Source organism: Vibrio sp. R11-SG3-ISO9 (genome assembly GCF_059834255.1).
Window position 1 is genome coordinate 173,015 of record NZ_JCBDGU010000056.1, and the last position, 115,343, is coordinate 288,357.

96 protein-coding genes (2 of these 96 running past the window's edge) are annotated in these 115,343 nt (G+C 45.2%); 55 read left to right on the top strand and 41 right to left on the bottom strand.

The features are described from left to right. Positions 1–422, top strand: the end of a protein-coding gene (locus AC6R05_RS21750; protein ID WP_500648593.1) for an SGNH/GDSL hydrolase family protein. It extends 826 nt beyond the left edge of the window; the window shows 422 of its 1,248 coding nt (coding positions 827–1,248); its start codon lies beyond the left edge, outside the window; it ends in the stop codon at positions 420–422. Positions 423–476: 54 nt separating this feature from the next. On the opposite strand, the gene AC6R05_RS21755 is transcribed toward AC6R05_RS21750, so the two are convergent. Next, on the bottom strand, positions 477–1,808 hold the full coding sequence (locus tag AC6R05_RS21755) for a DEAD/DEAH box helicase (protein WP_500648594.1): 1,332 nt from the start codon (positions 1,806–1,808) through the stop codon (positions 477–479). A 363-nt stretch (positions 1,809–2,171) separates the two neighbouring features. On the opposite strand from AC6R05_RS21755, the gene AC6R05_RS21760 reads away from it, so the two are divergent. Next, positions 2,172–2,438: an Lpp/OprI family alanine-zipper lipoprotein gene (locus AC6R05_RS21760; RefSeq protein ID WP_500648595.1), complete on the top strand. Its 267-nt coding sequence runs from the start codon at positions 2,172–2,174 to the stop codon at positions 2,436–2,438. Positions 2,439–2,557: 119 nt separating this feature from the next. Here AC6R05_RS21760 and AC6R05_RS21765 read toward each other — a convergent pair whose 3' ends face one another. After that, the gene (locus AC6R05_RS21765) at positions 2,558–3,526 is read right to left on the bottom strand and encodes a L,D-transpeptidase family protein (RefSeq protein WP_500648596.1); all 969 of its coding nucleotides are present in this window, start codon (positions 3,524–3,526) and stop codon (positions 2,558–2,560) included. Between the two features lie 342 nt (positions 3,527–3,868). Here AC6R05_RS21765 and deoD point away from each other — a divergent pair, with 342 nt between their 5' ends. From deoD to AC6R05_RS21785, 4 genes are all read left to right on the top strand, one after another. Beyond that, positions 3,869–4,579: a purine-nucleoside phosphorylase gene (deoD, locus tag AC6R05_RS21770; RefSeq protein ID WP_032550517.1), complete on the top strand. Its 711-nt coding sequence runs from the start codon at positions 3,869–3,871 to the stop codon at positions 4,577–4,579. Positions 4,580–4,660: 81 nt separating this feature from the next. Beyond that, positions 4,661–6,130 carry a lactate dehydrogenase gene (locus tag AC6R05_RS21775; protein ID WP_152469882.1) on the top strand — a complete coding sequence of 490 codons (1,470 nt, stop codon included), beginning with the start codon at positions 4,661–4,663 and terminating at the stop codon, positions 6,128–6,130. Positions 6,131–6,321: 191 nt separating this feature from the next. Further along, positions 6,322–7,809, top strand: a complete 1,488-nt coding sequence (locus AC6R05_RS21780; protein WP_500648597.1) for a tetratricopeptide repeat protein — start codon at positions 6,322–6,324, stop codon at positions 7,807–7,809. Further along, a complete protein-coding gene (locus AC6R05_RS21785) occupies positions 7,790–9,370 on the top strand; it encodes a GGDEF domain-containing protein (protein ID WP_152469884.1) in 1,581 nt (526 codons plus the stop codon). The genes AC6R05_RS21780 and AC6R05_RS21785 overlap by 20 nt, the downstream gene beginning before the upstream one ends. A gap of 80 nt (positions 9,371–9,450) precedes the next feature. On the opposite strand, the gene AC6R05_RS21790 is transcribed toward AC6R05_RS21785, so the two are convergent. Further along, entirely contained in the window at positions 9,451–10,338 is an 888-nt protein-coding gene (locus AC6R05_RS21790) for a DMT family transporter (RefSeq protein WP_500648598.1), read from the bottom strand. Positions 10,339–10,540: 202 nt separating this feature from the next. On the opposite strand from AC6R05_RS21790, the gene AC6R05_RS21795 reads away from it, so the two are divergent. From AC6R05_RS21795 to AC6R05_RS21820, 6 genes are all read left to right on the top strand, one after another. Then, on the top strand, positions 10,541–10,939 hold the full coding sequence (locus tag AC6R05_RS21795) for a DUF3302 domain-containing protein (RefSeq protein WP_285468085.1): 399 nt from the start codon (positions 10,541–10,543) through the stop codon (positions 10,937–10,939). Continuing rightward, the gene (locus AC6R05_RS21800) at positions 10,939–12,069 is read left to right on the top strand and encodes an HlyD family secretion protein (protein ID WP_150896778.1); all 1,131 of its coding nucleotides are present in this window, start codon (positions 10,939–10,941) and stop codon (positions 12,067–12,069) included. Before AC6R05_RS21795 ends, AC6R05_RS21800 begins: the two co-directional genes overlap by 1 nt. A gap of 286 nt (positions 12,070–12,355) precedes the next feature. After that, positions 12,356–12,904: an ECF-type riboflavin transporter substrate-binding protein gene (locus AC6R05_RS21805; protein WP_032550524.1), complete on the top strand. Its 549-nt coding sequence runs from the start codon at positions 12,356–12,358 to the stop codon at positions 12,902–12,904. Positions 12,905–12,911: 7 nt separating this feature from the next. Next, positions 12,912–14,606 carry an ABC transporter ATP-binding protein gene (locus AC6R05_RS21810; RefSeq protein ID WP_500648599.1) on the top strand — a complete coding sequence of 565 codons (1,695 nt, stop codon included), beginning with the start codon at positions 12,912–12,914 and terminating at the stop codon, positions 14,604–14,606. After that, entirely contained in the window at positions 14,603–15,442 is an 840-nt protein-coding gene (locus AC6R05_RS21815; protein WP_500648600.1) for an energy-coupling factor transporter transmembrane component T family protein, read from the top strand. Before AC6R05_RS21810 ends, AC6R05_RS21815 begins: the two co-directional genes overlap by 4 nt. A 179-nt stretch (positions 15,443–15,621) precedes the next feature. After that, positions 15,622–16,092 carry a TetR/AcrR family transcriptional regulator gene (locus AC6R05_RS21820; protein ID WP_500648601.1) on the top strand — a complete coding sequence of 157 codons (471 nt, stop codon included), beginning with the start codon at positions 15,622–15,624 and terminating at the stop codon, positions 16,090–16,092. A gap of 108 nt (positions 16,093–16,200) precedes the next feature. Here the strand turns inward: AC6R05_RS21820 and glgB are convergent, their stop codons facing one another. The 3 genes from glgB to AC6R05_RS21835 all read right to left on the bottom strand — a co-directional run bounded on the left by glgB (position 16,201) and on the right by AC6R05_RS21835 (position 23,322). Continuing rightward, positions 16,201–18,381 carry a 1,4-alpha-glucan branching protein GlgB gene (glgB, locus tag AC6R05_RS21825; protein WP_500648602.1) on the bottom strand — a complete coding sequence of 727 codons (2,181 nt, stop codon included), beginning with the start codon at positions 18,379–18,381 and terminating at the stop codon, positions 16,201–16,203. Between the two features lie 175 nt (positions 18,382–18,556). Further along, entirely contained in the window at positions 18,557–20,737 is a 2,181-nt protein-coding gene (gene malQ, locus AC6R05_RS21830) for a 4-alpha-glucanotransferase (protein WP_150896783.1), read from the bottom strand. A gap of 131 nt (positions 20,738–20,868) precedes the next feature. Further along, on the bottom strand, positions 20,869–23,322 hold the full coding sequence (locus tag AC6R05_RS21835; RefSeq protein ID WP_032550532.1) for a glycogen/starch/alpha-glucan phosphorylase: 2,454 nt from the start codon (positions 23,320–23,322) through the stop codon (positions 20,869–20,871). Positions 23,323–23,889: 567 nt separating this feature from the next. On the opposite strand from AC6R05_RS21835, the gene malT reads away from it, so the two are divergent. From malT to sstT, 7 genes are all read left to right on the top strand, one after another. Then, positions 23,890–26,598: an HTH-type transcriptional regulator MalT gene (gene malT, locus AC6R05_RS21840; protein ID WP_032550533.1), complete on the top strand. Its 2,709-nt coding sequence runs from the start codon at positions 23,890–23,892 to the stop codon at positions 26,596–26,598. A 571-nt stretch (positions 26,599–27,169) separates the two neighbouring features. Further along, positions 27,170–28,090: a polyprenyl-phosphate transporter gene (locus AC6R05_RS21845; RefSeq protein ID WP_032550534.1), complete on the top strand. Its 921-nt coding sequence runs from the start codon at positions 27,170–27,172 to the stop codon at positions 28,088–28,090. Positions 28,091–28,304: 214 nt separating this feature from the next. Further along, complete coding sequence (locus AC6R05_RS21850; protein ID WP_150896787.1) at positions 28,305–28,742, top strand: hypothetical protein; 438 nt, start codon at positions 28,305–28,307, stop codon at positions 28,740–28,742. Continuing rightward, a complete protein-coding gene (locus tag AC6R05_RS21855) occupies positions 28,739–29,329 on the top strand; it encodes an SCO family protein (protein ID WP_500648603.1) in 591 nt (196 codons plus the stop codon). Before AC6R05_RS21850 ends, AC6R05_RS21855 begins: the two co-directional genes overlap by 4 nt. A 55-nt stretch (positions 29,330–29,384) precedes the next feature. Further along, on the top strand, positions 29,385–29,840 hold the full coding sequence (locus tag AC6R05_RS21860) for a copper chaperone PCu(A)C (protein WP_500648604.1): 456 nt from the start codon (positions 29,385–29,387) through the stop codon (positions 29,838–29,840). Positions 29,841–30,291: 451 nt separating this feature from the next. Next, complete coding sequence (gene rsgA, locus AC6R05_RS21865; protein WP_500648605.1) at positions 30,292–31,359, top strand: ribosome small subunit-dependent GTPase A; 1,068 nt, start codon at positions 30,292–30,294, stop codon at positions 31,357–31,359. 383 nt (positions 31,360–31,742) lie between these two features. Beyond that, positions 31,743–32,963: a serine/threonine transporter SstT gene (gene sstT / locus AC6R05_RS21870; protein ID WP_032550540.1), complete on the top strand. Its 1,221-nt coding sequence runs from the start codon at positions 31,743–31,745 to the stop codon at positions 32,961–32,963. Positions 32,964–33,083: 120 nt separating this feature from the next. On the opposite strand, the gene AC6R05_RS21875 is transcribed toward sstT, so the two are convergent. From AC6R05_RS21875 to AC6R05_RS21885, 3 genes are all read right to left on the bottom strand, one after another. Beyond that, complete coding sequence (locus AC6R05_RS21875) at positions 33,084–34,265, bottom strand: tetratricopeptide repeat protein (RefSeq protein ID WP_500648795.1); 1,182 nt, start codon at positions 34,263–34,265, stop codon at positions 33,084–33,086. Between the two features lie 555 nt (positions 34,266–34,820). Then, positions 34,821–35,753: a LysR family transcriptional regulator gene (locus AC6R05_RS21880; RefSeq protein WP_500648606.1), complete on the bottom strand. Its 933-nt coding sequence runs from the start codon at positions 35,751–35,753 to the stop codon at positions 34,821–34,823. Between the two features lie 27 nt (positions 35,754–35,780). Continuing rightward, on the bottom strand, positions 35,781–36,221 hold the full coding sequence (locus tag AC6R05_RS21885) for an Lrp/AsnC family transcriptional regulator (protein ID WP_032550543.1): 441 nt from the start codon (positions 36,219–36,221) through the stop codon (positions 35,781–35,783). 128 nt (positions 36,222–36,349) lie between these two features. Between AC6R05_RS21885 and AC6R05_RS21890 the strand changes: the two genes are divergently transcribed. After that, positions 36,350–36,934: a LysE family translocator gene (locus AC6R05_RS21890; RefSeq protein WP_032550544.1), complete on the top strand. Its 585-nt coding sequence runs from the start codon at positions 36,350–36,352 to the stop codon at positions 36,932–36,934. 28 nt (positions 36,935–36,962) lie between these two features. Here the strand turns inward: AC6R05_RS21890 and AC6R05_RS21895 are convergent, their stop codons facing one another. After that, on the bottom strand, positions 36,963–37,349 hold the full coding sequence (locus AC6R05_RS21895; protein ID WP_050487371.1) for a DUF1294 domain-containing protein: 387 nt from the start codon (positions 37,347–37,349) through the stop codon (positions 36,963–36,965). A gap of 146 nt (positions 37,350–37,495) precedes the next feature. On the opposite strand from AC6R05_RS21895, the gene AC6R05_RS21900 reads away from it, so the two are divergent. Further along, on the top strand, positions 37,496–39,265 hold the full coding sequence (locus AC6R05_RS21900; RefSeq protein ID WP_500648607.1) for an alpha-amylase family protein: 1,770 nt from the start codon (positions 37,496–37,498) through the stop codon (positions 39,263–39,265). A gap of 334 nt (positions 39,266–39,599) precedes the next feature. Continuing rightward, entirely contained in the window at positions 39,600–44,015 is a 4,416-nt protein-coding gene (gene pulA, locus AC6R05_RS21905) for a pullulanase-type alpha-1,6-glucosidase (protein WP_500648608.1), read from the top strand. A 111-nt stretch (positions 44,016–44,126) separates the two neighbouring features. On the opposite strand, the gene AC6R05_RS21910 is transcribed toward pulA, so the two are convergent. Beyond that, positions 44,127–45,041: a LysR family transcriptional regulator gene (locus tag AC6R05_RS21910; protein WP_500648609.1), complete on the bottom strand. Its 915-nt coding sequence runs from the start codon at positions 45,039–45,041 to the stop codon at positions 44,127–44,129. 195 nt (positions 45,042–45,236) lie between these two features. Between AC6R05_RS21910 and AC6R05_RS21915 the strand changes: the two genes are divergently transcribed. The 3 genes from AC6R05_RS21915 to AC6R05_RS21925 all read left to right on the top strand — a co-directional run bounded on the left by AC6R05_RS21915 (position 45,237) and on the right by AC6R05_RS21925 (position 51,270). After that, on the top strand, positions 45,237–46,868 hold the full coding sequence (locus tag AC6R05_RS21915; protein WP_500648610.1) for a glycoside hydrolase family 13 protein: 1,632 nt from the start codon (positions 45,237–45,239) through the stop codon (positions 46,866–46,868). A gap of 367 nt (positions 46,869–47,235) precedes the next feature. Then, complete coding sequence (malE, locus tag AC6R05_RS21920) at positions 47,236–48,414, top strand: maltose/maltodextrin ABC transporter substrate-binding protein MalE (RefSeq protein WP_150896795.1); 1,179 nt, start codon at positions 47,236–47,238, stop codon at positions 48,412–48,414. A gap of 78 nt (positions 48,415–48,492) precedes the next feature. After that, entirely contained in the window at positions 48,493–51,270 is a 2,778-nt protein-coding gene (locus AC6R05_RS21925; protein WP_500648611.1) for an amylo-alpha-1,6-glucosidase, read from the top strand. A gap of 58 nt (positions 51,271–51,328) precedes the next feature. On the opposite strand, the gene AC6R05_RS21930 is transcribed toward AC6R05_RS21925, so the two are convergent. The 3 genes from AC6R05_RS21930 to AC6R05_RS21940 form a co-directional block, all read right to left on the bottom strand. Continuing rightward, positions 51,329–52,168: an alpha/beta hydrolase gene (locus AC6R05_RS21930; RefSeq protein WP_500648612.1), complete on the bottom strand. Its 840-nt coding sequence runs from the start codon at positions 52,166–52,168 to the stop codon at positions 51,329–51,331. Positions 52,169–52,230: 62 nt separating this feature from the next. Further along, entirely contained in the window at positions 52,231–53,097 is an 867-nt protein-coding gene (locus tag AC6R05_RS21935; protein ID WP_500648613.1) for a MalM family protein, read from the bottom strand. Between the two features lie 80 nt (positions 53,098–53,177). Further along, positions 53,178–54,497, bottom strand: coding sequence for a carbohydrate porin (locus AC6R05_RS21940; RefSeq protein WP_050487373.1), 1,320 nt, complete (start codon positions 54,495–54,497; stop codon positions 53,178–53,180). Positions 54,498–54,931: 434 nt separating this feature from the next. On the opposite strand from AC6R05_RS21940, the gene glgX reads away from it, so the two are divergent. The 3 genes from glgX to AC6R05_RS21955 all read left to right on the top strand — a co-directional run bounded on the left by glgX (position 54,932) and on the right by AC6R05_RS21955 (position 59,780). Beyond that, entirely contained in the window at positions 54,932–56,914 is a 1,983-nt protein-coding gene (gene glgX, locus AC6R05_RS21945; protein WP_500648614.1) for a glycogen debranching protein GlgX, read from the top strand. A gap of 243 nt (positions 56,915–57,157) precedes the next feature. Next, positions 57,158–58,915: a sensor domain-containing diguanylate cyclase gene (locus AC6R05_RS21950; protein ID WP_500648615.1), complete on the top strand. Its 1,758-nt coding sequence runs from the start codon at positions 57,158–57,160 to the stop codon at positions 58,913–58,915. A 127-nt stretch (positions 58,916–59,042) separates the two neighbouring features. After that, complete coding sequence (locus AC6R05_RS21955; protein WP_500648796.1) at positions 59,043–59,780, top strand: tRNA (adenine(22)-N(1))-methyltransferase; 738 nt, start codon at positions 59,043–59,045, stop codon at positions 59,778–59,780. Between the two features lie 83 nt (positions 59,781–59,863). Here AC6R05_RS21955 and yihG read toward each other — a convergent pair whose 3' ends face one another. Next, positions 59,864–60,751, bottom strand: a complete 888-nt coding sequence (gene yihG / locus AC6R05_RS21960; RefSeq protein ID WP_500648616.1) for a 1-acylglycerol-3-phosphate O-acyltransferase, YihG family — start codon at positions 60,749–60,751, stop codon at positions 59,864–59,866. Positions 60,752–60,873: 122 nt separating this feature from the next. Next, positions 60,874–61,845, bottom strand: coding sequence for a GlxA family transcriptional regulator (locus tag AC6R05_RS21965; protein WP_500648617.1), 972 nt, complete (start codon positions 61,843–61,845; stop codon positions 60,874–60,876). A 118-nt stretch (positions 61,846–61,963) separates the two neighbouring features. On the opposite strand from AC6R05_RS21965, the gene AC6R05_RS21970 reads away from it, so the two are divergent. After that, a complete protein-coding gene (locus tag AC6R05_RS21970) occupies positions 61,964–62,755 on the top strand; it encodes an MBL fold metallo-hydrolase (protein ID WP_150869919.1) in 792 nt (263 codons plus the stop codon). A gap of 94 nt (positions 62,756–62,849) precedes the next feature. Here AC6R05_RS21970 and AC6R05_RS21975 read toward each other — a convergent pair whose 3' ends face one another. After that, entirely contained in the window at positions 62,850–64,883 is a 2,034-nt protein-coding gene (locus AC6R05_RS21975) for a TonB-dependent receptor domain-containing protein (protein ID WP_500648618.1), read from the bottom strand. Positions 64,884–65,941: 1,058 nt separating this feature from the next. Between AC6R05_RS21975 and AC6R05_RS21980 the strand changes: the two genes are divergently transcribed. The 3 genes from AC6R05_RS21980 (at position 65,942) to AC6R05_RS21990 (ending at position 68,267) form a co-directional block, all read left to right on the top strand. Continuing rightward, positions 65,942–66,724, top strand: coding sequence for a ferredoxin--NADP reductase (locus AC6R05_RS21980; protein WP_500648619.1), 783 nt, complete (start codon positions 65,942–65,944; stop codon positions 66,722–66,724). A gap of 44 nt (positions 66,725–66,768) precedes the next feature. Further along, positions 66,769–67,101, top strand: a complete 333-nt coding sequence (locus tag AC6R05_RS21985) for a TehB family protein (RefSeq protein ID WP_500648620.1) — start codon at positions 66,769–66,771, stop codon at positions 67,099–67,101. A gap of 167 nt (positions 67,102–67,268) precedes the next feature. After that, complete coding sequence (locus AC6R05_RS21990; RefSeq protein ID WP_285465738.1) at positions 67,269–68,267, top strand: 2-hydroxyacid dehydrogenase; 999 nt, start codon at positions 67,269–67,271, stop codon at positions 68,265–68,267. A gap of 62 nt (positions 68,268–68,329) precedes the next feature. Here AC6R05_RS21990 and AC6R05_RS21995 read toward each other — a convergent pair whose 3' ends face one another. From AC6R05_RS21995 to AC6R05_RS22020, 6 genes are all read right to left on the bottom strand, one after another. Further along, on the bottom strand, positions 68,330–69,202 hold the full coding sequence (locus AC6R05_RS21995; RefSeq protein WP_500648621.1) for a patatin-like phospholipase family protein: 873 nt from the start codon (positions 69,200–69,202) through the stop codon (positions 68,330–68,332). A gap of 170 nt (positions 69,203–69,372) precedes the next feature. Next, positions 69,373–70,542 (bottom strand): glycerate kinase, encoded by a 1,170-nt coding sequence (locus AC6R05_RS22000; protein WP_500648622.1) that lies wholly within the window; start codon positions 70,540–70,542, stop codon positions 69,373–69,375. Positions 70,543–70,794: 252 nt separating this feature from the next. After that, positions 70,795–71,088 carry a hypothetical protein gene (locus AC6R05_RS22005; protein ID WP_500648623.1) on the bottom strand — a complete coding sequence of 98 codons (294 nt, stop codon included), beginning with the start codon at positions 71,086–71,088 and terminating at the stop codon, positions 70,795–70,797. Between the two features lie 42 nt (positions 71,089–71,130). After that, positions 71,131–71,469: a Fis family transcriptional regulator gene (locus tag AC6R05_RS22010; RefSeq protein ID WP_500648624.1), complete on the bottom strand. Its 339-nt coding sequence runs from the start codon at positions 71,467–71,469 to the stop codon at positions 71,131–71,133. Positions 71,470–71,687: 218 nt separating this feature from the next. After that, positions 71,688–72,665, bottom strand: coding sequence for a Gfo/Idh/MocA family protein (locus AC6R05_RS22015; RefSeq protein ID WP_500648625.1), 978 nt, complete (start codon positions 72,663–72,665; stop codon positions 71,688–71,690). Between the two features lie 3 nt (positions 72,666–72,668). Next, positions 72,669–72,968, bottom strand: coding sequence for a putative quinol monooxygenase (locus AC6R05_RS22020; protein WP_032550577.1), 300 nt, complete (start codon positions 72,966–72,968; stop codon positions 72,669–72,671). 106 nt (positions 72,969–73,074) lie between these two features. Between AC6R05_RS22020 and AC6R05_RS22025 the strand changes: the two genes are divergently transcribed. Further along, positions 73,075–73,956, top strand: a complete 882-nt coding sequence (locus AC6R05_RS22025) for a LysR family transcriptional regulator (protein ID WP_500648626.1) — start codon at positions 73,075–73,077, stop codon at positions 73,954–73,956. Here AC6R05_RS22025 and AC6R05_RS22030 read toward each other — a convergent pair. From AC6R05_RS22030 to soxR, 3 genes are all read right to left on the bottom strand, one after another. Beyond that, positions 73,948–75,144 (bottom strand): winged helix-turn-helix domain-containing protein, encoded by a 1,197-nt coding sequence (locus AC6R05_RS22030; RefSeq protein WP_500648627.1) that lies wholly within the window; start codon positions 75,142–75,144, stop codon positions 73,948–73,950. The two genes, AC6R05_RS22025 and AC6R05_RS22030, sit on opposite strands and share 9 nt — an antisense overlap. 111 nt (positions 75,145–75,255) lie before the next feature. Beyond that, a complete protein-coding gene (locus AC6R05_RS22035) occupies positions 75,256–75,906 on the bottom strand; it encodes a DsbA family oxidoreductase (RefSeq protein ID WP_500648628.1) in 651 nt (216 codons plus the stop codon). 126 nt (positions 75,907–76,032) lie between these two features. Beyond that, entirely contained in the window at positions 76,033–76,479 is a 447-nt protein-coding gene (soxR, locus tag AC6R05_RS22040; protein ID WP_500648629.1) for a redox-sensitive transcriptional activator SoxR, read from the bottom strand. An 84-nt stretch (positions 76,480–76,563) separates the two neighbouring features. On the opposite strand from soxR, the gene AC6R05_RS22045 reads away from it, so the two are divergent. Further along, the gene (locus tag AC6R05_RS22045; RefSeq protein WP_500648630.1) at positions 76,564–77,766 is read left to right on the top strand and encodes an MFS transporter; all 1,203 of its coding nucleotides are present in this window, start codon (positions 76,564–76,566) and stop codon (positions 77,764–77,766) included. Positions 77,767–77,848: 82 nt separating this feature from the next. On the opposite strand, the gene AC6R05_RS22050 is transcribed toward AC6R05_RS22045, so the two are convergent. Continuing rightward, the gene (locus AC6R05_RS22050; protein WP_500648631.1) at positions 77,849–78,646 is read right to left on the bottom strand and encodes a Cof-type HAD-IIB family hydrolase; all 798 of its coding nucleotides are present in this window, start codon (positions 78,644–78,646) and stop codon (positions 77,849–77,851) included. Between the two features lie 120 nt (positions 78,647–78,766). Then, on the bottom strand, positions 78,767–79,306 hold the full coding sequence (locus AC6R05_RS22055) for a TetR/AcrR family transcriptional regulator (RefSeq protein ID WP_500648632.1): 540 nt from the start codon (positions 79,304–79,306) through the stop codon (positions 78,767–78,769). A 142-nt stretch (positions 79,307–79,448) separates the two neighbouring features. Here AC6R05_RS22055 and AC6R05_RS22060 point away from each other — a divergent pair, with 142 nt between their 5' ends. From AC6R05_RS22060 to arsB, 3 genes are all read left to right on the top strand, one after another. Continuing rightward, the gene (locus tag AC6R05_RS22060) at positions 79,449–79,973 is read left to right on the top strand and encodes an HPP family protein (protein WP_500648633.1); all 525 of its coding nucleotides are present in this window, start codon (positions 79,449–79,451) and stop codon (positions 79,971–79,973) included. Positions 79,974–80,108: 135 nt separating this feature from the next. Then, complete coding sequence (locus AC6R05_RS22065; RefSeq protein WP_032550585.1) at positions 80,109–80,447, top strand: ArsR/SmtB family transcription factor; 339 nt, start codon at positions 80,109–80,111, stop codon at positions 80,445–80,447. A gap of 130 nt (positions 80,448–80,577) precedes the next feature. Further along, a complete protein-coding gene (gene arsB, locus AC6R05_RS22070) occupies positions 80,578–81,633 on the top strand; it encodes an ACR3 family arsenite efflux transporter (protein WP_500648634.1) in 1,056 nt (351 codons plus the stop codon). Positions 81,634–81,735: 102 nt separating this feature from the next. Here the strand turns inward: arsB and AC6R05_RS22075 are convergent, their stop codons facing one another. Next, positions 81,736–82,617, bottom strand: a complete 882-nt coding sequence (locus tag AC6R05_RS22075) for a LysR family transcriptional regulator (RefSeq protein WP_500648635.1) — start codon at positions 82,615–82,617, stop codon at positions 81,736–81,738. Between the two features lie 119 nt (positions 82,618–82,736). Here AC6R05_RS22075 and AC6R05_RS22080 point away from each other — a divergent pair, with 119 nt between their 5' ends. The 6 genes from AC6R05_RS22080 (at position 82,737) to AC6R05_RS22105 (ending at position 89,938) form a co-directional block, all read left to right on the top strand. Next, complete coding sequence (locus tag AC6R05_RS22080; protein WP_446576448.1) at positions 82,737–83,168, top strand: PACE efflux transporter; 432 nt, start codon at positions 82,737–82,739, stop codon at positions 83,166–83,168. Positions 83,169–83,709: 541 nt separating this feature from the next. After that, a complete protein-coding gene (locus AC6R05_RS22085) occupies positions 83,710–84,564 on the top strand; it encodes an MIP/aquaporin family protein (RefSeq protein WP_150869894.1) in 855 nt (284 codons plus the stop codon). 59 nt (positions 84,565–84,623) lie between these two features. Beyond that, positions 84,624–86,150: a glycerol kinase GlpK gene (gene glpK, locus AC6R05_RS22090; protein WP_032550592.1), complete on the top strand. Its 1,527-nt coding sequence runs from the start codon at positions 84,624–84,626 to the stop codon at positions 86,148–86,150. Positions 86,151–86,351: 201 nt separating this feature from the next. Then, positions 86,352–87,137, top strand: coding sequence for a DeoR/GlpR family transcriptional regulator (locus tag AC6R05_RS22095; RefSeq protein ID WP_032550593.1), 786 nt, complete (start codon positions 86,352–86,354; stop codon positions 87,135–87,137). A 237-nt stretch (positions 87,138–87,374) separates the two neighbouring features. Beyond that, positions 87,375–88,934: a glycerol-3-phosphate dehydrogenase gene (glpD, locus tag AC6R05_RS22100; RefSeq protein ID WP_500648636.1), complete on the top strand. Its 1,560-nt coding sequence runs from the start codon at positions 87,375–87,377 to the stop codon at positions 88,932–88,934. Between the two features lie 194 nt (positions 88,935–89,128). Continuing rightward, positions 89,129–89,938, top strand: a complete 810-nt coding sequence (locus tag AC6R05_RS22105) for an SDR family NAD(P)-dependent oxidoreductase (protein ID WP_500648637.1) — start codon at positions 89,129–89,131, stop codon at positions 89,936–89,938. A gap of 73 nt (positions 89,939–90,011) precedes the next feature. Here AC6R05_RS22105 and AC6R05_RS22110 read toward each other — a convergent pair whose 3' ends face one another. The 4 genes from AC6R05_RS22110 to AC6R05_RS22125 form a co-directional block, all read right to left on the bottom strand. Beyond that, on the bottom strand, positions 90,012–90,905 hold the full coding sequence (locus AC6R05_RS22110) for a LysR family transcriptional regulator (RefSeq protein ID WP_500648638.1): 894 nt from the start codon (positions 90,903–90,905) through the stop codon (positions 90,012–90,014). Between the two features lie 161 nt (positions 90,906–91,066). After that, positions 91,067–91,303, bottom strand: a complete 237-nt coding sequence (locus tag AC6R05_RS22115) for an HP1242/YdcH family protein (RefSeq protein ID WP_150869889.1) — start codon at positions 91,301–91,303, stop codon at positions 91,067–91,069. A gap of 174 nt (positions 91,304–91,477) precedes the next feature. After that, the gene (locus AC6R05_RS22120; protein ID WP_500648639.1) at positions 91,478–92,350 is read right to left on the bottom strand and encodes a radical SAM protein; all 873 of its coding nucleotides are present in this window, start codon (positions 92,348–92,350) and stop codon (positions 91,478–91,480) included. Between the two features lie 431 nt (positions 92,351–92,781). After that, positions 92,782–93,168, bottom strand: a complete 387-nt coding sequence (locus AC6R05_RS22125; RefSeq protein WP_500648640.1) for a hypothetical protein — start codon at positions 93,166–93,168, stop codon at positions 92,782–92,784. Between the two features lie 257 nt (positions 93,169–93,425). Here AC6R05_RS22125 and AC6R05_RS22130 point away from each other — a divergent pair, with 257 nt between their 5' ends. Next, positions 93,426–94,202 carry an SDR family NAD(P)-dependent oxidoreductase gene (locus AC6R05_RS22130; RefSeq protein WP_500648641.1) on the top strand — a complete coding sequence of 259 codons (777 nt, stop codon included), beginning with the start codon at positions 93,426–93,428 and terminating at the stop codon, positions 94,200–94,202. A 26-nt stretch (positions 94,203–94,228) separates the two neighbouring features. Beyond that, complete coding sequence (locus tag AC6R05_RS22135; protein ID WP_500648642.1) at positions 94,229–95,215, top strand: AraC family transcriptional regulator; 987 nt, start codon at positions 94,229–94,231, stop codon at positions 95,213–95,215. A 62-nt stretch (positions 95,216–95,277) separates the two neighbouring features. Here AC6R05_RS22135 and AC6R05_RS22140 read toward each other — a convergent pair whose 3' ends face one another. Together AC6R05_RS22140 and AC6R05_RS22145 are read right to left on the bottom strand one after the other, a co-directional pair. Next, positions 95,278–96,261, bottom strand: a complete 984-nt coding sequence (locus AC6R05_RS22140; protein WP_500648643.1) for an HAD family hydrolase — start codon at positions 96,259–96,261, stop codon at positions 95,278–95,280. Between the two features lie 143 nt (positions 96,262–96,404). After that, on the bottom strand, positions 96,405–97,628 hold the full coding sequence (locus AC6R05_RS22145; RefSeq protein ID WP_500648644.1) for an MFS transporter: 1,224 nt from the start codon (positions 97,626–97,628) through the stop codon (positions 96,405–96,407). A gap of 151 nt (positions 97,629–97,779) precedes the next feature. Between AC6R05_RS22145 and AC6R05_RS22150 the strand changes: the two genes are divergently transcribed. The 5 genes from AC6R05_RS22150 to AC6R05_RS22170 all read left to right on the top strand — a co-directional run bounded on the left by AC6R05_RS22150 (position 97,780) and on the right by AC6R05_RS22170 (position 105,128). After that, entirely contained in the window at positions 97,780–98,547 is a 768-nt protein-coding gene (locus AC6R05_RS22150) for an ABC transporter ATP-binding protein (RefSeq protein WP_500648645.1), read from the top strand. A 15-nt stretch (positions 98,548–98,562) separates the two neighbouring features. Further along, positions 98,563–99,468: an ABC transporter substrate-binding protein gene (locus AC6R05_RS22155; RefSeq protein WP_500648646.1), complete on the top strand. Its 906-nt coding sequence runs from the start codon at positions 98,563–98,565 to the stop codon at positions 99,466–99,468. Positions 99,469–99,470: 2 nt separating this feature from the next. Further along, a complete protein-coding gene (gene fhuB / locus AC6R05_RS22160; protein ID WP_500648647.1) occupies positions 99,471–101,468 on the top strand; it encodes a Fe(3+)-hydroxamate ABC transporter permease FhuB in 1,998 nt (665 codons plus the stop codon). Between the two features lie 211 nt (positions 101,469–101,679). Next, complete coding sequence (locus AC6R05_RS22165; protein WP_500648648.1) at positions 101,680–102,636, top strand: GntR family transcriptional regulator; 957 nt, start codon at positions 101,680–101,682, stop codon at positions 102,634–102,636. A gap of 335 nt (positions 102,637–102,971) precedes the next feature. Beyond that, positions 102,972–105,128, top strand: a complete 2,157-nt coding sequence (locus AC6R05_RS22170) for a TonB-dependent receptor (protein ID WP_500648649.1) — start codon at positions 102,972–102,974, stop codon at positions 105,126–105,128. Positions 105,129–105,210: 82 nt separating this feature from the next. Here AC6R05_RS22170 and AC6R05_RS22175 read toward each other — a convergent pair whose 3' ends face one another. Then, complete coding sequence (locus tag AC6R05_RS22175) at positions 105,211–106,743, bottom strand: phospholipase D family protein (protein WP_500648650.1); 1,533 nt, start codon at positions 106,741–106,743, stop codon at positions 105,211–105,213. A gap of 405 nt (positions 106,744–107,148) precedes the next feature. Here AC6R05_RS22175 and AC6R05_RS22180 point away from each other — a divergent pair, with 405 nt between their 5' ends. Then, positions 107,149–108,114: an aldo/keto reductase gene (locus AC6R05_RS22180; RefSeq protein ID WP_500648651.1), complete on the top strand. Its 966-nt coding sequence runs from the start codon at positions 107,149–107,151 to the stop codon at positions 108,112–108,114. Between the two features lie 164 nt (positions 108,115–108,278). Here AC6R05_RS22180 and AC6R05_RS22185 read toward each other — a convergent pair whose 3' ends face one another. Next, the gene (locus AC6R05_RS22185) at positions 108,279–108,797 is read right to left on the bottom strand and encodes a lactoylglutathione lyase family protein (protein WP_150869877.1); all 519 of its coding nucleotides are present in this window, start codon (positions 108,795–108,797) and stop codon (positions 108,279–108,281) included. A gap of 183 nt (positions 108,798–108,980) precedes the next feature. Here AC6R05_RS22185 and AC6R05_RS22190 point away from each other — a divergent pair, with 183 nt between their 5' ends. Continuing rightward, entirely contained in the window at positions 108,981–109,889 is a 909-nt protein-coding gene (locus AC6R05_RS22190; protein WP_500648652.1) for a helix-turn-helix domain-containing protein, read from the top strand. On the opposite strand, the gene AC6R05_RS22195 is transcribed toward AC6R05_RS22190, so the two are convergent. Beyond that, the gene (locus AC6R05_RS22195; RefSeq protein WP_500648653.1) at positions 109,882–110,445 is read right to left on the bottom strand and encodes a TetR/AcrR family transcriptional regulator; all 564 of its coding nucleotides are present in this window, start codon (positions 110,443–110,445) and stop codon (positions 109,882–109,884) included. The genes AC6R05_RS22190 and AC6R05_RS22195 overlap by 8 nt on opposite strands. A gap of 93 nt (positions 110,446–110,538) precedes the next feature. Here AC6R05_RS22195 and AC6R05_RS22200 point away from each other — a divergent pair, with 93 nt between their 5' ends. The 3 genes from AC6R05_RS22200 to AC6R05_RS22210 all read left to right on the top strand — a co-directional run bounded on the left by AC6R05_RS22200 (position 110,539) and on the right by AC6R05_RS22210 (position 112,207). Further along, on the top strand, positions 110,539–111,072 hold the full coding sequence (locus AC6R05_RS22200) for a dihydrofolate reductase family protein (RefSeq protein WP_500648654.1): 534 nt from the start codon (positions 110,539–110,541) through the stop codon (positions 111,070–111,072). A 93-nt stretch (positions 111,073–111,165) separates the two neighbouring features. Next, positions 111,166–111,630: an ASCH domain-containing protein gene (locus tag AC6R05_RS22205; protein WP_500648655.1), complete on the top strand. Its 465-nt coding sequence runs from the start codon at positions 111,166–111,168 to the stop codon at positions 111,628–111,630. 79 nt (positions 111,631–111,709) lie between these two features. After that, positions 111,710–112,207, top strand: coding sequence for a hypothetical protein (locus tag AC6R05_RS22210; RefSeq protein WP_500648656.1), 498 nt, complete (start codon positions 111,710–111,712; stop codon positions 112,205–112,207). Positions 112,208–112,277: 70 nt separating this feature from the next. On the opposite strand, the gene AC6R05_RS22215 is transcribed toward AC6R05_RS22210, so the two are convergent. The 3 genes in view from AC6R05_RS22215 to AC6R05_RS22225 are tightly spaced (at most 58 nt apart) and all read right to left on the bottom strand, a layout consistent with a single transcriptional unit that may run on beyond the window. Further along, a complete protein-coding gene (locus tag AC6R05_RS22215; protein WP_032550620.1) occupies positions 112,278–113,072 on the bottom strand; it encodes a TrmB family transcriptional regulator in 795 nt (264 codons plus the stop codon). Between the two features lie 58 nt (positions 113,073–113,130). Beyond that, a complete protein-coding gene (locus AC6R05_RS22220; protein WP_500648658.1) occupies positions 113,131–114,048 on the bottom strand; it encodes an ROK family protein in 918 nt (305 codons plus the stop codon). A gap of 5 nt (positions 114,049–114,053) precedes the next feature. Then, positions 114,054–115,343, bottom strand: the 3' portion of a protein-coding gene (locus AC6R05_RS22225) for a glycoside hydrolase family 13 protein (RefSeq protein WP_500648659.1). 486 nt of this gene lie beyond the right edge of the window; the window shows 1,290 of its 1,776 coding nt (coding positions 487–1,776); its start codon lies off the right edge, out of view; it ends in the stop codon at positions 114,054–114,056.

Below are 115,343 nucleotides of genomic sequence, written 5' to 3' on the forward strand. Positions count from 1 at the left end.
AAAATATTCTTCTGTTCACCCTACCAGATGCGACCAAAGCGCCTCAGTTTAAGTACTCAACTGAACAAGAAATCGAGACCGTTCGTGGTAAGATTCTGGCGTTCAACCAATTCATCAAGGAACAATCAGAGTACTATCAAAGTAAAGGTGACAACGTGATCCTATTTGATGCTCACGCACTATTCTCGAGTATCACCAGTAATCCACAAACACATGGATTCAGAAACGCCAAAGATGCCTGCTTAGACATTAATCGCAGCGCCTCTCAGGATTACCTATATAGCCACAGCTTAACAAATGATTGTGCAACTTACGGTTCTGACAGCTATGTGTTCTGGGGCGTAACACACCCAACCACGGCAACTCACAAATACATCGCCACACATATACTGATGAACTCAATGTCGACCTTCGACTTTTAAAGGCATCACGCCGTTTAGATAAAAGAAAACCGCCATTAACGGCGGTTTTCTTATTTATTCGTCGTCGACTTTAGGAGCGACTTTCTTTTTAGGAATGAAGACTGAATCACCCACTGCCACATTTTGGTGGAAGCTCTTATCGCGCTTAACAGGTTTCTTCGGCGCTTTCTTCACTTGTGGCTTATTAGCCTTCTTCGCAGGACCGCCTTTCTTGAAAGATGGCTTACGAGGCTTGATACCCTTGAACTTACCTTTCAGGCCTTCAAGTACTGAGAAAGTAAGATCTTGTTGTAGGTAAAGCTCTACACGCTTGAAGCTGTCCCAGTCTTTTGGACCAACCAAAGAGATTGCATCACCTTTATTACCAGCACGTCCGGTACGACCAACACGGTGAACGTACTCTTCAGTGTGCTTAGGCATATCAAAGTTAATCACGTGACTCACGTTCGGGATATCAATACCACGAGAGGCAACGTCTGTCGTAACCAAGATCTTGTACACTGCACGCTCAAACTGACTCATGATCGCGTTACGTTGTGTTTGGTTAAGGTTACCGCTCAACGCTACTGCTTTTAACTTCTTCTCGTTCAGCTTTTCTGTAAGACGATCAGTATCAGCACGTGTTGCCGTGAAGATCATCACCTGACGGTATTCTGCTTCTTCCAAAACACGATCAAGAATCGCTTCTTTATGATCAAGGTGATCACATAGGTAGAACTTCTGAGTGATATCTAGGTGCTCTTCATTTGAAACACCGATTGCGATACGTTTCGGGGCATCTAGCATTTCGTTAGCAATGCCATTTACCTCCGCGTGATCCAGCGTTGCAGAGAACATCAGCGTTTGACGACGACGATGCTTAGCTGCGTTAGCAATACGGCGAAGCTCTGGAGCAAAACCCAAATCAAGCATACGGTCTGCTTCATCTAAAATCAGTGTCTCAACACCATCTAAGAACAATGAACGATGCTCTAGGTGGTCAGCAAGACGACCTGGTGTTGCCACAATAAAACGTGGGTATTTGCGCAGTGCTTTCACTTGATCGTTAAAGTTTTCACCACCAAGAATTAACGCTGCATCGTAAGACAACCCACCAAGCATGCTACGAAGCTCGCCATACACTTGCTTTGCCAATTCACGCGTCGGAGCCAAGATTACACCACGTGGATCACGAGCAGAAAACGCTTTTGTTTTTAATGCTTTGTGAATCATCGGCAGTACGAAGGCCAATGTTTTACCTGATCCCGTTTTTGATGAAGCCAATAGATCCTTACCGGCAATAGCAACAGGGATCGCTTTCTGTTGGATCTCTGTCGCTTTCTTAAAGTCATAATGTTTTAAGTTCTTCAGTAAGCGATTATCTAAGCCTAAATCTTTAAAGTGCAAAGGACTCTCCAGTCTTGATGGTATTGAACAAAATTATTTTAACGTGACATGATACCGCGAAACCCCGTTATAAGGATAGAGATCACAGAAAATTTATCCGGGATTCTTAGTGAGTGTTCTATCACGGATACGGTAAATTCGTGTTAAGCATCAAAAAGATATGGCCCTGACAAAGAAGAAGGTCATGCCATTCTCATTTTTGAGAATCCGTGTGACACCTTGCTAATTACCTCAATAATTTGGCAATTTTTCTTAGGATCGCTTTTGCGCTTAAGTAATTAGTCGCTACAATCAATGTTGAAGCGACTATATGATTAAGAATGTATAGCGCATCTAATGATGATTAATAAGCAAGGAGTTCTTATGAATAAGGTGTTAATCGCAGCTGCAGCCTCTGTATTTGTATTGGCAGGTTGTTCTTCTGGTCCTGAAGAGGCGGCAATGTCGGATGTGGAACAGCTATCTAATCAAGTTGCTCAACTAACTAGTGAAGTTGAAGCACTTAAGAATGAAAAAGCCGAAGCAGAGATGAAAGCTCAAGAAGCAAATGACGCGGCGATGGCAGCGAAAGAAGAAGCGATGCGTGCTAACGAGCGTATCGACAATATCGCAAGCTCTTACACTAAGTAATCTATTTACTAAAAGAGTTCATGCGCCACTGTTTTTACAGTGGCGCTTTTGTTTTCGGCCAAGTATGGTTTACAAAGCTGATTGAGAGCTGAATTGCAGGACGAATTAAAGACTTATGCCTACCACTGCTGAGTACGCGGTGCTATCTCTACAGGTACACCGTTCTGAGCAAAAATCACGGATTTAGCTTTCGAGTTAGAGACATCAGCTTCATCCAGCCACCACTTCAACTCGATAGGAATCGTTAATGGCTTTTTAGAACCATCGCTACGTGTTAAGGGCTCATGCGCTTCAACAAATACGCTACGATCGGGCTCCAATGCCACTTTGATCGGTTCATTGATTATCGTGACCTTCTCGCCCTTATTCACTTTCTCGAACAGCCATTCAATGTCTTTCGGCTCCATTCGAATGCAACCGGAACTGACACGTAGTCCAATACCAAAGTCTTTATTGGTTCCATGGATAAGATAGTCTCCTGCACCGTAAGCCAACCTCAACGCATATTCCCCTAGTGGGTTCTCTGGGCCTGCTGGTACGACTGGTGGAAGCTCAATACCTTTGCTCAAGTACTCTTCGCGAATGGATTTCGGTGGCGTCCATGTTGGATTCGGTCGTTTTTGGCTAATCGTCGTCACCATCTCTGGTGTATCTCGCCCTACTCGACCTATCCCCACAGGAAACACATGAACAAGGTTCTTCTCCGGTTCAAAGTAATAAAGCCTTAACTCGGCTAGATTGATGACAACGCCTTGGCGTGGAGTGTCAGGAAGAATAAAGCGACTAGGAATACTTAACACATAGCCTTCAGCCGGCAAGAATGGGTCGACCCCTTTATTTGCAGCCATTAGAGACAAAAAGCCAATATCATACTGCTTAGCGATCAGAGCTAACGTTTCTCCAGCAACGACTTCATGGTGCTGTATTCGGCCAACAACACGACTATCACTCGGTGGTAACTCAAAGGTTGCCCCGACACTAAAGGCGGAATAAAGACTAGTAGCCAGCAGCGAAGCAACGGCAATGCGTGTTTTAATTATTCGTTTTTTTACTACGTTAAGAAGCGTTGAGCTTAAGAGGTACGACATAAACAACCCTGTTTTTTATTATTATCATTTTAGATTAATGCTGAATCCTTGTCTCGACAATGCTCGTTATCGGCGTTTCGCACACGAATCACGCCACATTCGCTGCTTCCTTCCTCAAATCAACAGATATCGGCTCGGCAAAATCGATTGCCTTTACGGTTTCAACATTTTTAGTTATTAACGATCAAACAATTGTTGGAAACGCCTCTTTTTGTGACCTGCTTCTCAAGGAGCACCGTTTTAACTCGCTAATATTGCCTCAACGAAACGAATTCAATTCAACAGAAACGGTAATTAAAAATTCTGTTCCTATAATTACCGCTATAAATTTGGAGAACGACAATGGCTACACCTCATATTAACGCACAAGCTGGTGATTTCGCTGAAACTGTACTGATGCCGGGTGACCCACTTCGCGCAAAATACATCGCTGAAACATTCCTTGATGACGTGAAGCAAGTTTGTGATGTTCGTAACATGTTCGGCTACACAGGCACTTACAAAGGTAAGAAAGTTTCTGTAATGGGCCACGGTATGGGTATCCCTTCATGCTGCATCTACGTACACGAACTTATTGCTGAGTACGGTGTAAAAAATGTTATCCGTGTTGGTAGCTGTGGCGCAGTACGTGACGACGTTAAACTAATGGACGTTGTTATCGGTATGGGTGCATCAACTGACTCTAAAGTTAACCGCATTCGTTTTAACGACCACGACTTCGCAGCAATCGCTGATTTCGGTCTTCTAGAAGAAGCTGTAAACCAAGCGCGCGCTCAAGAAGTACCAGTGAAAGTAGGTAACGTATTCTCTGCAGACCTATTCTACACACCTGAAGCAGACATCTTCGAGAAGATGGAAAAACTAGGCATCCTAGGTGTAGACATGGAAGCGGCAGGTATCTACGGCGTTGCTGCAGACCTAGGCGCGAAAGCACTAACAATCCTAACAGTTTCTGACCACATCATCCGTGGTGAAAAACTAAGCTCAGAAGAGCGTCAAAAATCGTTCAACGACATGATGAAAGTAGCTCTAGAGACAGCTATCAACATCTAATCATTGATTAACGATACTTTGAAAAGCAATACCCCGCAGCCAAGTTCGCTTGGCTGCCCAAATAATCCCGAGGGGGCGATCGTGTCCAACGACGAGCTGCCAAAAGACGCGGACGGTTTACAACTCAACTTTTGTAAAACATTGGCGTGTGACAACTTTGGCTTGAGCGATGCAAAACGTTATGTTTTGCAACATGCAAACCCAAAGCGTCCAGCGATGGTTTGTCGTGAATGTGGAGCTTTCCCCCCCTTACTTAACAACCATGAAGTTTTGAATGAACTTCATCGGCTTCGTCACCTCCATAGTGACGGCCTTCCTGCTTGTCGCAATGATGATTGCGATAACTTTGGGCTTTCTGTCCACACTCACAAACACCTATACCATGCTTTTGGCTACAGCGGGGATAGACAACGCTATCGCTGTAAAGATTGCCAATCGACGTTTGTTGATAAATGGTCAGGCTCTAACAAAAAACTGCAATTCCAAGAAAACCTCATGGGCCTTTTGTTCATGGGTTATTCCGTACGTGAAATCTGCCGCAAGTTAGAGATCAACCCAAAAACCTTCTACGATCATGTGGATCATATTGCGAGCCGCTGTCGTCGTAAGCTGGCGATGATCGACGCGCGTTGGGTGAATCACGCGAAGGATTACCAATTTGCTTCTGATTACCAACGACTGCAACCACATAGCAACAATGGCGTTGTGTGGATCGCTACTGGTGAAGCTCACTCAGGCTATATCCTTTGCCAACACGTCAACTACTCTCAAAATGAAGAGCCCATTGGCAATGTTGATCATAACCCTTACGACTCTGTCGCTCGATTCGTCTCAAAAGAGCACTCTTCTGAGGCTAACTTAGAGCTACCAACCACGTCTGATGATCTTAAAAAGCGCATTGAGCAGCAATACCAAGTGATTCTTGCTCGCGGCAATGTCGAAGATCCGATGGGTAACCTCACCTCTTTTAGCTACCCATCTAAAGGCGCTTTGGTTCGTCCGCCTTATACCTCTTATGCTCATTTCTTACATGTATTAGACATGTGTGATGAGAGCAAACCGGTGTCTATCTACTTGCCTCAAGATCCGCTATTGCGTTCAGCAGCACTGAGTGTCTGCCTGCCAAGGATCCAAAACAACAACGTTGATCTGATGTATGTTGAAGAAGATGCCTTGTGGGATGACAGTCTAGGGTTTGAAAAAATCGATATTGTGCACATGAGTTGGTGGCGAGACCGTTGGGCGATAGCTAATCAAGGTGACAAGCAAAAAGGTATCTGTTACCTAGCGGGTAACAACACTCAACCAGAACATTGGTTCGAGCACGCATCTCTAAAACAGACCAAGTTCTATCAACAGCGATTCCAGGTCCTGTTTGATGGCTTTATTAACGAACCAAGACGTAAACTGCGTCCTGGTGGCATCCTTCCTCTGCTCGATATCTTTAGAGCTTGGCATAATTTGTGCTATCAAGATAAAGAGGGGCTGACCGCAGCACAGCGCTTGGGTGTTGCTGAACAACCTCTCACCTTGAAGCAACTGCTGTCGTAACGAAAAGATAGTCATCTAGCTGAATATGCTAGAAGTGGTTGAATACCAAGTAATAACATGAGGTAGCACTCATTAATCAAAAAGATCATTACTTGGTATCACCTCTTCGTTAGATAATTAGTGCTTATCCTAAATCACACACTTATAATGATGGTGTTATCAGTATGTTCGATAATTAATGGACTTATGCCTTGGACAAAAACCAGTATCTAATTGAAACAGAGCTTGAGCAACTCAAAAAGCGTATAGACTCAGAACCCGCCGTCGTCTTCGAGGTAGCTGAGCAATGCTTGGTGAGAGCAGAACAGGTTCTGTTTGAAGAGGGAGCGATTCAGTCATTGATGTTGATGTCTCGCTGTTGCTGGAATCTTATGGATTATCGCAAAGGCTTAAAGTACATCAAAGACGCCTATAAACGCCAAAGTCGACTCGATACTGATCTCTTTCTTCCTGAAATTCTCCACCTTCATGCGCTTCAGTTCTGGGGCCAAGCTAAATACTACTCCGCTCAACAATACTGGATTAACGCGCTCGAACAGTCTGCGTTGGTCGACGAACTTGAAATTCAAATCGAATGTCTAATTGGGCTTGGTAACATCTGGCGCATCACCCATGAGTACAAACTCGCACGCTCTACCCACCAGCTTGCCGTAAAGGTGGCAAATAATAGCCGAATTGGGTGGCTGGAAGGCAAAGCGAGAATCCTGCTCGCGTGGGACTACTACCTACTGAATAATTACGTTGAGATGCTATCGGTGCTTGATGGTGCAGAAGAAGCGCTAAAAGACCACCCAGATAACACGTGGCATGCAGAGGTTTGGGACTTTAGAGGATTGGCACTGCTTGGGCTTGAACGTCTTGATGATGCTGAACAAGCGACCGCCAAAGCGCACAAGCTGGCTGTTGAACACAACCTAGTATGGATGAAAGCGCACTCCTTCATTAGCCGTGCTCGCTTAGAGTTATTAAGAAAGCGACCACACCAAGCATCTGAACTGCTTACCCATGCGGAGCAATCAGCAAACGAGTTTGATAACGGTGAGTTGCTAAGCCAAATTTGCTACCAACAATCTCTGGTTGCTGAAGAGAATCAAGATTACGAAGCGGCACTGATCGCCTTTAAAAAATACCGTCAATATTCGACCAACATGCTTCGTGAGCAGACGACACGTGTCGGATTAGATAAAGCTCGCAGCTCAAAACGCCAACTCGAACAACGCGCCCGTAAATTGATTAACCGAATTCGCGGTCAGTACGAGTATGACCCAGAGAAGCAATTCTCTCACGTGGTATCAGAAACGTTTTGGTGGGAGCAGTTGGTGCTGTTTAAAACCGAGCTCAAGCGCTCAAATCACAGCATCATTATGTTCCAGCACGACGACCCCAACTATCTCGAAGTATGTACTGAACTCGCTCACACCTTCTGTAACCAAGAAGATTTCATCTCACGTTTGAGCGGTGAACGCGTTGCGCTCATGCTGGCAGAGAAAGGCAACGCAGCGCAAGCTATCTTCGACAAACTCACCACCATGCTCAACATCTACCCTTGGCATAGAAAGGGACTTAAAGGCGCTCCGCCCGTCGTGACACTTCATGACATCTTGACCTTCCCGTTCACATTAGAACAACTAGAAGAAGACGAAGCTGAGAAAGAGACTGATGGAAACGTTATTAAATAAGATCACGGACGCAGGTTTAGACCCTTCTTCAGTTTCTGGCGAAGAAGCGATCATTTTCTGGGATCACATTCGCCAGCACATCGCGACTACACAACAAGAGCAGGCACACTGCTACATTATTAGTTCTGAATATCGTGCTGAGTTGCAACAGAATCAAATCAGTATCGATGAGCTGCGCGCCGCGCTCGATCTTCTAACCTTACCCAGCGATGTTGAAGACATACTGACAGTCAAAACCAGCCTTAGCAGTCGCTTGGTGGAAAAAGGGGATTACACTGCCGCACTCAATGAGTTTATCAGCTCATCGACGATTGCCGTTGAACACGGGCATATTGACGAGTACGTAATGGCCATCTTGGGCATGGGTAACCTGTGTGATGCTTATGGCGATCACAACCGAGCGCTGCGCTATTACCAAAAAATCAGCAGTATCGATCATGCCATCAGTAGTCGCCTACTGCGTTTGAAGTTCAAGCTTCACATGGTCGCTAGCTTCCTTCATCTCAACCGAATCACCGCAGCCAGCGATCTGCTTCGTGAGTGTGAAGAGCTGAGTATTTTGGTGAGTAATAAACTACTGACCGCGCAGATTTCGCTCTACCAAGCCAAAGTTTACCGCGCTCAGAAAAAATATCACGAAGCCTTACGCTGCATCTCATCTGTTCAGCATACAGCAACCAACACACAGGCGAGTTGGTTAGCCACTATGATTCGTTTAGAGCTCGCACATTGCTTAACTATCATCAACAAGCAAGATTACGCGAGTATGATTCTCGAGAGCACCAGCAAGAGAGTAAAAAGCTACTCATCGCCGGTGTTGGCTAAGCGCTTCTACGACTCCATGAGTGAAGTCTGCATGCACCAAGGGCGTTATAAAGAAGCGTTAGAGCACGAGAAAAAAGGCTACCGCATCGAAACCGACCTGATGAAACAGATTCCGATCAGTGAGCTTGGGGCAAGTCAACTGCGACGTCTATCTCGCTTCGAATTGCAACTAAAACTCATCTTGTCTGAACAAGAGAACAAAGAGCTTAAAGAGACCACTGAGCAGCATAAAAATGCGGTAGCTCAGCTGCAACAAGACGTATTTACCGACCCACTGACAGGCCTCCATAACCGTCGTTGGCTAGATGTAAAACTCAAAGACCTTCTTATTCACAATACACCGTTTGCACTGCTGGTTGTCGATATCGACCACTTCAAATCGATCAATGACGAGCTAAGCCACCTGGTCGGTGATAAAGCGATCGTTAGTGTGGCGCAAGAGTTAGCGGGTTACTTTAAATTCCGCGGCGCTTCTTGTGTGCGTTTTGGTGGTGAGGAGTTCTTGGTTATTTTGGAAAACGCTACTCAAGCTCAAGCCGCTATGCACGCGGAGAATTATCGAGAACGTATCTTCCAATATGGTTGGCATGAAATATTAGGTGAACGAGGACTAACCGTCAGTGTCGGCATTACGCTCCATCGTGATGGTGAGAACACACAACGTACCTTCTACCGTGCTGATAAGGCGCTCTACCGAGCCAAAGCAAATGGACGAAACCAAGTCTGTACCGAGTAACCTTATTTGATAGAAAGCTTGGTAAATAACAACGATAAAAATAGAGAGATCATCGCCTCTCTATTTTTGTATCCAATGTTTCAAAGAAAAAACAGAGAAATACCGCCGACGGCGCACAACGTCCCTATTAAGCTCTGCTTTGATATTGACTCCCCTTTGAAGGCATATATGACCAGAATAAACACTGGGCTAGTCGCAATTAGTGTTTGTGCAATCGCAGGGTTGGCATGCTTAAGCGCCACTTGTTGAAGCCAGAGTGCGAGGAAGGTCCCGACAAAAATCGCCCCCAATAGCCACGCTTTGTCGTTTTTGCCCATCTGTTTTAAGTGTCTAGCCATGCTAGAAAATGGCTTAGGTTCGCAGAATCGAATCATTAGGATCACTGCAAAAACACCAACCACTAAGCGAATCAAAGCACCGACTAAAGGTGGGATATCACCGGCGACCAATGCATAGTGCGAAATAACCACTCCGGATGCCTGACAAACACTGGCCAACAAACCGTAACCGACGCCACTCCAATCAACACTTTCTTCTTGCTGACTAGGCTGAAACACAACAAAAGTCACCGCCAGTGTAGTAATGATCACCCCTAGCCAACTCTGCAAAGAGAGTGCGGCACCGAGCAGCATTAAAGCCAACACGCCAGATAAAGGCGGCGCGAGCGATTCAAGCAATAACGTCTTGTTTGCCCCTATTCTTTTCAATGATGCAAAATAAGCGCTATCACCTATCGCGATACCTATGATTCCTGACACCGCTAACACCAAGATATGAGTCGACTCTAATTGGAGATCGGGCATCGGCATCAAAGGGATAACAAGCATCATCATCACCGAGGCTACAACCCCTTTGACGATATTCAACTGCATCGCAGAGAAACGATGGCTAAACTGACTGTAGATCCACGTAGCCCCAGCCCACACAATAGCGGCTCCAATCGCTGCTACTTCACCTACATAACTCATTGGTTCACCTGCTTTCTCACCTTATCGCTCTCCTTAGCTTTAGAGTAGTAAGTGCACACTAACAAAGGCTCTAATAGTATCAATCTATTGTTTATCGGTGTCCGTTCTAAAAATCATATACAAACAAATCATTTTTATAACAATTACTTGTACGATAGCGTACTATATTGATAACTCATAAATAACATTACAAGGATCTGTTATGTTTTTAGACTATTTTGCACTCGGCTTATTAATTTTTGTTGCACTAGTCATTTTTTACGGAATCATCGTGATTCATGACATCCCATATGAAATCGCGAAAGAACGTAATCACCCTCATCAAGATGCCATTCACGTTTCCGGCTGGGTTAGCCTGTTTACGCTTCATGCCATTTGGCCATTCCTTTGGATTTGGGCAACGCTATGGCGTACAGACCGTGGCTGGGGTTTCGCTAAGCTAGAAGAAGAGCAGCACGATACTCATCACCGTGTTGATACACTCATCGACCAGGTCACCGCCCTTCAACAAGAAGTCGCAGCACTCAAACAAGCGGTAGCGACGCAACCGTCGGCAGACACCCCAAGCCAAGAACAGTCAAAAGATCAGGAGGTTAAGTAATGGATTTACTACTGATAATGACCTATGCGGCACTTTGTATCACCATCTTCAAAGTGTTTAATATCCCTCTTAACAAATGGACAGTCCCGACCGCAGTACTAGGTGGTGTAGTCATCATTGGCACCCTTATCTTGTTGATGAACTATAACCATCCATTCACTCAGATTGGTAACCAAGTCTACTCAACCACACCGATCGTTTCAGGTGTTAGAGGTAAAGTAATTGAGGTACCGGTTGAACCAAACAAGCCTCTGAAAAAAGGCGACATCTTATTTAAGATCGACCCTATCCCTTTTGAAGCAGAAGTGGCGAAATTAGAAGCAAAAGTAAAAGAGGCAAGCCAAGGTGCGCTAGGTCTTGAATCTCAGGTTGCTGAAGCTGAAGCAGCGAAAATCAAAGCGATTGCTGAACGTGACAAGGCGCAACGTGAGTTTTCTCGATACCAACGCGGCTTTAATAGCGGTGCCTTCACCGAGCAACAACTGGATACTCGTCGCCAAGCATACAAAGCGGCAGAAGCAGCGCTTAAAGTGGCTGAAGCTAGCCAAGAGCAAGCACAGATTGCACTTAACTCTGAAATCGGTGGTGAGAACACGGCAGTAGCTGGCTTATTGGCTGACTTACGTAAAGCACAATTCGATCTTGACCAAACGGTTGTCCGTGCTCCAACAGATGGCTACGTGACTCAATTGGCACTGCGACCTGGTGTTATGGCGGTTCCGTTGCCACTTGCACCCGTGATGACCTTTGTTCACACTGAAGAGCAGTTCTATACCGCGGCATTCCGTCAGAACTCGCTACAGCGTCTACAGCCAGGCTTTGAAGCAGAATTTCTATTCCGTGCGCTTCCGGGCAAGGTATTCAAAGGGCGCATTGAAGAGGTGCTTCCTGCGATTGGTGAAAGCCAAATCCAAGCTCGTGGTGCACTCCTGGGTACTGAAGCACTCAAAACCAGTGGTCGTGTATTTGCGAAGCTAACGATTACCGACGATCTATCGGAATATCACCTTCCAATGGGAACAGCGGTCGAAGTTGCGGTTTATTCTGATAGCTTCACCCACGTATCTGTTATGCGTAAGGTTCTGATTCGTATGAAGAGCTGGCAAAACTACCTCTACTTAGATCACTAACGTTTCAACACGCTCACTCGAGTGTTAACGACAACGCCAAAAGCCAGACACTGTCTGGCTTTTTTTGATGGTTATAGGCCAAAAACTCCGCATATCCGTCACCCTTTAACCAAGCCCTTAAAGTTATTTAGACATCCAGACACTTATCTTTCCTTGTGGCGTATTTCTACTGTATAATGCGCGCCTTATTTTTTATATTTGCCTAAAAAATCGTCTTTAAGACTTCTTATAATTCAATGGCGAATAAACGCTCTTTATAAAGCAAATTTTTCATTTGAGGTTATCTATGAACTTTTCAGCGAAAACTGTCGTCGTCATTGCCATCGGCGCTGCCCTATACGGCATTGGTGGTCTACCTATGTTTGGTGTGCCTGTCTTTGCCAACACCACTCTTAAGCCAGCAATGGCAGTGCTTGCGCTGTTCTCTGTTCTATTCGGCCCAATCGTAGGCTTCCTTGTCGGCTTCATCGGCCACTGGGTTACCGACCTTTTCGCTGGTTGGGGCGTTTGGTTAACTTGGGTATTGGGTTCAGGTATCGTGGGCATGGTCATTGGCCTATTCCCAGTAATGACGAAGAACCGCCTTGCTCAAGGTGAACTACCAATGAAAGATTTTGCTCTTTTCGTCATCTTAGCGCTAGCAGGTAACGTGGTAGGTTACGGCTGCTCAGCATTCTTAGACACGATTCTTTACGCAGAACCGTTCACTAAAGTCTTCACGCAACTTTCTATCATTGCAGCAGGCAACACAGTACTGATCGCTGTGGTTGGCTTCCTAATTTTGAAATCTGTTGCAAAACGCAATAAGCAAAGCCGTAACCTAACAGAGGCATAAGCGTTTAATGACTATCGCATTTTCGAACTTCTCTTTTAGATATGAGTCGCTGGATAAACCGACGCTAAAAAATATCAATCTAAGGATAGAGAAAGGAGAGAAAATCGTCATTATTGGACCAAGTGGTAGCGGCAAGTCTACCCTTGGTCAATGTTTAAATGGCTTAATCCCTCACGCTACAAAAGGCGAAGTGACCGGTAAATTGGAGATGTCAGGCAAAGATTGCGCTAGCTTCTCTATGCATGACTTTACTGAACAAGTCGGCACTGTTCTTCAAGACACTGACAGCCAGTTTGTTGGTCTTAGCATCGGTGAAGATATTGCCTTTGCTCTAGAAAACCAACTGATGTCAAACATCGACATGTATCCGTTAGTGAAATCGACCGCAAAGATGGTCGACCTAGCAGACATGCTTGAACGCTCGCCTCACGACCTCTCTGGCGGCCAGAAACAGCGTGTTTCACTGGCGGGCATTCTTGTTGACGAAGTAGATACACTACTCTTTGATGAGCCGTTAGCGAGCTTAGACCCAAAGACGGGCAAAGCGACTATCGAGATCATCGATCAACTACATCGTGAAACCAACAAAACCGTCATTATTATCGAGCATCGTCTTGAGGATGTGCTGCATCGCCATGTCGACCGTGTGATTCTGATGGACCAAGGTGAGATCATTTCCGACTCGACGCCTGATGAGCTACTTGCGTCAGGGCTTCTCGAAAAGCACGGGATCCGTGAGCCTCTGTACCTTTCAGCGCTAAAAGCTGCACAGGTACCACTTTCAGCAAAAGACACCCTCTCGAACTTAAAGTCACTAGATTACAAAGCGTTTAGGCCAACAGTTCAAGGTTGGTTTAACCAACGTCCACCAGCACAAGCTGAAAAGCAATACACACCGCTACTTGAAGTACACGGTCTTACCTACTCCTATGATGGTGAAAAAAACGCGCTTGAAGATGTCAGCTTTAAAATCGGTAAAGGCGAGTTTGTTTCGATTTTAGGCAAAAACGGCTCCGGTAAATCGACCATCACCAAGTTGATCATGGGTGTAATTGAGGCTGATTCGGGTTCTGCGTACCTTAACGGCGAAGACCTAAGTACACTCTCTATTTTTGAGCGTAGCCAGAAAGTCGGCGTTGTTATGCAAAACCCAAATCATATGATTTCACACCATATGATTTTCGACGAAGTGGCATTCGGTCTGCGTAATCGTGGTATTGATGAAGAGACCATCAAACAGAAGGTTGAATCAGTACTAGAGCTTTGCGGCTTGAGCAAGTTCCGTCACTGGCCAATTGAAGCTCTAAGCTACGGACAAAAGAAGCGTGTCACCATAGCAGCTATTCTTGTTCTTGAGCCAGAATTATTGATTCTCGATGAGCCAACAGCCGGTCAAGACTATCGAAACTACACATCTATGTTGGCGTTTATTCAAAAGCTAAACAGAGAATTGGGTATTACGGTGGTGATCATCTCTCATGACATGCATCTGGTGCTTGAGTACACCACACGCTCTATTGTAATTGCTGACAGCAAACTTATTGCCAACGCACCGATGACTGAAGTGTTCAGCCAACCTTCGCTATTAGACCGTGCCAACTTGTGTACCACCAGTATTTACGAACTTGCGACAATGATGAAAATCGAAGATACCAACGCATTTATGCAGTACTTCATCGACTACGAGAGAAGCGCAATATGAATGCCTCTAAGATAAAGTTTGGTATCAACTATATCGATACTCAATCTCCACTGCACGCATTGAACGGTATCACTAAGTTCGCACTGTTTCTCGCTTGGGTGACGGTCGTACTGACAACCTTTGACTTGCGCTTGATCGTATTGCTAATCACAACAGGTCTATTGCTACTCAAAATGACAAGAGTACCGGTCAGTGTTTATAAGCCACTGCTGATTGGTACATTTAGTGTTCTGAGTTTGAATGCGTTGTTTATGTATTTGCTTGCCCCTCAACAAGGTACTGAACTGATTGGAAGCGAGCATATTCTACTGACGCTGCCGGGTAACTACTCCTTGAGCCAAGAGACACTGTTTTATCTCATTACCGTGACTCTGAAGTACATGAGCATGTTCCCAATTGCATTAATCTTTGTGTTTACAACGCACCCAACAGAGTTTGCAGCAAGCCTTAACCGCATTGGCGTACCTTATAAGATCGCTTATGCCGTTAGCCTGACACTGCGTTACCTACCAGAGGTTAAAAAGGACTTCATCAACATCATGCATGCCCAACAAGCACGTGGTGTTGAGTTGTCAAAGAAAGCGCCGCTCGTGGCTCGCATTAAGAATGTTGCTAAGATATTGGGTCCACTCATCTTTTCGAGTTTAGACCGCGCTGATGAGATTTCGAACGCGATGACACTACGTGGCTTCGGACATCATAAGTCACGTACTTGGTACAGTACAGCGCCTCTTAAGAGGGCAGATTACATCGCTCTTGTCATTATCGTGCTGATTGTCGTTCTGGCAATCACCAAACGAGTATTAGAACCAGAGCTGTTTTGGTATCCATTCTAATTAGCTCTCACCTTAAAATACTAAGTCATAAAAAGCCGCTTTAACCAAGCGGCTTTCTTATTGTTATTTTTGAAACTTATTTTTTTATAAAAATTAATATGAATTATTTGTTTCATAATTGCGATATTTAAGTTATCGGATTACCATACCCTAAATCCAGAACAGCATCCCAATACCACATGGCTCGTATTACCCAGCAACAGAAAATAGAAAACCAAAAAAAGTACAACCAAGTCGTTCTAGACCTATTCTTGGCGGAAGGTCATGAGTCGCTCACGTATGCACGTATCGCGAAAGAGATTGGCGTGAGCTTAACAACACTGCAAGGTTACTTTCCATCAACTCGCGCGATTAGAGCTGCTCTACATGGGCATATATTGCCAATTATCATGAAGCCTCTAGATTTCACGAATGAGAACACCTTCTATGAATCTTGGGATAAAGCTCTGGATGAGCCACAATTTCAGAGCGTCATGAAACTGATCTTCTTCCATGCATCACAAGCAGAACAACCAGAAGGTTTTGATTTGCAAGCTGATGGTGCTTTTCGTGAAAAAGCTATCGAAAGCTTTGGTAGTAATGCAAGACAAGTCATTGAAACTGTTATTGGTCGCTCGCTTCTTAGAATGACTACCTTTAGGCCGAACTAAAGGCACTGCCTAGTTAACAAGAATATATTAATAGCGATTAGCAGACATAAAAAATGGGAGCCCTGAGGCTCCCATTTTGCTTTCAATCTTACTTAGAGATCTTTAACACTAGTTCAGCTTGTAGAAGACTGTCGCCAGTGGTGGAAGTTTCAGTTCAATCGACGTGTCCAAGCCTTCGCTTTGCACTGCTTCGATTTCAGCCACCTCTTTTACTTCAAAACCACTGCCGTTGTATTTAGCATCATCAGTATTGAGTAATAGGCTGTACTGACCTTGTGCCGGAACACCCAGACGGAAATGCTCGTGCGGTACCGGTGTAAAGTTCGATACAACCAACACGCGTTCACCTGATTCACTGATACGCTCATGAGCTAGGATACTCGCCTCTGCAGAGTCTTGCAGACGCCACTCAAAGCCTTGTGGGTCGAAATCTAAGTCATGCATCGCAGCTTCATTACGGTAAAGGTGGTTAAGATCTTTCGTCAGCTTTTGAACACCTTGGTGACGTTCGTAGTCAAGTAAGAACCATTGCAGTTGGTCATCGTGGTTCCATTCTGCTGTTTGGCCGAACTCAGCGCCCATGAAGTTAAGCTTCTTACCCGGCTGCGCATACATGTAACCCATGTAAGCACGCAGGTTAGCCGTTTGCTGCCATTCATCACCAGGCATCTTATTGTGAATAGAGCCCTTGCCGTAAACCACTTCATCATGCGATAGAGACAATACGTAGTTTTCACTGTGCGCGTAAACGAGTGGGAAAGTAATCGTGTCGTGGTGATACTTACGGTTGATAGGGTCTTCTTGGATGTAAGACAAGCTATCGTGCATCCATCCCATGTTCCACTTAAAGCCAAAACCCAAACCGCCCATGAATGTCGGTGCGGATACACCTGGGAATGCCGTTGATTCTTCCGCGATGGTCATTGCATTCGGGAAGTGTTTGTAGACTTCTTCGTTCATCCACTTCAATGTTGCGATGGCATCGTAGTTCTCATTGCCACCGTCGACATTTGGCACCCATTGGTCATGGCTGCGCGAATAATCGAGGTAAAGCATCGAAGCCACAGCATCCACACGGATACCATCAATGTGGAATTGCTCAAACCAATACAAAGCATTAGAAACTAGGAAACGACGAACATGCTCACGACCTAGGTCGTAGATGTACGAGTTCCAATCCTGATGCCAACCACGACGTGGATCTGGATCGTGGAACAGAGGCGTGCCATCGAAATTAGCCAAGCCATGATCATCACTTGGGAAATGTGCTGGAACCCAGTCAAGTACCACGCCAAGACCGGCTTGGTGACACTGGTCAACAAAATATTTGAAATCGTCTGGTGAGCCAAAACGGCTCGTCGGTGCAAATAGACCCACTGGCTGATAACCCCATGACCCGTAAAACGGGTGCTCTGAAACAGGCATCAATTCAACATGGGTGTAACCAAGATCCGTTAGGTATGGAATCAGTTCTTTTGCAAGGTCGCGGTAATTTAAGAAATCACCATTAGCATCACGCTTCCAAGAACCCGCATGCAGTTCGTAGAAAGACAGAGCTTCTTTACGCTTTTCCGTTACTGGACGGCTCTGCCACTGGCTGTCTTGCCACTGGTAACGAGCGTGATCATAAGTCACCGAAGAGAACGATGGGTACTGCTCAGAATAGAAGCCCCAAGGGTCAGCTTTGTGTGGTAGACCTTCGCCATTTGGACCTTTCAGTTCGAATTTGTATTGCGCGCCCTCTTCTAGCTCAGGGATGAATAGACCCCAAATGCCATAATCAAGACGCTGCATTGGGTGGCGACGGCCATCCCAAGAGTTGAAGTTACCCACCAAGCTCACCGCTGACGCATGTGGTGCGTAAACTAAGAATCGAATACCAGAAATTGTGTCCCCATCACGCTCTAATGTAATAAACTGAGCGCCCATATGATGGTACATATCTTTTGGTGTATGCAGTGCTTCGTAGCTCGCATACAGCTCATGGTATTGATATGGGTCGTCTAAGATTTGTTCTACACCAGCCCAATCAACAGCCAGTTTGTAGTGCGCAAAACGCAAATCACGCTCTTGCTTTAAGACAAAACCACTGTCGCCTTCGCGCTCTAATTCAACACGAGGTTCGTCGCCAACAATCAACTCAACTTTGTCTGCGCCTGGGATCCATACGCGCAATGCACCTTCATCAGAAGGAAGATACGGACCTAAACATGAGAATGGGTCAGCAAACGAAGCCTGTGATAGTTGGGTATATATTTGTTCTTGCTTTGAAATTGAACTCATTTCCAAAACCTTTCTCCCTAACCAAACATCCAAAAAATATAAAATAAAAATGCCCGCTATGGATGCGGGCAATATAACGACGATCTATTGTACCTGACGTACGGAAACGTTTGAGTGACCAAGATTATAGTTTCTTATGCAACAAGCAAAAATCTCAGTATTATCGGGCCACTCAAGCATATTAGTTACCCGCTTTTTCACGAACTTCGGTCAGACGAGAAGCAATACGGTTAACACCATCGTGAGCAAAAATCTCATCAAGGTTCATCGATAGCTTACGACGCCAGTTCGGGTATTCGTCTACCGTACCTGGAATGTTTACAGGCTGGTCCATTTCTAGCCAGTCTTCCAATTGAACACTTAGAAGCGTTGAAGACCCTGCCGCAACGTGAAGTTGTAGCGCTTCAGCTAGGTAAGAGTCCATTGGCACTTGGCTCGCATCACGACCTACACCATCCGGTAGGAAACCATGCCATGCAACAGAATCTAGAATGCCCTGCTTACACTCAAGACGGTCATCAAACAGACCATTCAGCTGTTCTTGATTTGGGTACAGGCCAATCTCTTGACCCATCTTCAGGTCATCACAGTGCCAGAAGCCACGTAGCGTCGGCATATCGTGCGTACACAGTGCAGCCATTGATTGTGATGCGTAGTGTTTTGGTGAGATGAAGCCACCGTCTTCCTCAGATGTTTCGAAGAAGAATACCTTGTATGAGTGAACGCCAGCATCCGCTAAGATATCGACGATTTCATCAGGCACAGTACCTAAATCTTCACCAATCACAGAACACTGATAGCGGTGTGATTCAAGCGCTAGAATTGCTAGCATGTCTTGAACTGGGTAGTAGATGTAAGCACCTTGTGTTGCATCTTCACCTTTTGGAATCCACCACAAACGCAGTAGGCCCAGTACGTGGTCGATACGCAGTGCACCACAGTGCTTCATGTTTGCGCGTAGTAGCTTGATGTAAGCATCGTAGCCCGTCGCTTGAAGTACTTCTGGGTTTAGTGGTGGAAGACCCCAGTTTTGACCTAGAGGACCTAGAATATCTGGTGGAGCGCCAATGCTCGCATCCATTACTAGGTTGCCTTCGTCCGCCCAAGTTTCGCTACCAGAATCAGCAACACCTACAGCAAGGTCACGGTAAAGGCCTACAGCCATACCCTTCTCTTCAGCCAGAGATTGTGCGTCGTTGATCTGACAATCGGCTAGCCATTGTAGGTACATGTATAAGTGTACTTTCTCAATGTTCTCTTTGATGTATTTTTGAGTCGCCGGGCTTTCAAATGTGCGGTATTTCTCTGGGAATACAGGCCAGCCCCACATGTTAGAATCTTCCGCGTGCAGCTCTGCATGTAGTGCATCGAACGCTGCTTGATGCATTAGGCTATCACCGCCCTCTTCAACGAACGCTAGGAATGCTTGAGCACGGTCGCTGTTTTTGTCTAGGTGACGATGTTTGAATTCAGTGAATAGCAGCGGAAGAATGCTCATCTTCAGCTCAGACACTTCTGTGTAGTTAACCCAGTGTGCGTCGCGAGCTTTCTGCAGACGCTGTTGGAACTCTGCGCTGCCTACTGTTTGTTGCGCTTCTGCGCTCAACGCAAACTCAGGCACTGAGCTCACATCGATATATAGGATGTTCAACCAACGGCGTGAAGATGGGCTGTATGGGCTCGCACCTTCTGGGTTTGCTGGGAACAGAGAGTGAATTGGGTTAAGACCCACGAAATCACCACCACGCGAAGCGATGTCAGCCACCAACTGTTTAAGGTCACCGAAATCACCGATACCCCAGTTGTGTTGAGTGCGAAGTGTGTAAAGCTGAACACTTGGACCCCAAAGCTTCTTACCTTGCTCGATTGGGTTCTGTTTGAAACACGCTTTTGGCGTGATGATCAGCGTCATTTCGTAAGGCTTTTTACGGCGCTTACGGCTAACCACAAGTTTGTGATAACCCCATGCCAAATCGTTTGGCAATGCAAACACTAAAGGGCCACCCTCTGCACGTTCGTCTCGTACAACTTGAGATTGAAGATAGCCTTCAAGTACCTCTCCTTGCTCAGTTTCTAAACGCCAGCTGAACTCACTTTCACGAGCACTCACACCTAGATTTAGTGCAACCTCTACAGGCTCACCATCGCGCAAGACAAGAACTGGGTCTAATACATCTTTCTTGTGTTTTTTCTCTGCAGACTTAAGCAGAGCGTCGTCGCTGCTTGTGTCGTAGCCCAATGAAGCCAATAGACGAGTTAATGTTTCGTCAGATACTTGTGCTTCATCGCCCCACGCACTTACGTAACTGTCGGCAAGGTTTGCCATTTCTGCGACTTGTTTTAATACGCTTTGTTCTTTCATCGCTCTCTCCGAAAACGCGCTAACGCTTTCAATTTTGTAGGGTTATTTGTCTAAGTTTATTTATTTTCAATTTAGCTTTGAGCCAACTAATTGAGCCAAGGCAGAAACTGCCTTGGCTTATTTGGGGTCTATTAACGTTTAACCGCTTCTAGTTTCCAAATGTTGTTCACGTAGTCGCGGATTGAGCGGTCTGATGTGAACTTACCAACCAATGCGGTGTTAAGGATGGCTTTCTTAGCCCAGCCCGCTTGGTCTTTGTATTGCTTGTCCATGTCTTCGTGTGCTTTCACGTAAGAAGCGAAGTCCGCTAGACATAGGTATGGGTCACCGCCATCTAGTAGGCTATCAAACGTTGCACGTAGTAGACCTGGTTGACCTGGAGTGAACTCTTCACCCGTTAGTAGGTCAAGTGACGCCTTCAGTAGTGGGTCTGCGTGGTAGTAGTCGTAAGGGTTGTAACCTTGCGCCTTCACCGCTTGAACGCCATCAACGTCTAGGCCGAAGATGTAGATGTTCTCTTCGCCAACTTCTTCGCGAATCTCAACGTTCGCACCATCCATCGTACCGATAGTTAGAGCGCCGTTTAGAGCCATCTTCATGTTACCCGTACCTGATGCTTCTTTACCCGCTAGCGAGATTTGTTGAGAAACGTCTGCCGCTGGGATGATGATTTCAGCCATGCTTACACGGTAATCAGGAATGAATACCACTTTCAGTTTGTTGCCAATGCGTGGATCGTTGTTGATCTTCTCAGCAATCTTGTTCACCGCGAAGATGATCTCTTTCGCTAGGTGGTAACCCGGTGCTGCTTTCGCTGCGAAGAAACATACGCGCGGCTCACATTCGAAACCAGGTTCGTTAAGGATACGGTGGTACAGAGATAGAATGTGTAGCAAGTCTAGGTGCTGACGCTTGTACTCGTGCAGACGCTTGATCTGTACGTCGAAGATAGCGTTAGTATCTAGCTCGATACCCATGTTCTCTTGAACCCAATCAGCAAGACGCTGTTTGTTTTCTTTCTTAACAGCCATGAATTCTTTTTGGAATTTCGCGTCTGTCGCGTACTTAGCAATACCCTCTAGCTGCTCAAGTTTTGCTGGCCACTCAGAACCAATCTTGTCTGTGATTAGCGCAGACAGGCCTGGGTTACAGAACTTCAACCAACGACGTGGCGTAATACCGTTTGTTACGTTAGTCAGTTTGCCTGGGAAGATCTCATTGAACTCAGGGAATAGGTCTTTCTTAACTAGCTGTGAGTGAAGCGCTGCTACACCGTTTACTTTGTAAGAGCCGATTACACATAGGTTTGCCATGCGAACCATACGGTGGAAACCTTCTTGGATGATAGACAGCTTAGCTTGCTTCTCACCATCACCAGGCCACATCTTACGAACTTCTTGTAGGAAGCGGTGGTTGATTTCAAAAATGATTTCCATGTGACGTGGAAGTAGACGCTGGATAAGCGACTCAGACCAAGTCTCAAGAGCTTCAGGAAGCAGTGTGTGGTTCGTGTAAGCGAACGTGTTTGCACTGATGTCCCAAGCAGTATCCCAATCTAGGCCTTTCTCATCGATAAGGATGCGCATTAGCTCTGGGATAGCGATTGTTGGGTGCGTATCGTTCAGCTGGATAGTCTCTTGCTTAGGTAAATCCGCCAGAGCAAAACCTGCTGCTTCGTGACGACGTAGAATATCGCGAACAGACGCTGCAGAGTGGAAGTACTGCTGCATTAGACGAAGAGTCTTACCTTTTTCGTGGTTGTCGTTCGGGTATAGAACTTTAGTGATGTTACCAGCATCGATTAGCGCGTGTTGTGCTTCGAAGTAGTCACCGTTGTTGAAGCTTGCTAGTGAGAATGGTGCGATAGCCTGACATTCCCAAAGACGCAGTGGGTAAACTGTATCTGACTCGTAACCAACGATTGGTAGATCCCAAGGCATTGCTTTAACAGACATACCTGGAACCCATTTACGAACTTGCTTACCGTTCTCTTCAACCACTTCAACGTGACCGTAGAAACCGATTTCTTGTGCTAGTTCTGGACGAGCCACTTCCCATGGGTAGCCTTCAACACCACGCCATGCATCTGGAGCTTCTTTTTGACGACCGTCTTCGAAAGACTGTTTAAATAGACCGTACTCGTAGTGTAGGCCGTAACCTACAGTTGGGAATTCTTGTGCTGCACAAGAGTCCATGAAACATGCTGCTAGACGACCTAGACCACCGTTACCTAGTGATGGGTCACGCTCTTCTTCTAGAAGATCCGTTAGGTTTTGACCTAGCTCTTCCATCGCGTGAGTGATTTGCTCGTAAAGGCCCATGCTGATCAGGTTGTTACCTGTTAGACGGCCAATTAGGAATTCAAGAGATAGGTAGTTAACGCTCTTAGCGTTCTTAATCTTCTCATCATTTTCAGTAGCAAGCAGATCAAATGTTGTCAGTTCTGCTAGAGCACGGCCCATTGCTAGGTACCATGCGCGGCTGTCTGCAGTTTCTACTGTTGTTGCGTAGGTTGCAGATAGGTGTTTCTTAACACTTTCTTGGAACGACACTTTATCAAAAGTTTTTTGCTGAGTTGCTTTCATTTCAGAAATCTCGCTTTTATTTGTTCTAATTCATCTGTGACATATCGTGCATGGTCACAATTAACTAAACATCATCCCGGTCTAACGGCTGACTAGGAGTAGATGAAAGGGCGTAGGGGGCGTACTGACGTTGGGTTAGTGATCTAAATCTCATGTTCAGCTCCAGAATAAAAAATTGGAGTGATTATGATCACAAGCCCCCGTTCCATAACTTAACTTTGAATGATGAATTTTTTGTTTACCTATTTTCACTTTCTTGCGAGTTCTGATATTTAGATCACGAAATATTTTTCATGTTCTCATCTTTTTCACAAATTCATGTGTAGAAACGAGCAACATCACGATCACAAACCACCCCGTTTAGTGATAAACATCACAATTAAAGGGCGTAGTTGGGTCAAAATATGCCACAGTGCAAGGTTTCTGAGGCTGATCATGGTCTGGGCCATTTTTCTTCACGTAACATAGCTTCAGAATTAGTTCATAACGGCTTTTGTTTTGATGGTCGGTTATACGCAATCGACTCTCCTTATAAAGACAAGAGCCATGGAATAGGTAACCTTCGACATGTGGATCCCGTCTAAACTGACTCGCCCGGGGCGATTACACAACGCAATCTTAAGACCACGCGTATTAGATCTGCTACAAAATGCCGACTGCTATAAGCTCGTATTATTCCGCTCTCCCGCAGGCTATGGAAAAACCACCATGGCCGCTCAGTGGTTGGTTGATAAACCCAATGTAGGTTGGTACAGCATTGACGACAGTGACAATGATGCCTTCCGTTTCATCAACTACCTGCTGCAATCTCTTAATAAAGCGACGCAAAACGCCTGCCCTAACGCACAAAAGTTAGCGGAAAAGCGTCAGTTCTCATCACTACACTCTTTGCTAAGTGAAGTCTTCGCTGAAATGGCGAACTTTCATCATGAGTGCTTCCTTGTGCTTGATGACTACCACCTCGTTAACAATGACGATGTGCATGAAGCGATGCGTTTCTTCTTAAAGCACATGCCAGACAATCTGACGCTTGTTGTGACAAGTCGCGGTACGCCACCGCTCGGTACAGCAAACTTACGCGTTCGCGATCTGATGATTGAGCTAGGCAACGATTCATTGGCATTCGATACAGAAGAGACAACCCGCTTCTTCAACCAGCGAGTTACGGACGGCGTCGATGACACGACTGCGGGTAGTATCTGTGCCTATGTCGAGGGTTGGCCTTCTGCACTTCAATTAATCGCCCTGCAAGCACAACATCAGAAACGTACACTTGCTCAATCGGCGGAATCGGTTTCTCACTTTAACCACGCCCACCTCTGGGATTACTTAGTGGAAGAAGTCTTTGACCTGCTGGACAAAGAGACTCGCCACTTCTTAATGCAGTGCTCTGTGCTCGACCACTTTAATGATGAATTGGTGTGCGCACTTACTCAGCGTGAGGACGCATTGGGGATGATTGAATCCCTCAACCGATTTGGGCTATTTATCTACCCGTTAGAGGGAGAGAAAAACTGGTACCGCTTCCACAATCTATTCGGTGAGTTTTTGGCTCACGAGCGTCAAGCGCGTATCCCGCAGCAAGAAGCTGAACTGCATAACGCTGCCGCTCAAGCTTGGTTAAAACAAGACACGCCTCATCAAGCTCTTCGCCATGCACAAAGAGCAAACAATGCTGAGTTAATCGTCCAAATCTTAGGTACACACGGCTGGCAAATGTTTAACCAAGGCGAACTCTCTTCATTAGAGATGGCGATCAAGCAACTCACGCCAGATCAGCTTTACAGCGACCCTAAGCTCTCGATGCTACGTGCTTGGTTGGCGCAGAGCCAACACCGTTACGACCAAGTAGGCACGCTGCTAGAAGAGGCAGAGTCTCAATATCAAGCCCGTAATATTGAGCTTGATACCCAGCAGCAAGGTCAATACAACGCACTCCGAGCGCAGGTGGCTATTAACAGTAACGAGCCTGAAAAAGCACTCGAGTTGGCAGAGTTAGCGCTAAGCCAGCTTAATACCACCGTTTACCGTAGCCGTATTGTTGCCACCTCTGTGGTGGGTGAAGTTAACCACGTAATGGGTAACTTAAGCCGCGCATTGCCAATGATGCAGCAAACTGAAAAACTCGCGCGCCAATATCAGGTTTACCATCAAGCACTGTGGGCGATTCTGCAACAGAGCGAAATTCTGATCGCACAGGGTTACGTTCAAGCGGCATTCGAACTGCAAGACAGTGCCTTCAAGCTTATCGAAGAGCACCAACTCCAGTACGTACCGCTTCATGAATTCCTACTGCGTGTGCGTGCTCAGATATGTTGGTGTTGGAACCGTTTAGACGAAGCGGAAGAGTGTTGCTACAAAGGACTAGATATTCTCGGTCACCACTCGCCAAGTAAGCACCTGCACAGCTACTCGATGTTAGCTCGCATTGCACTCAGCCGCGGCGAAATTGATAAAGCTGCCAAGTTTATCGACCAGATTCAGCACCTTCTGCGCCAGTCCACTTACCACGTAGATTGGACAGCCAACGCCTCTCTTTCACTGCTGCTTTTCTGGCAAGTGAAAGGAGATAAAGATTCGATTCAAGATTGGTTGAACGTTGCGGTTCGCCCTGAATCAGCGAGCAACCACTTCTGCCAACTACAGTGGCGTAATATTGTACGTGCACACATCATGTTGGAGCAGTTTGAAGAGGCAGAAGAGGCGCTGGTATTCTTGAAGAGTGAGGCAAAACGATCTCACCTTGTCACTGACACCAACCGCAACTTGATTGTTGAGGCGGTACTGCGTATTCAAACCAACGACGAAGAGAGCGCTCGTGTGCTGCTTGAAGAAGCACTACACATGACCAACCAAACAGGTATGGTCGGCAACTTCCTTGTTGATGGTTCAACGATTGGACACATTCTTGATAAGCTGAGTAATAAACCTGGCCTAGGCGATCTAGAGCGTCACCGTGCGCAACAGATCATGAAAGACATCTCAACCACTCAGCGTAGTCGCTCTGTACACTTCGATGAAGACTTTGTAGAAAACTTGGTCAACCACCCTAACATTCCTGAGCTAGTGCGCACTAGCCCGCTCACACAACGTGAATGGCAGGTACTTGGCCTAATCTACTCGGGCTTTAGTAACGAACAGATCGCACAAGAACTTGATGTGGCAGGTACAACCATCAAGACTCATATTCGTAACTTGTATCAAAAGCTGAATATCGCTAACCGTAAAGAAGCGATCAGTACCGCTGAGAACTTATTGCAGTTAATGGGATACTAAACGGATTCGAGATTCGAGATTCGAGATTCGAGATTCGAGATTCGAGAAAAAACATAAGCTGGTCACCGATGGTGGCTAGCTTTTTTTTGCTTATAAAACAGGCAACACCAACTTACAGACAAAAAAATAGCCAACCGCAATATCCGCGATTGGCTCTATATATGTGTGAACAAAATTCAGGTTCACTAACAACGTCAGTTGGCTAGGTGACCCTCGGCTTAAGAAGGGTCACTTGGTATAAAGCAGGATGCGTGCCAACTTTTAACACACAGTTTTTTGGGGGAATATCGCAAAAATGCCTCTCTAAATGACTCTAGATATGCAAAATGCAATTGCATAATGCAAACAAACGCAATATAAATAAGAAATCAATTTCATTTGAATTGGTAATAATGCGAGTCAAAATAGGGTGCAAGGTTTATTATTTTGCTTCCCAGAATGAATTTGATGACACAATCCATACCGTCTCCGTGGACTAAGAATTAAAGTGACGTCCTCGATTGCATATTCATACTTTTTTTACACCAAAGTTTGTATACTGCACCAAACCATTATTAACTCTCAGAGACAAATGAACTACTTAAGTACTTTCTTTAAAGGCATGGCGATGGGTGCAGCAGATGTTGTGCCTGGTGTATCGGGTGGCACCATTGCTTTTATTACTGGCATTTATGACACGCTTTTAGAAAGCATTCGTCGAATCAACCCTAGTGTTTTAGGTATTTGGAAACGTGAAGGCTTTAAAGCTGCATTCAATCACATCAATGGCTTCTTCTTAATCGCTCTATTTGGTGGTGTATTCACTAGCATCGCTACCTTAGCAAAACTGATCTCTTGGTTACTGGTCGCCCACCCTGTGCCATTATGGTCTTTCTTCTTCGGTCTGATCTTGGTCTCTGTGTTTCACATTCTTAAGCAAGTTGAGAAGCGCGATGCAATACGTGGGCTATTTCTGTTACTCGGCGTTGCTTTTGCTTATAGCATCACAGTTCTTAAACCACTGCATATGGAACCAACCAGCATTAATGTCATGCTTGCAGGCGCGATTGCAATCTGTGCGATGATCCTTCCTGGTATCTCCGGCAGTTTCATTTTGCTACTTATCGGCATGTACACACCTGTACTTGCTGCCGTAAAGGGTTTCCAAATTGACATCCTACTGCTGTTTCTTTCTGGATGTGTGATTGGTCTTTTAAGCTTCTCTCACGTTCTTTCTTGGCTACTGCGTTCATTTAGAGATGTAACTTTAGTCTTCCTAACCGGTTTGATGATTGGCACCCTGCCAAAAATCTGGCCATGGAAAGAGACCATCAGCTGGCGCACTAACTCCAAGGGCGAGCAAGTGCCATTGATTCAAGAGAATCTTTCTCCATTTGAATTTGAATCTATTACTTCTCAACCATCACAATTAGTCCTCGCGGTAATCATGATGATGGCAGCGATTCTATTGGTGCTAGGCCTAGAGAAATTCGCAGAACGAAACGGTCATTAACAGACCAGTAGACAGAAATTAATAGAAACACCTAAAGCGAAGCAAGCAGCTTCGCTTTTTTGTATCTGGAATATCCGAAAAATCCATGACCAATATCCAGATAAATCTCCACTACAAAGCTTCTACCCTCCGCACAAAATTGTTTTTTGATACAAGCACGTAATGAGCTTTGTGATACCATCGCCCCTCAATATAAGGAATGATGAGAGCCCCTATGCACCCAGCACTTAAGGTTGCGATGGTAAGCGCCGCCCTGCTTGCCGGCTTCTTTGGCCCACAACTACTCGAGCAAGTTAATCACGCGCTAGACACTCAAACAGAGCAAGACATCAGTCAGTACTGTATGTTGAGCACGCAAGAGTGCGCTCAAGACTCGGTCACCATGGTGTTTGAGCACGATACTGCTCAACCTCTGGTTCCTGCTACTCTGACCGTCACTTGGGATGGCACCAGTTCTGACCAACTTCAGTTATCACTCAGTGGTTTAGAAATGGAGATGGGTACGGCGAGATTTCAATTAAAGCGCACCGAAGGGAATACATTCCAAGGTGACGTCATTTTACCTGTGTGTACCATGGACAAGATGACATGGCTCGGTGAATTAACCGACGGCAATAATACGGTACACCCAGCAATAAGGATGGAAAGATGAGTAAAAATTGGTCACTCGCATTAGTCGTTGCGTTCGTACTCGGGTTCGGGGTCAAAACCTACCTTGATGAACAGAGTAAAGCTCAAATGCAGCTAGAGAAAGAGCAACAGATCTCAGCAACTACTCTGTTTGGTAAAGACAACCAACCCGTAGAGATCTTCGACGAAAGTGATGCTCGAGTGCGCATTGTGTACTTTGGCTTCACACGCTGCCCAGACGTTTGCCCAACGTCACTAGCCATGTTGGCCGGGGCGCTCAATCAGCTATCTGAAGAAGAAGTCGCGAACGTTCGCCCGATGTTTATCTCTTTAGACCCAGAACGTGATGCTGCAGAAGCATCTTATGAATACGCACAATACTTCCACCTGAATATGGAAGGATTAAGCGGCCCTCTTGATATCACAACAGCGCTGGCTCATAACTACGGCGTGATTTTCCGTAAGTCAGAATTAGAAGGCTCAGAGCTTGAGTACACACTCGACCACAGCTCTTACTTCTACTTTTTAAAACCTGATGGCACCTTGATTACTAAGGTTCCACATACACTTACGCCAGCGCCGATTGTTGATGCAATCAAAAAGCTATAACGCCTAGCGATAGCCGTTAACCGATTCAATTAGATTGTTTAGGGAACCAAGAATAATGAAACTAAAAGCCCTCGCATTAGCAGGTATGCTGCTTTCTTCAGTTGCTCAAGCAAGTGACGTTATGATTCATGACGCCTATGCACGCGCAATGCCGCCTTCCGCTGTGAATAGCGCTGTTTTTACCACTCTGATGAATCACAGCGATGCAGATCGCACGCTTGTCTCTGCCTCGACACCAGCGGCTGGAAAAGTAGAACTTCATGATGTCATCATGGAAGGTGAAGTCATGAAAATGCGTCAGGTTGAAAACATTCAAGTCCCAGCGCATGGCAGCACAGAGCTGAAGCCGGGAAGCTTACACATCATGTTATTTGATTTAGCTGCTCGCCTTGAGGAAGGGCAAAGCATCACTCTAACCCTCAACTACGCGAACGGCGACGCCCAAACTGTCGAAGTTCCTGTCAAAAAAGTGATGAATGGCATGAAGAAAATGGACCATTCTCATCATTAAGTTAGAGTTTCCATTCAAATTCGCATAATAATTGACCATGACAGCTTCTCGTTGTCATGGTTTTTTGTTAAAGTCGCCAAGCAATTTAGAGTCGAGTGGTATAACATTAAGTTATACTCACTACTGTCAATAACTCACCAAGGAGAACGTCCATGATTGTAATGAACCCACTAGCGCCCGTAGTAAAAGAAGCGTACTACTCGTAAGGCAACAACAACTTACTTTCCCTTACGACCAATAAGTTACTTCGTATATATCTGTAACTTGTTATCCAGCATGGTGTAAACATCATTCACACTAAGCTGAAAAATCTAATGATCACTTCTTTTACCCGGTTTGCGCTGCAGACAAGCACAAAACCCGGGGTCCTATCTATTGAATTCGACCCATATTCTCATTTTTTGACATCGCAATAGCGCCAAAGTCGCGAGTTGTATGTCGAGGTATAGCAATGAATTCTAAAAACGCATTTTCCGATCCAATTTCAATCTCGCAACTTGGATGGAAACCTATTTTCCAACAACAGCTAACACTTGAAGATTACGAGCAAGAAAACTTCGTAGCTCGCGTCATCGCACATCACCGAAGCGGCTATACACTTGCTTCTGAGCAGGGCGAAATCCATCTCGCGATTCACCATGCTTTGCCCGCAATGACAGTTGGCGACTGGGTAATACTCAAACCCAACCAACAATTTGAGCGATTATTGGAGCGCCAGTCACTGTTCAGCCGTAAGGCTTCAGGTACTCGAGTAGCGGAGCAATTGATATCGGCCAACGTTACGACCGTGTTTATCGTCGTATCCTTGAACCACGATTTCAATCTAAGCCGCATTGAGCGTTACTTAGCACTAGCTAATGAAGCGAAAGTGGAACCTGTCATCGTCTTAACCAAAAAAGATTTATGTGACGATTCAGATGCCAAAGTAAGCCAAGTTCAGAGCCTGGATCCGTTACTCATGATTGAGACCGTCAACGGACTTGATTTAGAGTCAGTTCAGGTACTCGCACCATGGTGTACATCTGGTGCGACTGTCGCTTTGATGGGCTCATCGGGAGTAGGTAAGTCGACTATCGTCAACTCTCTGATGGCTGAGCAAGCTCAAGCGACGGGTGGGATTCGTGAAGACGACAGCAAAGGTCGACACACAACCACGTCACGTTCACTTCATTTGCTGAAAGACGGTGGTTTGTTGATCGATACTCCAGGAATGCGAGAGCTGCAACTTTCTGAATGTGCCGAAGGTGTCAGTGAAACCTTTGCCGACATCGAAGAGCTTGCCATGAATTGTCGCTTCTCAGATTGCCAACATCAATCTGAACCAGGGTGTGCGATTCAACAAGCACTCGAAAATGGCGATTTAACAGAGCGTCGGTTCAACAACTACCAGAAACTGCTCCGTGAACAAGCTAGAAACAGTGCGACGCTAGCACAGCAGCGTGCGAATTTTAAACAGCTAACTAAGATGTATCGCAGTGTGCAGAATGAAAGCCGTCATCGAAAACAGTTCGATGATTAATATGCATACTTAGTCATCAAATAGCAGACAAAGATAAAGCAATATATGCTGCCAGTGAGAGATCGCTTGGCAGCATTTTTACATCCAAGATATCAATTATGCATACATAGTTTGCATAACCATTCCTTGCCAATCAAAACCACAGACACATCAACTGCATATCCATATTTGTAAAGACTTATATCTTAGATTGCATACATAAATTTAACAATTAGAGCTAAAACACCCACACAGCGCAAACAATCACACCAAAATGAAACTAATCCTAGACACTGAGATTAATCAAGCTAATATGACCGCCCATTCGACTAGTGTATAGTTCGAAATGGTTCCATTTTATAAAAGAAATATCACTATAATAAGTTAACAATTGCAGGTAATTTATGCAAAATCACAACATGTTCGCCCGCATCGCTCGTGGAAATCTCGTTCTACAGATCCTTGCTGGTATTGTATTCGGTGTCGTTCTCGCCATGTTCTCGCCTTCGGCGGCTCAAGATGCAGGTCTACTAGGTAGTCTGTTCGTAGGTGCGTTAAAAGCTGTAGCCCCAATTTTAGTATTCATTCTTGTTGCTGCTTCTATCGCTAACCAAAAGAAAGGTCAGCATACTCACATGCGCCCAATCATTGTGCTTTACTTGATTGGTACCTTCTCTGCTGCTCTAACGGCTGTAGTTCTGAGCTTCATGTTCCCAACGACTCTAACTCTGGTTGCTGGTGCTGAAGGTGCAAACCCTCCTCAAGGCATCACAGAAGTTCTACAAACACTGCTATTCAAATTGGTTGATAACCCAGTAAATGCACTGATGAACGCAAACTACATCGGTATCCTTGCATGGGCGATCGGTCTAGGCCTTGCTCTACACCACGCTTCAGCGACAACCAAAGCGGTATTCGAAGACCTAAGCCACAGTGTTTCACACATTGTTCGCTTCATCATCCGCCTAGCACCTTTCGGTATTTTCGGTCTAGTATCTGCAACATTTGCGACAACTGGTTTCGAAGCACTAGCAAGCTATGGTCAGCTACTGGCTGTACTACTAAGCTCTATGCTGATCATCGCACTGGTTATCAACCCAATCATCGTATTTGTTAAGACTAAGCAGAACCCTTACCCACTGGTTCTTCAATGTCTACGTGAATCTGGTGTAACGGCATTCTTCACACGTTCAAGTGCAGCAAACATCCCTGTAAACATGAACCTATGTAAGAAGCTTAACCTAGACGAAGATACTTACTCTGTATCTATCCCACTAGGCGCAACCATCAACATGGCTGGTGCAGCAATCACGATTACTGTTCTAACACTAGCTGCTGTACACACTATGGGTATCCAAATCGATATCTTCACAGCGATCCTTCTAAGCCTTGTTGCGGCTGTATCTGCATGTGGTGCTTCTGGTGTTGCGGGTGGTTCACTACTACTTATCCCACTAGCGTGTGGCCTATTCGGTATCTCGAACGACGTAGCAATGCAAGTTGTAGCGGTAGGCTTCATCATCGGTGTGATTCAAGATTCTGCTGAGACAGCGCTTAACAGCTCTACAGACGTGGTATTCACTGCTGCGGTATGTAAAGCTGAACAGCAAAAGTCTGACGCATAATCTGAAATTCAGATAAAGATCGCAAAGGGGTAGCCACTGGCTACCCCTTTTTATTTGCTTCGATTCTTATACCAACAACGCTGATTGATTCGTTTCTCGAGACTCAATGAGTATTTTAAACTAACTCTTCCAGTTTGGTTGCACGGTCGACTGACTGAAATCGAGACCAGCGGAACCATCACTTGGTTTGTTGGTTGATGCATCAAACGGGACTTGTGTGTAGTCACTCACTTCTTTTGCTGGTTGCTCTAACGCGACGTCTTCTACTGCCTCTTCAGGCATCACTTCGACACCCTCTTCTGTTTTCTTAGGCACTGGTACTTTACGCTTATAAAGCTTGTTTAGCGCCTTGATTACCGAGTGTTTGGTCACCGCTTCTTGCGAGAGCTTGGTCATAATAGGCTTAGTTAACGCCTGTAATCCAACGATCGAATCAACACCAAGGTTCGCTCCCACTTTGTCACGCTGGGCTTTGGCAGGTTCATAACCAAAGTGAGCAGATAAAAACAACCAGATGTAAGCGATAGCATTACCGTGCTCACCATGGTCAATCCAAGCTTCACCCGCATGGAACATGGCTTCGGTATTGTTCTTCTCCGCAGCACGCTCTAGCCAATAACAGCCTTGTCCGTGGTTTTTCTCGACACCTAAACCATTCAAATAACTCAGACCTAACTTAATCTTTCCGTTGAGATCGTGCTTATCCGCCGCCATTCGAAACCACTCCACCGCATTTTCTGGAGAGTAGTCAGAGTTGTCTTTATCAAGGCACCAATCGCCCATAAACAACATTGCATCGGTGTGCCCACTGGTGGCTGCTTCTTCAATCAGAGCATACCCTTTCGGTATGTTCTTAGTGGTACCTCGACCGTGAATCAAGGCTTGTCCCATATTGAACTTGGCATCGGCATCATTATCTAATGCAGCAATCGCTAGCTGCCAAAAGTTTGCCTGCTCTCTCAAGATCAGGTCTTCTTTACGCTTCATGCTGAGGCGAACAATGCCATACATACCGTTGACATTATCTTGCTGCGCCGCTTTCTCATACCAATACAACGCCTCTTTGATGTTGGTGCGTTCTGCTTCTTTGGCCAAATAGAGGACTGAAGGGATATGGCCAGTCTCAGCTTTGAACAAGCGGTCTTTCTTTTCTTGCAGGCGAGCCTTCTCTATCGCCTTTCGATAAGCGACCTCTCTAGCCTTGCGCTCCTGCTCTAGTCGCTGCTTTCTCAGAGATAAAGAGATCAGCCAAATGACGACTAAAATCAGAGAAAGTGCGGTTGCACCGATAGCGATGCCCATTGTGCTCATAACGTCTCAACTGTTTGTTGTTCAACTAGTGTTTATTTTTATATCGATACTAGTCGATAAATGGAGATTAATAGGCTAAAGAAAGAACCTATAGCCATCATGAGTTTAGTATCTCAGGATTCTTGTGCCATAAGAAGCTAAACCGATTTGTTCAGAATGAAATGCTAGTGGGTGATGTGATATTGCTTCCAACCTAAGTCCTTCACTTGATGTCACTATAGAAAGCAGCCATCTCACCCTTTGACCTTGTAAACCATCATACTCACTCTCGGCATATTTCCCTACTCAAGGTCACGAAAGTGTTACTGCGCTATCGTTTCGTTTATCAGCAATCTGCTAGTTTTAAGAAATAACCTGCCCCATTAAGTTACACCGTAACTCATGGGCAGCTATGCTCCCTCTAATTACCTCATTTATACGCCTCTTTTTTGCTCAATTTTACATTGTAAATCGGGGCACCAAAATTCCTCGGTAAACACCAAATAAAAAAAGCGGCTTGAAACTCATGTCTCAAACCGCCCAAGCTTACCGTTTTTGTCAATTTTACTATTTGTCGCTCTGCATTCTTTCCCAGATAGTCGGTGAGCCAATGTAATCTTGGACACAACTAATGAACTCTTTCACCAACTTTGTCTGCTTTCTATGTGGATACACAGCGTAGATGGCCGTTTCTTCGGTTGATATACGATACTCAGGTAGTAACTGAACAAGTCCAAGGTCTTTCATTGGTGCGTGCAGGTTTGATTGATCCAACAAACCATAACCCAACCCATCACTGACGCCCGAAACAATAGTGCGTACGTCACTCACCTTATAATTACCTTGCAGCGACAACACTTGATACGTATCGCCATTGGGTTGCTCACTAATGCGCAATTGATCGAGCGTCATATCTCCGTTGGTATAAATAATCGCAGGCAACGACAACAGATCCTGTGGCGTTTGCGGCTCACCATGCTCAGCGATAAAATCGTGCGATGCCACCAGCATAAAGTGACTATCTGCTATCTTCTTGGCGATAAGGTTTGATTCAACCAACTTACTGAAACGGAAAGCGATATCAATTTTACCTGCGATGATATTGGCAATCTTATCGTCGAGAGAGAGCACGATCTGAACATCGGGATAGCGACGCATAAATTGAGTCACGATCGGCTGCAAATACTGTTGTCCAAAATAGATTGGCGAGGTAATCCGCAACACACCTTTAGGTTCAGACTGATACGAGTCGGCAATGCCTTGAATCTGATTTAAGGTGTCTTGAAGCACACGCGCTTGCGCTAAGATCTCTTCACCCGCAGAAGTCAGTGAAAACGATCGTGTGGATCGATTGAGCAGCTGAACACCAAGGTCAAATTCTAAGCGCTTGATCTGCTTAGACAAAGACGAATTATCCATGTCATGAAGCGTTGCTGCTTTGGTAAAAGATCCCTGTTGAACCACATCAAGGAACAGAAGTAATTGGTTGGTATTTAACACATGACTCTCTTTAGAAAATAGATTCGGTTATCGTTCATCTTTCGGCGTATCCATCACCACCATGGTTGTGATGGATTGTACTTGAGGGCACTCACCCAACACATCCGCATGAAACTTTTTATAGCTGGGTAAATCTTGAGTTTCCACCCGCAAAAGGTATTCGTTCGCCCCAGTAATGTTATGGCACTCGACTACCTCTTTTTCCAAACTTACATGATCTTCAAACTCTTGCTGCGCTGCTTTGCTGTGACTTGATAAACCAATAGAAACATACGCGATAAAGCCAACGCCCATTAAGGTGTTATCGAGCACGGCACGATAGCCCTGAATCACGCCTTGTTTCTCTAGTTCCTGAACGCGGCGCAATGTCGCAGACGGAGATAAACCGATGCGCTCCGAGAGCTCAATATTGGAGACTCTGCCGTCCGCTTTCAGCTCAAGCAATATCCTTTCGTCAAATCTATCCATATGTGAATTTAATTGTGCAATTAGTGAATTTAACTCGAATAAAAGCACATAATTGCCCGACTTTCCACTTAGTATGAATCGTGACCGGTCAGACACAACTGTAATTTTCACTATTTAGGAACAACGCCATGCCTTTTGAACAACTTACCGCACTCGCGTTATTTGCGTTTGTCTCGACCTTCACACCTGGCCCAAACAACATCATGTTGATGACTTCGGGCGCAAATGTAGGCTTCACCAAGACCATCCCACACATGCTGGGTATCGCACTTGGCTTCGCCATTATGCTGCTATTGGTCGGCTTTGGCTTAATGGGTTTGTTCCACAGCTTCCCTATTATTCACCAAGTATTGAAATATCTGAGCTTGGCTTACCTGGTTTATTTAGCGATTAAAATTGCTACCAGCGGTAAAGCAGAAGAGAAGGAAAGCTACAAGCCGATGTCTTTTCTGGCTGCTGCAAGCTTTCAGTGGGTTAACCCGAAAGGCTGGTCGATGGCATTAACGGCAATTTCGGTTTACAGCACCGGCAGCTCATGGGTTGAGCTCGCAATCATCGCCGCTATCTTTACGCTTGCTAACCTGCCATCCGTGACATTTTGGACAGCAGCGGGGAAACAGCTCCAGCACTGGTTGACGACTCCCTTGCGCATTAAAGGCTTCAACTACGCGATGGCATTGTTGCTGTTAGTTTCGACCGTACCAATGATTTAAGTCCTTGCTGATCTATTTCTTACTCGAGCTACAACCAGCTAAAAAGCGCCTCCTGAGGCAGAGTCAACATAGACTGTCCATGAGGCGTTAATGTCCACACAAACCCTAGAATATTCAGACCACAGCAGATGAAAAACAGCGTTTTAAAGGGCTGCTTTTGAGTCTTATGTCGAAACTGCTGCTGGGCTATCAACGCGCCTAGCCAGCCCCCACATAACGCAAGCAGATGAAGTGTATTCTCTGGGACACGCCACTCACCTTTTATTGCCGCTCGCTTATCTTTTGCGTAAGTGAAATAAGTCATCAGTCCTATCAATAAATACCCTCCAAGCATCAGCTTTGAGCTTGAATAAAATGCGATCGAAAGGCTCACAATAAAGAGATAGGTAAACACAATTTTTAATGATGACGACAAGGTTATCCCCTTTTGCGCAGCAGCTCACGAAGCTTAATAACTACGCCCTGAATTCTTATAGAAAGGATGAGTAATAAGCCCGTTATTTGCGCTAGCCTACTCGCCTCATCCCTACATAACATGATGGAAGTTAAGGAATTATAACCATGTACAATAAAAAACATACCATCTATCAAGTCTTTACACGGCTGTTTGGCAACCAAAACACCAACAATAAGCCTTGGGGCACAATTGAAGAGAATGGCGTTGGTAAATTCAGTGATTTTACCGACAAAGCACTTTCTGAAATTAAGGACCTAGGCATCACCCATATCTGGTATACCGGTGTCCCGCATCACGCAGTGATCAATGACTACCAAGAAGTGGGAATCACCCAAGATCATCCAAGTGTGGTTAAAGGCCGAGCTGGCTCTCCCTACGCGGTCAAAGACTACTACTCGGTCAATCCAGATTTGGCAGATAACCCGGAAAAGCGCATTGAAGAGTTTGAGGCTCTCATTAAGCGCAGCCACGAAAATGGGTTACAAGTTATCATCGATATCGTACCAAACCATGTCGCCCGTCAGTATCGTGGTAATCACAATCCAGCTGGCGTTGAAGACTTCGGTGCCAGTGACGATACCAGTGTTGAGTATCACAGAGAGAATAACTTCTATTACATCCCAGATTCCCAGTTTGAGCTGCCGGATATCGACCCAGCCTTTACACCACTTGGTGGAGAAGCGCACCCTAGCCTAGAAGTACCGTTCGTTGAAAAGCCCGCCAAATGGACAGGAAACGGCTCACGTTTGGCTAAACCTAACTTCGACGATTGGTATGAAACGGTCAAAATTAACTACGGTATCAAGCCTGATGGCAGCAAAGACTTCCCTGAACTTCCGCAAGGCTATGAAGATAAAGACTATGTCGAGCATTACCACTACTGGCAGCAGTTTGATGTACCTAGCTCTTGGGTTAAGTTCCGCGATATTGCGCTGTACTGGATCGCTAAAGGCGTAGATGGCTTCCGCTACGACATGGCAGAGATGGTGCCTGTCGAGTTTTGGAGCTACTTGAACTCATCCATTAAAATGCGCAAATCCGATGCCTTCCTAATGGCAGAGGTCTACCAACCGGATCTCTACCGAGATTACATTCACCTTGGTAAGATGGATTACCTCTACGACAAGGTCGATCTCTATGATGGTCTAAAAGATATCATGCAGGGCAAAGCCTCCACCGCGATCATTTCTGAGATTCAAGGCAAGATGCAGGACATTGAGCATCACATGCTGCACTTCTTAGACAATCACGATGAGCAGCGTGTCGCGTCGCCAGAGTTTGCTGGTAACCCAGAAATGGCAAGGCCTGCGATGTTAGTGAGTGCTTTAATCAGTAGCTCTCCAACCATGCTCTATTTCGGTCAAGAAGTCGGTGAAGCCGGCGCTGAAAACGCAGGGTTTGGCCAGCCATCACGCACTTCAATCTTTGATTACATTGGCGTACCACAACACCAAAAATGGATGAATCACGGCAAGTTCGATGGTGGTCTTCTAAACGAAAGTGAAATCGCACTGCGTAATTTCTATAAACGCATCATGAACTTCACGTTAGAGCACTCTTCAATGACAGGTGAATACGTCGATCTCTTCGCCAAAGGCGAGCTTTCCGACACTAGCCACGCCTTTTTACGATATGACGCCAATGAGCTAGTTATCGCGACCAGTCGCTTTGCAACGCAAGGTAATGATTCGATTAAAGTGACTATCCCTGAAGAGCAGATCTCCGCGATGAACCTAACTGACGGAACTTACTCGTTGGAAGAGAAAATTGAAGGCCTAGAAACGCAATTACTCACGGTAGATAACGGCATCGGGTATTTCAGTTGTGAATTGAAGCCATTAGCCGCATTAGCTTGGGTGTTGAAACTCAATTAATTCTGTATTTATGACCAATTATAAAAGAGCCAAACGGCTCTTTTTTTTTGGTGATTATTAAGTAACAAATAAAGCGCTAGTAATCTCACAAAAATTAGGCTGAGTTCTCATCCTATTTACTCATCCTCCCTTCTACGCCTTTTTAAAATAATCACCCGTTTTGTGTGTTATCGATCCAATTAATTATTGTTTGGCCTAATACAAAATGTGATTCCGACACTAATTACTTTTAATTTCCTAATTTTAAATAACTTTGTTTATAAGGCTCACAAATAGATCACCGTATTCAACATTACGATATTCATCGAGAATAAAACTAATATGGATATAACACGTGAATACAAAAAACTTTAAACTCTCTACCCTTGCAAAAGCAATGCTGCCAATCCTTGCTGCAAGCGCACTAAGTGCATGTGGAGATGACGACAGCAGCTACACCGCACCAACACCAGGTACGTCGGTACCGGGAGAAGTGGAACTTGCACCTAACGTTGATCTGCCAGCCGCAGCTGCAACTCCAAGTGCCAATGAAGTTTCACTAAGCTACATCGCTGATACCACTTCAAACGTGGCGCGCATGTCCAATACCACGACAGATTTCAGCAAATGGACTCTGGTATGTGGCGACAAATCCTTTACTGCGACATCTTCGGATCAATTTGGTCCAACTTGGTTAGTCGCGTCCAGCGAGGCAACCGGAAGCTGTAAGATCACCGATGGCACTACAGAGCAAGCGTCGGTTAACCTTAATGCTTCTGACGCGGGTAGCACTGTTGGTGTAACCCATACGGGTGAAAAAGTTTTAGGTTCACGTCAGGACACCATGCTTAAGGGATACGGACTTGACCAAGAAGGAACCGATGTAAAACTTCCTGAAGCACAGCCTCCAGGTGAGTTGCCTGCTCCACCAGCTAATCATTTCGCCGTTCACCTTTATGATCCTCTAGGCGATAAGAAAGAAGAAGGCGCAGACAAAGACGGTTACGGCAACCTTAACCTACACATCTGGAACGATGCAAAGTGTGCAGCTGGCGATCCAAGCTATTTCAACGATGACTGGGAAGACACCAGTGTCACACCAGACGACTCAGACGAGTTCGGCCCAGTTTGGTATGTTCCGGTCACCGATGATGCAAGCCAATGTTTCAATCTCATCTTCCGTAATGCCAATAAAGATAAGCTGATTGGTGCTGACCTTGTTATCGATATTTCTGGGCAAGCTGAAAATCCAGCTGTCACTTACATGGCTGGTAGCTCAACGTCTTATGCGACTCGCAGTGAAGCCTTTGAGGTTGCAGGTCCATCTTCTGAATTCACTATCGACAGTGTTGGCGCGATCCTGATTGACGACCAAACACTGGTTTGGAGTGCAGGTAACGGAGCTGACCAAGTTCAGATTATGTTCAGTTCCAATGGTGAGTACCAAGTATCAGAAGATGGTGTCGTTAGCGGTGCATCTATCGTTCTTTCAAGTGCAACACTCACAGACGCTCAAAAAGCCAAATTCCCACACTTAGCGGATTACCCAGCGTTCGAACTTCCTGACTTACCAGAAGAGCTATCACTTAGCTCATTAATGAAGGGCAGCTTAATTGCACTGGCTTCTTCTGATGGTGCTGAAGGCGAGCCATCAGCACTGCGCTCTTCAACAGCGGTTCAATACGCAGGTGCACTGGATGCGATCTTTGCCGAGGCAGCAACTGACCTTGAATACGGTCCTATCTACGGTGATGACGGTGTGACCTTCCGCTTATGGGCACCAACCGCCTCTGAGGTTGAACTGGTTGTTTACAACAGTGACAAATCAGAAGCTTCTCGCCACACAATGCAAGAGGATAGCGCAACGGGTAGTTGGAGCGTTGAAGTCGAAACTGATTCAGTCGACAGCAAGTTCTACCGCTATGCGATGAAGGTCTTCCAACCAAGAGAACAGAAGGGTTACAGCTACGAAGTGACAGACCCATACTCTGTCAGCCTATCTATGAACTCTTTCTACAGCCAAGCTGTGGATCTAGATTCTGACGAACTGAAGCCAGCTGGTTGGGATGGGTTAGATGCCCCACATTCACAAAACCCAGACAATGGCGATCTAGCGAATATGGTGATCTACGAATCTCACGTTCGTGACTTCTCAGCTCGTGACAAGAGCACTGACAACAAGGGTAAATACCTAGCGTTTACTGAGCAAAACTCAGTACCAGTGAATCATCTTAAAGAGCTTAGTGACGCGGGCATGACACACCTGCACTTAATGCCTGTATTCGATATCGCAACCATCAACGAAGATCCAAGCCAAGTGGCAGATATCGACGAACCATTCAGCAAGCTTTGCTCTTTGAATGAATCGATTAAGAACGACAGCCGTTACAGCGACTACTGCATTAGCGGTGGCACAATCGCCGAAGCCTTTGAAGAGCTTAAAGCGACTGATACCAAAGACAACGCAGTGGTAGAAGCCCTTAACGAGTACGTCCGCTCTGTCGACTCTTACAACTGGGGCTATGACCCATTCCACTACACTGTACCAGAAGGTTCTTACGCAACAGATGCAGAAGGTACCGCACGTATTCTTGAATTCCGTGAAATGGTTAAATCGGTCAAGCAAGATGTTGGCATGAACGTAGTAGTAGACGTAGTGTACAACCACACTAACGCTTCGGGCATGAATGACAAATCGGTACTCGATAAAGTCGTACCGCTATATTACCAACGTCTGGTTCCAGATTCTGGTCTCGTAGAAACATCAACCTGTTGTGAAAACACGGCGCCAGAGCATGCAATGTTCGCGAAGCTGATCGACGATTCCATTCAAACTTGGGTAGAAGCGTACAAGATTGATGCATTCCGTTGGGACTTGATGGGCCACCACCCACTATCTCAAATGCAACAAACGCTCGCTGCAGCTCGTGAAGTCAATCCAGAGGTGTACTTCTACGGTGAAGGTTGGAACTTTGGTGAAGTTGAAAACAACCGTCGCTTTACACAAGCAACACAACCTAACCTAGGTGGCACAGGCATCGGTTCTTTCTCGGACCGACTCAGAGATGCTGTTCGAGGCGGTAGCCCATTCGATGGTGGTGAAGCGATTCGCAAGACTCAAGGCTTCGCAACGGGCGCAGCAACACTGCCAAATGAACTAATGGCCGATGATGAAGGTAATGTTTCTGACGTCGAGCTGGAACGCGCGCTACACCAAATCGACCTGACTCGTTTGGGCATGGCGGGTAACCTGAAAGACTTCAAGATGGTCGACTTCGAAGGCAACACCCAAGTAGGTTCATCCATTGACTACAACGGCCAAGAAGCGGGTTACGCAGAGCAACCATGGGAAGTACAGAACTACGTATCAAAACACGATAACCAAACATTCTGGGACATCAACATGTACAAGGTATCGGAAGATGCTAGCGTAGATGTGCGTGTTCAAATGCAGACCATTGGTATGTCTACTGTACTACTAGGTCAAGCGATGCCGTTCAACCACATGGGTGGTGAGCTGCTGCGTTCAAAGTCGATGCAACGTGACTCGTACGACTACGGCGATTGGTACAACCTCGTTGATTTCACTCTTACCGACAGTAACTGGAACAAAGGTCTGCCAGCAAAAGATAAGGATGCGGATAACTACGACCAGATCGCTCGTGCAACTGCGGATCTAAACTCTCAGCCTCAAGCTGAACACATGGAGCGCATGTACAATAACTACAAAGAGTTGTTGATGCTTCGTTCTGCCTCAGATCTAATGACGCTTCCAAGCGCACAAGAGATCATCAATCGTGTTGATTTCCGTAATACGGGTAAAGGTCAAACGACCGGTGTGATCGCAATGACCATCGATAACGGCAGTACCCAAACCGCGGATATCGACAGCTCAGTTGATGCTGTTGTCGTTATCATCAATGCAACGCCAGAGACGCAAACAGTCGGTGATTTCGTTGACCACGAGAGCAAGCCAATTGTTCTGTCTGACTTTGAATTGAGTGCTGCGCATCAAGACAACGGTATTGCTGGAAATGCATCCTTCACTGAAGGCAAGTTCTCAGTACCGGCTTGGTCTACTGCAGTCTTCGTTCAACCACGAGGTTCTGAACGCGGCCTAGGTCTACCAGTTGCGGAGAAGAAAGCAGACTTACCACCGTTTGGTAAAACTAAGGTCTACATTGCAGGCGGCTTCGAGCAAGCTAGCTGGGATCCAGCAGCGATTGAAGTGCCTTACACCAACAGCGGTTTGTACACTATCGAGTTAGGCTTGGCTTCTGACACTGGGTACAAGTTCACGCATGGTGATTGGGACTCTCAAATTAGCTGCGGCGGTGAGAACTGTCCTTCAAACTTCTCTGATATGGGTATGTATGAGTTCTCATTGGACGCTTCTGATGTGGAAAATCCAGTAATTGTCGAAGCTAAGCTTGCTGAAAGCTACAAAGACAAAACTTGGTACATCCCAGGAACAATCTCAGGTAACTGGGGTCACGACGATGCACAGAAGATGACCACGAATGCACAAGACGCAACTATGGTGAGCTTCACCACTGCAGAGCTGGCTGCGAACCAAGAGTTCCAATTCAAGTTTACTTGTGGGGATTGGGGACAGTGTGAGCATGGCTACAGTGATATCGTGGTTGCTGAAAGTTCACTTGCCGTTACTGACAATGGGGGCAACCTAGCCTTTACGCCTGCAAGCGAAGGCACCTACACAGTGACATTCGATATCATCTCTAAACAGGTGAACATTGCAGCGACTAAGTAATCGCTCGTTCAACGCCTACAAAAAACGCTGACTCAGGTCAGCGTTTTCTTTTTCAACTCGTTTAAAAACGTAAGATCGCAGAAAATTCAAGCTCGCAGAAATTAGAGCCCACTAATAAGAGTGTTGCTGAAGAATCTCAATAAAGGCTTCGATCTTTTTATCCTTTACGCCCTGCTTCGCGTACAGCCCAACATTACCCAAACGTTCACTGTTCACCAAAAGCGTCTCAACACCCTGATCTTCCATCCACTGACACATAGTGTGGCTGTATGGCATAACCGCATCGGTCATTTTCAACAGATCGATACTGGCCGATAAAGAGTCCACATCGTAGATATCTCGGCCCAGGTGTTCGCTCTCTTTGGTCATGATTTGAGAGTTTACATGATCACTCAATACCGAGTTGTGACGCGAGTGATCTGGCGTAACCCGCAAGATCGGATAAGCCTCGGCCTCAGTCATCAACACCTCAGTAGATAACTTTTTCCGTGTCAATAAAGGGTGTTCAGCCCTCACAAACATCGCTTCTTTATCTCTAAACAGCGGATAAAAGGTCACTTTACATCGCTCATGCAAACCGTAGATTTCGTGGCCAACAAACAGATCGATATCGCCTTGTACCAAGTGATGCATCAAAGAGAGATTGTTGCCGAACTCCAGATGAAGTGATCCCGAAGGCTCTCGCTCTTTGTAGGTTGCTACCGCATCACGAACAAACTGTTCCCACCAAGCTTCACCCGTACCCAACTTCAACTTACCCAGTTGACGCTGCTGCATATCGGTAAAACGATGCATTAAAGAGAGATGCTTCTCTTGTTGCTCTTGAGCATGTTCACGAAAGAGTAAGCCATACTCAGTGAGCTCAACACCTTTCGACTTACGAACAAAAATCGGCACGCCAATATCGTTCTCAAGTTTCTTAATCGCAGCGGTCAATGATGGCTGACTGATATTGAGCTTTTCAGCAGCACCTTTAATACTGCCTGTATGCGCAACCATCAAAAAATATCGGTAGAGCTTATTCATCGTATTCTCTTAGTTTGCATCGGATCACAAAATGTAAGGTTAGAATTTCAACAGTTTTAGACAGCTAAGACTGGATCCCGCCTCAAACCACAATGATATAGGATTTTTCTATAGAGAGCACCATTCTCGCTATTTCCCAGAGAGAGACGAAATCTCTATAGTGGCGAAAGTGAAATGAATAAGTGAGATCGAACAATGGAACAAAAATGGTGGCATGACGCGGTAGTCTACCAAATCTACCCTCGCAGCTTTCTAGACTCTAACAATGACGGTATCGGTGACCTAAACGGCATCATTAGCAAACTTGACTATCTAAAACTACTGGGCATCAATGTCATCTGGTTGTCGCCAGTTTATCAATCGCCAATGGATGATAACGGCTATGACATTTCAGACTACCAAGCGATAGCCGAAGAGTTCGGTAGCATGGAAGACATGAAACGTTTGATGGATGAAGCCAAAAAGCGCGACATCAAGATCGTTATGGATCTTGTGGTCAACCACACATCAGATGAACACCGTTGGTTCGAACAGGCTCGTTCTTCAAAAGACAACCCATACAGAGATTACTACATCTGGCGTGACGCAAAACCAGATGGCAGCGCACCGGATGATCAGCAATCTATTTTTGGTGGCAGCGCATGGCAATGGGACGAGCAAACGGAGCAGTACTACTTCCACTTATTCTCAAAACGTCAGCCTGACCTAAACTGGGAAAACCCGAAAGTACAAGAAGAAGTCCACCAGATGATGAACTGGTGGATTGATTTAGGTATTGGTGGTTTCCGTCTTGATGTGATTGACCTTATCGGCAAAGAGATCGATAAAGGCATTACAGGTAATGGCCCACGTTTGCACTCATTACTAAAACAGATGAACCAAGCGACCTTTGGTAATAAAGATCTGCTAACGGTTGGTGAAACTTGGGGCGCAACGCCTGAAATCGCTAAGCTATACAGCGCCCAAGATCGTGATGAGCTTTCGATGGTATTCCAATTCGAGCACATTACCCTGACCTGGGAAAATGGCGATAAGTGGAACCCAATCCCGCTAGATCTGCGTGAATTCAAGAACGTACTCACCAAGTGGCAGGTAGAACTGGCTGACGATGGCTGGAACTCGTTATTTTGGAACAACCACGACTTACCGCGCTTAGTTTCTAAATATGGTGACGACAAGCAGTATCGCGTTGAGTCAGCGAAAATGCTCGCGACGTGTCTGCACTTCCTAAAAGGGACACCTTACATCTACCAAGGTGAAGAGATCGGCATGACCAACGTTGCTTTCGATACGTTAGAACAATACAAAGACATCGAGACTCACAACTTCTACAAAGTAAAAACAGAAGCGGGCGTAACCCATGAACACATGATGGGCGCGATTCACGAAAACAGCCGTGACAATGCTAGAACGCCTATGCATTGGGGCAACAAACCTAATGGTGGATTTACAGAAGGTACGCCTTGGATCGAACTGAACCCGAATTTCCCAGAGATTAACGTAGAGAGTGCACTGAGCGATCCAAACTCAATATTCTTCCACTATCAAAAACTGATTGAGCTGCGCAAAGCACACCCTGCAATCGTTTATGGTTCATTCACTCCGGTCTTTGAAAAGCATGACCAAGTGTTTGCGTACGTGAGAGAACTGGATGGCGAAAAACTGTTTGTGGTTTGTAACTTCTCAAACGACAACCTGACACTGGATATGCCTGAACAATACCAAACTCAGACGCTTGATTGTCTCATCAATAACTATCAAACGATCACAGAGTTGTCAGCCAAGCTTGAACTGGCACCGTATGAATCATTTGCTGTAAAACTGTAATCATACGTTAAATTCAACACACCAAAGGCAAGGTTCTCCTTGCCTTTTTTATTGCCCAAAGCCATCGATTCTATCCAACATTTCACATCTTAACCTAAGCAACCTAGCACTTAGTTTGGGATGGCTTTCAACACCCCAAAATAGTTTGAGCCCGCCTTCACATTTCTCTATACGCGCCACTTCACAAAACTATGGCGATAGCCTGTAAAACAGCACTATATCGACATTGCTATAGTTTTTTACTATATCAAAGGTGCGTTTACCTATTTCTCAAAGGCTAAATTAATCGATATTATTTTCAGCAGATAATAAGAACTGGTAGAAGCGTTTCCCGTTACGGATAACCTTCTTAATATGGAACAAGACTATGAAACCTCTATTAAAAACACTTTCAATTTGTACCCTTGCTGCTCTATGCAATGCTCCTGCTATTGCGATGGAAGAAGGCGAAATCACTATCTGGATCAATGGCGATAAGAGCTACGCTGGCCTTGCTGAAATCGGTAAGCAGTTTGAAGAAGACACAGGCGTTGCAATTAAGGTTCAATACCCAGATTCTCTAGAAGCGAAATTCCAACAGCATGCTGCAACAGGCGGCGGCCCTGACATCATCTTCTGGGCACACGACCGTTTTGGTGGTTACGCGGAAGCTGGCCTGCTTCATGAACTAAACCCAAGCAAAGAATTTAAAGAAAAACTTGTAGACTTCAGCTGGGATGCAGTAACAGTAAACGGCAAAGTTGTTGGTTACCCACTAGCAATCGAAGCACCTTCTCTTATCTACAACAAAGACCTACTGCCTACGCCACCAAAAACTTGGGAAGAGCTAGCTGACATTCAAAAAGAGATGGCGAAGCAGAACAAGAAAGCGATCATGTGGGACGTGAAAAACGCTTACTTCACATGGCCAATGATCTCAGCGGGTGGTGCATTCGCATTTGAGAAAACAGCGACAGGTTACAACGCGAAAAGCACGGGTGTGAACAACGCAGCTGGCGTTCGCGGCCTACAGTTCCTAGTCGACATGGTTGACCAAGGTGTTGTTGATCCAAACATGGATTACTCTGTATCTGAAGCTGAGTTCACTAAAGGTGAAGTAGCAATGACCATCAATGGTCCTTGGTCTTGGGGTAACCTAGATAAGCTAGGCGTAAACTACGGTGTTGCTGAACTGCCAACATTGAACGGCGGTAAAGGTAACCCATTCGTAGGTATCCTAAGTGCGGGTATCAACGCTTCGAGCCCAAATACGGATCTAGCTGTTGAGTTCTTAGAAAACTACCTATTCCAAGACGACGCGCTAAAAATCATGAACGATGATAAGCCTCTTGGTGCGGTAACACTGAAATCATTCCAGAAGATTCTTGAGAGTGATGAGCGCATCAAATCAACAATGACTAACGCAGAAAACGGCGAAATCATGCCAAACATCCCACAAATGACCGCTTACTGGTTCGCTGAGGGTGCTGCAATTGATAACGCAATGCAAGGCAAGCAAACCGTGCGTGAAGCGCTAGACACTGCCGCAAAACAAATTACTAAGTAAACCATTCCATAATTAATATCCTATGTCCTTTGGCACAGCAGTTTGCTGTGCCTTTTTTTGTTTTGGAACCTTCATCCTATGCAAATCCCAACACTCTACCTAAAAGGTACGTTTAATGGCTGGGGACTTGATACCCCACTCACAGCAATCAACGACCATACACTGCAAGCCACGTTATGCCTCTCTACAGATCAATACCGCTTTAAGATCTCCGATCTCGATGGCACCAAGCAATGGACGTTATCAGGCCACCCAACCAAAGCCGTAGAATGTGCTCTAGAAAACGTGTTACCACTGGTTAACACTCAAGGCATTGGTAATGACTTACTCTTCACACCCCAAGCCGCAGGCCACTACACAGTGACCATTGACCTTGCATCTGACGCACCAGCGATGACCATAGAGCAAGGTGAACAGCAATCAGAAGCTGTAACGCAGAGACCGCCTGTCGATATTGCACTAGAGGCAATCGAGGCCGAGCAACAAGAGTGGAGAAAGCCTAGCTTCGCTTTAGAGGCGAACGATCTTTTTGCCCAGCTTGCGATCACCGAAACAACGCCGTTTACTTTCGTGTTCGGCGACAACGTTGATGGCTACTACCACGGTACCACGCACACCTTCATCAACAGCGGCAAATATCGCCATCATCAAGGTTGGTTGTTTGGTGGGTTTGCAAGCTTCATCAATCGCGTTATCAATGACAAAACCCAAGCAAAACAAGCGTCCTTAATGCCTTATGGGCTTGAGCATCATTATCCATCGAGCCAAGACTGCTTGAGTTTGATGCAAGAGAAAAGACAGGTCGCAATTTCCGTTAAGAGCGATAGTAAACAGACATTAAGCCTACTGCCTGAACTCAATATTCCAAGCCATTACGTGCAGGTTCACCAGTATCCTAACCACATCATCCTAGAGATCGATGACCAGGTTTGTCCAGAAGGGTGCCCTAAGTTTGTCTCACTCATAGCCAATCACGCTGTACAAGTTGAAGAGCTTTCGTCAAAGCAAGTCCGTTCTATCGCTGAGCCTATGCAGCTCTCTTCAAACAACATCAACCTGCTGTTCTCAACGAAAGAAGAGCAGACAGAACTGGTGGTGTACATGAGCTTTGCGCATCAGCGACAAGAAGCTGAAAGCATGGCAGAAGACGCTGCAGAAAAAGGTGCATTAGTAGGCCACCAGCAAGCGATATACCAGTTCCTATGTAACAACTACTTGTGGACCAACGACGTTGAGTATAACAGAGCTGTAATGTGGGCACGTTTGGCCAGCCGTACCTTTGTGAGCCATGAGTTCGGTACAGGGATATGGGCTGGCTTACCTTGGTTTAAAGACTGTTGGGGACGAGATACCTTTATCGCGCTATCTGGTACCAGCCTGGTTAACGGATTCTTTGAAGAAGCGAAGGCGATTATTGAGAACTTTGCAGCAATGCAGATGACCGACGAATCTTCGGTTAACTTTGGTCGTATTCCAAACAGAGTCACCAGTAAAACCAACATCATCTATAACACCACAGACGGTACACCATGGATGATTCGTGAAGCGCTGGAATACATCAACTATTCGGGAGATGAGGCCTTTGCTAAAGCCATTTATCCAGCTTTAAAACGCTTTATCTCAGGCGTAGAGAAGCATTACCTTGCGCAAGATGGCCTAATGAGCCACCGACATCCTGATACTTGGATGGATGCTAAAATTGACGGCGCGATTCCATGGTCACCAAGAGGACCAAAAGCGAATGATATTCAGGCACTCTGGTTCGAAAGCCTTCATTGTGCGATGGCTTTAGCTGACCTTGTTGGTGATAATGAAAGCAAACAGCAGTGGCGAACACGCGCTTCTCAAGTAAAGCAAAGCTTCATCAGCCAGTTTTGGCACTCAGAGCAAGGTTGTTTAGCGGATCACCTAACCGATGGCGATAAACCTGACTATAGCGTTAGACCAAACCAGCTAATGACAATATCAATTCCGCAGCAAGAGTCGCTGACTACGCCTGATATTGAGCAACACATCGTCAAAAATGCGGTCGATAAGTTATTGTTCCCTTGGGGTATCTGTTCTCTGCAGCAGCAACATATCGACTTCCACCCTTACCACGACAATCAAAGCCAATATCATAAAGATGCGGCCTATCACAATGGAACGATCTGGGGCTGGAATGCCGGCTTTACCGTGACGGCGTTAACTCGATACAAGCAACAAGACTTTAGCTACCAACTGTCTAAGAACTTGGCCAAGCAGATCCTTAATCAAGGATGTCGTGGCACCATGAGTGAAAACTTAGATGCCTACCAACACGACAGTAACAAGTTAGTTGAATCTGGCACCTTTGCACAAGCTTGGTCGGTATCAGAGTACGCGAGAAACGCTCAGCAAGATTACTTAGGCTACCGCCCTCAATTGCTCGACAATCGTATTAATATTGCGCCTAAGCTACCTCAGCAGTGGACGCAGTTTAACGCATCGCTACCTTATGGTGACAATAAACGAATTGTCTTAGGTTATTCGTCAGATAATGAAGTCACTCGATATGCTTTGTCATCGAGCGAAGAGTCGGAAGCGATGTCTGATATCGAGCTGGTTTTAACCTTAGATATTAATAACAGTCACTACGCAGAAGTTCGTGTCCCTCTTGCGATTGATCTAGAGATCATAATCAACCAAATGAACGGAGAAGTGACAACGAATACTTCTAAGGCCGCAGTAACCATTCATAACCAACCAAATTATGAACTGTTAGAAGGACTTGAGTTTGCGCAGCCTGATATTTCAATCGCTCATAATAGTATTCTTAATCAGGACTACTTACGCAATAAAAGGGAAATTCAGGAATTCGCAATAGCGAAAGATTAATAGCAAATAAAAAAGCCTGAACAAAAAATCTATCAGAATATATTGTTCAGGCTTTTTGTTAGTGGTTCATAATAAACCGAATAAAGTCTGGAAAGCGTTTCGCCCAAGCAATTTCATTATGTTCATGCCCCTCGCCTTCCATATAAATAAGAGAGACATTGTCTTTATTTAATAAAATATCATTCATAGAGCGGGAACCCTCTAAATATACCTGAGCAAAATCTACGCTGGTATCTTCTCGTTTTTCATTGGTTCCCATGTCCATATAGATCTTAACAGGAAGCTCAAACGCCAAACCAGAGGCATAATTAAAATATTCACTGTGGTTAAACCAAAACGCAGGTGAAAACACCCCTAGAGCACCAAATGCATGCTGATGCTTGCCACCGCCATACAAACTGATCAATCCACCCATTGAGCTGCCCGCTAAATAAGTAGAATTGCGTTGCTGCTGGGTTCGGTAATTGAGGTCAATATATGGCTTTAACGTATCAACAATAAAGTCGACGTAATCATCCCCTTCGCCACCAAAATCGCAAAGCTCGTCTGGAATACCAAACTCACTGATCTGACTCGTCGCTTTCCACGGCGAATACTCATTGTATCGTCCCATTTTGTCGAGCTCATCGCTGCTGTCGATCGCGACTAAGATGATGCCATCTGTTTCACCTTGCTTTTGCATCTCATCCAAGGTGGTTTTTGCTTGCCAGCACATGCCGTAAGTCGCGGTGAGCTCATCAAACACATTTTGGCCATCGTGCATGTAGAGCACAGGGTAGTGTTTGTTGGATGTCGCGTAATCGTAAGGGAGGTAGATTCGTAGGGTGCGAGTGCGCTTTAATTGAGGCATAGGAAACGCCTCAATCAATAGCAGGTCATCTTGTTCTATTTGTGTCATTACAAAAACCGTTAACTCTAGATAAAAAAATAGCGCCTATATTAGGCGCTATTCCTGTTCAATTACTTAGCATTGACTGCTCGTACAAAGGCTTCTTGAGCTCCTTCGACATTCAGTGCTTTGGCTTCGTCTAATAGGCTGAGTGCTTTTGGCACATCACCAGACTTAACTGCATTTTGAATTGCAGAGATGTAGAAGTCTTGAGTCTCTTGTTGAACACGGATTTGTGTTGTCGGTTTCTTCGTTTCAGCGACAACTGGTGCTGCGACTACTGCTGCAGGCGCAACAACTGGCTGGGCACGATAAGGGCGAAGTTTTAGAGTTTGAACTTCTAGCTCCAAGCGACCACCTAACTGTTTTGTGTAAACAGGGTCAGTTACCATTGGCATCACTTCACCAAACTCTTTGGCACGCACCTTGGCTGGGTGATCAACCTGAATCGATTTACCTAATTGATCCGCTGGTGTGTAAACAACCATAAATGGGGTTTCGCTTGCATCGATACGCACGCGCTCAATATAGCTAGTGCGGGTAAAAGCATCTGATGCGCGAATTTTGAAATCTTCAAATTTCAGTGTTTTTACTGGCTGAAAATTTTCATCCAATAGAATTGCTTCCGGAGCAAACACTGAGTCATCAATCATCAGGCTAGACAGCGTCACTACCATTTCTCCGGAGCGATCACTGAATCTAAAGGCCGCAAAATGGCTATTGCCTTCTGTAAAGGTACCGACAGGAGAACCTAAGTCGATATCAAATTTTAAATCTTCATTGTCGTTAAGTTGGGCGTATGGAAATTGCGAAAAATCGCTACAACATACTTCTGCATTGGTTGGGGGCGTTAATTGTGTTTGTACTTGAGCATCTGAAGCACAACCGCTTAGCAAGGCACCTAGTAAAACGGCTAACATGGAGCTTTTATTTGTCATTGTAATCTCTCTCACTATTGGTTGTTAGTAGGGGGAAACGGAAAAAGGCAGCCAATCGGCTGCCCTTTACTATAAATGGTTTAGAACCAGATTTCAGTGTGAACACCGAATACAAATTGGTCTTTACCGTTTTCGATGCCGATTTGTGATGCACTTGCTTCATCGTCAGCTTTGATGTAGCTGATGTAAGGCTTCACTTGTGGGCGACCGAAGTAGTCAGAGTTAGCTGTGAATGCAGTTGCAACTTCTAAGTTAATGATGTTGCTTTCAACAGCGTCACCAGTACGACCCCAGTAACCTTCATCACCTTCTTCATGACCGTAAGATGCAGTTGCTTCTAGACGAACATTGTCGTTTAGCTTGTAAGAAGGACGAGCTGCTACGATGTAACGAGTCAGACCTTCAGCACCCCAAAGTTGGTCAAGAGCTGTAATGTAAGTCACTTCTGTACCTAGTTGAACACGATCAGAAATGTTTAGTACACCGTAAGAAGTTAGGAATAGTGATTCAGCGTTGTCGTCACCGCCAGACCAGCCACCGAAGTTCACACCACGGTTTTGCATTACACCTTTACCGTAAGCGATCGCGTTCTGTGTCCAACCGTCTAGGCCGTAGTAGCTAGTGTTCAATGTTACAGAAGCACCGAAGCCGTCGTCATTCTCGCCGTCTAGAGCTTGCTGACCGTATTTGAAGTCAAAGTCTAGAGAACCGATACCAGCATCTACACCGTAGTAGTAAAGGTCTAGAGAAGACAGAGTTGCACGGTCTGCACCATTGTTAATTGAATCATCAGTATCTGCCATCATGTAAGCGATACCAGCAGTGTTGCCGCCTAGCTTAGTTTGGATGCCTGCACCGATACCAGAAGATTGCTTCCAGAACTCACCAGATAGGATACCTGCAGCACGGTTTAGGAAACGTTGACCACCCCAGATAGACGTGTCTTCGCCAAGAATGCCACCTAGCTCAACAAACGCTTCTTTTACTTCAAACTGTGCAGTCGTGTTGTCTTTTTGGCTGCCTGAAGAAGTGTATGCGTAAGAGTTACCGTTACCATATTCAGTACGTAGCACGTAGTCCGCCCAAACACCGTTTTGGTACTCTGAGTGCTTCTTAACTACAAATTCAACTTGGTTAGTACTCTTACCGTGTGTACCTGCTGTTTTGTAATCTGGCTTACCAAATTCAGTATCAACTGTTTTGCCATCTACAACGCGAACGTTAGAAGACATGTAACCGTGGATTTCCCAACCATCAGCAATCACGTCAGTTGGGTTAGCTACCTCAACTTCCATTGCCTCATCACCACTTGTTACATCAAGAGCTACTTCTTCTGCGTATACTGAGCCAGCCATTAGCGCGGTAGTCACTGCTGCAGCAATCAAACTTACTTTTTTCATTCTTAACTCCATTAAGGACGATTTATTTTTAGGTTTTATATTTTTGCTCTCTTGCGACAGCCAAAGGCAGTAATGGCGGACGTAAGATAGAGAGGTTTAGGGTTTCCCCTGATTCGTTTCAACGGGGTCAATATTAAGGGGGGCGCACAAGTTTGACTTCCTCCACCCCTAACTAAATTAAGGGGGATGAGAAGGGAGTAGAAAATTTACAGAACGGTGTTTAGAAGAGTTAGATCACTTAATCTAGGAGGAGTAGACAGTACACAGATCTAATTATTCATATCAAATGAGATCCAGCTCAAATATATTGTTTGAACTTAATCGGTAAATTATTTTTTTAACAATAAATTCTTCTTGAAGTTGCTTGACCTTAAAGAGACAAAGCTTTTTACTAATAGTTCACCAAAGCTGTTTAACGATTAAGAAATAAAACAATGACTAGAACGCTCGGACGCCCATATCCACTCGGTGCAACGCTAGATGACACTGGCTGTAACTTCTCTATTTATTCCCCTGACTGCCCTAATCTCTCACTCGCCCTCTTTGACGAGAATGATGAATTTGTCACTTATAAATTAGAAAACGAATACGCTGGCATTAAGTACACCTTTGTTGAGGGTATCTCTGCAGGTCAAAAGTATGGCTTCATCGTTGAGACAGAAGAAGGATCACTGCTGCTCTCTGACCCTTATGGCAAGGCACTCAGTGAGCCACTTCATTATCAAACGCCTTATACGCCGGAAAAGAGTTTCGGTATGGCAAAGTGTGTAGTGACAGGCGACAGCTTCGATTGGCAAGGCATTCAAGGGCCTAAGATTTCTCGCGAAGAGACAGTTCTATTCGAAACCCACGTCAAAGGCCTCACCAATCTGCACCCTGAACTAGAAAGCAGCAGCAAAGGGCGTTACATGGGGTTAGTAAGCCCTGAAATGCTCAGCTTCTACAAAGAACAGAACATCAACTCGCTGCAACTTTTACCGGTTGCTGCTTGTATGCACGAACCGCACCTTTTAGACATGGGCAAGGTTAACTACTGGGGTTACAACCCATACCTATTCATGGCTCCAGACCCTCGCTACGCAGAAAAAGACGCCGTCACCGAGCTCAAAACAGCCATCCGCGAGCTTCACCGCAATGGCATTGAGGTTATCCTAGATGTTGTCTACAACCATACAGCAGAAGGTGGCGAAGGCGGTTGTACCTTCAACCTGAAAGCGCTCGATCATCGTCATTACATCAAGCACGGTTGTCACTACGCGAACTTCACTGGCTGCGGCAATACGGTTGACCTAACATACCAAGCATCACTTAACTTGGTGATGGATACGCTGCGCTATTGGGTGACTGAATTTAAAGTTGATGGCTTCCGCTTCGACCTCGCCGCAACGCTGGGCCGCCAAGGCGATCAATACAGTCCAGAAGCCGCGTTTTTCAAAGCAGTAGCTCAAGATCCAGTGTTGAAAGAGACCAAACTGATTGCTGAACCGTGGGATATTGGTCCGAACGGTTATCAAGTGGGTAACTTCCCACTAGGTTGGAACGAGTGTAACGACAAACTGCGAGACATTACCCGCAGCTTCTGGCGCGGTGATCAAGGTTATCTAAAAGAGTTCGCGACACGCCTAATGGGCTCACGCGATATCTACAGTGCCGCGCACTGGCCTTATAAGCTGACAGTCAACTACATCACTTACCATGACGGCTTCACCATGCAAGATCTTGTGTCTTACAAGCATAAGCACAATGAAGAGAATGGTGAGAACAACCGCGATGGTCACGGTGATAACCGCTCGGAAAACTATGGTGTAGAGGGTGAAACTGAAAATACCTTAGTAATCGCCACACGCGAGAAACAGAAACGCAACTTCATGGCGAGTTTACTGTTTGCCTTTGGTATCCCACACATTCTGACGGCGGATGTGCTGTCTCATACCCAAAACGGCAATAACAACGCTTACTGTCAAGACAGTGAAACGAGCTGGCTAAATTGGGAATCGAGCGAGCGAAAATCTGACTTTAAACAGTGGCTCTCTGACATGGTTTCAGCTCGCCAAGAGTATATGGTGCCATTCATTAAGGCGTTCAGTGGTGAACAGCGTAACTCGAACCGAATCTTCTGGAGCCGTGTCGATGGCACGCTGATGGAGCACGATGACTGGAATCGACTCAGCTCTGTCGCTCTACATCTGGGAATTGGTGAAGATGGCGATGAGATGATCTACTTGATCAACCAAACCAATGCGCCAGCTCGCTTTAAACTGCCAAATGACAGAGAGCAAAACTGGGTAACGATTTGTGATACCAACTCTCACAATGTAAAACCAGGCTCTGCAGAAGGTGAAATGCTGCTTTCGCCAACGTCGATGGCCATTCTGCACTTTACTGCGCCTAGCCAAGAGAACAGCTCAAACACATAGAAAAACGCTCAATATAAGAACGATTTACATAAAAACCAGTTATATTTATAGCTGGTTTTTTTATTCGGTGAATATCACAAATCCGTTTCTTTTATATGGAATCATTTGCATTGATGTGATTACGAAAACTGTTTAGTATGCTGCCACTATAAAAATGAATCTATAACGTCTTTGGATATCATGGCTTTACCTAAAACATTAATTCGTCTTTTCAAACCTTATATTGTTTTACTCACAGGAGGGATGATCTATTTAGCGGCAGCTCAGTTGGAGCGGATGGAGAACTCAGCGCGGGAGCAGTCTGCTTCTAACATCCGGATTGGTAACTCTATTATTCGATCTAATATTGAAGCCACTTTTGGCAAGCTCTACCTCCTCAAAACCAGCTTAGAACAAGGTCAAACGGCCTCAAAAAGCGCCTTCATCGAACTGAGTGAAAACATCCTCAAGCGCACATCCAACTTCTCCGATATCGTCTTATATCATCTAGATACCAAGCAATACCTCTCTAGCCGCGGCTTATCCCTCCCCTCGTCGACACTGAACAGCCTAACATGGCATAGAATCGATAGTGTCGCAGAAGATTTCTATATCTCCTCCGTGTATCAAAAGACTGATGGACGCTGGGTATTCGCGGTTAAACACACCATTTCAGACCGCCCGAAAGAGATATGGATCGAGTTTGATCTTCTTCACACCACCCAAGGTTTACGTGATCTCAAGACACTGAATAATGGCTACATATTTGTCGTCGACCGCTCAACGGAAAGGCTGATCTTCCACCCAGACCCAACACGAGTAGGCACAAAATCGATCAGTTTTCATGCGGGAATCAGCCACCAGTTGTCCTTGGGGCAAACCTCTGGGCAACACGAGTACTACTACCAAGATCACTTTAAAGTTTCGGTTTACGATGCAGATAACAGCTTAAATTGGGTATTCATTGCTGGTACCGATCGACAAGACATACTCACTAGCTCACATCAGTTCACTTTAACTGCGATTGTGCTTGGTTCACTACTACTACTCTGGATTGTCGCCAATTATCTAATTCACAGGCTCAACCTAGCGCTTTCACTCCTCAATCAAGTGGATGATATAGCGGGCTTTAAACGTCAGCTTAAATCAGTAATCAATCACTTCTGCTACAACAAGGGCATTCAATTTTGTCTCTATGATTCAACAAGTCACGCATTTAGCACGATCGATTACCATGGAAACAAGCGCATTGTGCATACCAATCAATCCCTAGCACAAAGCTTGCTGCCAGATAGCCTAACCTACCGCAATGGAGGGTATGCTGACTCACTGGCTCGAAGCCTTAAAATTACTGAACGTCACTACTGCATTCCACTCCATTCACGCAAGCAACTGCTGGCCGTGCTCTACATCAACAGCACATTCCCTATTAGCCGCTCTATTCTGCGCATGGTTCGAAGCGCTACTGAAACATCATTAGCGAACCTTCTATTGCATCATCAACTAAGTTGCAAAGATCTGATGACTCAGCTTGATAACAAGAACAACTTCAATGCAGCCTTAGCTTCTCATCTTAATGAACCTGATACCTTTGTCGCTCTACTGGATATTGACCATTTCGAGCACCTGAATAACGCTTATGGCGAAACCATCGGTGATCGTTTAATTAAGAACACTGCCGAAGCCATTCGCTCCTACTTTCCAAAACCAAAGAGTTTGAGTTTGGCACGAATGGGTGGCAAAGAGTTTGCCATTCTTTTTAAAGCCAACAACGAGAATGATGCTAGAACCCAGCTAGACCAGTGCAGGATATCCATTGCATCAAGCACAATTAAGACGCCTGATATTGCTCTTTCAGCCAGCGTCAGTATTGGGTTTTCTTCGCTCGAAGGGGAGTCAGAACCCGCACTGGCGTTAGCGGAACAAGCCAAAGTGATTGCTCAGCAACTAGGCCGGAATCGCGTCGAAGGTTATTTCAAACCTGTGTCACCGCAAGACTCAGCTTCCACCGCTGCTGCATAAAACCGATAAAGCGAACAAAAGCACCGAACTCCCTCTTCGGTGCTTTAGTTTTTTCTGAAACCGACTACAATGCCTCTCCGGTCAAATCCAACGCACTCATTCGCTCAATAGAAAGAACCTACCTATGATAAAGCTCAGTCATCGACTTCAATCTATCAGTGACCTCATTACTGAACCCTATGACCATATCTGGGATTGCTGCTGCGATCATGGCCACTTAGGCATGCAGCTATTGATTGAGCAAAAAGCGCCGAATATTCACTTCGTCGACATCGTTCCCAGCCTGATGACCGAGCTGGAAACAACTCTTAGTCAACACTTTGTCTCTGAGAAGCTGGGTAATAAAAATAGCGAAACCACTCAACACTGGCACGTGCACTGTATGGACATGAGCCAACTGCCGCTTGCTGATCATAAGGGCAAACATCTTGTTGTGATTGCGGGTGTCGGTGGGGAGCTAACGCAGACGCTAATCGAAGCCGTCATTTCAAATAACCCGAATATCTCCTTTGATTTTCTACTGTGCCCAGTGCATCAACTGTTTGAGCTGCGTGAGTATCTCGGTAAAGGTGACTTCTCGATGAACGATGAAAAGCTCGTGGAAGAGAATCGACGCTTCTATGAAATACTGCATGTAACTTATCAACCAGCCACTAGCGAGTTAGCAGGTACTCACTTACGCCAACATAAAGTGTCTCCTGTCGGTAACAAGATTTGGTTACCCAACTGTGAACAAGAACAACAGGTAATCGAGAAATACAAACAGCGTACCTTGCAACACTATCAGCGCATCTCTTTTGGTTTAGAAAAGCAAGGAAAGCCTAATTCTGTGGCTCATATCATTGAGCAATACCAAGCCGTTTAAGTTGCTAGAACTGCAAATCAAAGACAAAGAAAAAGCCGATTGGAATCAATCGGCTTTGTTGTATCTGGCATCAATGGAGTAGGCTATTGCTTACTGCTATACACGCCATCAAGGTACTGGTCTTTCTCTTCCCATGCTCCGTTTAACCAACCGTGGAAACGACGCTTGAAGACCTTATCTTCAAAGTAGTTGCCGTCTAAGTTTTCATCCATCGGGTGTACTTTAATTCGCACCACAATTTTGGTCATCTTGCCCTTAAGCATATCCTCAAATGGTGATTCTTGATTCTCTGGATACGCCAGTGTCACATCAACGACACCATTGAGCATGTGACCCATATTAGAAAGAGCAAACGCCACACCACCCGTTTTTGGCTTTAGTAGATGTTGGTAAGGAGTTTTCACTGTCGCCAATTTATCAGCATTCACGCGCGTGCCTTCCACGAAGTTCACTACAGTCGTCGGGTTGTTTTGAAACTTCTGACAAGATTTCTGAATCGCATTGAAATCATCGTTTCGGCGCTCTGGGTTTTTAAGCAGAAACTCGCGCGAGTGCCTTCTCATGAATGGCATATCCAAGCCCCAACACGCCAAGCCCACAAACGGTACATAAAGAAGGTCGTGCTTAAGGAAGAACTTAGGCATTGGCATTCTATCTTTCATCACCGAGGCTAAAACTACAATATCCGCCCAGCTGCGATGATTCGACATCATCAAATACCACTGCTCTTTTGATAACTCCTCACCCCCTTCAATTTGCCAATCGATACGGTTCATCGAAGACAAAATACCGAGATTCACAGTCGCCCAAAGCCAAAATACAGCATCAGACGCACGGTTAGACAATTTCGTTACCGAGGCAATAGGAATGAGCAGTTTAATCAACGCAAGCAAAGAGATCAGCACCGTTATCACGGCAGTGTTGATAGTCACCAAGGTAACACTGATGACTAAACGGAGGTTATCTAACATATTGGTAAACAGTAACTTAACGAAATTCGGTATAAAACAGGAGCGCATATTATACCTTTTTCACAGCCTCTCTATCTACCGATTGAAATATTTATGACACATTTACCGAGTGGTCATAGCAGTTAGACTTTAGTGAATTTGTCACGCCATTGGGTGGGAGCCAAGTTAAAAGTCGCTTTAAAGTGCTTGCGAAAAACACTCTCAGACCCAAAGCCTGCTTGCTCTGCCACTTGATGAATCGCGTAGTCGGTAGACTCTAACAATCGCTGACTGAGTTTCAAACGCTGTTGAAGTAACCATTCACCAAACGAGCACCCATACGCGGCTTTAAACTGACGGGTAAACGTACGTCGACTCATTGCACACAATGAAGCGACCTCATCTAGGTTATATGACTTAGTTAGGTTCTGCTCTATCTCTTGAATTACACCTTCAAAGCTAATTGCCTGAATTGGCTTGGTTTGTATCGGCGTCGGAATATATTGCTGTTGACCACCAGAGCGATACGGGGCAGTGACCATGATACGCGCAAGTTGAGTCGCGACCTCAGTCCCACATACTTTCCTCACAATATGTAAGCAGCAATCCAACGCAGCTGCGGTACCCGCTGAAGTAATCGTGCTCTCGTTATCAATGAACAGAGGCTGCTCATCGAATTCAACAAGAGGAAAGCGCTCCTTGAACTGTTGACTAAAGGCCCAGTGAGTCGTCGCCTTCTGCCCGTTGAGTAACCCCGCTTCCGCCAACACAAAAGCACCTAAGCAGAGCCCGACAATGGTTTTACCTTGCGAATGACACAATATCAGTTCATCAATTAGGGCTTTTGGCACCTGAGGTAAAGAGTTGGGCCAACTCGGCACTACAATAATGTCGCAATCGCGAGCACGCTCAATCCCCTCTTCTATACTGATACCAAAGCCTGATCCCGAGGCAAAATCATCCCCAGAGAGACTGCACAAGCTCACTGAAAACTTGGGTTGCTTCTCAATGAATACATCTTGAAAAACCAAACAGGGTACCGACAAATGAAATGCGCTGATCCCTTCAAACGCGATCACAGCGACTTTGACAGGCTCAGTAGAAGACGAAAGCATTAAAATGACCTCAATAGAACAATGGCCCAATTTGAGCGATAGATTACCTTAAACACAGTATTACACGTTTTCACTCTGCACCATAATTGTTGGACATTAATTCATCGGAGCAAACATCATGAAAATTCATCACCTTCGCAGTGCCACTTTTATTATTGAATCAGGCCAATACCGTATTCTGATTGATCCGATGTTAGGTGAAAAAGGCTCACTGCCTCCGTTCTCTGTACTGCGCTTTAAAGCTGCTAAGAACCCAACCGTAGACTTGCCCGCCAATGCAGGGCCACTACTTGATACGGTGACTCATGCTTTAATCACACACAGTCAAACCTTTGGTTTCAAACCCCTACAACATGGTGACCATCTAGACACAGCAGGTGAGGCTTTCTTGGTTAATAACGGCATTACAGTCGCCACACCAAGCAAAGATAAAGCTTACCTAGAGAAGTATGGGATTACCGTGAGTCATGGTTTAGACAGTTGGGTCGAGACGGATTATCTAGAGGGGAAAATCACCGCGGTGCCTGCGCAACATGGTCATGGCTGGATCCATAAAGTGATGGCAAATGGCTGTGGATTCTATTTAGAGCTTCCAAATGAACCATCAATTTACATCAGTGGTGATACGGTACTGACTGACGACGTGAAGCGTGCTCTAACTGAGCTAAAGCCCGATATTACTGTGGTCGCAACTGGTCAAGCTCAAATGGATGTGGGACAGCCTCTGTTGATGCCAACCGATGAAGTGATGGAGTTTATCCGCCTTTCTCCAGGTAAAGTGATCGCCAATCACATGGAAGCGTTGAATCACTGCCCTATCGAACGTTCAACATTAAAGCAGACGCTTGAACATCATCAATTAGCAGACAAGGTGTTGATTCCTGAAGATGGTGAAACACTAGAGTTTTAAATAAGAGATATAAACTCTAAATATCAAAATTTCTGTCTCCTAAAAGAACAAACCCCGCGTAATGCGGGGCTTGCTCTAGGCAGTGTCTGTTTTTTTAGAAGCTGTAAGCAACAGAAGCTTTGAAGTTACGACCTGCTTCGTAGCTGGTGTACTTCTCAGAACCCCAAGAGATACCAAAGCCTGTGTGCTCAGCGTACTTCTTATCAAATAGGTTATCGACAGCAAGGTTAACCGACAGGTCCTTAGCAAAATCTGGAACGTAAGCCGCCCAAATGTTGTGAGTACCGAAGCCAGCACGTTCAATCTTCACGCCATCTTCATCTGTGTAGTCATTACCCGGAACAAAACGTGAATCCCAACCAAACACTAGCTCATTAGATAGGCTGTAGTTGAAGCCCGCTTTGATGTTGTGGATGCCAGTCTTGTTCATGTGGCTTGTTGTGCCATTTTTTAGACTAGTTTGGTCACCGTCAGAGAACGAGTGGTTTGCGTATAGCGCAAAGTCATCGATGCTGTAAGTAAATACTGTCTCTACACCCCACACTTCAACATCGTACTGGTTTGCCAGTGTTGTGTTGTTTTTCGTTGGGTGCATTTGGTTATCAAGGTCGTACTGGTAAGCCGTGAAACCTAGGATTGCGTGATCAGCTGCAAGCAAATCAGACAGATCGTAATCGAAGCCCGCTTCGTAGTTGTTACCTGTCATCGCCTTAGTATCCGCTTGATTTACATCGCTCGCGGCTTTCATGGTTAGCGTTTCAGGAAGTGCAGCACCCTTGAATAGACGACCATAACCAACACGTAGTCTTAGGTTGTCTGTTGTTTGGTGCTCACCTTGGAACTTAGGTGAAAGCTGGTCGTACTTACCAGAGAACACGCCACCTAGTTCGTGCACGTCATAACGAAGACCTGTCACAAAACGGAAGTCACTGATTTCAAAGGCGTCTTGAGCGTAGATACCGTAAGCAGTAACGGTACCACCATCCATGTCGTAGTTCTTAGTTTCGCCTGCTTTAGTACCTGAAGTGTAAGTACCTAAACCAGAGTCAATCCACTGTTTCGCTTTGTAGCCTTCAACACCATAAGTCAGCTCATGATCACCGACCCATGAGATATTACGGATATCACCACCAATGGTTGTTACATTGTATTCACGATCTGGAATAGACAGTTCGCCGTCTTTGGTGAATACCCAGCTACCTGATGAATTATCCCAGTTACCGTAGTCTTCAGTTAGTGCATCACGGTCCATGTACTGACGGTTGTAGTACAGGTCAGTTGTTAGGTTTACAAGATCGCTGCCATTGTCGTAATGGTGGTTTAGTGTCACTGTATCGCGGCTGATTGCATGGTAGTTATGCTCATCATCTGCGTACAGCGCACCCGCTTTTTCACCTGAAAGCTGGCGCTTACCACCATCTTCGTATTTGTTGAATGTCAGCTTAAATTCGTTGGCGTCGTTTGGAATAAATACCACTTTCGCCAAGCCAGACTTTAACTCGCCTTGCTTAGATGTAACGTCATCTTCACCAGGGATATGTAGGTCACCATCTTCAGAGTAGTTAGCGATACCCATGAATTGCAGTTTGTCGTTTAGCTTCGCGTAAACAGCTACGTTAGTAGTGAAACGCTCATAAGCCGTTTGGTAGCCAGTCTTAACACGTGCACCAACTGTTTCGTCACCACGCAGTAAGTCACTCGGATCTTTTGTTTCGTAGCTGAATGAGCCGTTAATCGCACCCGCACCAGAAAGTACAGAGTTACCACCTAGAGTAATTTCTGCAGATTTCAGCATTGCAGGATCAAACGTCTGGTCACCTGAGTGGTGGAACAATTGACCTTCTTGGCGAGCGCCATCGATGGTAACAACCGAGAACTTGTCTTCCATACCACGGATGAAGACTTTACGAGAGTAACGAGCGTTACCATCTACCGTTACGCTCGGCATGGTATTCAGAACATCTTTAATGTCTGACGCTTGTTTCTGTTCCAGAGTATCAGAGTTGATCTCAGTTTGAACGTGTTGATCTAGGGCGGAACCGACAACAACGACGGTTTCATCGGCAGCTTGGGCAGCAAAAGTAGTAAGTGCAACGGTAATCGCTGCAGAGAGTGACTTCAGTTTCATAATGGTACTTATATTTTATAAACAACAACAAGAGCGGTGCATAATACACGATGCAAATGATAATTCATCTCATTTACATTCTTTACTTTTCTATGCTTTATTTTTATAAAATCACAATGTAGTATTCATCAAAGTTCACTGAACTCTTGTTTTTTGAACTGAATATTTCAAAAAATCCTAGAAATAGGTAGCCATCAGTCTCTATCTGGTGGCTTTTTGAAAGAAACCCGCACGAAACCCACCCAAACCGTTCGAAATAAGCCAATAATTACCAACAGGAAAAATCAAACAACTGAATACAAGATTACATTGCTATTCAATTAATTAGTCATACTCTGGTTTAGACACTTCACAATAATTCGATGGCTTAACTTTCCTTACCACGCTTACATGTCGTTACGCCAGATAACAAATGCCCTTGCTATGATGATTCACGTCATAACAAAACCGCCATCATCGCTATCGAAAAATTCTTATGAAAACTCTTTACCAACTTTCGGACTCTGACTTTGAACAATACCTCCTTTCAATCAAACCCATAGTCAGAAGAAGTGCCAAATCTCAGCGTGAAATAGAACAAGTTGCTATCGAGTTTGGTTATCAATTTACCGATAGTTATCACTACCAAAATCAGACCACAAAGGTTTCTCTGCTTTGCCCAAGTTGCAACCACATAGTCTTTAAACAACCTCGCTCAATACTCACCAACCCTGCTTGTCCTAGCTGTAAAGTGGCAACCAAAACAAAGCCATCCAACAACCAGGCCACTAACCGTTCAATTCGGCTTGATGACTTGATATCGACCCAAGGCTCAAAAAAGCTCGCTAAAGCAATTAGAGATTCCAAGATTTAAAAATAAAGTCATTTAGACTCAAATAAGTCATAGGGGAATAAATTTAAGTGAGTCATATAGACTCTTAAGTCAGTTAAAAACATTCCCAAACCCCATTTGATAACGATTCTCATTATTGGCATGTAACCTGCTAATATTAAGTCAGACTCTTTGATTATGCTTATTAGAGCCTTGCTATCGAGGCACTCAATAGGAGATTAAGATTATGACAGAACTACCCCACGGCTTGGTGTCAGGCACAGTGATTGGGAGAACTGATTGGAACCATCAACTTTTCTCGATTGAAGTGAAGGCGCCTGTCTCCAGTTATCTTGCAGGACAATTCACCAAACTAGGGCTCGAAAACGAGCAAGGAGAATTAGTCAGACGCGCCTACTCAATGGTGAATGCTCCTTCACACACTAAGGACCATCAACATTTAGAGTTTCTGATAGTGAAAGACTCTGACGGACAACTGTCTCCGAAGCTCCACCAGCTTCAACAAGGTGATGAGGTGTTTGTTGGGCGGGATCCTAGTGGATTTATGACGCTCGAAGAGATCCCTTCGACCGCGAACGATCTATGGATGTTGTCAACAGGTACCGCAATTGGCCCCTTTCTATCTCTTTTAGAACAGCTTCAACAACAAGAGACACCTCTGCCGTTTAAGCACCTCATCCTCGTTCACGCGGTAAGGACTCAAGCAGATCGAACCTATCAAGAACGCATCCAAGCATTCATCCAACACTTTCAAGGAGCACTTCATTATGTGCCAATTATTTCACGAGAATCCGTTGCCGGAGCTTTGCGCGGACGAATCCCAAGTCTGTTACTTGGAGGCGACCTTGAGCAAGCCACGTCTGTCACTATCAATAAAGAGCGTAGTTTCTTCTACCTTTGCGGCAATCCAGAAATGGTTCGCGACACCAGCGCAGCCTTAAATCAGCTCGGATTAGAAAAGCACCTACGTCGTAAACCCGGTCAGTTCAGTAGCGAAAATTACTGGTAACCCGAACTCATTCTCTTCAAATTCAATAACAAAAGGATCACTTTATGGGCCATTTACGTATTCCAAAGCACTGGACGATTCAACGCTCAACGCCCTTTTTCACCAAAGACAATATTCCAGCGGCACTACTCAACCAACACAATACCGCCGAGGGTGTGTTTGGGCAGATCTGTGTAATGGAAGGGACTGTCACTTTCTATGGCTTTGCTAATGCTGATGCTATAGAGCCAGAGCAGGTCATCGTGATTGAAGCGGGTCAATTTGCTACGAGCCCTCCTCAATACTGGCACCGTGTTGAACTCAGTGACGATGCGCAATTCAACATTAACTTTTGGTCTGAAAAAGAGACCAAGAAGATGTTCAACACTCGTAAATAACAGTGTGCTCTTAAGATCTCCAATAACGAATAGCCGTATAAAACCACACAATAACCATAATAAAAACAATGACTAATCATGATAGACAACACATCTAAAGTGGCGCACACTGCGTGAATTGATCATTTTGATACTTATTATTGATGTTTAAGGTAAGAGAGGAAGCCATGCTCAACATTGCTTTTTTTAGCTCAAAATCATACGACGAAAAGTCATTTACACTGGCGAAAGGTGAACTCAAGGCTGAGTTTCATTTTCACGACTTTCGTTTAACAACCACGACAGCGAAGATGGCTCACGATTGTGAAGCAGTCTGTGCCTTTGTAAACGATGATTTATCTCGCGACGTTTTGGAAGTCTTGGCTCAAGGTGGCACTAAGCTTATTGCAATGCGTTGTGCAGGCTTCGACAAAGTTGACCTAGAGGCAGCAAAAGAGCTTGGTCTTCAGGTTGTTCGCGTTCCGGCTTACTCACCAGAATCCGTGGCTGAGCACACAGTCGGCATGATGATGTGTTTAAACCGAAAACTGCACAAGGCATATCAGCGTACTCGTGACGCGAACTTCTCTCTTGAGGGCTTGGTTGGTTTCAACTTTCACGGTAAAACCGTCGGTGTCATCGGTTCAGGTAAAATTGGCCTCGCGACCATGCGTATCCTGAAAGGCTTGGGAATGAACATTCTGTGTTACGACCCATACCCTAACCCACTTGCTGAAGCACTGGGTGCAAGATATGTCGAACTGGATGAGCTATACCAACACTCAGACGTGATTTCTCTGCACTGCCCTATGAGCAAAGAGAACTATCACCTACTTGATGCGACAGCATTTAGCAAAATGAAAGATGGCGTGATGATCGTGAATACCAGCCGTGGTGAACTACTGGATTCTACAGCGGCAATTGAAGCTCTAAAACAGAGCAAGATTGGCGCACTAGGCCTTGATGTTTACGACAACGAGAAAGAGCTGTTCTTCCAAGATAAGTCTAACGATGTGATTGTCGATGATGTATTCCGTCGTTTGTCTGCATGTCACAACGTACTATTCACTGGCCACCAAGCATTTCTGACTAAAGATGCTCTATCAAACATTGCCAACACCACGCTCGGTAGCATTATTGCTTACTTTAGCAATGAAAAGAGTGGCAATGAGCTTATCGAGCTATAACCGATAGCTCTAGATACGAACGACCACGAGCTGACTTGGAGCTCGTGGTTCATTAAAAGATCCTAAATACAGAAGTGGCAGTTTTCCGTATCTAAGCCATGAATACCATTTCGAATCGCCAAATGTTCATTACCCGCATCGATACCCATTTGGTACCCCTCACTCAATAGCGTCTGGTCCATGGTCAGCCTTTTTACTCCAAAATTCTCTGGGGGCGCGATCACTTTGATCTTGGCATCCTTCGGTGGGTTACGAATAAACTCTAGCGACTGGTTATAGTTTTCAGCACGTACCGCCATCGATTCTGCAATATTGGGATACTTTGAAAGCAGCTTTTTGATCACCCATTGATATTTTTGTGGCTTCATCTGATAGCTCAAGGGATGTGACAAGATCACAGTAATATCACGCGCGCCGCGACGATAAGCTTCTCGAACGGGAATAGAGTCCGCGACACCACCATCGGTATAACAACCACCTGAAAAGCATGGCGTTTCTCGATAAGCGATAGGTAAAGCTGTTGTCGCCTCTACGACATTGGAAAGGTTTTCTGGCTTGATTTGGTAGTAGTTCGCATTACCAGTTTCAACATTGGTCACCACTGCATAAAACGGAATGCCCCCAAATAGACGGCTGTAATCTAATGGGTAACGTAGGTTCGACTCTTCCCACAACCATTTCACGTCTACCAAATTGCCACCCTTGGCAAAACGCGCTGGGTTAAAAAAGGCTTTGTCTGTCGCCATGGTGGTGATCACATCTAGACTACGACGTGGTGCATGAGACAGATAGCCGATTAAGTTGGAAACGCCAGCCGACACACCGAATGCAAAATCATACGGTTTAAAATCCTTCGCCATGAATGCATCCAATACACCCGCTGCGAAAATACCTCGCATTGCGCCGCCTTCTACAATCAGTGCTTTCTTACTCATTTTTCTACTCTATTTACTGCTCTAAAACTGATAAAAGGAATAGTAAAACTCGCTAGCTCCAAATGATAATGGGATAAATTTATAGATTCGATAGGCAAAATCTATCGACAAAAACCGCAGACGAAGTCGCCTGCAGTTACAAAGATTTAAATAAGCCAGATTTATGAAGATCAGTTAAGAATGGCAGAGCCGAGTTTTAATGTCGCGGCTATGTTTCGTGCTGTTCGAGTTAGGTTGGTTTCTGCCTCTTTCAATACTTGCTCTAGCGGCTGAGGAGAACGTACTGTGCCAAAAAGCGCTCCCATCGCAGAGTAGAGCTCATCAACTTCAGTGCCTAGCGAACCCGCGATTCCGATAGTTGGGATACCCTGCTTTTGTGCTCGCAGCGCAATACCAAAAGGGGTTTTACCTTGCAAGGTTTGGTTGTCCATCTGCCCTTCCCCAGTCACAACCAGTGAAGCACCTTTAAGTACCTCGTCAGCATTAAGAGTGTCGAGCACCATCTCAATACCAGGCTTTAACTGCATCGCAAACAGCAAGCTCAACCCCATTGGCGTGCCGCCCGCTGCACCATAGCCTGATATTTCTAAGGTGTCGCTTTTAGCAATGCTAGGGTGTTGATGCATGGCAACGCTCGCAAAGTGATGAAGAGCCGAATCCAACGCTTGTACTTGGTCAGACGATGCCCCTTTCTGTGGACCAAAAATATGACTCGCACCATTTTCGCCGCAAAGTGGGTTTGCAACATCACAGGCGACTGTCAGGTCAATATTGCGCAAGCGATCATCTAATCCTGAAAGGTCGATCGTCGTTAGCTGAGACAAAGCAAATCCACCTAACGCGATTTCTTTACCTTGTTCATCAAGCAGCTTGCCTCCTAGTGCCTGAACAATACCTGCACCGCCATCATTGGTCGCACTGCCACCTAACCCAAGTATGATCGCCTCTGCACCTTGCTCAATCGCTTCCAGCATTAATTGCCCAGTACCAAACGACGTCGCTAGCATTGGGTTACGCTTATCTGGAGCTAACAAATCCAAACCGGAAGCTGCGGCAATCTCAACAAGGGCAGTACGCTTTGGGTTACTAGGTGAAGGCTCTAGCATTGCCCATTGCGCGGCAACTGTATTACCAAGCGGGCCCATAACTTCAGTGGTGTACTTGTTACCCGACAATCCCTGAAGCAGCACATCGACAGTGCCTTCTCCGCCATCAGCTAGGGGAAGTGCCACATACTCTGCATCCGGAAACACTTCTCGAAATCCGTTTTCAATACATTTCGCCACAGAAGCAGCGTCTAATGACTCTTTGAATGAGTCTGGTGCGATAACTATTTTCATAATTCGTAGATCCAATAAGCCCCTATGAGTGATCGACAAGCCAATCAAACGATAGGGGCAGTATAACCAGAGATGCGGTATTAGCTTGCTGCTGCAGTTTTTACTTGTGACTTCTCTTTAGATTTTAACCACACCATAATCGCGCCAAGTACAGCAATTGGTACTAATGGGTCGATCTAGACAAACCAAACAATAGAGGTATTGAAGTTATTTGCTAATCGAACCCTTGGGATTAAGGGCTAGAGTACTCTTCTAGCCCCTTCGAAGCACCTTCAAAATACGAACCGCAAAGAAAATCACTAGGCTCGTGACATAGATCTTACCAACCCATAACCCCAGATTCATAAGCTGATTTTCCTGCTCAACTAGAAGCTTATATTCAGCGTTTGAGAGGTAAGGGTCGTCAAAGGGGGCAATATTGATCCCAAAAATAAGCCAAATGAATAGAGCAACACCGCCTATGGAGACAAACAACGCCAGCAGTGACAGTTGTTTAAGTACTCCGAATAGTGTTTGTCTATTAAACGACCATTGCGCTTTTTTCACTTTGTGTCCTCTATCGTGGGGGAAATGCGTAAAACGAGACGACTAGAGTCTCAAGTTCCACTTGCCTTGGTGGTCACGGTCGCAGTTTTCTTGAGTGTCGTAACTGATGTGTTTATCAGCATTCTTGAGTTTAATCCCAACCTGATTGAACGCATTTTGAATGACCGTAGCGACTTCCTGTTGGCCTCCACTCTCTAAGAAATGGGTTCTATCTTGATTGGTATCGAATACACCAACGATTTTCAGGCTCTGAGGAAAAGAAGAGAAGTTGACTGTATGAGTCACCCACAGAAAACCATCGTAGCTTTTCAAGGTATCTTCACAAACGTCGGTGAGTACGTCTCTAATTTGATTTTCTATCTTCTTATCGGATTTGCGCATAAAGCAACGTTCCTATTTAACACCTTAAAATATAAGGTTTTTACAACTCAAATCTATTAAGCCGTATTGGACACTGTGGCTGCTTGAATTGCAAAGTATTTATAGGGAATCAAAAGGGAATATATTTGGGGGAATATGTCAGAAAGAACGACCCACGTTGATTAGCAAAGCTATACAGCAAGGTAATCAAGCATGAGTCGTACATACAAGTCTGGGGGTTAAGCGCTAGCCGCTTGTTCCCAATCCGTCAGCAATTTCATGATTACGCGTGAGTTTTGGTGAGTTGCCATTGGCGCAGCAAGTTCCTTGTTACCTTGCTCAACCGCTTGGCGGATATTGCGCACTTGATAATGGAAGCCATCACCTTGCGCTTGGACTTTCACTTCACGTTTCGACGTTTCGTAAATCTCAACCGTGAATCTGTTTTCTTCAGTCGGTAACCATGGATTGGTATCGAGAGTGATACAACCTTTACTACCTAGAATAGTAAAACCATGCTTTAACCCGTGATCTTCTGCAGTGTGGATTTGCGCAGTAAAGCCATCATTGAAACGCATCATCGCTGACGATTCACAGATATTACCATCTTGGCCACGTCGGCCAATTGCAGAGATCTTCAGGTTTTCAAACACACCCTCGCCAAACTGGTGCTGCGCGACAGAGTGAATTAGAGACATCGGGTAACAACCTAGGTTGTACAATGCACCTTTACTGTCTGGATTCACAAACTGATCAATCGCCGCGATGTATGACGCTTGAATCGAGCGTACTTGACCAATTTCGCCACTTGCTAGCTCTTTATGAAGCGAAACGATAAGTGGGTGGTTTAGATACATCAAACCTTCAGTAAAAAATACATCCGCGTCTTTAACAGCCGCTAGCGCTGCGTCGGTTTTCTCCATATCAACCGACAGCGATTTCTCACACAGAATCGCTTTGCCTTTTTGAGCGGCTTTAATTACATACTCGTGGTGAACATGATTTGGCAGCGCAATGTAAATAATATCAACTGACTGATCTTCGATGAGAGCGTCATAGCTATTAAAAGTGACGGTTGGTTGATATTGCGCAGCAAACTCGTTCAGTGTTTTCTCTGTACGCCCTGCAACTGCATACAACTCACTTTGAGCATCACCTTTGATTGCATCAGCCATGACACCCGAAATAAAGCTAGTTCCTAGGATTCCCCATTTCATCGCTTACTTCTCCTGCTTCTGAGTTTCAAATGCTTGTACCAGTTCAGTCATATCCGTCTGAATAAAGGCCTGCGTATGAGGCATACCAAAGTGTTGATTGATCGCTTCACGATCAGCGTACTGCTCAAGCAGGATAACTCTATCACTCTGCTTTTCATCATAGGTTGCAATCGCTTGTAAGCAACCCGGTTCACTCTGCATGTCTAGGCAGAACTGCTCGATCGCCTCGATGGCTACAGCACGCTCAATGTTTGGCTTTATTCTTAGTTCAGCCGTTACGAAGATAGGATTCGTCATTTTCATCTTTCCACAGTTTTAGATCCTCACCAATATAATTACCCCTTAATAATTGATAAACTCACGTTTCGTTTATTGTTTGTAAACTAAGAGTGTTTAATAGGGCTTTATCATGGACAAACTAACTAGCATGAAAGTGTTCGCTTATGTGGTTGAGCACGGCAGCTTCCGACGCGCCGCAGACCACTTTGCCCTCTCGGCAACCATGATCAGCAAACACATTCACTCGTTAGAAGCCGGCCTGAATACCCAGCTACTTCATCGCACTACACGCAAACAGTCTTTAACCGACTCCGGCCAGCTCTATTACCACGAGTGTAAGCGGATATTGGAAGATATCAGTAACGCAGAAAATCTAATTCAGACACTCGAAAACAAGCCGCAAGGAACGGTGAAAATTAACAGCCCTATCACCTATGGAAATAAGGTGTTAGCTCCCATCATTGCCAAGTTCTTAAGCCTGCACCCAAGTATTAACGTTGAACTGATGCTAAACAATGACCTCGTTGATCCTTACTCTTCGGACATCGATTTGATTGTGCGTATTGGGGAACTCACCGACTCCAGCTTGGTTGCTCGTCATCTGGGTGACTATGAGATGATTTATGCCGTTTCCCCCTGCTATTTAGAAAACCATCCTAAGATTGAATCGGTCGATGACTTAGCTAACCACCCATCTTTAGGTTTCAGTTACTCTAGCCGCGGTGATAGCCAAACTAAGCAGACTGCGATTCACTCTGGAACCTCAGACCACGTTCGATTGCATTCAAACAACGGGGATGTACTTCGCTATGCCGCTTTGCAAGGGGTAGGCGTATTACTTCAACCTCGAATTTTGGTTGAAGAGGAGTTAGAAAAAGGAACATTGAAAGAGATTTTGCCAGGATGCGCGCCCAAACCGAAACCGGTTCACCTGCTGTACAAAACTAAGCAACTCTCTTTGAAAAACAGAACTTTTGTCGATTTTTTGCTGAGCGGGTTAAACCTAACCTAATAGAGCCTTTAAACGCTCCATCAAAACATCACGAACCGCCTGTGGCGTAGACTGATGAACAACGCACTGTGAGCATTGATTAAACGCCATGAAGTGTTTCAGCTCCTGCACTAAGGCTTCAACAAACGACTCAAGCTGTTTGACCTTACTTTCGAGCACTAGGTTGTTGATGTGTAAACACCCTTGTTTACGGTCGACTTTACAATCCATGCGCGCTACCAACTCGCCCTGCCACAGCAAAGGCAAGCTAAAATAGCCATATCGGCGCTTGGCTTCTGGGACATAACATTCGATCAGATAATCAAAGTTGAACAGGGCATTCATTCGCTTTCTTTGAATCAGAAGATTATCAAACGGCGATAAGATTTTGAGTTTACCTCGGCTCAATGGTCGCTTGAGCAGGTCGAGTGAGTGTGGAAGTAAATAGTAAGCGTGCTGATTAATGGCAACCTCTATCACCTCGCCCTCCTCTAGCATCTGCTGTAAGACTTGGTTAAGCAGCGGCTTGACGTTCTTCAGTAGGTAACTCATTTCCGAAACAAGCCCCACTCCATTCGCCTGTAAGAATTGGACGATCAGATAACGAGCGTATTCGAACTCGCTGGGCACGCTGGTATCAATGTGGCTAGGAACGACGCGCTCGGTTAAATCATACACCTTGTGAAAATTAACCCGCTTAGGCACCATCAAGTCCCCCTGCATAAACAAGGTTTCCAACGCTTGTTTGGCAGGTTTACCGCCCCATCCACCTTTGTTAGCCCGTTCACCCTCAAAGTCTTTGGCCATTAACGGACCTTCTTGCTCAATTCGTTTTAGTACATCGTCCATCAAGCTTTGATCTTTCTTATACCAGTGTTTCAGCTGTCCAGTTTTAAAGCCGTTTTTACGATACAGGCTGTAGCGATAATCACGCATTGGTAGGTAAGCGGCAGCGTGCGACCAATACTCAAAGACCTGCTTTTGTTCGAGCAGTACATCAAGATCTTTGGGTTGATAGCGAGCATTTCGATTCCAAAGCGTATGGTGATGAGCACGCTGGATCACTGAAATAGTGTCAATTTGGATATAACCAAGCTGCTCAAGAGCTGACAAAGTGACTGCTTTAGAGGACTGTTTGACCTGCTTAGGCGGCAACAGTTGAGAGTGCAGAATAATTTTTCGAGCTTGGGCGAGAGACAGCGAATCCATAAAGATCCTGAGAATGACGAAGGGAATAAAAATAGCCTATCGATTCATATGTTTGCTGTAAAACGACGTAGTCACAAAACAGCAAACACTCTCAATAGGCTATGCAGATGGTTATGACTCTTGTTCTAGCTCTTCGAGTAAGATCTGCTTATACGTTTCTACCGTTTGTGCACCCGTCACAGCGCTGGTTCGGTTGATCACAACCGTAGGAACAGAAGATATACCTAATCTTTGCCATTGGAACTCTTGCGCCTCTACTTGCTCGATGTGAGATGCCTGACTCAAACGCTCAAGCGCTTTTTCTGCGTCTAGACCAACTTGTTCTAACTCGCCTTTCACCACATTAAGGTCAGAAAGGTCTTTCTGTTCGCTAAAGTGTGCAGTGAAGAAACGCAGTTTAAGGTCGGTTTGTTTGCCATGCTCATTAGCATATTCGAGCAATACGTGAAGGTGACGGGAGTTTACCATTCTCATTTCATCGTAAAAATCGAATGTAAAGCCAACCTCTTTACCACGTTCAGCGATATTTAGACGATTTTGCTGACTCTGCTCCGCACTGATTTGGTATTTACGCATCAGATGCTCACGAAGGTTTTCACCCTCTTGTGGCATGTCTGGGTTTAGCTCAAAAGGCTGCCAAGTAAGCCCAATCTTCTGTTCTAGTCCAAGCTCATGAATCGCCTTTTCCAAATTCTTGTAACCGACCACGCACCAAGGACACATGACATCGGAAACTACATCTAACTGGATTTTATTACTCATCGTTTTTCACTTAGTACTCTACGTACAGTTATGCTGGTCGAGATAATATAGATAATTATGAACAGTCGTTCAACTACAAATTAGTTCTAGCTTATATACATTGATTTGCCTTGAAAAGCGCCTTAACTACTCTTGGTTTTCTGGCCTTCCTTGAATCAAACTCCCCCCAGTTTGATGCACACCTTTAGTGTCATCAGGGTTGTAAAGTTTGCATTTCTCCATCGATAAACAGCCACAATAGATACAGCCACTTAACTCACTTTGCAGTGTTTTTAAGCTTTGAATCTTTGCTTCTAACTGCTTATTCCAATCCAGAGCAAGTTGCTCCCACTCCTCTTTCTTAGGCGCTCGATGAGTGGGCAGCGTTGCTAACGCATCAATGATCTCTTGTAGAGACAAGCCGATATTTTGCGCCGCTTTAATGACTGCAATTCTTCTTAGAATTTGTCGATCAAACTGGCGACGATTCCCTTGATCTCGAGTACTGGTGATAAGTCCTTTCTGCTCATAGAAGTGTAGCGTTGGCACACTTACACCAGCTCGCTTAGCCACCTGCCCTACTGTCATATGCATAAACTTTCTCCTAAAAGCCGTTGACCTCAAGTTAACTTTAGGATTTAGAGTAACCCAAAACGAACACAATTACATGGACAGAGTATGAAAAGTAAAACCCCACCCTACCTCGCAGGACGATTCTTTGATGGCATTAGTTCTGGTCTCTTTATGTTGGCATTACCTTGGTTAATGCTCAGCCAGCCCGGTCAAGGTGAATTCGTCGCACTCACGGCACTGGCTTGTACCCTCACTACTTTCTGTTCAACACCCTATTTCTCAGCCTTGATTGACAGACATTCACGCAAAAACATCTTGGTATGGATGCAGGTCATTCAATTTATGACGGCATTTTTGGTCGCTTTCATCTACGTTATCGGCTGGGGAAGCCTATGGGTGTTAGGGGCCGCGCAACTGATCTTTTGGGTATCGAGCAACTTAGCTTGGCACACCAATAATGCGTTTACTCAAGAAAACTACGACCAAACGGAGTATGCGAAGATCTCAAGTTATCAAGAGGTTGTCATGCAATCGACGACGCTAGGCGCTGGCGCTCTGGGAGTGATTCTGCTGGAACAGTGGAGCATTATTGAGTTTGGGTTGTTTGCAGGCATCGCCTCTTTGTTAGCTACCTTAAGTTACCTGCTAACCCCTTACCAACGTCGTATAAAATCATCAGTTCGTACACCATTCAAACAACAACTGATTGAGATAAGGACACTCGTTATTCAATCGCCCTCTTTCTTTGCTTTTTTAATGGCGTCGTGTCTCTCTTATCCGGTACTTACTTTTCTAAGTCGTCTGGTTCCAATCTGGTTCTCTGAAATCAACATCACTGGTGATTGGTTGGCCCTTTACAACATAGCTTTAGGAGTGGGAGCTTTGGTTATTGGTTTGTTGATACCTAAAATCCTAAAAATGGCTTCTCATCAAACCATCATGCAACTGTCGATGCTGATCATTGGTTTAACCTTGATCGCCATTGGCCAGCTCAGCGATCCGGTTTACATCATCGCGCTAACCTTAGCACTAGGGGCGTTCAATGCTCTCAATCGAATCGCAAGGACTAACTGGATGCACCATTCCGTAGACATGGCTCATCGAGGACGCGTTGATGGTGGCCTAACCTTATTCGCCACTATGACGCAAAGCTTAAGTTACGTGCTGATCGCCTTCTTAGCCTCAACTGATGCGATTGTGTACGGGTTTGTGATTGTAGGAATTATTGTACTAGCCGCAGCACTTTGGATGACACAGCTTGTTAAGCAGATTAGCCCAGAGTGCACTCTGTCGAATCAATGTGTTTAGCTTCTATTCGTAAGAAACGCTCAATAAAAACCAGCTCACATAGAGAGCTGGTTTTCGATGCATAAGTAAGGCGTTGAATGATTTAGTTGAGAAGCTTTTCAATCACTTGGAAAACACCCGCTTCTTTATTGCTTGGCGCACTGAAACGCGCAATCTCTTTCAATTGTGGATGCGCATTATCCATCGCATACGAGTGGTAGCTCTCTTTTAGCATCTCGTAATCGTTGAGGTAATCACCAAAGCTCATCGTCTGTTCGTATGTGAAGCCCAAGGTATTCTGAAGATGTTTGATCGCCGCACCTTTTGAGGCTTCCGCATTCATTACATCCAACCAAATTTTAGCACTGACGACGACTTGAAAATCTTCACCAAACTTCTCGTTGATAGAAGGATTCACAAACTCTTGCGAGCCACCGAAATGACAAATCGCAACTTTGATGAATTCATCGTCAACCGCCAGTAGATCATCCACCAGCTCGCAACGGTGATAGTATTTTGCGAATTCAGTTGTCGCTTGCTCGTCTTGCGTTTCAATATACGCAGATTTCTTACCGCAAAGAACCAAATGAGCGCCTTCAATCTTGCGCGCCTCTTTGATGAGCGCTTGAATCGATGCTTTATCGATCGTGCAGCTATAAAGCTCTTCGCCTTTATGCATCACTAGTGTGCCGTTTTCAGCAACAAACATCATGCGATCTTTAATCGGCGCAAAGGTCTCCATCAGGCTGTAGTACTGGCGACCAGAAGCAGCGGCGAACATAATATCTTGCGCTTCTAGCTTCTCATACAGGTCAAAAAATGCAGGATCGAGCTTACCGTGCTCATTGAGTAGAGTACCGTCCATATCAGCAGCGATAAATTTAATGTTGTGGTGTGGCATCTTCAAAACTTACCTTAAAATTATTGTCATTTACCCGCCATGGCGAGCTAAGAGCGAGAGTATATCTCAACAAGGAGCGCTATTTCTTGTCCTAAACACGCCTTTCTTTCTATATCAGAATCAGTATCCAGCTAGCGTCAACCAAGTTTTATGGTAATGATCTTTATCTGCTTCCAATCTTTCAAACTCGCTTCTAACAATAAGACCTTCTAAAAATACCATCATCATTTCTGAGCGAACATCGTCGTTTGATGATGCACTAATCACCTGATCAAGAAGGCTTTTTATCCAAGTTTTATGCTGTTGAGATAAGTGAGCAATCTCGCTTTCAGACTCCTTAAACTCAGCCAGAGCATGCATGAACATACAGCCCTTAAAATCGTTTTGTGCGAACCAGTTGAAATGCCAGTCCAACAGTGAAGATAGCTTTTCTTGCGAACTCCGAGCTTCAGCTATACAGGCCACTAAACTCTCTTCAAATCTCTGATGGCGCCTTGCCAATACCGATTCAATGAGCTTGGTTTTAGAACCAAAATGACGATACATCGAAGTCTTTGAAACACCCGCTTCGTCACGAATCATATCGACACCCACCGCGGTGTAACCAAGCCGATTAAATAGAGACTCTGCCACGTCTAGAATTAGATCTTTTTTACTCATTACTTTCAACTCGTTAGATAAATTCAAAAACACAGTTTGAAATCTGTCGTTGCAAGAAGTGTACAGATCGGTATCATTCAAATCAAACGGTACAGATCTGTACACTTTAAAATATCAAACTATCCTAGTCGAGGAGATGAATATGAGAAGTCGATTATCAGGTGGAGGCGCGCTACCACCCAAAGCTGACGCAATGCAAAAGTTAAAAGGATTTGTCGGTGGAACTGCAGGAATTTTAGTGTTGTCTCTGCTTGCGGATTATTCAGGAATACCTTGGTTAATGGCGCCATTTGGAGCCACGTGTGTACTGCTATTTGCCGTGCCCACTTCGCCGCTAGCGCAACCGAGAAACATCGTACTCGGCCACTTCATTTCGGCTGCCGTGGGATTATCTGCTCTATTTGCATTTGGTGATTCATACGTCGTCATGGCGATCGCAGTCGGAACTGCCATCATGTTGATGCAACACTTCCGAGCGGTTCATCCACCAGCGGGAGCTAACCCTATTGTTATAGCGCTCGCTGGCACCGCCAATATTGATTGGACATTTCTGATCACGCCGGTATTAAGCGGCAGTTTGGCTCTTGTTTTTATTGGTACTCTGTTAAACAACAGCAATAAAAACCAAGCATGGCCACTCTATTGGCTTGGAGAGAAAAGCCAATAAACACATGATAGATATAGAAAAATAGTAATCAGATAACGGTAAATGTGCGAGTTAGAAAAGATAAATTTGACCGACTCGGTAAATCGGCTTACTATTAATCGTCTTTTAACGATTAGTAGTAAGCGAAACATCACCATGACAGCACAATGCGAAGCGAAGGGTAACTGCGGTACGCTGCCACCTGGCAACAGTGAAGCGGAACAAGAGATGGCAGCCCTAGCCAAAGCACTTGCTCATCCTGCAAGAATACGTATTTTGAGTATTCTCTCTGCTTTAGAGAAGGCCGGTGGTTGTTTGAATAGTGACTTGGTTAGCGAATTGGGTCTGGCTCAATCGACAGTTTCCGAGCACCTAAGAATTTTGAAAGCCAGCGGTTTTATTACAGCGGAATCCATCCCACCTAAGATGTGTTACCGCATTGACCGCGACAATATTCAGCGCTTTGAATCTATCTTTAATAACATATTGAAGTAACAGCCATTATTGGCTAGAAAACAACGATCACACTAAGTGACAGACCGAAAATGATCTGTTCCCATTAGTGTGTTTTTTTGCCTTAATCAATCGTCTTTCGACGATTAGCGATAACAATAGAGAGAATAGTATGAAACCGAAGTTGAGTTTTCTAGATCGCTACTTAACACTCTGGATCTTCATCGCCATGGGACTGGGTGTCCTTCTGGGTATTATGTTTCCACAAATTGAACAGTGGAACGAATCAATGTCAGTAGGCAGCACCAATATTCCATTGGCTATTGGTCTGATCCTAATGATGTATCCGCCACTGGCTAAGGTAAACTACAGCCTATTGGGCACCGTGGTTAAAGATAAACAAGCGATCAAACTGTCACTCATCATGAACTGGATCGTTGGCCCAATCTTGATGTTTGTTCTTGCGATTACATTCTTGGGTGACCACCCAGGTTACATGGTCGGCGTTATCCTAATTGGCCTTGCTCGCTGTGTGGCAATGGTGTTGGTTTGGAATGACATCGGTGGCGGTAACAAAGAGTACGGCGCGGCTTTAGTTGCTCTCAACAGCGCTTTCCAAGTCGTGAGCTACAGCTTTATGGCTTGGCTGTTCATCAGCGTATTGCCACCTGTGTTTGGTTACGAAGGCATGATGGTTGATATCTCTATGATTGATATCGCCCATAGTGTACTGATCTACCTAGGCATCCCGTTCTTAGCAGGTTTCCTAAGCCGTAAGATCTTGGTTTCGATGAAAGGTGAACAGTGGTACACAGAGGTATTCATCCCACGCATTTCTCCAATGACTTTGATTGCACTATTAGCAACCATTGTTCTGATGTTCAGCCTAAAAGGTGAGATGATTGTTGAACTGCCAATGGATGTACTGTTAATCGCGATTCCGCTGACAATTTACTTCACCGTGATGTTCGTTATCAGCTTCTTTATCGGTAAAAAGATGGGCATCGATTACGACAAGAACGCATCGATCGCTTTCACCGCAACGGGTAACAACTTTGAATTGGCGATTGCAGTCTCTATCGCGGTATTTGGCATCAACTCTGACCAAGCATTCGCAGGCGTTATTGGCCCACTAATCGAAGTACCAGTCCTGATTTACCTAGTAAACGTCGCTCTGAAAATGAAAGACAAATATTACTCAGGTCAAACAGTAAAAACGCTTAACTAGTGTGAGCGGATATAATCACTATTGATACAGAAACCAAAGGCTCATTCCGAAAGGTATGAGCCTTTTTAATTTCCGAACATCATTGAACAGCTGCACAGACATTTAATCGAGCAAACTCTTTAAACCATGCTCCAACCACTTAAGCGCAGGACCTTTGTTTTTGGTCTTCGACAAAATCAGATCCACTGGAGGCGACCAAGTTTTATGATCAAAGGCGATGTTAATTTCCACCAGCTGCTTCTTATCTATCTCGTCTCTAACTAGGTGCTCTGGTAGGTATGCCCAGCCAATATCACTGCCCAACAACATCTCTTTAATCACGATAAAACTGTTCGACCACCACACTTTCCCAGCAATCAAAGGGAACTGATCCATCAGCTTGCCCTTATCGCCCCTCAACATTAGCTGTCGATGGGGAAGCAAGTCAGGCAACCTCGCTTCTGGAACACAAGCAAGGGGATGATTGGGATGGCAGACCGCCACAAACGGCAGATGACCAATAAAACAGGGCTCGGAGCCAACATCAAACGCCAAGTCAGTGAACATTAAACCGATATCCGCTTTCTCCTGCTGTACAAACGGGTTCACCTCTGTGGTGGTGCAAGCGATCAACTCAACCTCTGTGGCAGGGAAATGCGCGCTGAACTCTTTCAGTATCGGTGACAAATTCGGGACTAGCAGTGAATCGTCGAGCGCCAATCTAATCAGCCCCTCTTGTTGATCATTAATGGCGTTAACCATTACGTTCAAATCTTCGACCTGCATAATGATCGCTTTCACTTGCTTGTAAATCTGCTCACCTTCACGAGTGAGTGTCGGCTTCCGAGTTGAGCGATCAAATAGCGTGGTATTGAAATCGATTTCCAGATTACTAATACCTTGGCTTACGGCAGATTGGACTTTCCCTAGCCTTCGCGCACTTGCTGAAAATGAACCCAGTTCTACCGCATAAGCGAACATTTTGAGTTGTTCTATATTGTACATACCACCCGCCTATCATCACCATTAGTGATGGTTACTATCTTTTTATTATCAACATAATCGATATTATTGCCACCATTGAAGGGGACAAATGCCCAACTGAATAGAAAAGAGAAAACGACATGTCACATAAAGAACGAATCTTACACATGGTGCTATTTGAGCTAGTTGCATTAGTTTTAATGGCAGGGCTTGCCACCTACATTACTGGTAACGGCGCTGGGGAAATGGCGGGGTTAGCGCTTGCGATGTCGCTAATTGCCATGGCTTGGAACTATGTCTACAACTACGGCTACGACAAAATCTTTGGAGCGGACAGAACAAAACGAACCAAAAAAACGCGCGTATTACACGGGCTTGGCTTTGAGCTTGGGTTAATGACCGTGACACTACCAGTGTTGATGTGGGTACTTAAACTCGACTTTCTAACCGTGCTTATCATGGATATTGGCTTAGTTGTTTTCTTCGTGGTGTATGCGATTGGCTTTAACTGGGCTTACGATTCAGCCCGTGATCTTCTGGTCAGTAAAGGCAAAGTAAAAGCATTGGCATAAGGATAAGGGAAAGGAGTTAGGTGAAACAAAAGCGGTCGTAAAATGGAGATAAGTACGACTGCTTTCCTCAAACGATACATCGTTACTGCAATTCGATTCTTGACTACGAACTTCGAAAATAAAAAAAGTAACAACAATAAAACAAGCCACACGACCACATCACATTTAGAAAGTCCAGTTTCAGTACCAGAGACTCTTGCGCGCAATTTAAACAACCGTTTGATTACATTTCGGTCATCAAGGCAGTAACGTCACAAAATCAAACTCTCGGCTTGTCGTACCAGTTGTGCATTGCAGCGCATACGAGTAGCTTTAGCTCGAAGTGAACGTTCGCAACTGTCATCAAAACAACCATCGAAATACCCACTCTTCTTTCATATGAGTTTCATTTGTGATCAAAGTTGCGCTAATTAACAATAAAACCGCGTTTCATTAACAAATTCATGCTCAAACGCTCATTTTTAATGTTCGTTTGTTTTCGGGTTCGCAAATATATGCACAATACACGTGCTAGACAAGCAAACTAACAAGGACTCGAACAATGACAATAAAAAAACACCCCTCTTTATTCGGCGAATGCTTAGCAGAATTTATAGGGACAGGACTACTTATTTTCTTCGGTGTAGGCTGTGTAGCTGCACTCGTACTAACTGGCGCAGCATTTGGTCAATGGGAGATCAGTATTGTATGGGGCTTCGGCGTGACCATCGCAATTTACTGTACTGCTGGCGTATCTGGTGCACACATTAACCCTGCAGTGACTATCGCACTGGCTATGTTCCACGGGTTTGATAAGGCGAAGGTTGTGCCTTACATCATCTCTCAAATGCTTGGCGCATTCTGCTCAGCAGCGCTGGTATACACTCTTTACAGCAACTTGTTTACTGACTATGAAATCGCGAATAACTTCGTACGTAGCAGCCAAGATGCTCTTGCAACAGCTGGTATTTTCTCGACTTACCCACACGCTTCCCTTTCTTTCTTTGGCGCTTTTGCTGTGGAATTTGTGATTACAGCTGTTCTGATGTTTGCCATTCTTGCGCTTGGCGATGAAAACAACGGTGCTTCTCGCGGTGCAATGAACCCACTGCTTATCGGTATTCTGATCGCTGTAATTGGTGGCTCTTTAGGTCCACTAACAGGTTTCGCGATGAACCCAGCGCGTGACTTCGGTCCTAAGCTATTCGCTTACTTTGCAGGTTGGGACTACGCACTGAGCGGTGCTCGCGACATCCCTTACTTTATTGTTCCAATTCTTGCTCCAATTGCTGGTGCGTGTTTTGGCGGCTGGTTATACCCGAAAGCCATCGCTGCATACCTACCTGCAACGGGCCAAGGTTGTACTATTCCGAATCAATGTGAAACAGAAGAAGAAGCTGAACAAGCTCGTGCTTAACCCCTAAGCCTTCCAACATTTACTAAAATATAGATAACGAAATAAAAAGGATTCTTACCATGACCGAGCAAAAATATATTGTAGCGCTAGACCAAGGCACAACAAGCTCTCGCGCTGTTATCCTCGACCATGATGCGAACATTGTTAGCTCTTCTCAACGAGAGTTTACTCAAATCTATCCAAAAGCAGGCTGGGTAGAGCACGATCCAATGGAGATTTGGGCAACGCAAAGCTCAACTCTGGTTGAAGCACTAGCGAAAGCAGGCATCCGCAGTGACGAACTTGCTGGTATCGGTATCACCAACCAACGTGAAACAACGATTGTTTGGAACAAAGAGACTGGCAAACCTGTTTACAACGCAATTGTATGGCAATGTCGTCGTACCGCTGATATCTGTGAAGACCTAAAAGCGCGTGGCCTAGAAGATTACGTACGTGACAATACAGGTTTAGTCCTTGACCCGTACTTCTCAGGTACCAAAGTTAAATGGATTCTAGACAACGTTGAAGGCGCACGCGAAGACGCTGAAGCTGGTAAGCTACTATTCGGTACTGTCGATACATGGCTAGTTTGGAAGATGACTCAAGGCCGCGTTCACGTAACGGATTACACAAACGCATCACGTACTATGCTGTTTAACATCAACGACCTATGTTGGGACAGCAAGCTACTAGACGAAATGGGTATCCCAGCATCAATGATGCCTGAAGTGAAACGCTCCTCTGAGGTTTACGGCCAAACTAACTTGGGTGGTAAAGGCGGTACTCGTATCCCAATCGCAGGTATTGCGGGTGACCAACAAGCAGCACTTTACGGTCAAATGTGTGTAGAAGCGGGGCAAGCGAAGAACACCTACGGTACGGGTTGTTTCCTTCTAATGAACACAGGCCAAGAGAAAGTAACATCGAAAAACGGTCTACTAACGACACTAGCATGTGGCCCTAAAGGCGAACCAGCTTACGCACTGGAAGGTGCGGTATTCATGGGTGGCGCATCAATTCAATGGCTACGTGACGAAATGAAGCTTCTGGCTGATGCGAAAGACTCTGAGTACTTCGCAACAAAAGTAGATACGTCAAATGGTGTTTACGTTGTTCCTGCATTTACTGGTCTAGGCGCACCATACTGGGATGCTTACGCTCGCGGTACTATTGTTGGTCTAACTCGTGGTGTTAACTCTAACCACATCATTCGTGCGACACTGGAAGGCATCGCTTATCAAACTCGCGACGTACTAGACGCAATGCAAGCGGATTCTGGCATCAAACTAGCAAACTTACGTGTTGATGGCGGCGCGGTAGCGAACAACTTCTTGATGCAGTTCCAATCTGACGTTCTGGATACAGAAGTTCACCGTCCTGAAGTAACCGAAGTAACAGCCCTAGGTGCAGCTTACCTTGCGGGTCTTGCAGTTGGCTTCTGGGACAGCATCGATGAGCTTCAAGACAAAGCCGTTCTTGATCGCACATTCGAACCGCACCATGACGAAGAGAAGCGTAACCGTCGCTACAAAGGCTGGAAACGTGCAATCAAGTGTGCACAAGTATGGTCTGAGCTTCACGACGATGAAGAAAACGAAGATTAATTCGTTATAAATCGGGTGTGATTTAACCAAAATCACCAAACGAAACTCAAAAGAGCACGCCTGTCGTGCTCTTTTTGCGTTTTAGCCCCGATAACTCAGCATAGAAACTTCTCACATCGCGCCAATTCGCGCACAATAGAGCGAGTATATATTTTCGAAATTGGTGTTCTAGAGCAAGATCTAGGCACATGGGAGCAGTAAGTGAAGCAGATACCAAGGCACCAGCAGATTGTCGATCTGGTGAAAACACAGGGATACGTCAGCACAGACGAACTCGTTGAGAAGTTTGATGTAAGCCCACAAACCATTCGACGCGACCTCAATGAGCTCGCAGACAGCAACAAAATCCGCCGCTACCACGGTGGTGCCACTATTCCTTTAAGCTCTGAAAATACCTCTTACAACACGCGTAAAACGCTAAACTTCAATGAAAAAGACGTCATTGCTGACGAGGTGGTGAAACACATTCCAGATGGCGCGACTCTGTTCATTGATATTGGTACTACACCGGAAGCCGTCGCTCGTGCCCTCAATAAGAACCATAAACAGCTGCGTGTTGTGACGAACAACATCAATGTCGCGACTATCCTGCTGGCTAACCCTGAGATCAAGGTAATCCTCGCTGGCGGCGAAGTGCGAAATAAAGATGGTGGAATCATGGGCGAAGCGACGCTCGATTTCGTCAAACAGTTCCGCCTAGACTTTGGCATCCTAGGTATCAGTGGCATCGACTTCGACGGCTCACTGCTCGATTTTGATTACCATGAAGTGCGAGTAAAACAGGCCATCATCGAGAACAGCCGCAGTATCTTCATTGCTGTCGACCACTCTAAGTTCGGTCGTAATGCGATGGTGAAGTTAGGCAATATTAATCAAGCACACATGGTTTTCACTAACCAGCAGCCGCCAGAAGAGATTCACACCATTCTTAAAGAAGCTGAAATTCCTCTAGAAGTGATTGAAACGCGCTCAGCTCCTTCAGAATAGGCATTGATTTCGCGAATCTATCATTTGCACTCAGATATGTTCGCTTACGCAAAAAATCAGTCTACACTTTAATCAATTGTTAATAAAAACCTCTATTCGATATCGAATAGAGGTTTTTTTATGTTCAAATCACATTAAACGCGCATAAACGAAAATAAATAGTGACCAAAAACGAAAGTTGCAGTAGGATTCAATGAGTTTCAAAAATGCTCGTTCGCTCACCAAGAGGTCAAAATCATGAGTGCTCAACAACATAATACAAATAATGGTTCATCCTCCACTTTAGATTTGATCGTTATCGGTGGTGGTATTAATGGCGCAGGTATCGCAGCCGATGCAGCTGGACGCGGCCTAACGGTAGGCTTATACGAAGCTAGCGACTACGCATCAGCAACGTCATCGGCAAGTTCAAAACTCATTCACGGTGGCCTACGCTACCTAGAACACTACGAGTTTCGTTTAGTATCAGAAGCGCTAGCAGAACGTGAAGTTCTGTTAAGAAAAGCGCCACACATCGCGCAACCAATGCGCTTTCGTTTACCGCATCGCCCATTCTTGCGTCCAGCGTGGATGATTCGCTGTGGCCTATTCCTTTACGATAACTTGGGTAAACGAACTACGCTTCCAGCAAGTAAAACAGTTAACCTAGCGCAATCAGGCCTACTGAAACCTGAAATGAAAGTCGGTTTCGAATACTCAGACTGCTGGGTAGATGATGCTCGAATGGTATTGCTGAATGTACTTGCAGCGAAAGAAAATGGCGCTGAAACGCGTAACTACTGTCGCGTAGAAGCAGCACGCAGAGAAGGCGGTGTATGGGTAGTAACGATCCGCGACGTAATGACAGATCAAACATTCGAACGTAAAGCCAAAGCCCTAGTGAACGCGGCGGGTCCTTGGGTGAAACAGTTCTTTGATGATGGCCTTGAACAGGAATCACCACGTAATATTCGCCTGATCAAAGGTTCACACATTGTCGTACCACGTATTCACGATGAGCCTCAAGCGTATATTCTTCAAAACAAAGATAATCGTATCGTCTTCATGATCCCTTATCTAGATAAGTTCTCGATCATCGGTACAACAGATGTTGAGTACAAAGGCGATCCTCGCGAAGTTGCGATCTCTGATGATGAAGTCGATTACCTAATCGATATTGTTAATCAGCACTTTGTGCAGCAGCTAACTACCGAAGATGTGGTTTGGACATACAGCGGCGTGAGACCACTTTGTGATGACGAGTCTGACTCACCACAAGCGATCACGCGTGACTACACGCTAGAGCTTGATGCTGAACTTGATCAAGCACCACTGCTTTCAGTATTTGGTGGCAAGCTCACGACTTACCGTAAGCTTGGTGAAGCTGCATTGAAGAAGCTAGAACCGTTCCTACCAAACATGGGACCAGCGTGGACAGCAACCGATACGCTACCAGGTGGTAACTTTAGCTGCGGTCGCGAACAATTGGCTGACATGATGAACTCTAAGTATCCTTGGGCTTCAAAAGGTCTACTGCTTCGTTACATCACGCAGTTTGGTACTCAGACTTGGGATCTACTCGCAGGTGCAACTTGTGAAGAAGATCTTGGTAAGAAGTTCTCGTCGGAAGCACATGGTGTTTACCAACGTGAAATCGACTACTTGATCACGCAAGAGATGTCTCAAACTTCAGAAGATATGTTATGGCGTCGTACCAAACTTGGCTTATACATGAGCGATGAAGAACAACAAATGGTGACGGACTACTTAAAGACGACACTTGAGCAAAAAGTGGTGAGTTTTTCTCAAGTGAGCTAACAGCACCTAGCTAATTCGAGCAAGCAAAAGCTTAGTCTTCCCCCGACTAAGCTTTTTTATTTTCAACGAAATCTAAAGAGTGTTTTCACCAGCCCGTTAATTATCACCATTTCAAAACCTTGCTATGCTTTATCTCAACGAAACCAAACACATAAACGCTTGCTCACTCAGCGTTTCAATAAGGAATAGATACCATGCAAAAAGTTATTCTGATTACAGGCGCTACTGATGGCATTGGCTTTGAAACAGCAAAAACACTGGTTGAACAAGGTCATCACGTTCTGTTGCACGGTCGCAATCCACAAAAATTAAAAGACGTTGAACAAAAGCTCGCGAACATTTCAGACACAGCAAAGATTGAAAGCTATGTGGCGGATTTATCGATATTGGCGGACGTAGAAGCCTTGGCGAGCAAAGTATTAGCAGAGCAGTCTAAACTCGACGTGCTGATCAATAATGCGGGTGTGTTCAACACGCCAAACCCAATCACTTCAGATGATTTGGATGTGCGCTTTGTGGTCAATACGCTCGCACCATATCACCTAACCAAGCGATTACTACCACTGTTGGACAGCTCAAGCCGAGTGGTGAATCTATCTTCTGCAGCTCAAGCGCCTGTGAGTATTGATGCGTTAGAGGGTCGTAAACCACTGTCAGATGGAGAAGCCTATGCACAAAGTAAGCTCGCTATCACTATGTGGACTCGCGAAATGGCAAACGAGTTAGCAGGCGTTGGTCCAATGGTTGTGGCGGTGAACCCGGCATCACTACTTGGTAGTAAAATGGTAAAAGATGCCTACGGAATTGCGGGCGGTGACTTAAGCATTGGCTCGGATATCTTGGTACGCGCATCGCTATCCGATGAGTTTGCGAACGCTCATGGCAAATATTTCGATAACGATAATGGAGTATTTGCAAACCCACATCCAGATGCCGCTCATGGTAATAAATCGCAACTGGTGATTGAGTCGATTGAACACACGCTTGCCCAAAAGCTAGCTTAAGCGAGTTACGAACAGCGAATACAACAAAGCCCGCTAAGATGCGGGCTTTTCACATTTGACTGTCAACCTGAAACTACATATCCCAGTAGGGTGGCGTCCCATAGTGCTCAGAGAAATAATCAATGAATGCACGTACTTTCGGCGCCAATAGACGCGAACTAGGATAGACAGCCCAAATAGATGGCTCAGATGTGAGCGGGTAGTCGTCTAACACGCGAACAAGCTCACCACTTTTTAGCTTATCGTAAACACACCATGTTGAGGCAATGGCGAGACCGACTCCGCCAATAGCAGCATCTCTCAGAGCCTCACCATTATCAGTACGAAATGGACCATTCGCTTTTACGGTGACAGGCCCTGTCTCAGTCTGAAACGTCCAGTTCTCAAGCCCAATCAAACTGTTACATTGATGATCGTTTAAGTCTTGTGGAGTGACTGGCTTACCATATTTGATTAGGTAATCAGGAGAGGCACAGATAATACGGTCATCCGGCGCAAGCTTTCGAGCAATCAAAGAAGAGTCTTTGAGCTCAGAGATACGAATCGCAATATCAAAGCCACCCTCGACCATATCGACCACTGTGTCAGACAATCGCAGGTCAACCTTAAGCCCCGGGTAAGCTTCCATAAAACCTGCCAAAGCAGGCACCAAATGCAGACGACCAAATGACGCCGATGCCGTTACCCTAAGCGTGCCCGTTGGAGAGTCACTGCCGACGCCAATTGCCGAACGAGCGGCATCTACGCTAGACAACACCTCTTCGGCATGCGGCAGAAATGCTTGTCCCTCTTCGGTCAATGACACTTTACGGGTGGTACGATGCACAAGGCGCACTCCCAAATTATCTTCGAGCTTACTGATATGCGAACTTGCAACCGCTGGTGACAGCCCGAGCTCTTGCCCAGCCATACTAATGTTATGAGTCGAAGCTAAGCGAACAAACAATTTCAGGTGTTCAATATTCATCTGATTACCAACAAAAACTTGAAAGTCATAATTTAATACTGATTATTATGCTTGGTTTTCGAAGTAATACAATCTCTATACCGTACAAGTTCTGCTACTTCAGACACAAAAAAAGCTCCCGAAGGAGCTTAGTCATTGTGTTTGCTTTATCACTGTCTTGGTTAGGCGGTTAGTCGCGCATAAAGCGAGTCTTTAAGCACTGAACGGTCGTGCTTCATTTGGTGCATTTGACCATCTTCAATCGGCGAGCCGTTTAGCTCCAATTTACGAATCTCTTTATCTAAGTCGTTGTAGGTTTTCATGTCAGTCGCAAAGTTTTCATTATCCTCTGCAAGCTGAGCAATTTTATCTTTCATTTCTGGGAATTCATGAACAAGAGAGTGGTTTTCACCTAGCATAGAGACCTCTTTCCTTTTGTAGAGCCTTCAGGCTGAAATTAGAGAATGTGTCATAAATACCTTAGCAACTGAGTGCTAAAAACGATGAGATCCAGCACACAGCATTGAACAATGTTTAGACACAAATCGTATTAAAATTAGACGAGAGCGAACACCTCGCTCCCGCCTGTATCCTTACCAAGAATAGGTTTGGATGATGTTTTGTGCTGCCATCGGATTACTATCAATGGCGTGATTTACGCGCGCTAAGAATTGCTCGCGAGAATCCAACAAATACCCTTTCTGAGGAACAATGTTGTTGCCATGATCACCCCAGTAGAAGGTATCTATCTCTAAATTTTCAAGTAGGTACCTTTCTTCTTCAAGGATTTGCAATTGTGTCGGCATAATGAACGTACCGTCTTTGACCTCTTGCTCCATCACGGTTCCCGGTTGAATCGCAAGGGCCATTGGCGCAATGTGTTCCGGCTTGGTGATGTTCAGAATACGCGTGGTCTCGATGATGTGCTCTTTAGAGCGTTCACGACCACCTAAGCCGAAGATAAACGACAGCAGTACTTCGATACCTGCTTCTTTCGCCATCGCCATACCTTCAATTGCTTGCTCTTGACTCATGCGTTTTTTAATTCGGTCGAGCACCACTGGGTCGCCAGACTCTAAGCCGCAATAAGCCATATCAAGACCTGCACTTTTCAGCTCTTTCAACTCTGCAACACTCTTGCGACGAAAATCGTTCAACCCACTATATAAAGAGATTCTTTGGCTCTCTGGAAAGGTGTGCTTGAGCTTATTCAGTACCTTCAACAAGTAATCGGTGCGCGCTGCCATCACATTGCCATCAGTTAAGAAAATCGACTCAACGTATGGGTAGATCTGACGTGCCTCTTCAATATCTTTAAACACATCCTCGATATCACGCACCTTAAAGCGCTTATCATCAAACATGCTACAGAACGTACAGGTATTAATGCTGCATCCGAGTGTGGTTTGAATCAGGATGCTGCGAGCCTCAATCCAAGGGCGGTAGATTTTTCCCTCATATTGCATAGTGGTGTCTCCAGTTACGCGCTCTAAATGATGCCCAATTGGCGGAGCGCTGTTTTGTTGCGGAGAAGTCTAACAATGAGGAATTAGATTGATAATAGACATGAATATGGAATCAGTTTATAGATTTCAAGTAAAATACCCTCAACAGAAAGTGAGGGTATTTTTATGCTATATCTAGAAAAGGTAATGGCAAATCTAGTGATCGCAACCACCACCACGTTCCCACTGATAACTATCGTCAGGCGATGACGAACTGGTTGATTGACAACCAACAGCAAAGAGTAAGGTTAAAGAAAGTAAAAGCCACTTCATTATTTGACCTCCGTTTTCATTCAGTTGAGTTCTATTAAAATGTAGATCATAGACTCCACCTATAAGTGACCCAGTGAATCATAGAAAACTTTCAGCCTTATCAGAGAAGTTAAAATGAACTAACCTTTACGCTCATATAAGTCCGTCGGGACTTCGGTTTCACAACGCTCAAGATCATAATCTTGCGTCGTGCCGCTAGCACCTAGAAATTGCAATCTCACAATCATCCCTCTATCGACAAACCAGCGTAAGTCTTCGCAAGAATATCGATAACTTAATTCCATAATATGAGACTTCAGCCAACGAGAGCTACCAGGTAATCTGGCAACATAATAAATAACACCACTCTCAGTAACAGTTATATCTTTGTAATCACTTAAATGCTCGACTGCAGTATCGATCGTTTTTTGATCCGCGGTTGGGTGTAACTCCTCAATAGGTACAACCAAACAACCCGATAGTAGGGTTGCAGATAAACCACCCAAAAACATAGATTTCAATTTCATTTTTATTCTCGTTCAATTACTTAGCCAAATTAACAATCGACCGAGATTCTATTCATAAGGCTAATAAATGTGTACACCTTAAAGCATCAATTTATAAAAATGTGATATGAAAGGCTTTTAAGAGCGATCAGTATCTTGCAATAAGATCTTAAACTACTTGGCGCGATCAGATTGCTTGTTGTCGTGATCGGATATTACCTAGATCGCTGCAGTGGCTAATATGTGAACACACCACGAGACAGCACAAAGGTAGCATCATGACAAAAACAGTACTTATCACAGGCGCATCAAACGGCATTGGTTTAGAACTCGCAAAAATTCATGCTGAAAAAGGCCATGACTTAGTCATCGTCGCTCGTACAGAAGACAAACTTAACGCTCTTAAACAACAATTGGAAAATACTTACTCGGTCAATGTAGAGGTGATTGCAAAAGACCTATCTTTACCCGAATCCGCTCAGCAAGTATTTAATTACACGCAAGCTAAAGAACTTCAGATTGATACATTGATCAACAACGCGGGTTTTGGTGGGCACGGTAAGTTTGCAAAGCGAGAATTAGTTGATGAACAATCCATGATGCAAGTCAATATGGTGACTCTGACCAACCTAACCCACCTTTACTTACAAGGCATGGTTGAGCGCAATTATGGCCAAATCCTTAACGTGTCATCGACCGCTTCTTTCATGCCCGGTCCATTGCAAGCAGTGTATTACGCAACCAAAGCGTACGTAACTTCATTTAGCCAAGCGATAGCGGAAGAGGTCAAAGACCACAACATCAGTGTCACCGCCCTATGCCCTGGAGCGGTCGATACCGGTTTTGTTGAAGCTGGTAATCTAGATGGTGTCGACATCTGGAAAAATGCTAAATCCGCACGTTCTGTCGCTGAGTGCGGTTATGAAGCGATGCAAAAGCGTGAGCTTGTCGCTTTCAATGAGGCACCGCTTAAATTTATGATTAATTGGATTATCCCTCTTTTGCCACGCAAGACCGCGCTTAAGATTTCTCGTCAAGCGATGGAAAAGAACTAAACCTGTTTTAAAGTGAGGCTAAAGAGATGAAACGAGCCAGCAAATTCACCATTCCACCCAATTGGAAAGTACTCTTTAATGATCTAGGTCTGGATGTACACGAAATACTGGCTCATGCAGGTCTTCCTCAAGGGCTCTTTGAGCAACCAAAAGTGCAACTAACTCCTGCCCAATACTTCCAAATTTGGCATGGCATCGAAGCCGCATCTCATGGAACAGAAATGCCACTCAAACTTGCGGAAGTACTGAGTTTTGAATCATGTGATGTACCAATCTATGCCGCAATGTGCAGTGATAATCTCAACGCTGCACTGGTGCGCTTGCGCGATTACAAACCATTAATTGGGCCAATGATACTCGATATCGAAAAGGACAATACTGCGTCGCAGCTTACGTTTGGTTGCTATGGGTACGAGGGGGAATTACCCAAAACACTTAACCTAACTGAAATGGTCTTCATGACGCAATTAGCGAGAATGGCGACTCGCACGCACGTTCAGCCTTTGAAGGTGGTGTTGCCAGGCTTACCTAACCAACTCGCAGCATACGAAACGTATTTTGGGTGTGAAATACAACAAGGGGATTTGGCTCAGATTCGTTTCAGAGCCACCGATGCTAATGCTCCTTTCCTGACCCAAAATCAGGCGATGCTCAATATGTTTGATAATGAGCTAAAGCAAAGATTGGAAGCGCAGCAGGCAGAAAACACCACACTTGATCGTGTCTCTACGGTTTTGGTTGGTTCTCTACCGCAAGGAGAGAGCAGTATTGAGTATGTGGCAAAACAGTTAGCCATGAGTAAGCGAACTCTGCAACGAAAGCTATCGGAAGAGAACTACAGCTATCAATGGGTACTCAAAAAAGTACGTCAGGAGTTGGCCGACTATTATTTACAGCAAACGCAGCTGCCAATCATTGAGGTCTCTTTCTTATTAGGATTCCAAGAGACTAACTCTTTTATTCGAGCCTACAGCAACTGGACTGGGACGACGCCTAGCCAAGCTCGAGGCTAATGTCGCTTTAAACATTTATGATAAAAATGGGACAGCCATGCTATCCCATTTTAACAACACCATCAGTACACCTGACACCAATCCGATTTCATATCGATTAGCACCCATTCGTCACGTTGGTTCGCCTCATCAAGTGCTTTATCCAAACGTCCAACATGGGATTCACGGTCATACTGCCACTCACGTTCCGCATCGGTGTGGTGAACAATCATCGCCATTGAGTTTGGTTGGCTAGTCGCCCACTGCATCATCGCTTGATCGCCATCTGAATTCCCGACGGCTAGAATCGGCTTTTTGCCAATAATATGCTGAATGTTCGAGACTTTTCCTGCTTTATCATCAATCGTTAAGATAGAAGAGTCTTTTACAACCGTTGGCTTTCCATCGTTGTAACTGTAGTTATATTTGAGTGCGCTACCGATGATCTGTTCCGTTGGTATATTGTAAGCTTCTGGAGCCCAAACTCGCATAAAATCGACACCGCCACCAGACACAATGTAGGTTTTAAAATTGTTATCTTGCAGGTAAGTCAGCATCTCTTTCATTGGCTGATAGGTAAGCTCGGTATAAGCTTTGTCGAAACGCTCATCTTTGGCGACGGCCAACCACTGGTCGACATCTTTCTGGTACTGCTCCACCGTCATTCCAGAATGGGTCGCTAGAATAAGTTTGAGTAACCCCTCTTCTCCGCTCGACAGAACGCTTTTTATGTCATCAGCGAGCACAGATTTAAATGGCTCTTCTGTTTTCCACTCTGGATGCTCAGATGCCATCTCTTTAACTCGATCCAGTGCGAATGCTAGTTGAAAGTAATACGGTTTTTCAGACCAAAGCGTGCCATCATTATCGAAGACAGCGATACGATCTTCTACTGGCACATAGGTATCGGACTGCTTGTCACTCGTTTGCTCAACAAATTTAACAATGGCGGATTTACTGGCGCTGTCCTTCCAAGAAGGCAACAGTGAGGAATCACAATCTTTGGCAAAAGATGAAAAAGAGAGAGTGGAAAAAATAGCAACTGACAATAGAGTTAGTTTCTTCATAGCAACGACCATGTTATTTATAAAATGAAAGGGTTAGCTTTTTCATTTAGCCTAGCTGTTCTACTCTCATTTTCCACTTATGACGACTATAACCACTCTTTATGTGCCAAGGGTTATGCTTCAAAATCGTCAAATATCTCTTATCAAGCTTGTCTCGAAACATCCGTTTCTGCGGTTTTTTTCTTACTCCCACCTCTTGTCCACAATGCCAAAGTGACGATCACCCCTGAAAAAGCAATACAAAGATAAATCGGGTACAGTGGATCAATCACAACGCTAAATGCCAACATCGCCGCCACTCCATAACCTATGGTGTGAGACATGGAGATATAACCAGCCACCGTCCCCGGCGAGCTGCTCCACTTATCGGTTGCTGACGCTGTATAAGCAGGCACCAGTAATGCGGCGCCAACGGAGGTCACAGCCATCGCCAACCCAAAGGTCAACAAATGAGGAATGGTGAACAACGACATCCCAACTAGGAAGGCGATTGAGCCAACCCAGTACATCATTCGAGGCGTCACCTTCTCTTTTTTCACAATCCACACTTGGGAAAACAGTGTCATTGAAGCACTGATGCTCAATAAAATACCGATCGCGTCGCTTAGCTTCTCTGAGGGCCATTCAGTAAATGAATAGATCAAAGGCGATAAACTGTATTGCAATAACGCAACCGATGCACAAAGTAGCAGCCCAGTAATAAGGTACGGTGATAAGCTTTTATTAGGTAACCAAGATTCGCGTTTTATATTATTGGAGATAGAGGACTCGACCTTTGGAATAGGCATAATTAACGAAGAAATAAGGGCGATAAATGGCAACAAAACCATCAAAAATAACGGTGCAAAAGGATTCAACTTTAGTGCAAAAATAGAAACAATTGGACCCAATAATCGTCCACTACTTAATCCAATGCTGACCGCTGTTATCGCCTTTAATCTATGTTGTTCTCCGCACAATATTATTGCCCAATGCTGGCTCGCAGGTACCATTCCAGACACGGTACATCCATAAATAACCCTTGCGATAATTAGCCCTAAAAAACATAACGTTACATTAATATCCCCCGATAGACTTATCATAGAGAACACGGCAAGCAACAGAAAACTAATGGTCATTCCCGCTAGTGCTTGGATAACCACTCGATTTGGGCCATGTTTATCGCTATATCGTCCCCAAAACGGGGCTGATGGGAGAAAGAGTAAACTGCCCACAGCAATCAGAGCAGACCAGGTAGGTAGGTCAAAGGCCGACTGCTCTACCAAAAATGGCAGTGATACAAGTAACCCATTTTGCCCAATTCCCATCAGGGCGGAAATAAGGCCAATCGACATTAAGTGAAACTTTTTATTATTTATTGCTAGCATAATTTAAGGGCGTAAATAAGAGTGAATAAACTCGAAATGAAAAACGCCAGATCAGAATTTATTATTATTGATTATGTGAATAATTATCATTTTAATTTCATTGTGCTAACATTAACGGCTCTTTACCTATAACTCAACTTCATATTTCATTATGTATCAGCTTACCAATGCATCATTTGAAATCGACGGTAAGACAATTCTCTCTCCTACGAGCCTGAATTTTGAGCCTAAAAAAGTCACGACATTACTCGGCCATAATGGGTGCGGAAAGTCGACTTTAATTAAGTTATTAAGCCGTCAAAATAGTCCTACTCAAGGGCAAGTTTCCTTTAATCAAAAACCACTCTCGTCGTTCAGTCACCTTGAGTTTGCGCACCAAGTCGCTTACCTACCTCAGCACCCACCGATCACCGATGGTGTAACTGTGCGCGAATTAGTTTGCTTTGGTCGTTATCCATGGAAAGGCGCATTTGGTCGTTACAGCAAAGATGACTACGCAATCGTCGATGAAGCGATTGAGAAAGTAGGATTAAGCGAATTTTCTCAACGATTCGTCGCCACACTATCGGGAGGCGAGAGGCAGCGTGCTTGGGTCGCAATGTTATTAGCCCAACAAAGCCAATGCATCTTACTTGATGAACCCACATCAGCGCTCGATGTTGCCCACCAGCACGAGCTCTTAGCATTGATTCGCGAGCTTAATCAGTCATTAGGTCTGACCGTAATCATGGTACTGCACGACGTAAACATGGCCACTAAGTTCAGTGACCATCTGATTGCATTGCACTCTGGTCAAGTCATAGCGTCAGGTACCCCTCAAGAGATGATGACTCCAGAGACGCTCACCAGGATCTACGGTATGGAGCTCGCACTTTTCAGTCATCCAATAACAGGTCAACCGATCAGCTACATCCCATAAGAAAAGGAACGTGTTGTGAAAAAATTCTTTACTCTGCTTGTGTGCACTTTCAGTCTCAATGCTCATGCCTTAGACGTGACTCATGAGATGGGCACCACTAGCTTCGAAACCACACCAACGAAAATAGTCGCACTGGATTGGGCTCTATCTGAAACCGTTCTAAGTTTAGGTGTCGATCTCGAAGGTATTGCTGATGCAGAGGGCTACAAACAATGGGTTGTTCAACCGCAACTTAACGAACAGGCTGTCGATGTGGGTTCTCGCAGAGAGCCGAACCTTGAACTACTCACCAAACTTCAACCTGATGTCATTTTGATCAGCAAGCACATGGCCGCAGCCTATGAGCCGCTTAATAAAATCGCACCGGTATTGGTTTACAGTATCTACAGTGAGAAGAAACAGCCCTTAGAATCGGCAAAATCGGTAACACGCTCATTAGGTCAACTGTTTGAACGTGAAGCTCAAGCAAAGCAGGTGATTGCCCAAACTGAGCAACGCCTTTCAGCAAACGGAGAGCAAATACGCGCGGCAGGTAACGCTGTTCAACCACTTCTTTTCACACGTTTTATCAATGACAAGACACTGCGAATCCATAGTGAAGGTTCATTGGCTCAAGACACAATCCAAGCCATGGCACTGAAAAACGATTGGAGTGAGCAAACCAACCTTTGGGGGTTCAGCACCGCTGGAATTGAGAAACTCGCCGAACACCAAAAGGCTAACGTTATGACTTTCGGCCCGCTTACCGACAACGAGCGCAAGAAACTGACAAGTTCTCCACTATGGCAAGCGATGGCTTTCACTCGCAATGATTCGGTTTTTGAACTTCCAGCTATCTGGACATTTGGTGGACTGATCGCAGCACAAAGATTTAGCGATCACATCACCGAGCAATTGACCAACAAACCTTTAAATCAGTAACCATGATCTCAGTTCACGCTTCACCGCCAAAAGTCGGCGTATTTGGAATCAAAACAGCAGGGCTACTCGTCACTGCTGTTTTGGTGATCGGCTCACTGCTTCAGATAACCGCCCCATATTCACAAGGGATCAGGCTCATTTGGGACACCTTGTTTGAGTATGACTCCACCAACTACCAGCACATCATTACTCATTTAACCTACCTACCCAGAATCGCCGTCGCCCTGCTTTGCGGGTTTGCTCTTGCTGTCGCGGGGTGTGTGATGCAGTTTGTGCTGCGAAACCCAATTGCTTCTCCGACAACACTAGGTGTAGCAGCGGGCGCAGAGTTAGGCATGGTGCTGGGAATTCTGTTTTTACCAGCAGGCCTGAATTTTCCGAGCTTCATTCCAGCCTTCATCGGCGGATGTTTGGCTACCGGCTTAGTATTCTTGTTGAGCTCAACTCGTGGTTACTCACCACTGCACATGGTGCTCTCAGGTATGGTCGTTAGCCTGTTTTTGGGTTCCTTGAATACCATGCTACTCATGCTGCATGAGCAAAAACTCACTAGTTTGTTTGTCTGGGGAGCAGGCGTACTCAACCAAAACGATTGGACCAGTACCCAGATTTTATTACCTTTGGTCTGCCTTCCTACGTTACTGCTGCTGATGCTACAACGCCCCCTAGCCTCACTTCAGTTTGGCGATAATGTCGCGACATCGCTGGGCGTTAACATCAAGCAAGTTAAACTTCTGTGCTTGTCACTGGCAATTTTCATCACAGCTGCAGTCGTAAGCGAAGTGGGAATTGTTGGTTTTGTCGGGATTGTTGCACCTGCCATCGCACGTATGCTCGGCGTGCGAGCACTTGCCAAACAGATCATAACCAGTGGCTTCATTGGTTCGGCTATCTTGCTAACCGTCGACCTAATGATCCAACCCTTTTCTGGCGTAGGTGGTGAACTTCTGCCAACAGGAGCCATGACTGCTCTGATTGGCGCACCTTTCCTGCTATGGCTACTACAACGCACTAAATTGAACTCCGAACTAAAAACTCGCGGTGAACACATTGAACATTTCAAACATGTTGCCACTGGCAAGGTGCTTGCTGCCATGCTGTTGATACTCGTCGTTATATCTGCGGTTTCAATCACACTCGGGCGAAACCAACTGGGTTGGAGCCTAGAGTTAAGTCCATCTCTGCTTGAACTTCGTTTACCAAGGGTACTTGTTGCACTGTTTGCTGGTATTGGATTGGCCTTTGCTGGCACTATCATTCAGCGTATATCAAGCAACCCAATGGCTAGCCCAGAAGTTCTCGGTATCAGTTCGGGTGCTGCTTTGGCACTGGTACTCGGTACCTTGATGGGTGGTGCGATTGAGCGTGAACAGCAGATGTTCTTGGGAACATTAGGCGCAGCATCGGTGACTGGTGTGGTCTGGCTGATGGGGCGTAAACACAACTTTGCGCCGACCCAAACCTTGCTGACAGGTATTGCATTAAGTGCTGGATTGGATGCGCTGCTCAGAATCGCTATGAGCTCTGGCAATGAGAACGCCACCGCGCTACTGACTTGGTTATCTGGCTCCACCTACCTTGTCGCATGGAGTGATGTGATTCTGCTTGCTGTCGGCATTTTAGTGATCGGTTCATTGTCACTGTCGCTGCATCGCTGGATAGAGCTCATCAATCTAGGCGAAGTCACCACAACTAGCTTGGGTATGAACATGACCGTAGTACGCTTAGCTTTGTTGCTGCTCGTGGCGGCACTTACCACGTTATGCACGATTGTAATCGGTCCACTGAGTTTCATCGGTCTGTTGGCTCCCCATATGGCTCGCTCACTTCACCAATATCGAGCCATACCTCAAATGCTCACCGCTGCGGTACTCGGCGCCATTATCATGGTTTGTGCTGATTGGATTGGTCGAACACTCTGGTTCCCGTGGCAGTTCCCGGCGGGCCTACTCGCCTCTTTGATTGGTGGAGGTTACTTCCTCTACCTGATGAGACGCTAACGAGATTTCGTGCACCGATACTCAAAGAGCAAGCCCAGTGACCAATAAATCACTGGGCTTTTTTCCCCTCGAGACAACGTTTTGTATTTCTGCAACAGAAACACAATTTATGGTATTCACTCGTGTTTATGTTTACCATGAGCGCAAACACCTGCCTTAGGCGCAACAACCGACCTTAGGTTTTACACTACCCTGAACAGTTTTGGACGATATGGACACATCAGCAATCACACGCCTTCAACGGGACTTACTCTTCAAAATAGTAACGCGACTCAAAGAGGAGAACGCCGTGGCAGGAAGTAGTTTGAATGAATCCTCTCTTGCTCAGCAGTTTGAAGTCTCTCGAACTCCTATGCGAGCAGTTCTCAAACATTTGTCCGATCAAGGTGTCGCTAAATCTGTTCCATACAAGGGGTTTGTGTTGCAGATCGATGCATGTGATATCGAAACTGGCGAGCAAAACAATCAAGAACAAGCCCGTCAAGAACAACTCTATCTGAGACTACTCATGGACATCTTTTTCGGCGAGATCAGCGATTCATTTTCGGAAAATGAACTCCAGCAACGCTATGATGCCAATCGTGGTGAAGTCCAGTCAGTGCTCAGATTACTGGAAAACGATGCGATATTCCGACGCAGCCCAGGCTACAAGTGGCAACTGGATGGTGTGCTTAACTCTCTTGAAAGACACACGGAAAGTTACCGATGCCGTTTGATTTTTGAACCTGCTGGTCTGCTTGAAGCAACGTGGAAACTAAAACGCGACGCACTGGAAAAGTGTCGCGAACGCCATGTTCATGCTATCAAGAATCCAGAATCAATCACCGCTAGCCAACTTTTCACTTTGAGTGCAGACTTCCACGAAATTCTTGCAGCAAGCTCCGGTAACCGCTTCTTACTCGGTATGATGCAACAACAAAATCGACTGCGTAAAGCGACCGATTTGGTCTCTATGCACATCCAATCTTCAGTCAGCCGTTCATGCCAACGACGTCTAGATATCATGGAACTCGTTTTAGATGGGAACAACCAAGCAGCTTCAGAGAAACTCGCTCAGCTACTTGAGAATGATGTACGCGTGATGAAGCGTACTTACCAAGATGTGATGAATGTATCTCAAGAACAACGAGAGCAAATTATCAATAGTATTTCTCTAAAAAACAACTGAACAACAGGGTGGCCTCTCACTGCGCCGCCCTAACCACCCCGCCTCAAAAAAAAATCAAAACAAATAAATAAATCAACAACTTAAATAAAAACCAAACTAAAAAGACCAATTATCATCTGCTCACCTATTGTTGCATTTGAAAATAAATCGCATTTACATATTGTTTTTTCGCAACAAAAACACAATAATAATGATTCTTATTTAGAATCAAATGCAAAAACAAGCATGCGCTTGGTCTAGGTTCAACCGCTTGATTCTCAATAAAAACAATAAAAATAAAGTCATCACGCCAAAGAAATGTGTGCAGCCTTTCATTGATAATTGCAGAGAATAAAATGAAAACCGAAAAAGGAAGTTTCAAACTTTCCACAGTCGCTCTAGCAGTAGCGGCGGTAAGTTCCGTATTCACAGCCCAAGCTCAAGATTACTCGACCGACGAAAAAATGGTTGTGGTATCTAGTCGTACCCCAAAAGCCATTAGTGATATTCCAGGTACTGTTTGGTACATCGAACCACAGCAGATTGAACAAGAATACCGTGGTGGTAAGTCTTTAGGAGAAATCCTAGCAAGCGCTATCCCATCATTGGATGTGAGCAGCGGCGCCCGTACCAACTACGGTCAAAACTTGCGCGGCAGAAAAATGCTGGTGATGATTGATGGCGTATCGCTGCAATCTTCACGTCAAATCAGCCGCCATCTAGACTCTATCGACCCATTCAATATTGAACGAATTGAGGTTCTATCGGGCGCGACATCAATCTACGGTGCTGGTGCTTCAGGCGGTGTGATTAATATCATCACCAAAAAAGCAGATGGCGAAGAGCTTGAATTTGAATCTTTTGTTGGCGGTACATCAGGCTTCAACTCAGGTGAAGATTTCGACTACAAAGTTGGACAATCGATCTCGGGCGGCAATGAAACCGTTCAAGCACGCTCGTCAGTTATCTACACTGAAACTCAGGGCTTCTTTGACGCGAATGGCGATATCGTTACACCAGACATTTCTCAAGGCTCTCTGCAATTCAATAAAACTGTCGACTTCCTAACGACGGTTGGCGTCAATGTCTCTGAGACCAAAAAACTCAACTTCTTGGCGCAGTACTACGATAGCCAACAAGACTCTCCATACGGTTTGTACATTGTTGGCCGTGACTTCGTGGATGTTCGTAAAGGCTTTGATTCGGATAGAGAGCATGGCACTGAGCGTATCATGCTCAGCGCGTCATACATTGATGAACAGTTCCTCGGCCACCAGCTTATTGCTGAAGCGTCATATCGTAAAGAAGACCAGACTTATACGCCTTACTTCCAATCTTCTGGTCAGCAAATCACCGATGTGATCTCGCTAAAGGCAGCACTTGCGAAAGACTTCAACCGCTTCAACATCGTTTATGGTGTAGACGCATACCAAGATACGCTTGAAAGCAACCAAGCGCTTTACGATCCGACGATTGCTAACAACTCGGGTAACCTGATCAACAAGACTTTCGCTGAAGTCGGACGCTATCCAGGTGTTGAAGTCGCCTCTATCGCAGGCTTTGTTCAAGCTGGTTTCGACATCACGAATGATTGGTCTGTAGAAGGCGGCTTCCGTTACCAATACATGAAAAACACCATTGACGACTTCGTTGGCTACCAACAGCAAAAGCAAATCGCAGCAGGTAACGGAACCAGCGCAGATGCCGTTCCTGGCGGTGAAACAGATTACGGTGTTGGTCTATTCAACTTAGGTACGGTTTATCATCTAAACAGTGATTCACAAGTTTGGGCCAACTTCTCACAAGGTTTCGATTTAGCCGATCCTGCAAAATACTACGGTCAAGGCAACTACACCTTAGTGGGCGATCACTGGACACTTAATGACAGCATCAATGTGAATGACTCTAAGATGTCTGGCATCAAGACCAACAGCTTTGAACTTGGCTACCGCTTAGACACTGGCGACCTAAGCCTGCAATCTGCGGCTTACTACTCTCAGTCTGACAAGAATGTTAAGTACAACAAAAACACGCTGCTGATCGAAGAGATCGACGACAAGAAACGTGTTTATGGTCTAGAGGCGCTTGCGTCTTACTGGGTACATGAAAACATTCAGCTAGGTGCATCGGGCCACTACGTTGTTTCAGAAGTGAAAGGCGATGATGGTTGGGAGGATCAATCAGCAGGTGAAGCGAGCACATCAAAAGCGAACGCTTGGGCAGGCTGGTACGACGCTGACCTATCTCTGAAGGTTCAGAGCCAAACCATGTTTGACTACGAAGATGACAGCGACAACAAGCTCAATGGTTACACCGTCTTCGACCTTGTTGGTACTTACCAACTACCAGTCGGTAGCCTAGGTTTTGGTATCCAAAACTTACTTAACAAAGACTACACCACTATTTGGGGTCAGCGTGCACAGATTCTTTACGCAACACACTATGAATCAGCCGCTTATGACTACCGTGGTCGCGGCCGTACTTACACTTTGAACTACCAAGTTAAGTTCTAAGGCACGCATACATATAAATGATAAAGGCTCCTAGTTAGGAGCCTTTTTTAGTAGTTATTCCAACGTATCCAGTCTGACCGTTCTATAGATACTTCTCTATCGGTAACAACTGTAGAAATCCAGACTGCGCGCGCTCCCATTGGCCCGTTTCTGGTTCCGAGGTCCAGCTTTCATCACTGGAATACCAACGCACATCGCCATCTTCTAGATCAAGACGCCAACTATTATCGATGTTCATTGCTTCGCTGATCGTCGAAGCCAGTTCACCCGCCACTTCTGGGCTATCGATCAGCAAGATAGACTCTGTATTCAAATACGTTGAACGAAGGTTGAAGTTAAACGAGCCGATACTGGCAATTCGTTTATCAAACACCACGGATTTCGCATGCAGACCATAAGCAACATAAGGGGCACACTTTTCTGCATCTTTCGTTGAAGCTTCACATAACTTTGAATCCGGCTTCAACTCAAACAGATCAATGCCGTGCTCTAACATCTCTTGTCGACGACCTGCATAAGCCGAATGGTTGGTTACTAGATCATTAGACGCCATAGAGTTGGTCAACGCTTTAATCTCAACACCCTTATCATTGAGAGATTGCCACTCGGTAAGCTGGCCATCATCAAACACTAAGTAGGCTGACTCCAACAAGATCTCTTGCTGAGATGTCTGCGCGAGTTCACCTAGCATTACGGCTGTCTCTTTAGGTTGATCGGTTTCACCTGAATCAACCGGAATTGGTCGGTCATAAACAAAGTGCGCTTCTACCCAAACCATCTCATCCATTAGCTGGTCAAGAAACACATTCGCTTGCTCTTTTCCTTCCGGTAACGATGGATAGTTGACGTAGCTTGGCGTGCTGAGTCCCTCTAATAATGATAGGTCTGGCGCTTTATCCTCACTGAGTAGAGACACTGGATAAGACCATTCACTATTCCAATACTCAACAAAGCTCGATTGGATTTCACCGACCACATCGCCTTTGACCAATACATCGCGATCTCGGAAGTTGATTTCATCGGAATAATCAAAGTACTCGTCGCCAATATTGCGTCCACCCACTACCGAGAACACACCATCTACAGTGAAGGATTTATTGTGCATACGTCGATTTAGACGAGAGAAATCTGACAAGAAGCTGAACCATTTAGAGAAACCACTACGACTAGGGGTAGGGTTAAAAATGCGGATCTCGACATTGGGATGCGCATCTAACGCATTCAATAATGGCTCCCTTTCGTTCAAGTTGATGTCATCTAACATCACGCGAACTTTTACCCCGCGATCGGCAGCGGCAAGCAATCGGCTAGCCAAATAGCCACCCGTGGCATCGGAGTTCCAAATGTAATACTGAATATCGATGGTATATTCTGCGGCTTCAACCAATGCCAAACGTTGAGACAGCGCATCCCAGCCTGCCTCTTGAATCAGTACTGCGCTGTCGCCGACTTCATCAGTTTGAGCGGGATGTTGATTGCTCATGTTCCAAAGTGCGCCTTGTTGTGGGGCGACAACAGATTCTTGAGCATGATTGACTTGTTCTGGTAACGAAGAGCAGCCACCTAATGTAGCAATGAGTAACAAAGAGACACTGATGCGTTTAAGCGCAAGCATTAATTCCATTCCTTAGTGGTGGTTGATCTACAAACCCTGACGGTTTAGGAGAGGGCAAGTTTATAAGTCCTTATTAATGAAATATATACCAAACTTTCCACTTTCCCCCACTGATTGCGCAATAAATGGGAGCCAATATCTCGGCTCCCACTGTTTCACCGTACTTGTGAAGCCTTGTTACGACTGCAGCGCACTCAATCTTAGGCTTTGCTCAACACCAGATTCGTGACCAAATTAATGACTCCAGTATATGGCAAGGCGAGAAAAATCAGTTCAAACCCGAGCAATAAACTACCAAACCCCGAGCAAGATCTTTCAATCCTCTTAACGTGACCACTGCTAATCTTGTTACCAAGTCAGGCGAACACTACGCCGATTATCAAATACAAGTACTGGAGAGAGACCATGTCTAAAGAGCTATTTCAAAACATCAAACAAATCGGTTACGGCGCAATGGGATTGGAAGGTTACTACGGCCAGAGTGACGACACGTCTGCGGTAAACACTCTAGTACATGTGATTGAGCAAGGCATGATGATCGATACTGCGGATGCATATGGTGCCGGTCACAATGAAGACCTCATCAAGCAAGCTATTGCGCAGACAGAAACCACACCTTTTATTGCGACCAAATTTGGCATCGTATTTGAAGAAGACCAAACAGGTAGCCAGCTAGACACAGGTTGGGGTTTCCCATTGACCATTAATGGCACCAAAGAGTACGTCGCTCGCACAATTGATAACAGCCTAGAACGCTTGGGCGTTGAGCAAATCGACCTGCTTTATGCACACTACTTAGATCCGAATGTCCCTCTAGCAGAAACTGTCAGTGCGATGGCCGATGCAGTAAAAGCAGGCAAAGTAAAAGCGATCGGTCTTTCTAATGTCACTGCAGAGCAAGTGTTAGAAGCGAATGAAATCCACCCGATTGCAGCGGTACAGTATGAGTACTCACTGTTCCGACGCGAAGCAGAGACAGATATTCTGCCAGCCATTAATCAAATTGGTGCAGCGCTCGTGTGTTGGTCTCCGCTAGGTGCTGGTTTCCTAACTGGCCAAGTTAAAGATTTAGAAGAGGGTGATTTTAGAAACAATAACCCAAAAATGCAGGGCGACAACTTCACGAGCAACCTACAACGCTTGGAAGAGATTAAAGCCATCGCGGCAGAGTATCAGGTAACACCAGCACAACTCGCTCTTGCATGGTTGGTCGCGCAAGGTGACAACATCATTCCGATTCCTGGTAGCCGTAAAACGTCAAGAGTGGACGAAAACCTAGAAGCCTTGTCAGTGACTCTAAGCCAAGAGACCTTAGACAAGCTAGACCAAATCGCTCCAATTGGTGCATTTAAAGGCGCGACTCTAGTTTAAGAATTTAATCAGAGACTGATTTCTCCAAAGCACATTGGTTCTCAACGCACTTTGGTTTTCAACGCACTTTGGTTCAAAAAACAAATTAGTTCTCATATAAAACAAGGCGCCCGGCTGCGAACAAGCAGTCGGGCGCTTTTTAATGACATCACAGCAAATAACTTCTAGTAGGCACCAGCCGAGTAATGCAGTTCATAGCTGTGGCTGTAGATTTCCAATATGTTGCCAAACGGGTCTTCCATGTAGATCATGCGATAAGGCTTTTCGCCTGGGTAATAGTAGCGCGGTTCCTTCATACGTTTTTTACCACCAGCCGCGACAATACGCTCCGCCAACCCCTCCACATCTGGGTCTTGAACACAGAAATGGAATATACCGGTTTTCCAATACTCAAAATTATCTTCAGGGTTCTCTTGGTTCTTGAACTCGAAAATCTCAACGCCAATACGATCTCCCGTAGATAAATGGGCGATTCGGAATCTTTCCCACCCAGCGCCAAAAACGTCGGTACACATTTCCCCTATAGCTGAATTATCTTCCAGAATCTCTGTGGGCTTCATTATTAGGTACCAGCCTAACACCTCGGTATAAAACTTAACGGCCGCCTCTAAATCAGGGACAGAAATACCAATATGACTGAACGAGCGCGGATAAGTGTGGTTAGTATTCGGTGGTGTGATCATCAGTTACTCTCCATATGCAACAGTTCATGAGCCTAAAATTATAGGCAAGAATAACTAGCTACGATGAAAGCAAATCGGAAGATCGATCATATCTTCAATATCGAGCAATTGGAGCGTGGATATTGCTAGAACAACCGTGATGGTTTTTAATGAGACAAATACCCAAGTTACCAAGTGTGAAATATGAAATCTCAACTCCAATTCATTCAACATGAAACCGGCCAACTCTCCGATTGTGGTGATGTATTAGATATCGAGTTTTCAAATCACGCCCTTAGTTGGGATGGGATTGTGCTGGAAAAGGGGCGCTCTCCTCACTTCTACCCAAATAACGTCTCAACCCCTTATTTCTATTTCGCATTGGCGCTCGACAAAGAGTTGAGCTGGAAGGTCGGCGATGGTGAAAACTTAACATCCATCAAAGCCGTCGCTGATGATATTTGGATCAACCCACCTAAAACGCCATTCACTCATGATATTTCTGAGCCTTGCCACTTTATTATTCTGGCAATAGAAGAGAAGCGTTTTCTGGAAAGTTGCCCACTTAATGTCGGAAAAATGAAGCTGCAGTTTTTGAACAACTACAATATTTCCGATCCAACCATTAAGAGCATTATCGATCTGTTTATTTTAGAAGTGATGAACAAGGGACGTAACGGGCAGGCATATGTGCAAGGGCTGTTGGCACTGCTATCAAACCACTACATCCAGAACTACTCTAACTACCAAGACTTACAGAACCTTCAACAGAGCGCATCTAAGTTCGATCAAAGTCAGCTTGATAAAATCGATCACTACATCGCTGAAAACATCGGCTCAACTATTTCAGTGGATGACCTTTCAGAATTACTACACTGCAGTAAATTCTATTTCCTACGCGAGTTTAAAAAATTGGTTGGTGAAACGCCTTACCAATACTTGATGCACAAACGTTTGGAACAAGCCAAAGCCAAACTCAGCGCAGACAATCCCAACATCGCCGAAATCAGCCACCAGCTTGGCTTTAATGACCAATCTCACTTCACACGTGTGTTCAAGAGCCAATATGGCATGACCCCAGGTCAGTTTGTGAAGTCAAATTCCGTTAACTAAGCGCCGTTAAAGCTAGGTAATACAGTTCCATCGGTTTCTCTATCATCTCGGCGGTTAGCTCCGTTCTGTCTGGATTACAGTTAAGCGCCAGTGCGTACCCGTGAAGATAGTCGACCAGTAAATCTCGCGCGGTATTGGTCTGCGCCTCTGATAAATAAAGAGGCTCAATAGACGCTTCAAATCGTTGGCTAAACACTTCTACTGGACCTAATGACTTCATCGTTAACAGCGTCTCTAGTAACCCTGGATGATCATTCAGAATCGTTAAGTAGCTGACACTCAGTCGGTAGATATTCTCTTTCCAATCAAGCTGTTCACTTGGTTCAACGATGTCCTGCATCAGCGAAACAGTTATCGCTTCAAGCAATTCATTCTTGTTTTTAAAGTAGTGATAGATAGCCATCGCATCGACGCCAAGTTGCTTCGCCAATGCGCGAATACTCGGGATCTTCCCGCCTTCTCGCATCATGGCTTTTGCGACCGATAGAATGCCTTCAGCACTGAGTTGGCGATCCCCCACCTTAGGACGACCACGTTTTTGATCCTTGACACTCATGGGATCTCTCCATAAACTTTAATTCTACACTGTAGAATATTTTAATTTATCTTTAACAAGAAGCCAAGCTCTGGCCTAGATTTGGAGTAAAAGATGTCGAATATTGTATTTATTGCAACCAGCCTTGATGGGTACATCGCAGACAAAGAAGGTGGTATTGATTGGCTGCACTCAGTGCCTAATCCAGACAACAATGACTTAGGCTATAACGCGCTGATGGAACGTGTTGATGCTCTGGTTATGGGCCGTAATACAATGGACATTGTTCTGAGTTTTGGTATCGACTGGCCTTATACCAAGCCGGTATATGTGCTTAGCAATACACTAACGAAGGTGCCTGAAGAGCTGGAAGACAAGGTATTCTTAGTTCACGGAGAGCTCAGCAGCATCGTTAGTGATCTCAATGAGAAAGGATTAAAGGATCTTTACATCGATGGTGGCGTAACGATTCAGAACTTCTTAAAAGAAGATCTTATTGATGAGATGATTATCACCACAATTCCTATCTTACTTGGCGGCGGTTCTCCGCTGTTTGGAGAACTCAAGTCCCCTCTCAATTTTGAGTTAAAACAGAGTAAAACTCACTTGGGTCAGATTGTTCAAAGTCAGTACATTAGAAAACGCTAAGCCTCAACGCTAGAAGTTCATCTGAGCCTAACCGAGTTGTGATATTCTTGAGTGAGTTATTACAAACCAAACTTTTCAATCAGTTAGGCTCTCATGGACGATAGATCGCAACGCTACTTAGACAATTTCCTCAGCTCACTCCCAGAACAAACACGTAATAAGTATCACTCGTTTAGCTCTGACTACTTCTGCGGCGACGAATACAATGCCAATTTGTGTGCTGAGCTTATCAAGCAGGGTAAGAAAACCGCGACCTGCAGCATGGCTTACTGGTACGAGTCTGGCGAAGAGCCGATGCCTACCGTTGGTCACTTGCAAGTGGTTGTCGATTGGCATGGCAATCCGGTGTGCATCATAGAAATAGATACCGTCACTCAGTGCCCTTACAACGAGGTAACCGAAGAGTTTGCCAAAGCAGAAGGTGAAGGTGATTTGTCATTGGAGTGGTGGAAAGAGGCACATTGGAATTTCTTTTCCAAAGAGTGCGCTGAACTCAATATTGAACCGCGAGAGGATATGAAGCTGGTTCTTGAACGTTTCCATGTGGTACATCAATAAATAACAACATGACACCCTGTTAAGTCAATCATTTTGTCAGTACCATTTGAGCTAAATTTCTCAAACGGTACTGTTCCTTATGAAGCTCCTCGTCGACCGCACTGGTGAACAATTTCTTGAAATCATAGAAGAATCGGGAGATTCACTGCTCGTTCAGTTCATTAGCAATGAAGGCATTCGTAAGGGTAAGCCATTCAAAGATACGTTAAGCGGACTGTTTCTCACAGGGTGGAAACCGCGTACAACATCGACAGCCATTGGTTTAGAACGCTTCAAGCAAGGCAAGTTGCAAGACCCAAAAGTCAGCTTCGCACTGCATCAGCTCTATCCTCTTGGTCGTGATGTGAAGCTACCAAGTGGAGAGGTTGCCACCATTGCCAGCTACGCCAACACACATGCCGATGGCTACTATATGTTCGTTAGGCTAAAGGGTGAATTGAAGCGTCTGAGGATGACTCCAGATTGGGAGTTACAACCATCAGAAGTTAGGTTGGCACTGCCTTACTACCCTGCGCCAAGAAGCAGAGAAGAGCTGCAGAATATCGATGATTTCGACGCATGGGCCGGCGGGTTTTAAACTAAGCCACAGTTCAGTATCTCCTCTAAAACACGTTACAAAAAAGCCGCGTTGATACGCGGCTTCTGCATTACTGCTTCTTAAGGTCATCAAGAACCATAGAGTTATGCTGTTCGTGAATCGTATTAACGCGAACGCGCTTCTCAGGCTCTAGGCGCTCATATTCAGTAAGATAAATATCACTGTGGATGTGCTCAGCAATCATCTTAACAATCAATCGGTTATTTGAATATAAACCCAATGTTTCTTCACGGTGTGAGAACATCAGCGCTAACTTCATATCCGCAACACACATAAAGCGGTGGGAAGGATATTCTGTCTCTTCGTTTTCTGAGCGAGAGTACAACTCAATCTTGTCGTGCGGCTTGGCCATCTTGTTGAACGAAAAGCCGATTACTCGAACACCACGCTCAATTGCATCACACAACTCTTTTTCAAACAGGTTCAGATTGAAATCGGTATTGAGGTAAATTTCCAAATTCGCTTGATTAATAATCTCTTTCGCTTTCTGAAGAAGGTTTTCGAATCCAGTCAGGTTGTAAACGAACTCCTTCTCTTCTTGAAGCATCATCTTTGACAGTTCAGTCTTAAGAATATTGATATTTTCGACGGTCTTCTTTTCGATTTGGCTAAAGATCAATTCCGGTGATTTAGCTTCGTACTCTTTAGTGTCGCCATCGGACATAAAGATATAACCATTGTTATACAGGTTATCAATCGATGAGTAGACTGATGAGCGAGATAGAGAGATCTCCTTGGCAATCTTATACCCACTCGCACGACCATTCTTAAGCAAATTAATGTAAACAAGTGCATCGGTTTTGGTGAATCCAAAATCCATTAATTTGATCACTAACTCTGACACGGGTTGTCCTCTGAAACTATTCAATACTTTCTTCCTGCTAAGGTTACCATTCCTGCAACTATGAGCGTAAATGATTGTTGTTATTTTTTATTGCCATAAGAGCCGCGCCGTAGGCAAATACGAAGCTATCCTGCGAGTTTTGAGAAATGACAGGTAGCGAATCTGATGAGTGATACCGCGATAAAGCAACCCTCAACTCTTTATTGAGTGAAGGGTATCTGGTTGCAAATCCAGAAAGAACAAGCTGCTTGGGGGCCAGTTCTTCGATTGGCGACAATAGGCTGCGTGCCAACTGATCGATGAAGGCTCGATATACACGAGTTGAATGAGAATCTCCCTCCTCCACACCAGAAAAGATATCGGCCAAAGACCGGTCTTGGAGCACCACTTGGTGATATTGACGTTCAATACCCTCTATTGATAAGAACTGCTCAATACACGCTTCTCTTCCACAGCGGCATACTGGTGTCAAACCGTCAATTAACCACTGGAAATCGGGAAGGGGTGAATGCGCCCAATGACGACACAATGATTGGGCTGACCACTTGCCGTTTTTGTAGAAACTTAAGCTACAGCCAATGTCGAGCGACAGGCTCAGAACCGAGCCATTATCAACATCGAGAATATTGCAGTCTGAAGCCAAGCCGGCTTGTGAAGTGCTCACTACTGAGCAATCAAAACCGAAGTGGTTGCTTAGATCTATAGCGAGCTGTGCCGCATTCACCTGCGACAATCGACTGTTTCTACTATTAGGGAAGGTTTGTAGGTGCTCACATACACTAATGACGACTGTCGTTACTTTGCCAAATCGCCAGACGTTACTTGAAACTAGCTGCTTCAAGCGTTCCGATAATTTGGGTAAATCATCTGGACAGTTTTGGACATTACGATACACCTCCCGCCCTGAAGAGGTATTCGTAACAGAATGAACAGATTGGGGATCGATAGAGATCCCCATAACAACAGAGTCACTCATGCTAGCTATGCTTTCTCAATCACGTAGCCAAACGCATCCAGCGCGTGAACTTGTCCATCTAACTCAATGAACTTCGGCTGGTCACTGTTGTTGAGAATGAGTAAGTAATCAGAGCGTCGATATGCGATACAGCTTTCGTCCTCAACTGGAATCCATTCCAGGTTTGGTTGATTAAACTCTGGGTTGTTCTTTCTCATCGCGATGAGTTGTTGAATAAAGCCTTTAAAGTCCAAGTCGTGGTTCGCTTCATTCCACTCCATACACTTACGGTTGTTCTCGCTACCCATGCTACGGCCGCCATCCATACCAATCTCACCACCGTAGTAAATACATGGCGCACCTACTTGAGTGAACATGAACAAGTAGGCCAATTTGGCACGACGCTTATCACCCTGACACAGAGACAAGATACGCGTCGTGTCATGGCTGTCGAGCAAGTTAAACATCGCTTCGTTAACGTTTCTTGGGTAAGCCAGATACGACGTATTGACCGCGTTGACGAAGCCCTCTTTATCCATCGCAGACAAAGCAAAGTAGTCAGTGATCGCTTGTGTTAGCGGGTAGTTCATTAATGAATCGTACTGATCGCCGCGTAGCCATGGCATCCCTTCATGCCAGATCTCACCCAGAATATAGCAATCCGGATTGATGCCTTTGATGACAGTGCGAAAGTCACGCCAAAAGGCATGATCAACTTCGTTTGCCACATCTAAGCGCCAACCATCGATCTTGAATTCCTCAACCCAATAACGAGCAACATCAAGCAGGTAAGCACGGCATTCTTCATTTTCGGTGTTGAGTTTTGGCATCTCTGCCACGTTGCCGAACGTTTCATAGTTGAGGTTCCAAAAATCCCACTGATCTTTGGGTGTGTCTGGGTAGACAGGAAACTGATTCACCCAGAACCAATCGGCGTATTTAGATTTTTCACCTTTCTCGACAACATCTAACCAAAGTGGTGATTGAGCGCCGATATGATTGAATACCGCATCCAACATCACCTTCATGCCACGCTGATGCGCCGCTTCGACTAGTGCTTTAAACGCTTCGTTACCACCAAAGTGAGGATCCACGTTGTAGTAATCAACGGTGTCATATTTATGGTTGGCATTAGCGGTAAAGATTGGACACAAGTACAAGCCATTCACGCCTAAGTCTTGCAGGTAATCGAGCTTCTCGATCACGCCCCATAGGTCGCCGCCCATAAAATTATCCGACTTAGGATCTGTGCCCCATGGCTGGACATTGGCTGGCGAAATCTCTGGTTTGCCGTTCGCAAAGCGCTCTGGGAAAAT

Bases quoted from the DNA above. Each gene is read 5' to 3' on its own strand.
- AC6R05_RS21760 (WP_500648595.1), top strand. From the start codon at position 2,172: ATGAATAAGGTGTTAATCGCAGCTGCAGCCTCTGTATTTGTATTGGCA.
- AC6R05_RS21765 (WP_500648596.1), bottom strand. From the start codon at position 3,526: ATGTCGTACCTCTTAAGCTCAACGCTTCTTAACGTAGTAAAAAAACGA.
- deoD (WP_032550517.1), top strand. From the start codon at position 3,869: ATGGCTACACCTCATATTAACGCACAAGCTGGTGATTTCGCTGAAACT.
- AC6R05_RS21785 (WP_152469884.1), top strand. From the start codon at position 7,790: ATGGAAACGTTATTAAATAAGATCACGGACGCAGGTTTAGACCCTTCT.
- AC6R05_RS21790 (WP_500648598.1), bottom strand. From the start codon at position 10,338: ATGAGTTATGTAGGTGAAGTAGCAGCGATTGGAGCCGCTATTGTGTGG.
- AC6R05_RS21795 (WP_285468085.1), top strand. From the start codon at position 10,541: ATGTTTTTAGACTATTTTGCACTCGGCTTATTAATTTTTGTTGCACTA.
- AC6R05_RS21800 (WP_150896778.1), top strand. From the start codon at position 10,939: ATGGATTTACTACTGATAATGACCTATGCGGCACTTTGTATCACCATC.
- AC6R05_RS21805 (WP_032550524.1), top strand. From the start codon at position 12,356: ATGAACTTTTCAGCGAAAACTGTCGTCGTCATTGCCATCGGCGCTGCC.
- AC6R05_RS21810 (WP_500648599.1), top strand. From the start codon at position 12,912: ATGACTATCGCATTTTCGAACTTCTCTTTTAGATATGAGTCGCTGGAT.
- AC6R05_RS21815 (WP_500648600.1), top strand. From the start codon at position 14,603: ATGAATGCCTCTAAGATAAAGTTTGGTATCAACTATATCGATACTCAA.
- AC6R05_RS21820 (WP_500648601.1), top strand. From the start codon at position 15,622: ATGGCTCGTATTACCCAGCAACAGAAAATAGAAAACCAAAAAAAGTAC.
- malQ (WP_150896783.1), bottom strand. From the start codon at position 20,737: ATGAAAGAACAAAGCGTATTAAAACAAGTCGCAGAAATGGCAAACCTT.
- AC6R05_RS21835 (WP_032550532.1), bottom strand. From the start codon at position 23,322: ATGAAAGCAACTCAGCAAAAAACTTTTGATAAAGTGTCGTTCCAAGAA.
- malT (WP_032550533.1), top strand. From the start codon at position 23,890: ATGTGGATCCCGTCTAAACTGACTCGCCCGGGGCGATTACACAACGCA.
- AC6R05_RS21845 (WP_032550534.1), top strand. From the start codon at position 27,170: ATGAACTACTTAAGTACTTTCTTTAAAGGCATGGCGATGGGTGCAGCA.
- AC6R05_RS21850 (WP_150896787.1), top strand. From the start codon at position 28,305: ATGCACCCAGCACTTAAGGTTGCGATGGTAAGCGCCGCCCTGCTTGCC.
- AC6R05_RS21855 (WP_500648603.1), top strand. From the start codon at position 28,739: ATGAGTAAAAATTGGTCACTCGCATTAGTCGTTGCGTTCGTACTCGGG.
- AC6R05_RS21860 (WP_500648604.1), top strand. From the start codon at position 29,385: ATGAAACTAAAAGCCCTCGCATTAGCAGGTATGCTGCTTTCTTCAGTT.
- rsgA (WP_500648605.1), top strand. From the start codon at position 30,292: ATGAATTCTAAAAACGCATTTTCCGATCCAATTTCAATCTCGCAACTT.
- sstT (WP_032550540.1), top strand. From the start codon at position 31,743: ATGCAAAATCACAACATGTTCGCCCGCATCGCTCGTGGAAATCTCGTT.
- AC6R05_RS21875 (WP_500648795.1), bottom strand. From the start codon at position 34,265: ATGGGCATCGCTATCGGTGCAACCGCACTTTCTCTGATTTTAGTCGTC.
- AC6R05_RS21885 (WP_032550543.1), bottom strand. From the start codon at position 36,221: ATGGATAGATTTGACGAAAGGATATTGCTTGAGCTGAAAGCGGACGGC.
- AC6R05_RS21890 (WP_032550544.1), top strand. From the start codon at position 36,350: ATGCCTTTTGAACAACTTACCGCACTCGCGTTATTTGCGTTTGTCTCG.
- AC6R05_RS21900 (WP_500648607.1), top strand. From the start codon at position 37,496: ATGTACAATAAAAAACATACCATCTATCAAGTCTTTACACGGCTGTTT.
- AC6R05_RS21910 (WP_500648609.1), bottom strand. From the start codon at position 45,041: ATGAATAAGCTCTACCGATATTTTTTGATGGTTGCGCATACAGGCAGT.
- AC6R05_RS21915 (WP_500648610.1), top strand. From the start codon at position 45,237: ATGGAACAAAAATGGTGGCATGACGCGGTAGTCTACCAAATCTACCCT.
- malE (WP_150896795.1), top strand. From the start codon at position 47,236: ATGAAACCTCTATTAAAAACACTTTCAATTTGTACCCTTGCTGCTCTA.
- AC6R05_RS21925 (WP_500648611.1), top strand. From the start codon at position 48,493: ATGCAAATCCCAACACTCTACCTAAAAGGTACGTTTAATGGCTGGGGA.
- AC6R05_RS21930 (WP_500648612.1), bottom strand. From the start codon at position 52,168: ATGACACAAATAGAACAAGATGACCTGCTATTGATTGAGGCGTTTCCT.
- AC6R05_RS21935 (WP_500648613.1), bottom strand. From the start codon at position 53,097: ATGACAAATAAAAGCTCCATGTTAGCCGTTTTACTAGGTGCCTTGCTA.
- AC6R05_RS21940 (WP_050487373.1), bottom strand. From the start codon at position 54,497: ATGAAAAAAGTAAGTTTGATTGCTGCAGCAGTGACTACCGCGCTAATG.
- glgX (WP_500648614.1), top strand. From the start codon at position 54,932: ATGACTAGAACGCTCGGACGCCCATATCCACTCGGTGCAACGCTAGAT.
- AC6R05_RS21950 (WP_500648615.1), top strand. From the start codon at position 57,158: ATGATCTATTTAGCGGCAGCTCAGTTGGAGCGGATGGAGAACTCAGCG.
- yihG (WP_500648616.1), bottom strand. From the start codon at position 60,751: ATGTTAGATAACCTCCGTTTAGTCATCAGTGTTACCTTGGTGACTATC.
- AC6R05_RS21965 (WP_500648617.1), bottom strand. From the start codon at position 61,845: ATGCTTTCGTCTTCTACTGAGCCTGTCAAAGTCGCTGTGATCGCGTTT.
- AC6R05_RS21970 (WP_150869919.1), top strand. From the start codon at position 61,964: ATGAAAATTCATCACCTTCGCAGTGCCACTTTTATTATTGAATCAGGC.
- AC6R05_RS21975 (WP_500648618.1), bottom strand. From the start codon at position 64,883: ATGAAACTGAAGTCACTCTCTGCAGCGATTACCGTTGCACTTACTACT.
- AC6R05_RS21980 (WP_500648619.1), top strand. From the start codon at position 65,942: ATGACAGAACTACCCCACGGCTTGGTGTCAGGCACAGTGATTGGGAGA.
- AC6R05_RS21985 (WP_500648620.1), top strand. From the start codon at position 66,769: ATGGGCCATTTACGTATTCCAAAGCACTGGACGATTCAACGCTCAACG.
- AC6R05_RS21990 (WP_285465738.1), top strand. From the start codon at position 67,269: ATGCTCAACATTGCTTTTTTTAGCTCAAAATCATACGACGAAAAGTCA.
- AC6R05_RS21995 (WP_500648621.1), bottom strand. From the start codon at position 69,202: ATGAGTAAGAAAGCACTGATTGTAGAAGGCGGCGCAATGCGAGGTATT.
- AC6R05_RS22000 (WP_500648622.1), bottom strand. From the start codon at position 70,542: ATGAAAATAGTTATCGCACCAGACTCATTCAAAGAGTCATTAGACGCT.
- AC6R05_RS22010 (WP_500648624.1), bottom strand. From the start codon at position 71,469: ATGCGCAAATCCGATAAGAAGATAGAAAATCAAATTAGAGACGTACTC.
- AC6R05_RS22015 (WP_500648625.1), bottom strand. From the start codon at position 72,665: ATGAAATGGGGAATCCTAGGAACTAGCTTTATTTCGGGTGTCATGGCT.
- AC6R05_RS22020 (WP_032550577.1), bottom strand. From the start codon at position 72,968: ATGAAAATGACGAATCCTATCTTCGTAACGGCTGAACTAAGAATAAAG.
- AC6R05_RS22025 (WP_500648626.1), top strand. From the start codon at position 73,075: ATGGACAAACTAACTAGCATGAAAGTGTTCGCTTATGTGGTTGAGCAC.
- AC6R05_RS22030 (WP_500648627.1), bottom strand. From the start codon at position 75,144: ATGGATTCGCTGTCTCTCGCCCAAGCTCGAAAAATTATTCTGCACTCT.
- AC6R05_RS22035 (WP_500648628.1), bottom strand. From the start codon at position 75,906: ATGAGTAATAAAATCCAGTTAGATGTAGTTTCCGATGTCATGTGTCCT.
- soxR (WP_500648629.1), bottom strand. From the start codon at position 76,479: ATGCATATGACAGTAGGGCAGGTGGCTAAGCGAGCTGGTGTAAGTGTG.
- AC6R05_RS22045 (WP_500648630.1), top strand. From the start codon at position 76,564: ATGAAAAGTAAAACCCCACCCTACCTCGCAGGACGATTCTTTGATGGC.
- AC6R05_RS22050 (WP_500648631.1), bottom strand. From the start codon at position 78,646: ATGCCACACCACAACATTAAATTTATCGCTGCTGATATGGACGGTACT.
- AC6R05_RS22055 (WP_500648632.1), bottom strand. From the start codon at position 79,306: ATGAGTAAAAAAGATCTAATTCTAGACGTGGCAGAGTCTCTATTTAAT.
- AC6R05_RS22060 (WP_500648633.1), top strand. From the start codon at position 79,449: ATGAGAAGTCGATTATCAGGTGGAGGCGCGCTACCACCCAAAGCTGAC.
- AC6R05_RS22065 (WP_032550585.1), top strand. From the start codon at position 80,109: ATGACAGCACAATGCGAAGCGAAGGGTAACTGCGGTACGCTGCCACCT.
- arsB (WP_500648634.1), top strand. From the start codon at position 80,578: ATGAAACCGAAGTTGAGTTTTCTAGATCGCTACTTAACACTCTGGATC.
- AC6R05_RS22075 (WP_500648635.1), bottom strand. From the start codon at position 82,617: ATGTACAATATAGAACAACTCAAAATGTTCGCTTATGCGGTAGAACTG.
- AC6R05_RS22080 (WP_446576448.1), top strand. From the start codon at position 82,737: ATGTCACATAAAGAACGAATCTTACACATGGTGCTATTTGAGCTAGTT.
- AC6R05_RS22085 (WP_150869894.1), top strand. From the start codon at position 83,710: ATGACAATAAAAAAACACCCCTCTTTATTCGGCGAATGCTTAGCAGAA.
- glpK (WP_032550592.1), top strand. From the start codon at position 84,624: ATGACCGAGCAAAAATATATTGTAGCGCTAGACCAAGGCACAACAAGC.
- glpD (WP_500648636.1), top strand. From the start codon at position 87,375: ATGAGTGCTCAACAACATAATACAAATAATGGTTCATCCTCCACTTTA.
- AC6R05_RS22105 (WP_500648637.1), top strand. From the start codon at position 89,129: ATGCAAAAAGTTATTCTGATTACAGGCGCTACTGATGGCATTGGCTTT.
- AC6R05_RS22110 (WP_500648638.1), bottom strand. From the start codon at position 90,905: ATGAATATTGAACACCTGAAATTGTTTGTTCGCTTAGCTTCGACTCAT.
- AC6R05_RS22115 (WP_150869889.1), bottom strand. From the start codon at position 91,303: ATGCTAGGTGAAAACCACTCTCTTGTTCATGAATTCCCAGAAATGAAA.
- AC6R05_RS22120 (WP_500648639.1), bottom strand. From the start codon at position 92,350: ATGCAATATGAGGGAAAAATCTACCGCCCTTGGATTGAGGCTCGCAGC.
- AC6R05_RS22125 (WP_500648640.1), bottom strand. From the start codon at position 93,168: ATGAAATTGAAATCTATGTTTTTGGGTGGTTTATCTGCAACCCTACTA.
- AC6R05_RS22130 (WP_500648641.1), top strand. From the start codon at position 93,426: ATGACAAAAACAGTACTTATCACAGGCGCATCAAACGGCATTGGTTTA.
- AC6R05_RS22135 (WP_500648642.1), top strand. From the start codon at position 94,229: ATGAAACGAGCCAGCAAATTCACCATTCCACCCAATTGGAAAGTACTC.
- AC6R05_RS22140 (WP_500648643.1), bottom strand. From the start codon at position 96,261: ATGAAGAAACTAACTCTATTGTCAGTTGCTATTTTTTCCACTCTCTCT.
- AC6R05_RS22145 (WP_500648644.1), bottom strand. From the start codon at position 97,628: ATGCTAGCAATAAATAATAAAAAGTTTCACTTAATGTCGATTGGCCTT.
- AC6R05_RS22150 (WP_500648645.1), top strand. From the start codon at position 97,780: ATGTATCAGCTTACCAATGCATCATTTGAAATCGACGGTAAGACAATT.
- fhuB (WP_500648647.1), top strand. From the start codon at position 99,471: ATGATCTCAGTTCACGCTTCACCGCCAAAAGTCGGCGTATTTGGAATC.
- AC6R05_RS22165 (WP_500648648.1), top strand. From the start codon at position 101,680: ATGGACACATCAGCAATCACACGCCTTCAACGGGACTTACTCTTCAAA.
- AC6R05_RS22170 (WP_500648649.1), top strand. From the start codon at position 102,972: ATGAAAACCGAAAAAGGAAGTTTCAAACTTTCCACAGTCGCTCTAGCA.
- AC6R05_RS22175 (WP_500648650.1), bottom strand. From the start codon at position 106,743: ATGCTTGCGCTTAAACGCATCAGTGTCTCTTTGTTACTCATTGCTACA.
- AC6R05_RS22180 (WP_500648651.1), top strand. From the start codon at position 107,149: ATGTCTAAAGAGCTATTTCAAAACATCAAACAAATCGGTTACGGCGCA.
- AC6R05_RS22185 (WP_150869877.1), bottom strand. From the start codon at position 108,797: ATGATCACACCACCGAATACTAACCACACTTATCCGCGCTCGTTCAGT.
- AC6R05_RS22190 (WP_500648652.1), top strand. From the start codon at position 108,981: ATGAAATCTCAACTCCAATTCATTCAACATGAAACCGGCCAACTCTCC.
- AC6R05_RS22195 (WP_500648653.1), bottom strand. From the start codon at position 110,445: ATGAGTGTCAAGGATCAAAAACGTGGTCGTCCTAAGGTGGGGGATCGC.
- AC6R05_RS22200 (WP_500648654.1), top strand. From the start codon at position 110,539: ATGTCGAATATTGTATTTATTGCAACCAGCCTTGATGGGTACATCGCA.
- AC6R05_RS22205 (WP_500648655.1), top strand. From the start codon at position 111,166: ATGGACGATAGATCGCAACGCTACTTAGACAATTTCCTCAGCTCACTC.
- AC6R05_RS22210 (WP_500648656.1), top strand. From the start codon at position 111,710: ATGAAGCTCCTCGTCGACCGCACTGGTGAACAATTTCTTGAAATCATA.
- AC6R05_RS22220 (WP_500648658.1), bottom strand. From the start codon at position 114,048: ATGAGTGACTCTGTTGTTATGGGGATCTCTATCGATCCCCAATCTGTT.